The 113,387-nt window shown below is 59.9% G+C and carries 107 protein-coding genes, 3 tRNA genes, 1 other RNA gene and 1 other annotated feature (2 of these 112 running past the window's edge); of the genes, 55 read left to right on the forward strand and 56 right to left on the reverse strand.

The window, feature by feature from the left end; translation table 11 throughout:
• Nucleotides 1-293: the 3' portion of an alcohol dehydrogenase catalytic domain-containing protein gene (locus GT753_RS06450; RefSeq protein ID WP_160125401.1), read on the forward strand. Its footprint begins 730 nt before the window's first position; only the last 293 of its 1,023 coding nucleotides appear in the window; its start codon lies beyond the left edge, outside the window; its stop codon occupies nt 291-293.
• 63 nt (nt 294-356) lie between these two features.
• Here the strand turns inward: GT753_RS06450 and pckA are convergent, their stop codons facing one another.
• The gene (gene pckA / locus GT753_RS06455; protein WP_160125402.1) at nt 357-1,976 is read right to left on the reverse strand and encodes a phosphoenolpyruvate carboxykinase (ATP); all 1,620 of its coding nucleotides are present in this window, start codon (nt 1,974-1,976) and stop codon (nt 357-359) included.
• A 432-nt stretch (nt 1,977-2,408) separates the two neighbouring features.
• Here pckA and GT753_RS06460 point away from each other — a divergent pair, with 432 nt between their 5' ends.
• Nucleotides 2,409-3,752 (forward strand): 2-hydroxycarboxylate transporter family protein, encoded by a 1,344-nt coding sequence (locus tag GT753_RS06460; protein ID WP_088381508.1) that lies wholly within the window; start codon nt 2,409-2,411, stop codon nt 3,750-3,752.
• Between the two features lie 333 nt (nt 3,753-4,085).
• Nucleotides 4,086-5,504, forward strand: coding sequence for a serralysin family metalloprotease (locus tag GT753_RS06465; protein WP_118911582.1), 1,419 nt, complete (start codon nt 4,086-4,088; stop codon nt 5,502-5,504).
• A 147-nt stretch (nt 5,505-5,651) separates the two neighbouring features.
• On the opposite strand, the gene GT753_RS06470 is transcribed toward GT753_RS06465, so the two are convergent.
• The gene (locus tag GT753_RS06470; RefSeq protein ID WP_160125403.1) at nt 5,652-5,861 is read right to left on the reverse strand and encodes a hypothetical protein; all 210 of its coding nucleotides are present in this window, start codon (nt 5,859-5,861) and stop codon (nt 5,652-5,654) included.
• A 157-nt stretch (nt 5,862-6,018) separates the two neighbouring features.
• On the opposite strand from GT753_RS06470, the gene GT753_RS25690 reads away from it, so the two are divergent.
• On the forward strand, nt 6,019-6,171 hold the full coding sequence (locus GT753_RS25690) for a hypothetical protein (RefSeq protein WP_004931524.1): 153 nt from the start codon (nt 6,019-6,021) through the stop codon (nt 6,169-6,171).
• Between the two features lie 36 nt (nt 6,172-6,207).
• On the opposite strand, the gene yniD is transcribed toward GT753_RS25690, so the two are convergent.
• On the reverse strand, nt 6,208-6,300 hold the full coding sequence (yniD, locus tag GT753_RS25810; protein WP_021505513.1) for a small membrane protein YniD: 93 nt from the start codon (nt 6,298-6,300) through the stop codon (nt 6,208-6,210).
• A gap of 339 nt (nt 6,301-6,639) precedes the next feature.
• Here yniD and GT753_RS06475 point away from each other — a divergent pair, with 339 nt between their 5' ends.
• Nucleotides 6,640-7,032 (forward strand): ASCH domain-containing protein, encoded by a 393-nt coding sequence (locus GT753_RS06475; protein ID WP_118892105.1) that lies wholly within the window; start codon nt 6,640-6,642, stop codon nt 7,030-7,032.
• Between the two features lie 4 nt (nt 7,033-7,036).
• Nucleotides 7,037-7,636 carry a C39 family peptidase gene (locus GT753_RS06480; protein ID WP_021505511.1) on the forward strand — a complete coding sequence of 200 codons (600 nt, stop codon included), beginning with the start codon at nt 7,037-7,039 and terminating at the stop codon, nt 7,634-7,636.
• A 55-nt stretch (nt 7,637-7,691) separates the two neighbouring features.
• Here GT753_RS06480 and GT753_RS06485 read toward each other — a convergent pair whose 3' ends face one another.
• From GT753_RS06485 to yebS, 10 genes are all read right to left on the reverse strand, one after another.
• Complete coding sequence (locus GT753_RS06485; RefSeq protein WP_004931517.1) at nt 7,692-7,931, reverse strand: DUF1480 family protein; 240 nt, start codon at nt 7,929-7,931, stop codon at nt 7,692-7,694.
• A gap of 135 nt (nt 7,932-8,066) precedes the next feature.
• Nucleotides 8,067-8,999 (reverse strand): spore coat protein U domain-containing protein, encoded by a 933-nt coding sequence (locus GT753_RS06490; RefSeq protein WP_021505510.1) that lies wholly within the window; start codon nt 8,997-8,999, stop codon nt 8,067-8,069.
• A gap of 20 nt (nt 9,000-9,019) precedes the next feature.
• Nucleotides 9,020-11,440, reverse strand: a complete 2,421-nt coding sequence (locus GT753_RS06495; protein WP_174242117.1) for a fimbria/pilus outer membrane usher protein — start codon at nt 11,438-11,440, stop codon at nt 9,020-9,022.
• 67 nt (nt 11,441-11,507) lie between these two features.
• Nucleotides 11,508-12,272, reverse strand: coding sequence for a molecular chaperone (locus tag GT753_RS06500; RefSeq protein ID WP_031300493.1), 765 nt, complete (start codon nt 12,270-12,272; stop codon nt 11,508-11,510).
• Between the two features lie 24 nt (nt 12,273-12,296).
• Nucleotides 12,297-12,851 carry a spore coat U domain-containing protein gene (locus GT753_RS06505; protein ID WP_049240008.1) on the reverse strand — a complete coding sequence of 185 codons (555 nt, stop codon included), beginning with the start codon at nt 12,849-12,851 and terminating at the stop codon, nt 12,297-12,299.
• Nucleotides 12,851-13,354: a spore coat U domain-containing protein gene (locus tag GT753_RS06510; protein WP_033633239.1), complete on the reverse strand. Its 504-nt coding sequence runs from the start codon at nt 13,352-13,354 to the stop codon at nt 12,851-12,853. Before GT753_RS06510 ends, GT753_RS06505 begins: the two co-directional genes overlap by 1 nt.
• A 2-nt stretch (nt 13,355-13,356) precedes the next feature.
• The gene (locus GT753_RS06515) at nt 13,357-13,896 is read right to left on the reverse strand and encodes a spore coat U domain-containing protein (RefSeq protein ID WP_015377665.1); all 540 of its coding nucleotides are present in this window, start codon (nt 13,894-13,896) and stop codon (nt 13,357-13,359) included.
• A 274-nt stretch (nt 13,897-14,170) separates the two neighbouring features.
• On the reverse strand, nt 14,171-15,607 hold the full coding sequence (rsmF, locus tag GT753_RS06520; protein ID WP_160125404.1) for a 16S rRNA (cytosine(1407)-C(5))-methyltransferase RsmF: 1,437 nt from the start codon (nt 15,605-15,607) through the stop codon (nt 14,171-14,173).
• A 102-nt stretch (nt 15,608-15,709) separates the two neighbouring features.
• Nucleotides 15,710-18,340: a PqiB family protein gene (locus GT753_RS06525; RefSeq protein WP_015377667.1), complete on the reverse strand. Its 2,631-nt coding sequence runs from the start codon at nt 18,338-18,340 to the stop codon at nt 15,710-15,712.
• A complete protein-coding gene (gene yebS, locus GT753_RS06530; protein WP_031300492.1) occupies nt 18,309-19,556 on the reverse strand; it encodes a membrane integrity lipid transport subunit YebS in 1,248 nt (415 codons plus the stop codon). Before yebS ends, GT753_RS06525 begins: the two co-directional genes overlap by 32 nt.
• Nucleotides 19,557-19,811: 255 nt before the next feature.
• Here yebS and GT753_RS06535 point away from each other — a divergent pair, with 255 nt between their 5' ends.
• The 3 genes from GT753_RS06535 (at nt 19,812) to prc (ending at nt 23,184) form a co-directional block, all read left to right on the forward strand.
• The gene (locus tag GT753_RS06535; protein WP_015377669.1) at nt 19,812-20,309 is read left to right on the forward strand and encodes a GAF domain-containing protein; all 498 of its coding nucleotides are present in this window, start codon (nt 19,812-19,814) and stop codon (nt 20,307-20,309) included.
• A 96-nt stretch (nt 20,310-20,405) separates the two neighbouring features.
• Nucleotides 20,406-21,116 (forward strand): RNA chaperone ProQ, encoded by a 711-nt coding sequence (proQ, locus tag GT753_RS06540; protein ID WP_004931497.1) that lies wholly within the window; start codon nt 20,406-20,408, stop codon nt 21,114-21,116.
• Nucleotides 21,117-21,135: 19 nt separating this feature from the next.
• Nucleotides 21,136-23,184 (forward strand): carboxy terminal-processing peptidase, encoded by a 2,049-nt coding sequence (gene prc, locus GT753_RS06545; protein ID WP_015377670.1) that lies wholly within the window; start codon nt 21,136-21,138, stop codon nt 23,182-23,184.
• Between the two features lie 67 nt (nt 23,185-23,251).
• On the opposite strand, the gene GT753_RS06550 is transcribed toward prc, so the two are convergent.
• Genes GT753_RS06550 through GT753_RS06575 form a run of 6 tightly spaced genes read right to left on the reverse strand, consistent with a single transcriptional unit; the run spans nt 23,252 to nt 29,095 of the window.
• Nucleotides 23,252-24,097 (reverse strand): DMT family transporter, encoded by an 846-nt coding sequence (locus GT753_RS06550; protein WP_049277586.1) that lies wholly within the window; start codon nt 24,095-24,097, stop codon nt 23,252-23,254.
• A complete protein-coding gene (locus GT753_RS06555) occupies nt 24,094-25,401 on the reverse strand; it encodes an opine metallophore biosynthesis dehydrogenase (RefSeq protein ID WP_160125405.1) in 1,308 nt (435 codons plus the stop codon). Before GT753_RS06555 ends, GT753_RS06550 begins: the two co-directional genes overlap by 4 nt.
• A complete protein-coding gene (locus GT753_RS06560; RefSeq protein ID WP_004931490.1) occupies nt 25,394-26,191 on the reverse strand; it encodes a nicotianamine synthase family protein in 798 nt (265 codons plus the stop codon). The genes GT753_RS06555 and GT753_RS06560 overlap by 8 nt, the downstream gene beginning before the upstream one ends.
• Nucleotides 26,179-26,964: an ABC transporter ATP-binding protein gene (locus GT753_RS06565; RefSeq protein ID WP_004931489.1), complete on the reverse strand. Its 786-nt coding sequence runs from the start codon at nt 26,962-26,964 to the stop codon at nt 26,179-26,181. The genes GT753_RS06560 and GT753_RS06565 overlap by 13 nt, the downstream gene beginning before the upstream one ends.
• On the reverse strand, nt 26,961-28,001 hold the full coding sequence (locus GT753_RS06570) for an iron ABC transporter permease (RefSeq protein ID WP_160125406.1): 1,041 nt from the start codon (nt 27,999-28,001) through the stop codon (nt 26,961-26,963). Before GT753_RS06570 ends, GT753_RS06565 begins: the two co-directional genes overlap by 4 nt.
• Before the next feature lie 2 nt (nt 28,002-28,003).
• Entirely contained in the window at nt 28,004-29,095 is a 1,092-nt protein-coding gene (locus GT753_RS06575) for an ABC transporter substrate-binding protein (protein WP_160125407.1), read from the reverse strand.
• Between the two features lie 369 nt (nt 29,096-29,464).
• Between GT753_RS06575 and htpX the strand changes: the two genes are divergently transcribed.
• The gene (htpX, locus tag GT753_RS06580; protein ID WP_004931482.1) at nt 29,465-30,349 is read left to right on the forward strand and encodes a protease HtpX; all 885 of its coding nucleotides are present in this window, start codon (nt 29,465-29,467) and stop codon (nt 30,347-30,349) included.
• Nucleotides 30,350-30,400: 51 nt separating this feature from the next.
• Here the strand turns inward: htpX and GT753_RS06585 are convergent, their stop codons facing one another.
• Nucleotides 30,401-31,795: an MFS transporter gene (locus GT753_RS06585; protein WP_160125408.1), complete on the reverse strand. Its 1,395-nt coding sequence runs from the start codon at nt 31,793-31,795 to the stop codon at nt 30,401-30,403.
• A gap of 230 nt (nt 31,796-32,025) precedes the next feature.
• On the opposite strand from GT753_RS06585, the gene kdgR reads away from it, so the two are divergent.
• Complete coding sequence (gene kdgR / locus GT753_RS06590) at nt 32,026-32,817, forward strand: DNA-binding transcriptional regulator KdgR (RefSeq protein WP_160125409.1); 792 nt, start codon at nt 32,026-32,028, stop codon at nt 32,815-32,817.
• A gap of 45 nt (nt 32,818-32,862) precedes the next feature.
• Here kdgR and GT753_RS06595 read toward each other — a convergent pair whose 3' ends face one another.
• The 5 genes from GT753_RS06595 to phnR form a co-directional block, all read right to left on the reverse strand.
• Entirely contained in the window at nt 32,863-33,666 is an 804-nt protein-coding gene (locus GT753_RS06595) for an ABC transporter permease (RefSeq protein WP_015377678.1), read from the reverse strand.
• Nucleotides 33,667-33,668: 2 nt separating this feature from the next.
• Nucleotides 33,669-34,532 carry a 2-aminoethylphosphonate ABC transporter permease subunit gene (gene phnU / locus GT753_RS06600; RefSeq protein ID WP_015377679.1) on the reverse strand — a complete coding sequence of 288 codons (864 nt, stop codon included), beginning with the start codon at nt 34,530-34,532 and terminating at the stop codon, nt 33,669-33,671.
• 1 nt (nt 34,533) lies between these two features.
• Nucleotides 34,534-35,664, reverse strand: coding sequence for a 2-aminoethylphosphonate ABC transport system ATP-binding subunit PhnT (phnT, locus tag GT753_RS06605; RefSeq protein ID WP_041922334.1), 1,131 nt, complete (start codon nt 35,662-35,664; stop codon nt 34,534-34,536).
• Between the two features lie 2 nt (nt 35,665-35,666).
• Complete coding sequence (locus GT753_RS06610; protein WP_004931467.1) at nt 35,667-36,677, reverse strand: 2-aminoethylphosphonate ABC transporter substrate-binding protein; 1,011 nt, start codon at nt 36,675-36,677, stop codon at nt 35,667-35,669.
• Nucleotides 36,678-36,854: 177 nt separating this feature from the next.
• A complete protein-coding gene (phnR, locus tag GT753_RS06615; RefSeq protein ID WP_004931465.1) occupies nt 36,855-37,574 on the reverse strand; it encodes a phosphonate utilization transcriptional regulator PhnR in 720 nt (239 codons plus the stop codon).
• A gap of 154 nt (nt 37,575-37,728) precedes the next feature.
• Between phnR and phnW the strand changes: the two genes are divergently transcribed.
• A complete protein-coding gene (gene phnW, locus GT753_RS06620; protein ID WP_160125410.1) occupies nt 37,729-38,832 on the forward strand; it encodes a 2-aminoethylphosphonate--pyruvate transaminase in 1,104 nt (367 codons plus the stop codon).
• A gap of 9 nt (nt 38,833-38,841) precedes the next feature.
• A complete protein-coding gene (gene phnX / locus GT753_RS06625; RefSeq protein ID WP_021505494.1) occupies nt 38,842-39,651 on the forward strand; it encodes a phosphonoacetaldehyde hydrolase in 810 nt (269 codons plus the stop codon).
• Between the two features lie 63 nt (nt 39,652-39,714).
• Here the strand turns inward: phnX and GT753_RS06630 are convergent, their stop codons facing one another.
• The 4 genes from GT753_RS06630 to GT753_RS06645 form a co-directional block, all read right to left on the reverse strand.
• Nucleotides 39,715-41,106, reverse strand: a complete 1,392-nt coding sequence (locus GT753_RS06630; RefSeq protein ID WP_004931458.1) for an L-cystine transporter — start codon at nt 41,104-41,106, stop codon at nt 39,715-39,717.
• Between the two features lie 181 nt (nt 41,107-41,287).
• A complete protein-coding gene (locus tag GT753_RS06635; protein ID WP_004931456.1) occupies nt 41,288-41,836 on the reverse strand; it encodes a metal-dependent hydrolase in 549 nt (182 codons plus the stop codon).
• 408 nt (nt 41,837-42,244) lie between these two features.
• The gene (gene hxpB, locus GT753_RS06640; RefSeq protein ID WP_004931455.1) at nt 42,245-42,910 is read right to left on the reverse strand and encodes a hexitol phosphatase HxpB; all 666 of its coding nucleotides are present in this window, start codon (nt 42,908-42,910) and stop codon (nt 42,245-42,247) included.
• A gap of 64 nt (nt 42,911-42,974) precedes the next feature.
• Nucleotides 42,975-44,255 (reverse strand): HdeD family acid-resistance protein, encoded by a 1,281-nt coding sequence (locus tag GT753_RS06645; protein ID WP_160125411.1) that lies wholly within the window; start codon nt 44,253-44,255, stop codon nt 42,975-42,977.
• Between the two features lie 185 nt (nt 44,256-44,440).
• On the opposite strand from GT753_RS06645, the gene GT753_RS06650 reads away from it, so the two are divergent.
• On the forward strand, nt 44,441-45,001 hold the full coding sequence (locus tag GT753_RS06650; protein ID WP_004931453.1) for a YniB family protein: 561 nt from the start codon (nt 44,441-44,443) through the stop codon (nt 44,999-45,001).
• Between the two features lie 35 nt (nt 45,002-45,036).
• Here GT753_RS06650 and GT753_RS06655 read toward each other — a convergent pair whose 3' ends face one another.
• The 6 genes from GT753_RS06655 to ghoS all read right to left on the reverse strand — a co-directional run bounded on the left by GT753_RS06655 (nt 45,037) and on the right by ghoS (nt 50,122).
• A complete protein-coding gene (locus tag GT753_RS06655) occupies nt 45,037-45,906 on the reverse strand; it encodes a fructosamine kinase family protein (RefSeq protein WP_004931452.1) in 870 nt (289 codons plus the stop codon).
• A gap of 239 nt (nt 45,907-46,145) precedes the next feature.
• Complete coding sequence (locus tag GT753_RS06660) at nt 46,146-47,000, reverse strand: metal ABC transporter permease (protein ID WP_044031363.1); 855 nt, start codon at nt 46,998-47,000, stop codon at nt 46,146-46,148.
• Entirely contained in the window at nt 47,000-47,860 is an 861-nt protein-coding gene (gene yfeC, locus GT753_RS06665; RefSeq protein ID WP_015377686.1) for an iron/manganese ABC transporter permease subunit YfeC, read from the reverse strand. The genes GT753_RS06660 and yfeC overlap by 1 nt, the downstream gene beginning before the upstream one ends.
• On the reverse strand, nt 47,860-48,750 hold the full coding sequence (locus tag GT753_RS06670) for a manganese/iron ABC transporter ATP-binding protein (protein WP_004931446.1): 891 nt from the start codon (nt 48,748-48,750) through the stop codon (nt 47,860-47,862). The genes yfeC and GT753_RS06670 overlap by 1 nt, the downstream gene beginning before the upstream one ends.
• On the reverse strand, nt 48,747-49,691 hold the full coding sequence (locus GT753_RS06675; protein ID WP_160125412.1) for a metal ABC transporter substrate-binding protein: 945 nt from the start codon (nt 49,689-49,691) through the stop codon (nt 48,747-48,749). The genes GT753_RS06670 and GT753_RS06675 overlap by 4 nt, the downstream gene beginning before the upstream one ends.
• Nucleotides 49,692-49,822: 131 nt before the next feature.
• Nucleotides 49,823-50,122 carry a type V toxin-antitoxin system endoribonuclease antitoxin GhoS gene (gene ghoS, locus GT753_RS06680; RefSeq protein WP_015377688.1) on the reverse strand — a complete coding sequence of 100 codons (300 nt, stop codon included), beginning with the start codon at nt 50,120-50,122 and terminating at the stop codon, nt 49,823-49,825.
• Nucleotides 50,123-50,231: 109 nt separating this feature from the next.
• Between ghoS and GT753_RS06685 the strand changes: the two genes are divergently transcribed.
• From GT753_RS06685 to GT753_RS06710, 6 genes are all read left to right on the forward strand, one after another.
• Nucleotides 50,232-50,897, forward strand: coding sequence for a transglycosylase SLT domain-containing protein (locus GT753_RS06685; protein ID WP_004931439.1), 666 nt, complete (start codon nt 50,232-50,234; stop codon nt 50,895-50,897).
• A 307-nt stretch (nt 50,898-51,204) separates the two neighbouring features.
• On the forward strand, nt 51,205-51,930 hold the full coding sequence (locus GT753_RS06690) for a gluconate 2-dehydrogenase subunit 3 family protein (protein WP_015377689.1): 726 nt from the start codon (nt 51,205-51,207) through the stop codon (nt 51,928-51,930).
• Nucleotides 51,931-51,932: 2 nt separating this feature from the next.
• Nucleotides 51,933-53,714 (forward strand): GMC family oxidoreductase, encoded by a 1,782-nt coding sequence (locus tag GT753_RS06695; protein WP_004931432.1) that lies wholly within the window; start codon nt 51,933-51,935, stop codon nt 53,712-53,714.
• A 12-nt stretch (nt 53,715-53,726) separates the two neighbouring features.
• Complete coding sequence (locus GT753_RS06700) at nt 53,727-55,064, forward strand: cytochrome c (RefSeq protein WP_160125413.1); 1,338 nt, start codon at nt 53,727-53,729, stop codon at nt 55,062-55,064.
• A gap of 257 nt (nt 55,065-55,321) precedes the next feature.
• Complete coding sequence (locus GT753_RS06705; protein ID WP_015377691.1) at nt 55,322-56,605, forward strand: serine transporter; 1,284 nt, start codon at nt 55,322-55,324, stop codon at nt 56,603-56,605.
• A 150-nt stretch (nt 56,606-56,755) separates the two neighbouring features.
• Nucleotides 56,756-57,889 (forward strand): ABC transporter substrate-binding protein, encoded by a 1,134-nt coding sequence (locus GT753_RS06710; protein ID WP_160125414.1) that lies wholly within the window; start codon nt 56,756-56,758, stop codon nt 57,887-57,889.
• Nucleotides 57,890-57,926: 37 nt separating this feature from the next.
• On the opposite strand, the gene GT753_RS06715 is transcribed toward GT753_RS06710, so the two are convergent.
• On the reverse strand, nt 57,927-58,613 hold the full coding sequence (locus tag GT753_RS06715) for a MarC family NAAT transporter (RefSeq protein ID WP_004931428.1): 687 nt from the start codon (nt 58,611-58,613) through the stop codon (nt 57,927-57,929).
• 442 nt (nt 58,614-59,055) lie between these two features.
• On the opposite strand from GT753_RS06715, the gene GT753_RS06720 reads away from it, so the two are divergent.
• The 9 genes from GT753_RS06720 (at nt 59,056) to ihfA (ending at nt 67,186) form a co-directional block, all read left to right on the forward strand.
• Nucleotides 59,056-59,679, forward strand: coding sequence for a hypothetical protein (locus tag GT753_RS06720; protein WP_160125415.1), 624 nt, complete (start codon nt 59,056-59,058; stop codon nt 59,677-59,679).
• Nucleotides 59,680-59,897: 218 nt separating this feature from the next.
• Nucleotides 59,898-61,826 carry a threonine--tRNA ligase gene (gene thrS, locus GT753_RS06725; RefSeq protein WP_015377696.1) on the forward strand — a complete coding sequence of 643 codons (1,929 nt, stop codon included), beginning with the start codon at nt 59,898-59,900 and terminating at the stop codon, nt 61,824-61,826.
• A 3-nt stretch (nt 61,827-61,829) separates the two neighbouring features.
• Entirely contained in the window at nt 61,830-62,381 is a 552-nt protein-coding gene (gene infC / locus GT753_RS06730; RefSeq protein WP_048233542.1) for a translation initiation factor IF-3, read from the forward strand.
• Nucleotides 62,382-62,479: 98 nt separating this feature from the next.
• A complete protein-coding gene (rpmI, locus tag GT753_RS06735) occupies nt 62,480-62,677 on the forward strand; it encodes a 50S ribosomal protein L35 (protein ID WP_004931418.1) in 198 nt (65 codons plus the stop codon).
• 43 nt (nt 62,678-62,720) lie between these two features.
• The gene (gene rplT, locus GT753_RS06740) at nt 62,721-63,077 is read left to right on the forward strand and encodes a 50S ribosomal protein L20 (protein ID WP_004931417.1); all 357 of its coding nucleotides are present in this window, start codon (nt 62,721-62,723) and stop codon (nt 63,075-63,077) included.
• Nucleotides 63,078-63,190: 113 nt separating this feature from the next.
• Nucleotides 63,191-63,313 (forward strand) — a sequence feature (Phe leader region).
• The gene (gene pheM / locus GT753_RS06745; RefSeq protein ID WP_121626058.1) at nt 63,195-63,239 is read left to right on the forward strand and encodes a pheST operon leader peptide PheM; all 45 of its coding nucleotides are present in this window, start codon (nt 63,195-63,197) and stop codon (nt 63,237-63,239) included. Its footprint overlaps the feature before it by 45 nt.
• A 186-nt stretch (nt 63,314-63,499) precedes the next feature.
• Nucleotides 63,500-64,483 (forward strand): phenylalanine--tRNA ligase subunit alpha, encoded by a 984-nt coding sequence (gene pheS / locus GT753_RS06750; RefSeq protein WP_004931416.1) that lies wholly within the window; start codon nt 63,500-63,502, stop codon nt 64,481-64,483.
• 14 nt (nt 64,484-64,497) lie between these two features.
• Nucleotides 64,498-66,885, forward strand: a complete 2,388-nt coding sequence (gene pheT, locus GT753_RS06755; RefSeq protein WP_015377697.1) for a phenylalanine--tRNA ligase subunit beta — start codon at nt 64,498-64,500, stop codon at nt 66,883-66,885.
• A gap of 4 nt (nt 66,886-66,889) precedes the next feature.
• On the forward strand, nt 66,890-67,186 hold the full coding sequence (gene ihfA / locus GT753_RS06760; protein WP_004931414.1) for an integration host factor subunit alpha: 297 nt from the start codon (nt 66,890-66,892) through the stop codon (nt 67,184-67,186).
• 189 nt (nt 67,187-67,375) lie between these two features.
• On the opposite strand, the gene GT753_RS25915 is transcribed toward ihfA, so the two are convergent.
• Nucleotides 67,376-67,507: a hypothetical protein gene (locus GT753_RS25915; protein ID WP_015377698.1), complete on the reverse strand. Its 132-nt coding sequence runs from the start codon at nt 67,505-67,507 to the stop codon at nt 67,376-67,378.
• Between the two features lie 231 nt (nt 67,508-67,738).
• On the opposite strand from GT753_RS25915, the gene GT753_RS06765 reads away from it, so the two are divergent.
• The 15 genes from GT753_RS06765 to GT753_RS06835 all read left to right on the forward strand — a co-directional run bounded on the left by GT753_RS06765 (nt 67,739) and on the right by GT753_RS06835 (nt 83,136).
• Nucleotides 67,739-68,155 carry a DUF2502 domain-containing protein gene (locus tag GT753_RS06765; protein WP_015377699.1) on the forward strand — a complete coding sequence of 139 codons (417 nt, stop codon included), beginning with the start codon at nt 67,739-67,741 and terminating at the stop codon, nt 68,153-68,155.
• Nucleotides 68,156-68,334: 179 nt separating this feature from the next.
• Nucleotides 68,335-69,342, forward strand: a complete 1,008-nt coding sequence (gene btuC, locus GT753_RS06770; protein WP_004931412.1) for a vitamin B12 ABC transporter permease BtuC — start codon at nt 68,335-68,337, stop codon at nt 69,340-69,342.
• A 45-nt stretch (nt 69,343-69,387) separates the two neighbouring features.
• Nucleotides 69,388-69,939, forward strand: a complete 552-nt coding sequence (locus GT753_RS06775) for a glutathione peroxidase (protein WP_004931411.1) — start codon at nt 69,388-69,390, stop codon at nt 69,937-69,939.
• A 5-nt stretch (nt 69,940-69,944) separates the two neighbouring features.
• Nucleotides 69,945-70,700 (forward strand): vitamin B12 ABC transporter ATP-binding protein BtuD, encoded by a 756-nt coding sequence (btuD, locus tag GT753_RS06780; RefSeq protein WP_021505482.1) that lies wholly within the window; start codon nt 69,945-69,947, stop codon nt 70,698-70,700.
• A 396-nt stretch (nt 70,701-71,096) separates the two neighbouring features.
• Nucleotides 71,097-72,251 (forward strand): UDP-4-amino-4-deoxy-L-arabinose aminotransferase, encoded by a 1,155-nt coding sequence (arnB, locus tag GT753_RS06785; RefSeq protein ID WP_160125416.1) that lies wholly within the window; start codon nt 71,097-71,099, stop codon nt 72,249-72,251.
• Complete coding sequence (gene arnC / locus GT753_RS06790) at nt 72,238-73,218, forward strand: undecaprenyl-phosphate 4-deoxy-4-formamido-L-arabinose transferase (protein WP_015377702.1); 981 nt, start codon at nt 72,238-72,240, stop codon at nt 73,216-73,218. The genes arnB and arnC overlap by 14 nt, the downstream gene beginning before the upstream one ends.
• A complete protein-coding gene (gene arnA / locus GT753_RS06795) occupies nt 73,218-75,200 on the forward strand; it encodes a bifunctional UDP-4-amino-4-deoxy-L-arabinose formyltransferase/UDP-glucuronic acid oxidase ArnA (RefSeq protein WP_075684735.1) in 1,983 nt (660 codons plus the stop codon). The genes arnC and arnA overlap by 1 nt, the downstream gene beginning before the upstream one ends.
• On the forward strand, nt 75,197-76,102 hold the full coding sequence (arnD, locus tag GT753_RS06800; protein ID WP_160125417.1) for a 4-deoxy-4-formamido-L-arabinose-phosphoundecaprenol deformylase: 906 nt from the start codon (nt 75,197-75,199) through the stop codon (nt 76,100-76,102). The genes arnA and arnD overlap by 4 nt, the downstream gene beginning before the upstream one ends.
• Nucleotides 76,099-77,763, forward strand: coding sequence for a lipid IV(A) 4-amino-4-deoxy-L-arabinosyltransferase (gene arnT, locus GT753_RS06805; RefSeq protein WP_021505478.1), 1,665 nt, complete (start codon nt 76,099-76,101; stop codon nt 77,761-77,763). The genes arnD and arnT overlap by 4 nt, the downstream gene beginning before the upstream one ends.
• Complete coding sequence (gene arnE, locus GT753_RS06810; RefSeq protein WP_004931404.1) at nt 77,760-78,104, forward strand: 4-amino-4-deoxy-L-arabinose-phosphoundecaprenol flippase subunit ArnE; 345 nt, start codon at nt 77,760-77,762, stop codon at nt 78,102-78,104. Before arnT ends, arnE begins: the two co-directional genes overlap by 4 nt.
• Entirely contained in the window at nt 78,101-78,493 is a 393-nt protein-coding gene (gene arnF, locus GT753_RS06815; RefSeq protein WP_004931403.1) for a 4-amino-4-deoxy-L-arabinose-phosphoundecaprenol flippase subunit ArnF, read from the forward strand. The genes arnE and arnF overlap by 4 nt, the downstream gene beginning before the upstream one ends.
• Nucleotides 78,494-78,669: 176 nt before the next feature.
• Entirely contained in the window at nt 78,670-79,134 is a 465-nt protein-coding gene (locus GT753_RS06820; protein WP_016927954.1) for an NlpC/P60 family protein, read from the forward strand.
• 59 nt (nt 79,135-79,193) lie between these two features.
• A complete protein-coding gene (locus tag GT753_RS06825) occupies nt 79,194-80,207 on the forward strand; it encodes a lipoate--protein ligase A (protein WP_075684729.1) in 1,014 nt (337 codons plus the stop codon).
• 510 nt (nt 80,208-80,717) lie between these two features.
• Nucleotides 80,718-81,449 carry an EAL domain-containing protein gene (locus GT753_RS06830; RefSeq protein WP_004931399.1) on the forward strand — a complete coding sequence of 244 codons (732 nt, stop codon included), beginning with the start codon at nt 80,718-80,720 and terminating at the stop codon, nt 81,447-81,449.
• Nucleotides 81,450-81,693: 244 nt separating this feature from the next.
• On the forward strand, nt 81,694-83,136 hold the full coding sequence (locus GT753_RS06835) for a protein adenylyltransferase SelO (protein ID WP_160125418.1): 1,443 nt from the start codon (nt 81,694-81,696) through the stop codon (nt 83,134-83,136).
• A gap of 33 nt (nt 83,137-83,169) precedes the next feature.
• Here the strand turns inward: GT753_RS06835 and GT753_RS06840 are convergent, their stop codons facing one another.
• From GT753_RS06840 to GT753_RS06880, 9 genes are all read right to left on the reverse strand, one after another.
• A complete protein-coding gene (locus GT753_RS06840) occupies nt 83,170-83,955 on the reverse strand; it encodes a heme ABC transporter ATP-binding protein (RefSeq protein ID WP_160125419.1) in 786 nt (261 codons plus the stop codon).
• Entirely contained in the window at nt 83,948-84,952 is a 1,005-nt protein-coding gene (locus tag GT753_RS06845; RefSeq protein ID WP_004931394.1) for an iron ABC transporter permease, read from the reverse strand. The genes GT753_RS06840 and GT753_RS06845 overlap by 8 nt, the downstream gene beginning before the upstream one ends.
• Nucleotides 84,952-85,782: a hemin ABC transporter substrate-binding protein gene (locus tag GT753_RS06850; RefSeq protein ID WP_160125420.1), complete on the reverse strand. Its 831-nt coding sequence runs from the start codon at nt 85,780-85,782 to the stop codon at nt 84,952-84,954. Before GT753_RS06850 ends, GT753_RS06845 begins: the two co-directional genes overlap by 1 nt.
• Nucleotides 85,779-86,816 carry a hemin-degrading factor gene (locus GT753_RS06855; RefSeq protein WP_160125421.1) on the reverse strand — a complete coding sequence of 346 codons (1,038 nt, stop codon included), beginning with the start codon at nt 86,814-86,816 and terminating at the stop codon, nt 85,779-85,781. The genes GT753_RS06850 and GT753_RS06855 overlap by 4 nt, the downstream gene beginning before the upstream one ends.
• 66 nt (nt 86,817-86,882) lie before the next feature.
• Nucleotides 86,883-88,925, reverse strand: a complete 2,043-nt coding sequence (locus tag GT753_RS06860) for a TonB-dependent hemoglobin/transferrin/lactoferrin family receptor (protein WP_004931386.1) — start codon at nt 88,923-88,925, stop codon at nt 86,883-86,885.
• A 94-nt stretch (nt 88,926-89,019) separates the two neighbouring features.
• Nucleotides 89,020-89,202: a hemin uptake protein HemP gene (gene hemP, locus GT753_RS06865; protein ID WP_004931384.1), complete on the reverse strand. Its 183-nt coding sequence runs from the start codon at nt 89,200-89,202 to the stop codon at nt 89,020-89,022.
• A 171-nt stretch (nt 89,203-89,373) separates the two neighbouring features.
• Nucleotides 89,374-89,859 carry a glutathione peroxidase gene (locus GT753_RS06870; protein ID WP_004931382.1) on the reverse strand — a complete coding sequence of 162 codons (486 nt, stop codon included), beginning with the start codon at nt 89,857-89,859 and terminating at the stop codon, nt 89,374-89,376.
• Between the two features lie 105 nt (nt 89,860-89,964).
• Nucleotides 89,965-91,011: a 3-deoxy-7-phosphoheptulonate synthase gene (locus tag GT753_RS06875; RefSeq protein WP_004931381.1), complete on the reverse strand. Its 1,047-nt coding sequence runs from the start codon at nt 91,009-91,011 to the stop codon at nt 89,965-89,967.
• Nucleotides 91,012-91,208: 197 nt separating this feature from the next.
• On the reverse strand, nt 91,209-92,069 hold the full coding sequence (locus GT753_RS06880; RefSeq protein ID WP_049239973.1) for a pyruvate, water dikinase regulatory protein: 861 nt from the start codon (nt 92,067-92,069) through the stop codon (nt 91,209-91,211).
• A gap of 459 nt (nt 92,070-92,528) precedes the next feature.
• On the opposite strand from GT753_RS06880, the gene ppsA reads away from it, so the two are divergent.
• On the forward strand, nt 92,529-94,907 hold the full coding sequence (gene ppsA / locus GT753_RS06885) for a phosphoenolpyruvate synthase (protein ID WP_004931376.1): 2,379 nt from the start codon (nt 92,529-92,531) through the stop codon (nt 94,905-94,907).
• Nucleotides 94,908-95,016: 109 nt separating this feature from the next.
• On the opposite strand, the gene rprA is transcribed toward ppsA, so the two are convergent.
• Nucleotides 95,017-95,128: antisense sRNA RprA (gene rprA, locus GT753_RS06890), an RNA gene on the reverse strand.
• Nucleotides 95,129-95,383: 255 nt separating this feature from the next.
• Entirely contained in the window at nt 95,384-96,484 is a 1,101-nt protein-coding gene (gene ydiK, locus GT753_RS06895) for an AI-2E family transporter YdiK (RefSeq protein ID WP_004931374.1), read from the reverse strand.
• Nucleotides 96,485-96,729: 245 nt separating this feature from the next.
• On the opposite strand from ydiK, the gene GT753_RS06900 reads away from it, so the two are divergent.
• Nucleotides 96,730-99,786, forward strand: coding sequence for an FAD-binding and (Fe-S)-binding domain-containing protein (locus GT753_RS06900; protein WP_160125422.1), 3,057 nt, complete (start codon nt 96,730-96,732; stop codon nt 99,784-99,786).
• Nucleotides 99,783-100,199, forward strand: a complete 417-nt coding sequence (gene menI, locus GT753_RS06905; RefSeq protein ID WP_004931370.1) for a 1,4-dihydroxy-2-naphthoyl-CoA hydrolase — start codon at nt 99,783-99,785, stop codon at nt 100,197-100,199. Before GT753_RS06900 ends, menI begins: the two co-directional genes overlap by 4 nt.
• Before the next feature lie 45 nt (nt 100,200-100,244).
• Here menI and GT753_RS06910 read toward each other — a convergent pair whose 3' ends face one another.
• Nucleotides 100,245-100,649, reverse strand: a complete 405-nt coding sequence (locus tag GT753_RS06910; RefSeq protein WP_004931369.1) for a hypothetical protein — start codon at nt 100,647-100,649, stop codon at nt 100,245-100,247.
• Between the two features lie 526 nt (nt 100,650-101,175).
• Between GT753_RS06910 and sufA the strand changes: the two genes are divergently transcribed.
• The 7 genes from sufA to GT753_RS06945 all read left to right on the forward strand — a co-directional run bounded on the left by sufA (nt 101,176) and on the right by GT753_RS06945 (nt 108,095).
• Nucleotides 101,176-101,547, forward strand: coding sequence for a Fe-S cluster assembly scaffold SufA (gene sufA / locus GT753_RS06915; RefSeq protein WP_004931368.1), 372 nt, complete (start codon nt 101,176-101,178; stop codon nt 101,545-101,547).
• Between the two features lie 14 nt (nt 101,548-101,561).
• Nucleotides 101,562-103,058, forward strand: coding sequence for a Fe-S cluster assembly protein SufB (gene sufB, locus GT753_RS06920; RefSeq protein ID WP_004931367.1), 1,497 nt, complete (start codon nt 101,562-101,564; stop codon nt 103,056-103,058).
• Nucleotides 103,059-103,101: 43 nt separating this feature from the next.
• Nucleotides 103,102-103,848: a Fe-S cluster assembly ATPase SufC gene (sufC, locus tag GT753_RS06925; RefSeq protein WP_016927936.1), complete on the forward strand. Its 747-nt coding sequence runs from the start codon at nt 103,102-103,104 to the stop codon at nt 103,846-103,848.
• Nucleotides 103,823-105,109 carry a Fe-S cluster assembly protein SufD gene (gene sufD / locus GT753_RS06930; RefSeq protein ID WP_004931361.1) on the forward strand — a complete coding sequence of 429 codons (1,287 nt, stop codon included), beginning with the start codon at nt 103,823-103,825 and terminating at the stop codon, nt 105,107-105,109. The genes sufC and sufD overlap by 26 nt, the downstream gene beginning before the upstream one ends.
• Nucleotides 105,106-106,332, forward strand: coding sequence for a cysteine desulfurase SufS (sufS, locus tag GT753_RS06935; protein ID WP_015377719.1), 1,227 nt, complete (start codon nt 105,106-105,108; stop codon nt 106,330-106,332). Before sufD ends, sufS begins: the two co-directional genes overlap by 4 nt.
• Nucleotides 106,333-106,368: 36 nt before the next feature.
• Complete coding sequence (gene sufE / locus GT753_RS06940; protein WP_160125423.1) at nt 106,369-106,785, forward strand: cysteine desulfuration protein SufE; 417 nt, start codon at nt 106,369-106,371, stop codon at nt 106,783-106,785.
• Nucleotides 106,786-107,081: 296 nt separating this feature from the next.
• Nucleotides 107,082-108,095, forward strand: coding sequence for a L,D-transpeptidase family protein (locus GT753_RS06945; RefSeq protein ID WP_004931356.1), 1,014 nt, complete (start codon nt 107,082-107,084; stop codon nt 108,093-108,095).
• 142 nt (nt 108,096-108,237) lie between these two features.
• Here the strand turns inward: GT753_RS06945 and GT753_RS06950 are convergent, their stop codons facing one another.
• From GT753_RS06950 to GT753_RS06980, 7 genes are all read right to left on the reverse strand, one after another.
• Nucleotides 108,238-108,474, reverse strand: coding sequence for a major outer membrane lipoprotein (locus tag GT753_RS06950; protein WP_004931354.1), 237 nt, complete (start codon nt 108,472-108,474; stop codon nt 108,238-108,240).
• A gap of 308 nt (nt 108,475-108,782) precedes the next feature.
• Entirely contained in the window at nt 108,783-110,195 is a 1,413-nt protein-coding gene (gene pykF / locus GT753_RS06955; protein ID WP_004931353.1) for a pyruvate kinase PykF, read from the reverse strand.
• Nucleotides 110,196-110,589: 394 nt separating this feature from the next.
• Complete coding sequence (locus tag GT753_RS06960; protein ID WP_015377721.1) at nt 110,590-110,895, reverse strand: cupin; 306 nt, start codon at nt 110,893-110,895, stop codon at nt 110,590-110,592.
• Between the two features lie 119 nt (nt 110,896-111,014).
• A tRNA-Val gene (locus GT753_RS06965) sits at nt 111,015-111,091 on the reverse strand.
• A gap of 20 nt (nt 111,092-111,111) precedes the next feature.
• A tRNA-Val gene (locus GT753_RS06970) sits at nt 111,112-111,188 on the reverse strand.
• 20 nt (nt 111,189-111,208) lie between these two features.
• Nucleotides 111,209-111,285, reverse strand: a tRNA-Val gene (locus GT753_RS06975).
• 182 nt (nt 111,286-111,467) lie between these two features.
• Nucleotides 111,468-112,844 (reverse strand): MATE family efflux transporter, encoded by a 1,377-nt coding sequence (locus GT753_RS06980; RefSeq protein ID WP_015377722.1) that lies wholly within the window; start codon nt 112,842-112,844, stop codon nt 111,468-111,470.
• 239 nt (nt 112,845-113,083) lie between these two features.
• Here GT753_RS06980 and GT753_RS06985 point away from each other — a divergent pair, with 239 nt between their 5' ends.
• Nucleotides 113,084-113,387: the 5' portion of a riboflavin synthase gene (locus GT753_RS06985; protein ID WP_004931347.1), read on the forward strand. The gene runs 347 nt beyond the window's last position; 304 of the gene's 651 nt are visible here — the first part of the coding sequence; its start codon is at nt 113,084-113,086; the stop codon falls past the right edge of the window.

Here is a 113,387-nt window from a genome sequence, read left to right on the forward strand (position 1 = left end):
AGGCGATGAGCGGCTTGCGGGTCGATGGCCGCGTGGTGCTGTGCGGGCTGGACTTCAGTAAACCGTTCGCGATCTCTTCCGAAGGTGTGCCGTTCCATATGATGCGTCAGCGGGTGATCGGATCGACCCACGGTGGGCAGCGCTACCTGAGTGAGGTGCTGAACCTGGCGGCGAAAGGCAAAGTGAAACCGATGGTCGAGACTTTCACGCTCGATCAAGCCAGGGACGCTTATGAGCGGCTTGCCTCCGGCAACATGCGTTTTCGTGGGGTTTTCGTGCCGTCGGCGATGTGAGAAAGGGCCGAGGGTTCGGCCCTTGCAGACAGGTATGAAGGGCGCTGCGGCGCCCTGGTTGCGTTACAGCTTCGGCCCGGCGTTCACCAGTTTTTCGCCCGCCGGAGTGACGGTATATTTGGCGAAGTTATCGATAAAGCGCTGCGCCAGATCCTGCGCTTTCTCCTGCCACAGCGATTCGTCGGCATAGGTTTTGCGCGGATCGAGGATAGACGGATCGACGCCCGGCAGCGCGGTCGGCACTGCCAGCCCGAAGATCGGCAGCGTGAAGGTCTCGGCCTGCTCAATGTCGCCATTCAGAATGGCGTCGATGATGCCGCGCGTATCTTTGATCGAGATACGCTTGCCGCTGCCGTTCCAGCCGGTGTTGACCAGGTAAGCCTGGGCGCCGGCGGCCTCCATGCGTTTCACCAGCACTTCGGCGTACTGCGTCGGGTGCAGCGTCAGGAACGCGGCGCCGAAGCAGGCGGAGAAGGTCGGCGTCGGCGCGGTGATGCCGCGCTCGGTGCCGGCCAGCTTGGCGGTGAAGCCGGACAGGAAGTGGTATTGGGTCTGCTCCGGCGTCAGGCGCGACACCGGCGGCAGCACGCCGAAGGCGTCGGCGGTCAGGAAGATGATCTTGCGCGCGTGGCCGGCTTTGGACACCGGCTTGACGATGTTCTCGATGTGATAAATCGGGTAAGAGACGCGGGTGTTCTCGGTTTTGCTGGCGTCGTCGAAGTCGATGCTGCCGTCGGCCAGCACGGTGACGTTTTCCAGCAGCGCATCGCGACGGATCGCCTGATAGATTTCCGGCTCCGCCTGCGGCGACAGCTTGATGGTTTTGGCGTAGCAGCCGCCTTCGAAGTTGAACACGCCGTCGTCGTCCCAACCGTGCTCGTCATCGCCGATCAGCTGGCGTTTCGGGTCGGTAGAGAGGGTGGTTTTGCCGGTGCCGGACAGGCCGAAGAATACCGCCACGTCGCCTTGCTCGCCGACGTTGGCCGAGCAGTGCATCGACGCGATGCCCTTCAGCGGCAGCAGATAGTTCATGATCGAGAACAGGCCTTTCTTCATTTCGCCGCCGTACCAGGTGCCGCCGATCAACTGCATGCGCTCGCTCAGATTGAAGGCGACGAAGTTCTCCGAGTGCAGCCCTTGCTGCTGCCAGTCCGGGTTGGTGCATTTAGCGCCGTTCATCACCACGAAGTCCGGTTCAAAGTCCGCCAGCTCGGCGTCGCTCGGGCGGATGAACATGTTTTTCACGAAGTGCGCCTGCCAGGCCACCTCGGTGATGAAGCGCACTTTCAGACGCGTGTCGGCGTTGGCGCCGCAGAACGCGTCCACCACGAACAGACGCTTGCCGGAGAGCTGATTGCCCACCAGCGTCTTCAGATGCTGCCAGACTTCCGGCGAGAGCGGCTGGTTGTCGTTCTTGCCGGTGCCGTTGTCCGACCACCAGACGGTATCGCGCGTGGTGTCGTCGCGCACGATGTATTTGTCCTTCGGCGAACGGCCGGTAAATTCACCGGTCGCGACGTTGACCGCGCCCAGTTGGGTGAGGGTGCCGCGCTCCAGCGGCGGCAGGTCGGCGCGGGTCTCTTCGGCGAACAGCAATTCATAACTGGGGTTATAGACGATGTCGGCGGCCTGATGGATGCCGTAGCGAGCGAGGGTTTGTGGGGTAACAGCGCGTGAAGACATATTCTACTTCCTTATGAGTCATATTATGCCTCTTTCCCGTGCGGTGCCGCGCGCAGGATTGAGATTCGGATCAAGCTGACCGGATTCAGCTAATGCGTTTCCGGTTCTTTATTAATAAAACAGGGGGCTTTTTCGCCCTCCTATAGCATAGCAGCGAATTTAAGCCTGCTTACTTTAATTACAAAATGCTGACGATAATTAATTAAAACCAACCTTGGCGGAGGGTCACAATATTGAATTTCGCCGGCGTAATTTAGTTTTGCATTTTTATTTTTTATCATATTGTCAGGGCTGTCTACTGTTTTATTTCTTATTAGAAAAAGCGAAATCCACAATAGGATTTTTCGTAATCATTTGTTTTTGCTTGGCTATGGCAGAGTTTTTGCGCCAGGTGAATCTAACCGTACTGTACGCTTGTCAGCAGGGTGAATAATGAAACAGATAAATGCAGAACTGGCCTGTGATAAAAATACGGCATCGTCCGAATCCTCAGGGTTAATTAATCAACTTCGTCAAATGGATATCGGCGCGGTACCGATCGCCTTGTTTATCACGATTTGCGCCATCGTGGCGATTTCCGCCTACGCCAACTTCCTGCCGAAGAATATGATCGGCGGCCTGGCGGTGATAATGACGCTGGGCTTTGCGCTGGCGCAGTTGGGAAAAAGTATTCCCGTGCTGCGCGATATCGGCGGGCCGGCCATTCTGTGTTTGATGGTGCCGTCGGTGCTGGTCTATTTCAATGTCTTCCAACCTAACGTCATGGGCACCGTCCATCTGCTGATGAAAGACGCCAACCTGCTCTATTTCGTCATCGCCAGTCTGGTGGTCGGCAGCATTCTCGGCATGAACCGGGTGATCCTGATCCAGGGGATGATTCGCATGTTCGTGCCGCTGGTGGTGGGCACGATCACGGCGGTGATCACCGGGCTGCTGGTGGGCAAGCTGTTTGGCTTTACCTTCTATCACACCTTCTTCTTCATCATCGTGCCGATCATCGGCGGCGGCATCGGCGAGGGGATTTTACCGCTGTCGCTGGCCTATTCGGCGATCCTGGGCTCGACGCCGGACATCTATGTCGCGCAGCTGGCGCCGGCGGCGGTGCTGGGCAACATCTTCGCCATCGTGACCGCCGGGGTGCTGGCGCGCATCGGTATGCAGCGCAAGGCGCTGAGCGGCGACGGCATGCTGATCCGTTCGGCGCAGGAGAACGCGATGTTCGCCATCAAGGAGCAAGGCGGCAACGTCGATTTTCAACTGATGGGCGGCGGGCTGCTGGTGATCTGCGCCTTCTTTATCGTCGGCGGCCTGTTCGAACACATCGTGCATATTCCCGGCCCGGTGCTGATGATTCTGTTCGCGGTGCTGTGCAAGTACTGCCGGGTGATCCCGGCTTCGATGGAAACCGGCGCGCACAGTTTCTACAAGTTCGTCTCCACCGCGCTGGTGTGGCCGCTGATGATCGGTCTGGGCATGCTGTACGTGCCGCTGGAAAGCGTGGTGGCGGTGTTCTCGGTCGGTTATGTGGTGGTCTGCGGCTCGGTAGTGCTGTCGATGGGGCTGGTCAGTTTCCTGATTGCGCCTTACCTGAAGATGTTTCCGGTGGAAGCGGCGATTGTCACCTGTTGTCACAGTGGCCTGGGCGGCACCGGTGACGTGGCGATCCTGTCGGCGTCGAACCGCATGGGGCTGATGCCGTTCGCCCAAATCGCCACGCGCATCGGCGGCGCTTCCACGGTCATCGGTGCGACGCTGCTGCTTGGTTGGTTAGTCTGAGTCCAGAGTATCTTATGGATAACCGGGGTTGGATTGCCCCGGTTTTTTTATGCATTTTTTTTCGCTTATCGTGATAGTGCTGATTATTGCCTTGAAAATCATTCGTGTGGCGCAAATGCATAGCCGTACTTTATCTAAGAAAATTCTGTAATCGGTGAAAATGTGTCTATTCTTTTCTCTTAAGGGATTATCGTTCTCATTCAGAGTGCCGAGGGAAGGCGCCATCGCATTACCGATATCCCCGTATTGATTCAACACCGGGCCGCTGCCGTTCAGGCAATCCGCCAGTTGGGGCATCCCCCCGATTGAATTGACGAATATGGAGATAAGGTTATGTCATCAAGCAATGCTTCCGTTAAGGCCGAAGGCGTATTAGCCCTGCTGGGCGCTTATAAACCCGATGAAGACGACACCATTACCGTGCTTCATCCGTCGAAAACGTTCGAAAACGCCGGCCTGGAGCTGGTGCGCGGCGATCGCAGTTGGCACGACAAGGGCGTGACCGACACGCCGGTCTCTCTGACCTACAGCTTCTGGGAAAAGGCGCCGGGCAACATGTCGAGCATGGGCATCAGCGGCTTCAGCAGCTTTAACCCCGAACAGCGCGAGCAGGCTAAACTGTCGCTGCAGTCATGGTCAGACGTGGCTAACATCACCTTCACTGAAACCAGCAACACCGCCGCCGCCAACATCAAATTCGGCCTGTTCGACTACAGCTCGCGCGGCTCCTATGCCTTCGCGTATAACCCGGACACCTCGCCTTCGGTCGCCGGGCAGACCTGGTATAACGCCAAGAACCACACCTTCGTCAACAACCAGATCCATGAGAACGAGTACGGTCGCCAGACCTTCACCCATGAAATCGGCCATGCGTTGGGGCTGCAGCACCCGGGCGACTATAACGCCGCACCGGGCGTCAGCATCACCTACGCTAAAGACGCGACCTACTTTGAGGACAGCCGCGCGCACAGCCTGATGAGCTATTTCAGCGAAAGCAACACCGGGCAGGACTTTAAAGGCGCGTACTCTTCCGGGCCGTTGCTCAATGACATCACGGCGATCCAGCATTTCTACGGCGCCAACATGACCACCCGCACCGGTGATACGGTTTACGGTTTCAATTCCAACACCGATCGCGACTTCCTCACCGCCACCGGCGCGCAGGACAAAATAATCTTCACCGCCTGGGACGCCGGCGGCAACGACACCTTCGATTTCTCCGGCTTTGGCCAGAATCAGCGCATCAACCTGAATGAAAAGGCGTTCTCGGACGTCGGCGGCCTGAAAGGCAACGTGTCTATCGCTGCCGGCGTAACGATTGAAAACGCCATCGGCGGGGCGGGTAACGATGTGCTGGTGGGCAACGCCGCCGATAACGTGCTCAAGGGCGGCGCGGGCGATGACGTGCTGTACGGCGGTAAGGGGGCGGATCAGCTGTGGGGAGGCGCCGGCAAGGACACCTTCGTCTATTTCGCGGCGGAAGAGTCAACGGCGGCGGCGCCGGATTGGATCCGCGACTTCGTGCGCGGCGAGGACAAGATCGATCTGACGCTGTTCAACACCGGCAGCGCCGACGGCATCCGCTTCGTCGATCAGTTCAGCGGCAAGGCGGGCGAGGCGACGCTGAGCTACGATGCGCAAAATCACGTCAGTGACGTGGCGATCAACCTGGGCGGCGCCTTTGACGGCAGCGATTTCCTGGTGAAAGTGGTGGGACAGCCGCTGGATGCGGGTGATTTCGTGCTGGCCTGATGCAGGCAACAAAAATAGGGCGCTTTGGGTAAAAACCCGACAATTCCTATTAATTACGTCATATTAGCGTGACATAGTAGCGCGCAGAAGGCCGGGCTTGCATACCTCGGGCTTCTGTCGGATCGCCAACCTTCTTCGGTTGGCGATTCATTTTCCGCCTTTCAGCATGTTGATGGCGGCGCCGAGCAGGATGCGCCGTTCGATATCGTTGCTGTCCGTCAGCTGCCGCGCCAGATGTTTTTCCAGCGTTTCCACCGACAGCGCTTCGCCGCGATGACGCAGCTGCATCACGCCGTCGCCGATCAGGCGTGCGACCTCATCCCATACGGGTTTAATCTCCTGTTCCGAGAACGTCATGGTCTACCTCGGCTGGTTGATTTTTGCCCAATGTAGCAGCTGAGCTGCGGCTTCGCTAGCCGCCGCCTAAAACAGGAAGCATAAAAAACAAACCATCAGTATTTCTTCTGGTTTTTACGCTCAATACTTGCGGTGTCGAAAAGCTGGAGAAAACATCATGAACTGGGTCGAAACCTTGGCGGAGTACTACCGCCTGAGCCGCACGGGTGAAACGCAGCATTGGCTGTGTCGCCGCTGGTTGCTTCAGGGGGAGGCGCGTTTGGCCTATTTGCGGGAGTTGCTGGAGCCGACCGCGCCACGGCGGCGGTGAACAGAGCGCCGGCGTTGCCGGCGTCATTTCGCGGGATCAACCGAAGGCGATCGCCGCCCAACGCAACAGCAGCAGCGCCAGGCAGATCAGCAGCAGCACCACCACCATTTTACCGAGCTTGTTGCCCATGCGTTTTGTTGCCACGCTGCCCTCCCTTTTAGCTGAAATACCACCCGCCGGCGAGGAGGATGAGGAAAAGCGTCACTAACGCGACGCCGTTGAGTAAGTCGCTGAACGTATCGTCAGCATCGATGTCATTTTGCCGCATGTTACCGCCTGGCGGACGCCATTGGGTGAATAATGTTCACAGTATGCGCCCCGCAGCGCGACAGGCACAGCGAAGAACGGTAAAAACGCGTAAAGGTGGCGGTGGCGGAACGCGCAGTCGCGCCTGCGACGGATGCAGACGGCCGGCAATACGTTGTACTATCCTGTCTGCATTGAGGCATTTTTCCAAAAGGTATAATCATGGCGACGGCAATTCCACAGAAATACGAACACCTTGAGCGTTGGGCATTCGGCGATACCGAGCAGCAGGCCGATGAAGTGGTGCAATTGATCCTCAATGGCACCAAAACGGCCACCTGTTCCAACCTGGACGGCGAGGGGATCCCGCAGGCCGGCGATCTGTTCCTGGTGGTGGACGGCAAGGGGGGGCCGGTCTGCGCGGTCGAGCTGACCGCGGTGGAAATGAAAACTTACGATCAGGTCGATGAAGCGCACGCCTTTGCCGAAGGCGAGGGCGATCGCTCGCTGGCGCATTGGCGCAAAGAGCTGCAGCGCTTCTTCGAAGCGTACGATCTGTTCTCGCCGGACATGACGCTGGTGTTGATGAATTTCAAAGTCGTCGACAAATTCTAATCTTATGCGCGCCGTTCCCTACGAGTGCCAGTGGGCGAGCCCGGAGTTGGCCGCCGATCTGATAGCCGGCCGCGCGACGCTGGCGCAAGACGAAAATTGGGCGCGCAGCGGTGCCCGCGATCGGGCAGAGTACATCGAGTGGGCCAACCACGTGTGCGGCATGGCCTGCCTGAAAATGGTGCTGGGCCATCGCGACGGCGAAACGCCGCCGCTGTTGGAACTGGCGCGCCGCAGCCTGCCCTACGGCGCCTATGTGCGCGAGGGTGAACGGATAAAGGGCCTGATTTACGCGCCGTTCGTCGAGTACGTGCGCGAGCAGTTCGCGCTGCAAGCGGAGGTGAAGGTGGGGCTGGACGCTGCCGACGTGCCGGCGCTGCTTAGCGAATGCCGCTACTTTATCGCTTCGGTGCATCCCGCCATTCGCCGGCCGGAGAGCACGCCGCCGCACAGGGGCGGGCATCTGGTGCTGATCACCGCCGCCGATGCGCAAAGCGTGACCTTCCACAACCCTTCGGGCGACAGCCCAGCGACGCGCGAGCGGGTATGTCTGCCGCTCAGCCGCTTCGCCCCTTTCTTTGCCGGCCGCGGCATCGCCATCGCATAAAAAAACGCGCTGTTTCCGATGAAAACAGCGCGTCGTCAGCCCTTCTGATGCACTATCATGCCAGCCGCATCACCCAGGCGTCCGCCTGCCGATCGTAGTGTTGCTTGTACAGCAGCGACTGTTTGCCGTCGAGGATCGCCGGGATGCTGGTATGTTCATCCCAGCCGTCCAGCTGCATGCACAGATCCGGATCGGACTTGCAGGGAATGCTCAGGGTGCCGGCACGGTCGGCGCCGGCGTGAAGATGCGCGTCATCGACCTCGAAGCTGCCAATTTTTACGACGGTTTTGCTCATGGGAACTCCTTGCTCAATGGTGTGGTAGGAGGTTAGACCAGTTTGGTCATCGGTAAGAGCATAGCCAAATGAGCAAAAAATGCCACATAAAAATTACATTTTGGAAACAATTTCCACGCCGGCAAAACACAACGCCTAGTACTCCACCACAAAACTGAGCGTGTCTTGATAGCTGCCAACCGCCACTTCCGTCTGCGCCGCATTGACCGCCGCCTTATACGGGATGCTTTGCGCCAGCCCGGTGCCGGCGCCGCTCTGTTTGTTGGTGCTATCCCAAACGGTCGTCGTATTAGGCAAGTAAATCTGGTACTGCATGAAATTGCTGGTGCCGCTTTTCATGCGCCGCCAACCGGTGACCGGGTTATTGCCGTTGGTGAAATAGGTGTTGTATCCCTCGGTTTTGGTGCAGGTCAGGGTGATGCTCTGATTGACAGGATTGAACTGCCCGACCAACGCCATGCTGCCGAAATTGACGTTGGGCGCGGTGCCGATCAGGCAATCTTTGGTGATGGTGACGCTGACGCTGACCGTGCTGGGTTTATCGACGCCGTCCCACCAAACGCACAGGCCGAGCACGCCCAGACCGCAAATATGGTAATTCCAGATCAGGTTGATGCTGTCGGTATAGGTTCCTGCGCGCACGTTGGCGCCGGCGGTGGTTTTGATATACAGCGGAAAGTTGACGTTGGAGGAAATCAGGATCAGCGACAGCAGGTTGAGCGAGCTGTAGTCGATGGTTTGGCCGATGCTGTAAGGATATTGGTAGTTGGCGTCGGGGTAGATCAGGTAAGCGATTTTATCGCCTGAACCGTCGGTGTTGGCAACCGCCATATTGTTGGTGGTGGAGGCGATCTTGACCGTGACAGTGTTTTGCGACAGCAAACTGAGCCCGAGCCCGGTGCAGTTGAGGCCGGCAGTGCCCTGGGCGTTAATCTGCCCGTTGTAGACCACGAAAGAGCTGCTTCCCGGTAAGGTGACGGTGCCGTTGGTGGTGGCGCAGTCGGCGAATGCGCGCTGACAGAGCAGCAGCGAGAGGGTTAGCAATAAGGCTTTCAATCCCCGAAACATAGTGACTCTCCGTCGTTGAATTAGCGGCAGACAACCGGGCCGACGCGCTGGATGCCCTGAGGCTTCGCCAGACTGAATTCCGCCTGACACGGCGGGCTGCCGTCGGCCGGGATCACGCTCAGGCGATTGTGTTGTTGAACCGGGTCGATATAGGTCATGCCGTCCCAACCGACATAGCTTTGCTGATTGCCGCCAACCACCGCCACCTGGCTGCCGTTGGCCAGCGGTTTGCCTTGCGCGTCAACCAGTTCGACGTCGGCGGCGGAGATGGGTTGGATGGGGAACTCAACCAGAAAACCGCTGTGATCGCGAATGGCGACGGTTTTTTCCACCGTCGGCAGCGCGACGTCGGCGGGCAGGCTAAGCGGATCAATCTGGAATTTCGCATGGTAGTAAGAGGTGACGGTCGGCACCAGTAAATAGCCCTGGGCATCGGTCTTGCCGATCGGCTGGTTCTCATAGCTCACCGGAATGTCGGCGTATCCTTGCGTGGACACCAGCGCAAAGGCATCGTTGATGGTGTTGGTGGCGTATACGCCGCCGTTCATCGCCACCAGCGAACCGCTGATTTCGCCCCAGTGGTTGGTTTCATCGCGGGTACCGTATACGCCCGCTCGGGCTTCGAGTCTGCGGGTTCGCCAGGTCAGATCCGCCTGGCGGTAATCGCCGCCGCTCGGGTTATTGGCGTAGGCCAGATTCCAGCCGAAACCGCCATCGGTCGGCGCGGCGCGGCTGTAGCTGACGCGTTCGCTCCAGCGGTTATTGTTGTCGCGCGCGGCGCTGAGGCTGGCCGTGCCCCAGCTGTCAAACGGAATGGAGAGCTGCAGTTGGGCGCTGTAACCGCTGCTGCCGATTTCCCGGTTGAGGGAGGCGTACAGGCTGCTGTTGCGCCAAAGCGACACACTGTAGGACAGGTTCACCAGGCGGGTCCGTTGAGCGATGGCGTCGCGAACGTCAAAATAACCGGCGCCGAGGCTGCCTAGCCGGCCCAGGCTGACGCTGCCGGTCAACTGATCGGTGCGACGGCTCAGACGGTAGTCGCTTTTATACACGGAAATGTCGCCAAAATCGGCGCTGCGCAGGATGCGTTGCGCGTTGAGGCTGAAACGTGGGTTGCTGTAGGTGTAGCCAAAGCTGCTTTGATCGCCGTGGTTGCCGGTGTAGCGATAGACGGGCTGAGGATCTGGCTGCTGCAACGGCCTGCCGGTCAGCGGGTCATAATAGGTGGGGGATGGTATCGGCCGGCCGCCGTTAAACGCGTCGTCGCCGGCCTGGCTAACGCTGTAGGACGCGTTGAGAACCCCCCATTGTCCGACGCGAATGTCGGCGCCGCCGCCGCCGACCGACAACTCGGCTGCGCCTTCGGCGCGTCCTTCCAGGGTTAACCAATCAGTGACGCCGTAACGTAAACTGGCGCTGCCTACCCATTGCCCGTAATCGGCAGAATTCAACCCGTAGTTGCGTCGCAGCAAGCCGGTGGAAATGCTGAAATCGCTCATGCCGGTCTGCAGCAGGTTGCTGGCCACGTAGAACGGTACCGTGGTGCTGACCTGGCGGCCGAGGGCGTCGGTGGTGACGACGGTGGCCTGACCCGCGCCGTTAATGTAGGGCACGCTGTTGAGGGTAAACGGCCCGGGATTGATGTTGGTGGTGCTGTTTTTATAGCTGTTGATGTATAAATCGACGCTGCTGGGCAATGCCGCCTGGCCGGAAAACTGCGGCAACGGGTAGGTGATAAGATCCGGGCGCACCGCGAAATTGCGCGCCAATTGCAAGCCGCCGATGCGCACGGCGCTGCTCCAGGGGAGCGAGCCGGTGGTAAGGTCACCGGCGATCACACTCAGCATCCGTTGATCATCGTTGAAACGCCAGTAGCTGTCGTACCGAATATAGCGGCCGCCATCGTCGTTTGGCCCGCCGTTAAACCCGCTGCGGTAGATGCCGGTGTTGGCGACGACGCCGAACCCGTCGAACAGGCGCTGTTCGCTCCACGCCGACAGGTAGCCCGGCCGGCCATTGCCGTTGCTTTGGCTGGCGTAGATGTCGTAGTTGAACAGCAAACCGAGGCTGCTTTGCGCCGGCAAGCGCTGCAACGGTGAACGGGCGCCGATGGTTTGCTGTGGCAACCAGTCGTTGGGCACGTTGATCAGCAACTGCTGGCTCTCGCCGCTGTAGCTGACATCCACCTTCTCCAGCCGATCGACGGCGATTTCTTTCGCCTGTTTATCCGCTACCGGCAGCCCGGCGTCGAGCAGTTGTTGGGGTGTCATGTAGTAATGGCCGCCGCGGTAGTTGACCGGCACGACGTTGCCGGTTTGGCGCCCGTTGACGACCGGCTCCAGATACAGCGTGGTGTCCGGCATGCTGACGGCGCTGGGCGGCGGCGGCAGATCGTCGCCGAGCGCAAACGGCAGCCAGCCGCCGGCCGCCATGCTCAGCATGGCAAACGTCAGCGGCTTAAGGCTGAAGCGCCGCGTCGATAGCCTCCCTGTCGGCTGCACCTGGGCCTCAATAAGACGGAATGGCTACGGGCTGTTTGTTGTCATTGACCGTGGCCATCAGCTTGCCGCTGCTGAAAGCGCCTGCGGGCGGCAAGGCGAAGCGCATCTGTGAACCGGGCAGCACGTATCCCATCAGGCCGGGATTCAGGCTGCGGCCTTGCAGCGTCACTTTCGAGATACGAGCATGCACTGCGCCTTGGTTTCGCACCTCCAGCCAGCGTTCGCTGCTTTGCTGCTGTAGACGATAGCTGAGCTGGGGTTGGCTGGCGGTCGCGTAATCGCGCGGTTTTTCGCTGTCTTGTTTGGTCCAAATGCCTTTGCCGCTGACGAACAGCGGCACCGAGTAGCGCATCTGGAATTTCAGCCCCATCTCCGCGCCGCCGGGAGCGGCGCTCGACGCGGGTTCTTTCACCGGCACTTCATCGACCAAAATGCGGTAGGCGCGCTCCTGTCCCGCCGCCGGGGCCGACTGTTTGATCAGGCGTATCAGTTGGCGTTTGCCTGGCGCGATCGACGCCACCGGCGGGCTGGCGATCACGTCGCTTTGGTTGCTGTAATCGTCTTTGCCGGCGGTTTGCTGCCAACCCAGCACGCGAATTTGCATATAGACCGGTTTGCTGTCGCGATTTTCCAGCCACAGCGCGGTGGCCTGCTGTTGATCTTCAATCACCGGATCGATCGGCCAAATGAGAATGGAAGCCGCGGCCAGGGCGTGCTGTTGGCTTGCCAGGAGCAAGGCTGCCGTTAACGGCAGTCGGAAGGGTATGCGCATAACTCAATCCTTATTGCAAAAAACTTAATAAGTGACCGTCAACAAGACCGTATCGCTGTAAACGCCACTGGTGGGCAGGGTACTGGTCGAAAACAGACGGGCGTAAACTTTGATTTCTTGCGTGCTGCCGGTGGCGGCGACGGTCTGCGCCGCGCCGCCGTTGGCGCCATCTCCCCAAAGGGTGGCGTAGTTGCTGTCTTGATAAAGTTGATACAGCAGCGTTTCCGACGTGACGGCATTTTGTAATTTTCTGCCGCCGGCGATGGATCCGGTCACGTGATTGCCGACGCCGAGGGCCAGCGTAACGCTCAGCCCCGGGTTGCAGCGAAACAGCACCGAACCGGCACCGCTGCTGGAGACGATGCTGACTGCGTTGCTCAGCGAGGACAACTGGCCGAAGTTCAGGGTGCCGAAGGTGGTCACGTCACTGACGCCGCTGCCCAATACGCAGCCTTTTACCACGGTTGCATTGACGGTGAACGGCTGGCTTTTGGTCAAATCGTTGACGCCGGTATCGCTTTGGGCCGGGAAAAGCGGCAGGCAGAACAGCAAACCGCAAATGGAAGCGCGCATCGTCATTACCAATTGATCGTGACCTGTACCGTATCGGTGTAGCTGCCTGTCGGGGGTGTGGACTGCGCCGGGATCATGCCATAGACCGGCAGCCAGTTGTCCGTACCGTTGGCGGTTTGTGACACGCCCGTCAGATTATCCCAAATGGTGCTGTGGGCGGCGTTGGTGTACAGGTTGTAATTCACCCGTTGGCCTGCCGCGCTTTGCAGGTAGCGGGCAGCGGTATTGCCGCTTTGCCCGCCGCCAAGCAGAACGCTGTAGCTGGTGCCGTTGGTGCATTTCACCCGAATGGCGCCGGCGTTTTGCTGCCCGGCGACGCTGGTTGCGGTGCTGAGAAAATACAGCGTGCCGAAATTCAGCGTGCCGAAGCTGACGTTGCCACCTGAGCTGCTGCCGGCCTCACAGGCGCTGAGCAAGGTCGCGCTGACGCCGAGGGTCGCGGTTTTACTGTCGGCCTGCGCCAACAGGCTGCACGCCCATAATCCGCAGCAGCAAAGCGCGCGCCGCACCGTTACCAGGTGACCGTCATCGTGACGGTGTCGTTATAGGTGTCCGCCGCCGGGGTAGATCCGGCCGCCGGTACGCGGCCATAGACGATCAGCGGAACAGCGGCGCCGGTGCCGGTGCCGGTCCGCGCGTTGGCGCCGCTGCCCCAGGCGGTGGTGCGTGCGGCATCCTGGTACAGGTTATAACTGATGAATGCGCCTGCCGTGCTGGCCATGCGGCGTTGGGTGCCTGAAGTGACGTGGAGCCCGTTGTCCAGCGCCACCGTGTAGTCTGTGCCGGTGGTGCAGGTCAATGACAGCGTACCGGCCCCCCCTGCGCCGGTGGCGCTGGCGTCGATGATGTTGGCCAGTGAAGAGTAAGTGCCGAAGCTGATGGAGCCGAAGTCGTTGACGGAACCACTGCTGTTGCCGCCTCCCACGACGCAACCGGCGCCGATGGTCAGCGTCACGCCTAACGTGCCTTGAATGGTGCCTGCTGCGTTAGCCGCGCCGTTGGCGCACAGCAGGGTTGCTACCGAGGTCAATGCCATCAGAGTTTTTTTCATCTTATATTCCTTGCCGTATGAGAGAAAGCCCGCAAAGACGCCACCCAGAGGTGGGTTGAACGTATTCATTTAGCTGCACTTTAATTAATAGAATAAGAATCGGGAATTGTCTTGATGAAAACGAGAAACTTTTTATTCTCATTCCCCGGCTGGCGGGGCTTTCAGACGAGGTATACCGATAAAGTGAAATGATTAGAATAATAACGAACGGCGATGGGAATATTATTAGCGTTATTTTATCGCCGGGGAGTTTCATTCCCCGGCGCGGTATTGTTTACAGGTGGAAATCCAGGGCGCCATCCCGCACCAGCTCGCGCGGCAGGTTATTCTTGATACGGCTGCCAATGCGTTTGGCGATGCCCAGAGGTTGCCCCTGATAGGTGACGATGCACTCGTCGCCCGCCGGTGGCTGCTCAGGGTAGAGATCGCGGCCGTGATACCACTCCTGGGCCAGCGCGGCGTCCAGCTCGAAGTGCTGTTTGCCGCCGGCGCCCGCGAGGGCGATCGCCGCTTCGTGCTGCCAACGGAAACCTTTCGGGAAACGCTCCGCCAGCTTGAGACCGATGCGCGAGAAGCGCACCTTGCCGAACAGCGGCTCCAGCTCGGCCGGGAACAGCCAGATTTCCTTATCGCGCTCCCACAGCCGGCTGTCATCGCCCCAGGTTAAGCCGGATGCGGCGGCGGCTTGGGCGACCAGCGTCGCCTCTTTGCCGGACAGTGGGCTGAACGGAAACTTACCGACTTTATAGGTCGGTTTCGGCAACGGTGCCACGGCGTGCTGTTTGCGCAGACGGGCGACGAAAAACCCTTCGCTGTCGTAAATCTGCGGGAAGACGTGCAGAAAACCTTCGGCGGTCAATGCCTTGTCAGCGCCGGGAAACAGCTCACCCAGCGGCTCGATGCTGACCGCGTCGCCGTAGGTGTCCAGCAGCCAACGCACCACCTGCTGATTTTCCTGCGCATTGAGGGTACAGGTGGAGTAAACCATCACGCCGCCTGGCGCCAGCGCATGGAACGCGCTGTCGATCAGCTCGCGTTGGGTGGCGGCGATTTCGGTCACGCTTTCCGGCGACCAGTTGCTCATGGCGTCCGGATCCTTGCGTACCACGCCTTCGCCGGAGCAGGGGGCATCGAGCAGAATGGCGTCGAAGCTCTCCGGCAGCGCGGCGCCGAACACCCGGCCGTCGAAGTGGGTCAGCGCGGTGTTCTTCACGCCGCAGCGGTTGATATTGGCGTGCAGCACTTTCACCCGGCTGGCGGAGTATTCGTTGGCGACGATGCCGCCCTGGTTGCCCATCAACGCGGCGATCTGGGTGGTTTTGGATCCCGGCGCCGCCGCCACGTCCAGCACGCGATTCGGCGCCGCGTCGCCGGCGAACAGCGCGCTGACCGGCAACATCGAACTGGCCTCCTGAATGTAGAACAGACCGCTCAGGTGTTCGGCGGCGCTGCCTAATCGCAGCTCTTCATCGTCGCGTTCGATCCAGAACCCTTCCGCGCACCAGGGAATGGGCTCCAGTCGCCAGTCGTAATCCTGCACCAGCACCAGGAAGTCGGCGACGCTGATTTTCAGCGTGTTGACGCGCAGGCTGCGGCGCAGCGGGCGCTGACAGGCGGCGATAAAATCTTCCATCGCCAGCTCGGCGGGCATGATGGCGCGGGTGGCGTCGAGGAAAGCGGGGGGCAGAAAAACGGCGGTGGATTTGGCCACGGGGCGAACTCTCAGGGTGCAATAAAGACAAGGGCGAGAGTTTATCACAAAGCGGGAAAAAACAGGGCCCGGCATTGCCGGGCCCTGAGGGAAACGCGAAAGTTAATCGCGCGGAATGGCGGTGCCCCAGGTTTTCCAGTCCTTCGGCTCTTCCGGATTCAGCAGGAAGTGCTTGTTCGGCGTCGCTTTCGGCGCCAGCGGAATAGTCGGCGGGGTGGCGAAGGCGATACCGCCGCGGATGAACTGCTGGAAGGTGCCGCTCTTGATCACGCCGCCGGTCAGGCCGAACTGCAGGTTGTAACCCGACGCCAGCCAGAACACGCTGTTGTTGCGCACCAGATGCTGATACTTCTTGCTGATGCGCAGCGCGACGTGCACCCGGTCGGACATGGCGCCAAGGTAGAAACCGGTGATGGTGCCGACCTCCACGCCGCGGAACAGCACCGGCGTGCCGATCTGCAGCGAGCCGGTTTCGGCGGCGTCGAGCACCACGCTCAGGCCGTCCAGATAGCGCGAGTCGGTGATGCTGGCCTGCTGCAGCTCGAAGGTGCGCAGCTCGCGGCCGCGGCCCGGCTCCACGTTGATATAAGGCTGGAGCAGGGTATCGAGGTTGCTGACGCCGGCGGCGGAGATCTCCGGCGAGACGATCGAGAAGCGGCTGCCGAGACGCGCGAAGGTCTGCACGTATTCCGGATACAGCACCGCCTTGGCCAACACTTCGTTGCGCTCCGGGGCAAGCTGCAGCGACTCCACCTGGCCGACGTCGATGCCGAGGTAGCGCAGCGGCATACCCGCCGACAGCTTGCTGGCGTCGTAGGTTTTCAGCGTGATTTGGCTGCCCACCGCGCGGGCGGCGGTTTCGCTGGCGTACAGCACGCGGTTGGCGCCCTTGTTCAGCGTCACGCCCTGTAGATTATCGAAGCTGATGGCACCTTTCAGCGCGCGGTTGAGCGGCGAAGCCTGCACCGTCAGGCCGCTGCCGTTGAGCTGCACCTTGGCGCCGCCTTCGGCCCAGAAGATGCTTTCGCGCGTCAGCAGCTTGCGGTATTCCGGGCTGATGTAGACGTCCACCTCAAACTCGTTGGCCTTCGGCCGAACATTGACGATCTCGCCCACCTGGAATTTGCGATACAGCACTACCGAGCCGGCCTGCACGTCCGGCAGGCTGGTGGCGCTGAGGGTCAGGGTGGTAGCGGGGGCGTTGCCGACGATGCCTTCCTCGGCTTTTTCGCTGTTGGCGTACAGCGGGTATTGGCCGCCAGGTTCCCCCTTGCTGCCGGGAATAATGCGCACGCCGCCGTCTACCCACTCCTGGGCGCTGGCGCCAAGCACTTCCATGCCGTCGATGCCCAGCTTGACGTCGAGGCGGCTGTTGACCACGAATTTACTGTCTTTGTGCAGCAGGCCGCGGTACTGCGCGTCGATGGCGGCGGTGAATACCACGCCGCCGGCGGTCAGCGTGCGGCTCAGGATTTGGCCGACTTTCACGCCGTGCACCACCAGCGGCTGCCCGACGTCGATGCCGTAGCTTTGCGGCGCATTCAGCGTAACGGTCAGCACGCCAGGCTGTTGCAACAGCGTTTCGCTGCTGTCCAGCACGTTGAAGCGTTGCTGCGGCTCGCCTTCGCCCGGTACCAGCTCCAGCGTGGTGCCGGTCAGCAACTGGCTAAGCTTGGCGTCGTTGAGGCTGATGCGCGGGCTGCGCATCACGATGCGGGTGCCGCTGCGCATCAGATCGACCACCGAAGGATCGATGGTCAGTTCACCGACCACTTTGCTGTCCTGTTGCAACGTCAGCTTGGTCAGGGTGCCGACCTGCAGCCCCTGGTACATCAGCGGCGTGCGGTTTTCGCTCAGGCTGTTGCCGCTCGGCAGATCCAGCAGGATATTGACGCCGCGCTGGCTGTGGGCCAGATCAGGATACAGGGTATAGCTCTGATCGCCCTTGGCCTGCTGGCCATCGGCCGGAGAATCGAAGGCAATGGCACCGTTGACCAGCGCCGCCAGGCTCTCCATCTGCACCGTGGCACCGGACAGGCTGAAATCGCCCTTGAAGCCGGAAACGTTCCAGAAGCGGCTGTTGCTCTTCACCAGGTTGGCGAAGCGGCGGTCGATCAGCACGTCGATGGTCACGCCCTTGTTGCCTTCGCTGATGGTGTAGTCATACACCTTGCCGACCGGGATTTTACGGTAATAGACCAGCGAGCCGCTGTTGAGCGAGCCGAGATCGTCGGCGTGCAGGTGAATCATCAGCTCGCCGGTATTCAGGCGGTACTTCGGCTGGGTATCGAGCGCGGTGAAGTGGGTTTGCTCCTTGCCGCTGCCGGGCATCATGCCGATATAGTTGCCGCCGACCAGCGCATCGAGCCCGGATACCCCGGCCAGCGAGGCCTTGGGCGTCACCAGCCAGAACTGGGTACCTTCGCGCAGCGAGTCTTCCAGATCGCTTTTGATACTGGCCTCCACCACGATGCTGCGCAGATCTTTGCTCAGACTGATTTTTTGCACCGTGCCGACCTCAACGCCCTGGTAGCGCACCGGCGTGCGGCCGGCGACGATGCCCGCCGCCGATTGGAAATCGATGGTGACGGTGGTGCCGCGTTCCTGGACATTGTTATAGACCAGCCACCCGGCGATCAGCAGGGCGATGAACGGCAGTAACCAGAACGGTGAAATGCGGCGTTTGTTCTTGACCCGCGCTTCAGTCGGTGTAGTCGGCGTTTCCTGTTGCATGTGCATCCCAAATCAATCGGCTATCGAGCCACTCAACGGCAAGAATAGTCAAAATGACCGCCGAGCCAAAGTAAAACGCGGCCGGTCCCATAGTAAAAGATAACAGCTGGTCGCGGTTTACCAGCGACATCATCAAGGCGATAACGAACAGATCGAGCATCGACCAGCGGCCGATCCAGGTGACCAGACGTAGCAGACGAATGCGCGTCTTCAGGCTGTGCGAAGTTTTGAAGTGGATGCTCAGCAACAGCGTGATCAGCACAATCACCTTGGTAAAAGGCACCAGCACGCTGGCGATGAACACGATGGCGGCGATCGGCACGTTGCCGGAGGTGGCCAGTGAGACCACGCCGGAGAAGATGGTGTCTTCCATCCGCACGCCGTTGGCGTAAATGATGGAAATCGGCAGCAGATTGGCCGGTATCAGCAGGATCATCGCCGCGATCAGCGCCGCCCAGGTTTTCTGCAGGCTGTAGGGCTGGCGGTGGCACATTGGCACATGGCAGCGCGGGCAGCGGCCGCGCGCGTCAGGGTAGCCGGTATAGTGGCAGGACAGGCAAATATGCAGCGCCGCCGGCGGGCCTTCCGGCTGTTCCTGCGGATAGTAACGCTCCCACAGCTGCTCCAGGTTAGCGTGGATCAGCGTCAGGATGCTGAGCACCGTGAGCGACAGGTAGGCGATCAGCGCGCTGCCCGCCTGGATGTCGGCGTAATCCTGCACCTTGATCGCCGCCACCGCCATGCCGATCAGATAAATGTCCAGCATCACCCACTCTTTGAGCCGCTCCAGCATCAGCAGCACCGGGCGCAGGTTCATGCCGAGCGCGTGGCCGAAGCGCAGGTACAGCAGCGACAGCGCCAGCGTCAGCGGGGCGCCGATGGTGCAAAACGCCACCATGCTGGCGGTGAGCGGATCGCCCTGGCGGCTCATCTGCCAGATGCCCTCCAGCAAACTGGCGTCGATGCGCGTGCCGAGCAGGCGGATGCTGATCAGCGGTTCGGTGAAGGCGAACGGCATCAGCAGCAGCATGGTGATCGCCATGGCGGTCAGACGCGTCATCGACCAGTCGCGGCCGTGCACCACCTTGGCGTTACAGCGCGGGCAATAAGCGGCCTGATTGCCGCTGAGCGGCGGCAGCATGAACAGCAGGTCGCACTCGCAGCAGCGTTGGTGGCGCGCTTTGGAAAGGGGGGCGGTGATCGCGTGTATTTTCATTTTTGACAAGTAGCTGCCCTTGAGCCCGCCGGAACTGTCAGCGTAGCTGAAAAATAAACCGGCCGCGTCACCGGCGATCGGGCGCCGGACGGTAAAACGAGGTAAACCGGGATTCTGAGCGGCAAACATACCCCGAGCGACGGGGTTTTGTGAAGCAACAGATGATTAACCTTGTGGCTATACGCATTTAATGCTTATTTTATAGGGCCTAAGCTTTGGGCTTCTGGCCATCTTCACTGTTTCAATGGTTAACACATGACAAAAGAACAATTCTACGCGGAATTAAAACGTGACCTGAGCGCGTTGCTCGGCGGGGAAACCAACTTTATCGCGGCGCTGTCCAACGCCAGCGCGTTGCTCAACGAGCGTCTGGATGACGTGAACTGGGTCGGTTTCTATCTGATGGATGGCGACCAACTGGTGCTGGGACCGTTCCAGGGCAAGATCGCCTGCGTGCGCATTCCGGTGGGCAAGGGCGTGTGCGGCACGGCGGTGGCGGAAAATCGCGTGCAGCGCGTCGGCGACGTGCATGCGTTTCCGGGCCATATCGCCTGCGATGCGGCCAGCAACGCGGAAATCGTGCTGCCGCTGGCGGTTGGCGGCCGAGCGATCGGCGTTTTGGATATCGATAGCACGGTTTATCAACGCTTCGACGAACAGGACGAAGCGGGCCTGAAAGCAGTGGTGGCGGGGCTTTGTGAGCAACTGGAACAGTGTGACAGTGCGAAATATGTGACTGTGGCGGCAAGTTGATCGACGGTTAACGTGGCAATTACCGATGGCGTCATTATAATGACGCCTGTTCATGCCTGTGGCTTGTTGGCAATACCGTTGTAATCAGGAAATTTCATGGAAAATCAACCTAAGTTGAACTCTAGTAAAGAAGTCATTGCTTTTCTTGCCGAGCGTTTTCCGCTCTGCTTTAGCGCCGAAGGCGAAGCTCGTCCGCTGAAAATCGGTATTTTTCAGGATTTGGTAGAGCGCGTGCAGGGGGAAGAGAATCTCAGCAAAACGCAATTGCGTTCTGCCCTGCGCCTGTACACCTCAAGCTGGCGTTACCTGTACGGCGTTAAAGTCGGCGCGCAGCGCGTCGATCTGGACGGCAATCCGTGCGGTGAACTGGAACAGCAGCATGTCGATCATGCCCGCCAGCAGCTTGAAGAAGCCAAAGCGCGCGTTCAGGCACAGCGTGCCGAACAAAACGCCAAAAAACGTGAAGCCGCCGGTGAATCCGCCGATGCCGCTCCTCGCCGTCCGCGTCCAGCCGGTAAAAAGCCCGCTGCGCGTCGCGAAGGCGGAGCCGCGCCGGAAAACCGCAAGCCGCGCCCACAAACTCGCCCACAGCCCGCTCGCCAACCTCGTGCAGCCAAAGAGGAAAGCCAGCCGCGTTATGCGCCAGTCACGGATATCTCTAAACTGCAAATTGGCCAGGAAATCAAAGTCAGAGCAGGCAAGAGCGCGATGGATGCTACCGTACTCGAAATCGCTAAAGATGGCGTACGTGTGCAGCTCTCTTCCGGTCTGGCGATGATTGTGCGCGCAGAACACTTGCAGTTCTGATACGGAGGCCAACCCAGGCATGAACAAATTCGTCAGATTAACAGCGATTGCAGGGCTGCTGTGGGCGGGTGTCAGTTACGGCGCGGAAACAGCCAACATCCGCATCGGCCAACTGCCCCAACTGCAACAGGAACCCCAGCACGCTACGGTGAGTGAGCGCGTTACCTCGCGCTTCACTCGCTCTCATTACCGCCAGTTCGCCCTTGACGCGGAGTTTTCAGGCAAGATCTTCGATCGCTACCTGAACATGCTGGACTACAACCATAACGTATTGCTGGCTGCCGACGTGGCGCAGTTCGCCGGCAAACGCAATCAGGTTGGCGAAGAGCTGAAAACCGGCAAGCTGGACACCTTCTACGCGCTGTTCAATCTGGCGCAGAAACGCCGTTTCGAGCGTTATACCTATGCGTTGTCGTTGCTGGACAAGCCGATGAACTTCACCGGCAACGGCACTATCGATCTCGACCGCAGCAAAGCGCCGTGGCCGAAAGACAAGGCCGAGCTGGATAGCCTGTGGGATGCGAAAGTCACCTATGACGAGCTGAACCTCAAGTTGACCGGCAAGACCGACAAAGAAATCCACGACACGCTGACCAAACGCTATCAGTTCGCCATCAAGCGCCTGACGCAAAGCAACAGCGAAGACGTCTTCCAGCTGGCGATGAATGCCTTTGCGCATGAAATCGATCCGCACACCAACTATCTGTCTCCGCGCAATACCGAGCAGTTCAACACCGAGATGAGCCTGTCGCTGGAAGGGATCGGCGCGGTGCTGCAGATGGATGATGACTACACCCTGATCAACTCGATGGTGCCGGGCGGCCCGGCGGCGAAGAGCAAGGCGATCACCGTAGGCGATCGCATCGTCGGCGTCGGCCAGGCCGGCAAACCGATGGTGGACGTGATCGGCTGGCGTCTGGACGACGTGGTGTCGCTGATCAAAGGGCCGAAGGGCAGCAAGGTGCGCCTGGAGATCCTGCCGGCCGGCAAGGGCACCAAAACCCGCGTGGTCACCTTGACCCGCGAGCGCATCCGCCTGGAAGACCGCGCGGTGAAAATGACCATCAAGACCGTCGGCAAAGAGAAGGTGGCGGTGTTCGACATCCCTGGCTTCTACGTCGGCTTGACCGATGACGTGAAAGTGCAGCTGCAGAAGATGGCCAAGCAGAACGTCAAGAGCGTGATCATCGATCTGCGCACCAACGGCGGCGGCGCGCTGACTGAAGCGGTGTCGCTGTCCGGCCTGTTCATTCCGAGCGGCCCGGTGGTGCAGGTGCGTGACAACAACGGCAAAGTGCGCGAAGACGCCGACACCGACGGCGTGACCTACTACAAAGGCCCGCTGGTGGTGCTGGTCGATCGCTTCAGCGCCTCCGCCTCCGAGATCTTCGCGGCGGCGATGCAGGATTACGGCCGCGCGCTGATCGTCGGCGAACCGACCTTCGGTAAAGGCACCGTGCAGCAGTACCGTTCACTGAACCGCATCTACGACCAGATGCTGCGCCCTGAGTGGCCGGCGCTCGGTTCGGTGCAGTACACCATTCAGAAGTTCTACCGCGTCAACGGCGGCAGCACCCAGCGCAAGGGCGTGACGCCGGATATTCTGATGCCGACCGGCGTCGATCCGGCGGAAACCGGCGAAGCGTTTGAAGACAACGCCATGCCGTGGGACAGCATCAATGCGGCGACCTACAGCAAGACCGGCGATATGGCGCCGTTCGAGCCGGAACTGCTGAAAGATCACCAGCAGCGCATCGCGCAGAATCCGGAGTTCCAGTACATCGCGCAGGATATCGCGCATTACAAGGCGCTGAAGGATAAACGCAATATCGTGTCCCTCAATCTGGCGGTGCGCGAGAAAGAGAACCACGATGACGATGCGACCCGTCTGAAACGCATCAACGAGCGTCTGGAGCGCGCGGGTAAGAAGCCGCTGAAATCGCTCGACGATCTGCCGAAGGATTACCAGGAGCCGGATCCGTACCTGGATGAAACCGTGCATATCGCGCTGGACCTGGCTCATCTGGAAAAGGATCAGCCTGCTCAGCAGCCAACGCCGGCTAAGTAAGGCCACGGCTTTGCCTGTGAAAAACGCACCCTCGGGTGCGTTTTTTTATGGTTGCGGCAAGCCCGGCTTAAGCCGGTTTCTTGCGGTGACGCAGCCCGAGCTGAATGCAGGAAACCACCACCAGCAGACAGCCGAACAGCGACAGCAGCAGCGGGATCTCATGCCAGAACAGCCAACCCCAGGCGATGTTGAACACGATGCCGATATAGCGCACCACCGAGACCACGATCAGGTTATCGGAAGAGAAGGCCTGGGTTAAGACGACCTGCCCCAACAGCGACACCAGGGCGATGGCGAGCAGAATGGCGAACTGATAGGCGTTGGGCCAAACGAACGCGTTCCACATCAGCGGCAGCGAGATCAGCGTTGCGATGAACAGGAAGTAGAACACGATCTCGTAGTTGTGGTGGCGCTTGCTGAGTTTGTTGACCGACAGATAGGCGATCGAGGCGAACACCGCGCTCATCACGCCGACCAGCGAGGCCAGGGTATAGGCCGAGAAGTGCCACGGCCGCACCAGCAGCACGGCGCCGATGATGACCATCGCCAGCCAAAATGCGGTATTGGCGTTGACCCGTTCACGCAGCACCAGCAAGGAGAGCAAAATGGAGAAAAACGGCGACAGATAGGCCAGCATGCTGGCGTCGGCCAGCGTCAGATGGGCAATGCTGTAAAAATAACAAATGAGATACAGCCCGCCCATGGTGCCGCGCAACACCAGCAGCGGCCGGTCTACGCGGCTGAAGGCGATGCGGTGGCGGTACATCAGCAGCAGAACCAGCACACAGCCGATGCTGCTGCGAAAGAATACGATTTCACCGGTGGGAATAGCATCGGAGATGGTTTTAACCAGCGCGTTCATGACGCTGAAAATCAACGAGGCAAAAATGGCCAGTAGCGCACCCTGATTCATGCTTGCCTCCGCCATTGTCGGTAAATGATGTCCGCCTGCTCGTCGCAGGTATCGTCCAGCAACGAAGGATGGCAATGCTCGGCGCCGATCCGGGTGACGAAGTGCTGCAGCGCCTGCTGAAAGCGGGCCAACAGACGCTGGGCGGCGGGCATCTCGACGTCAAGCCGCTGCGCCAGTAAGACCAGGACGCGCAGTTTGCGTACGTCCTCTTGCGGCACGCGCGGCAGGCGCCAGCGCCCCTGGGCATCCTGGAAGACGCGGGCGACCCTGACGGCGGAAAAATCATAGTAGCGGCCCTGCGCGTCCGGCTCGGAATAGGGATCGACCAGCAGCGCGGTATAACGCGTAAACAGCGCATAGCATTGCTCCGTCGGCGTGAGCTGCGGGAATTGGTCAATCCAGCTGCGGCTCACCATGCGGGGCGGAACCGGGTAGTTGTCGTCATTCAAAAAGCGCAGCAGGTTAATGGCCTCGATGCCGAGCCGGTTGAGCAACTGCTGGTAATCCTGCGAGAGCGCCAGCATGTCGGCGATCGCCTCGGGACAGATGGGGCCCTCGGGGTGGGTTTTATACAGGTACTGGATCGGCCCCTGCGGCTGGAATATCGCCTGCAGCGTGGTATCGGCCAGCGCCAACGGAGGATGAACATAATTGGTGATGCTGAAGCGCTCGGCGGCGAGCAGGCTGTCGCAGCGTTGGGCGTCAATGCCGTGACGCGCCAGCAGCGAGCAAAGCCAGTCGAGTTCGGCGCAGTCTGACCTTGCGCCTGCACCGGCCAGATAAATCCGCTGCTTGAACGCCTTGGTGTAGGCGCGGTAAGGCTGATCGGTGTTCTGGTACTTGGTATCGGCGTAGTAGCTCGACAGGCTGATGACCTCGACGTGGGATTGTCCGGCGTCCTGCAGCAGGCTTTGCGCCATCAGGCCGGAGCCGATGGAGGGAGAGAGCAGGATCAGTGAGCGCAGTTGGGGCAACGCCGCCCATGGCACCTGTCGCAGCACGTCATGGTATTGATCGGCGGGGACGGCAAGGATCAGTCGGTGCCAGTCGCCGCCGACGAGCGCCAGATCATCGTAATAGCGATCAATCGTCACCTGCGCATCGTCTTGGGTGCGCTGCGCCTTGCCGGCGCCCGTCAGCCACAGGCTGGGCGTGTGCGCCAGATGTTGCTTCAGGCGGCGCCCTTTTTCGCTGGGGCGGTTGTACAGGCCGATGCGCGCATTGGCCGCGGCCTTGATGTCCGCAGCCAGTTGGATCGCCGCCGGGCCGGCGCCGAGGATCAGGGCGGGAAAGGCATTATTCATGGCGGTGGGGCTCCAAAATCAACAGATCGTACAGCGGGGTGGCGAGCGGTTTACCGCTGACGCGCCAGGGCGAGCCGGCGGCCTGGTGGTGGTAAGGGCAGTTGAAGATCGACTTGAGGCCGTTGCCATAGCGCACCAGCAATTTGCCGCACTGGGGCAGCAAAGGCCGCAGCGCCTTCAGCAAACCCTGCTTGTCCGCCACCAGGGAGGCGATGATGATGTGATCGATATCGTTGCGCGTCAGGCCGTTCAGCTTGTCGATGCAGGGCATCTGCTGCACCAGCCCCAGGTGGCGCGTGAGCCGGCGGGCAAAACGCTGGGCAGCCGGATCGCAATCGTAGCAAATGACGGTGGCGGAGAGCCTGGCGACCAGCGCCAGCGCCGTGGTGGGCAATGCGCCGCTGCCCACCAGCAGCACCCGTTCGCCGGGTTTAATGTCGGCGGCCGCGATCTCCAGCTGCAGCGCGCGGTCGAAACTGTTCAGGTAGGCGTTGGTTTGCGCCGGTTCCCGGCACAGCGCCGAGACGCGATGTTTCTCGTAGTCGCACAACGCGGCGTTGGCTGTCGCCCGCAGTTGGGCGATCTGCGCCGTTATCAAACGGTCGTTTTCCAGTTTTCGACGGTAGGCCTGCAGCTGTGGTTCGTCGTTAAAGGCCTGCAGGCGGCTGAAGCGGCGTTCCAGCAGGGAAAAATGGCGCCGATCTTGCCGGGCGGAGCGGTGTAGCTGGTGAATTTCCTGTTGCAAGCCGGCGAGTTGCGCCAGCATGTCCGCCTTGGTCAGAGTGTACATGGGGATTCTCCGTGTGCGTGTAACAGCTGTGTCGGCAGCAGATAGGGGTAGCCCTGCGGGCTGACGCCGTTTTCGATGCCGACGCCAAATACGCGAGACACCATCGGATGTCCCATCATCTGATGGGTATCGCCGTGGCAAACGACGCGTCCGTGCGCGAGCAGCGTGAGTGAGTGGCAATAGCGCAGCGCCAGCCCCAGATCGTGGATCACCAGCAGCGTGATGCAGCGGTGACGCCGGCCATAGTCGGCGATCTGATTGAGCACGCGCAGCTGGTGGTGGATATCCAGCGCGCTGGTGGGTTCGTCGAGCAAAATGATCTGCGGCTGAGAGACGAAGGCCTGAGCCAGCATCACCAACTGCCGCTGCCCGCCGCTGAGACGGTTGAAGGGGCGATCGGCGAGCGCGGAAATGCCGCATTCCGTAAGCGCCTGCTCGACCGCATCGGCCTGGGCGGCGCTGACGCGCCAGCTCAACTGGCGTACCTTGCCCAGCAGCACCATGTCAAAAGCGGTCAATGCCGAATCGCAGCGATTAAGCTGCGGCACATAGGCGATACGGCTGGTTTTCGGATCGAGAGGGCGTTCGCGGTAAGCGATCTCGCCGCTGCATGGCACCATGCGATTAATCGCTTTGAGCAGCGTCGATTTGCCGGCGCCGTTGGGGCCGATGATGCCGCCGAGCTGCGCCTCCGGCCAGCTCAATGAAACGTCTGCCAATAGCGAGCGGCGATGCAGCGAAACGCCGACGCGGGTGAGGGTCAGTTGAGTCATGGGCGTTTAACCTGTCGAGTGACGAAGTAAAACAGCACCGGCACGCCGATCAGGGCGATAACGATGCCGATGGGCACCACGCCGTTCGGCATCACCAGCTTGGCGACGATCGAGGCGCACAGCAGCAGCAGGCTGCCGCAGAGGGCGGAAATGCAGATCAGGTAGCGCTGATCCTCACCCACCAGAAAGCGGGCGAAATGCGGGGCGATCAGCCCGACGAACCCGATGGTGCCGACAAACGAGACCGAGGCGGCCGTCAGCATGGTCGCCAGCAGAAAGGCCAGCTTGCGCAAGGCGCTGACATTGATGCCCAACCCCAGGGCCTGCTCTTCGCCGGCGGACAGCGCCGTCAGCCGCCAGGCGAGCCGCAGACTGACGAACAGCGCGCACAGCAACACGACGCCGGTGATCGCCACGCCGTGCATATTGGCTTTGAGCAGGCTGCCAAACAGCCAAAAGACAATTTGCTGCATGGCTTCCGGCGAGGCCAGAAACAGCAGCAGCGATTGCAGCGACTGAAAGAAAAACAGCACCACGATGCCGCTCAACACCAATATTTGCGGCGTCATGCCGCGGCGTTGTCCCAGCAGATAGATAGGCACGCAGGCGAGCAACGCCATCAGCGAAGCCAGCAGCGGCGTGCCCAGCGCCAACGCGCCGCCCAGGCTGAAGCCGGTGAGGATCGCCAGCGCCGCGCCGAACCCCGCCGCGGCAGAGATCCCCAGCGTATAGGGGCTGGCGAGGGGATTGGCCAGCACGGTCTGCATCAGCAGGCCCGCCAGCGCCAGGCTGGCACCGACCACCAGGGCGGTGAGCGTCATTGGCAAGCGAATCGACCAGAAAACCACCTGATGCAGCTCGTTGCCGGGCGCAGAACCGGGCCAAAGCATCCGCACGATATCCGTGAGGCCAAGTTGCGCGGCGCCGACGGTGAGGTCGATGGCGGTCGCCGCCAGCAGCGCGCCGAGCAGCGCCAGCGTCAATAGCCCGCGGCGCAGCCTGCGCCGTCGCAAAAACGCACGTCCTGTGTGGGCCACGGTTATTCTCCTTGCCAGCGTTGCAAGAAGACGCCGTCCGCCTCTATCGGCAAATATTGATGGTAGAACTGCGCCAGATTGCGCGCGGGATCAACATCGGCAAACGCGACGGGATAGAGCGCTTTCGCCAGATACTGGACAAAGATAAAATCGTATATCGTGCGCGCGCCGCCATGGTAAAGCGCATAAAGACGCTGATTTTTTACCGCCGGCAGCTGCGGCCATCCCGCCCGCCGGGCGTATTGCGTCAGGCGCGTCTGTAGGGGGGCTGCCTGCGTGCCGTAGCCCATCGGCACGGCGTTCGGCATGTTTTCCCAGTCGCCACCGGCGAGAAAAATCACCTCGGGCCGTTGGGTCAGGACATAGTCGGCGCGCAACGGAGAAGGGCTGCCGACGACGCCGGCGGCGATATTGTCGGCGCCGGCCAGCTGCAGCAGCGGCCCCCAGATCGATGCGCCATAGCTGCTGCCGTACTCGCCGGGGCCCTTGTCCCCCAGCTCAATGTAGGTGACCGGCGGCGGCAGCTGCGCCTGGCGGATGCGCCGACGGGTATCCTCGAGGCTTTGGCGATATTCGTCGGCCAGCCGTTCCGCTCGCTCGGCGTGGCCCATCGCCTGGCCCATTAACCGGATGCTGGCGAGCTTGACTTCAACGCCCTGATTGAAGTCGACGACGATGTAAGGAATGTTGAGCTGTTGCAGCACCGGCAGGTAGTTGGCGAAGCCGTCGAGCTGCCACTTCGCCAGGATCAGCAGGTCTGGTCGCGTGGTCAGCAGGCGTTCAAAATCGAAGCTCTGGTTATAGAGCGAACCGACATCGACCAGCTGAGCGAGCCGTGGCAGCGCCGCCTGATAGCGCGCCCATTGGCTGGCGCGCAACGCCCAGTCGCTTTTGGAGAAGGCGACGACCTGTTGATAACTCTCCGGGCCGTTCACCGCCAGAAAATCTTCGTAGTAAAAACCGATATAGGCGCGCTGTGCGGGGGCGGCCAGGGTAACCTGGCGTCCTTCAACGTCGGTGAGGTGAATTTCAGCGTGCGCGACCTGGCAGAAAAGCAGCCACGTCGCCAGCATCCAGACGATACGCGATAACATGATTGACATCCCTTTACGATTAGTTGTGATGTTATAATGTAACAATTAATCGCGAGATTCAAACTTTCGTCGCCGCTGAATCAGGCGGGGCATGATGAAGCGCGCTGAGCGTATATTGGCCTATAAAGCGTGAGGATAACGGTTCTCGTTGTCATGGCGTGCGGACAAAGAAATTTTTCTGCAAAATCCCTCCGCCTTGCGCAACAATCGTTTACAATTTGCCAAATCCCGGTCGCGCGTCGTTTTTGTAAAGTTTCGTATTTTTAGTAGGTTAATGGCGCGCGACTCTTGAAACTGTGACGAATGCCCATACGATCTAGGGTATCTTGGACAGCGTTTTGTTAACATTTATGAGGAAGTAAACATTTTATGATGCGTATAGCTCTGTTCCTGCTCACCAACCTGGCGGTGATGTTGGTTTTCGGGCTGGTGCTCAGCCTGACAGGAATCCAATCCAGTAGCGTTCAGGGCCTGATGATCATGGCCGGTCTGTTCGGCTTCGGCGGCGCTTTCGTGTCGTTGCTGATGTCCAAGTGGATGGCGCTGCGCTCCGTCGGCGGGGAAGTGATTGAACAACCGCGTAACGAAACCGAAAACTGGCTGCTGGAAACGGTGCGCCGTCAGTCGCAGCAGGCGGGCATCGCCATGCCGCAGGTCGCTATCTACCACGCGCCGGACATCAACGCCTTCGCCACCGGCGCACGCCGCGACGCCTCGCTGGTCGCCGTCAGCACCGGCCTGCTGCAGAGCATGAGCCGTGACGAAGCGGAAGCGGTCATCGCGCACGAAATCAGCCACGTCGCCAACGGCGATATGGTGACCATGACCCTGATTCAGGGCATCGTGAACACCTTCGTGATCTTCATTTCGCGCCTCATCGCGCAGGTCGCTGCCGGTTTCCTCGGCAACCGCGACGGGGATGGCGAAGGGGAAGGCAACGGCAACCCGATGATTTACTTCGCGGTGTCGATGGTGCTGGAACTGGTGTTCGGCATCCTGGCGAGCATCATCACCATGTGGTTCTCGCGTCACCGCGAGTTCTATGCCGACGCCGGCTCCGCCAAACTGGTGGGCCGCGAGAAGATGATCGCCGCCTTGCAGCGTCTGAAAACCAGCTATGAACCGCAGGAAGCGGGCAGCATGATGGCGTTCTGCATTAATGGTAAATCCAAGTCGTTCAGCGAGCTGTTCATGTCGCACCCGCCGCTCGACAAGCGTATCGAAGCGCTGCGTACCGGCCAGTACCTGAAGTAATCGGCTGAATGAAATGAAAAACCCCGGCTTGCCGGGGTTTTTTTATGTCCGCTATTTCACCTCGCGGCTGGGCTGCGCCGTTTGCGTCGTCGGTTGAGTGATGCGCAGGCTGCTGACCGCCGCAGCCAGGGTGGCGAACACCCCAGCCAGGATCAGTGAAGCGTGGGTGCCGGAGGCCGGGAACAGGTTGAACATCAGCGCCACCAGCGCGGCTCCCGAGGTTTGCCCCAGCAGGCGAGCGGTGCCCAGCATGCCGCTGGCGCCGCCGCTGCGGTTGCGCGGCGCGGCGGAGATGATGGTGTGGTTGTTGGGCGACTGGAACAGGCCGAAACCGGCGCCGCACAGCACCATGCGCCAGATGATGTCCATATTCGACGGCGCCGCCGGCAGCAGCGCCAGCGAAAACAGCCCGAGCGCGAACACCGCCAGCCCAATGCAGCCCAGCAGGCCGGCGTGCACGCGCTCCACCAGCCGACCGGCGATCGGCGCCATCACCACGATCGCCAGCGGCCACGGCGTCAGCAGCAGCCCGGTCGCCACCTCGTCGCGGCCCAACGCGCTTTGCAGGAAGAACGGCAACGACACCATCGCCAGCATTTGCGCGGCGAACGAACAGATTGAGGTGCCCATCGACAGGGCGAAGATCGGGATACGCAGCAGGTCGACCGGCAGCAACGGAAATTCCTGGCGCAGCTGACGGCGCACGAACACCGCGCCAATCGCCAGCAGTGCGGCGATTTCGCTGAAGATCAGCGTCAGGCTCTGGCCCTGGGCGAAGCCGCTGATGGCGGTGATCAGCAGGCCGAAGGTCAACGCGTTCAGCACGGCGCTGGTGGGATCGAAACGGCGGTTATCGCTTTTCTGGCCGTTGGCCGGCAGGAATTTCATCCCCAGCAGCAGTGCGACGATGCCGATCGGCAGGTTGATGGCGAACAGCCACTGCCAGGATGCGACCGACAGGATCGCCGCCGCCACCGTCGGCCCGGCCGCCGAGGAGCAGGCGACGATCAGCGAGTTGATGCCCATGCCGCGGCCGAGAAAACGCTGCGGGTAGATGATGCGGATCAGCGCGGTGTTGACGCTCATGATGGCGGCGGCGCCAAAGCCTTGCAATACGCGGGCGATGGTCAGCGTGAGCAGCGAGTCGGACAGGGCGCAAAACAGCGAGGTGATGCTGAACACCAGCAACCCGGCCTGATAGATGCGGCGATAGCCGACCAGATCGCCGAGCGAGGCCAGCGACAGCAGAGAGACGGTGATCGCCAACTGATAGGCGTTGACCACCCAAATGGAGCTGGCCGGGCTGGCGTTAAGATCGCGCGCGATGGTGGGCAGCGCCACGTTGGCTATCGCGCCGTCGAGCACCGATACGGTAATGCCGAGGGCGATGGCGAGGATCGCCCCATAGCGTTGCGGGACGGAGAGGCCGTCGGAACAAGAACGCATGTTGGTCTCAGCGGTGTTTATTCAGGGGAGTATTATCATGCTAATCATAATCACCTGCGATTGCATGCCCGTTGCCCGCTTAATTGTAAATAGCGGTGAGCGGGCCGGGGTTATCCATTTGGCTTCAATCGCTTAGCGCCCATGTGCGTTGCGCGTCGCGATCTGTTCCGATTATACTGAAACCCTTGTTTAAATTTCCTGAAACAAAACCGTTAAGTAGGGCATTCACCATGGCTAACGCAGATTCAGACAAGCAACCGGATGCCGTCTCATCCGTGATGAAAGTGTTCGGCATTTTGCAGGCGCTTGGCGATGAGCGCGAGATTGGCATTACCGAGCTGTCCCAGCGGGTGATGATGTCCAAAAGCACCGTCTACCGTTTTCTGCAAACCATGAAAGCGTTGGGCTACGTATCGCAGGAAGGCGAGACGGAAAAGTATGCGCTGACGCTCAAGCTGTTCGAACTGGGCGCCAAATCGTTGCAGAACGTCGATCTGATCCGCAGCGCCGACGTGCAGATGCGTGAACTGTCGAACCGCACCCGCGAAACCATCCACCTCGGCGCCCTGGATGAGGACGGCATTGTCTATATCCACAAGATCGACGCGATGTACAACCTGCGCATGTATTCGCGCATCGGTCGTCGCAACCCGCTGCACAGCACCGCCATCGGTAAAGTGCTGCTGGCCTGGCGCGATCGGGAGGAGGTGGCGCAGATCCTGTCGCAGATTGAATTTACCCGCAGCACCGAGCATACCCTGACCAGCGCCGCCGAACTGTTGCCGGTGCTGGATCGGGTGCGTGAGCAGGGATTCGGCGAAGATGCCGAAGAGCAGGAGGCGGGGATCCGCTGCATCGCGGTGCCGGTCTTTGACAGGTTCGGGGTGGCGATCGCCGGGCTGAGCATCTCTTTCCCGACGCTGCGCTTTTCCGACGCGGCGCGGGAGGAGTATGTGGCGTTGCTGCACGTCGCCGCCCGGCGCATCTCCGAGCAGCAGGGCTATCACGACTACCCGTTCTGACCGTCGTTTCGATGAGCGAGGCGCTGCCATGGCAGCGCCTTGTTGTTATTTCGCGCCGGGCGTCAGCCGCTGAGAAATCCGCTCCAGCACCAGCATCAGCAACAGCGTGGCCGCCACCAGGATCATGGTCAGCGTCGCGCCGTTGGCGATGCTGCCGCGATCGGTCAGGCTGAAGATCGTGACCGGCAGCGTCGCCCAGCTCGGCGGGTAGATCATCATGGTCGCGCCCAGCTCCCCCATCGACAGCGACAGGCTGAGTGCGAAGGCGGAGATCATGTAGGGAGCGATCATCGGCAGGGTGACGTGACGCAGGCGGAACAGCGGCGACGCGCCCAGGCTGGCGGCGACGTTCTCGTAGTCGCCAGGCAGCCGGGTCAGCCCGGCCATCACGTTGCCGAAGGTAAAGGCGGAAATCAGTACGAAGTGGGCGGCGGGCACGATCAGGAAGGTGCCGTTCATCTGCAGCGGCCCCTGGCTGAACGCCACCAGCATTCCCAAACCGATAGAGACCGAAGGCACCGCGCTGGGAATGAAAAACAGCGTGCCCAGCAGCCGCTGGCCGCGCCCCTGATGGTGGCGCAGCGCCAGCGCCGCCCAGGTGCCGCACAGCAGCGCGAACAGACTGGCGCTGAAACCGATAGCCAGACTGGCGACCAGTGCGTCCCAGGAGGCGCCGCTGAACGCCTGGCGGAAGTGGTTGAGGGTGAAGCCGCTCGGCAGCACGCCGTTCCACTGCTCACTGAGGCTGGACATCAGGATCACCGCCAGCGGCAGGCAGAAGAACAGGGCGAACAGCGTGACCGTCAGCGTGCAGGTCAGGGTGCGGCTGGTGCGAGACCAAATCAACATCGTCAGTTCCTCAGCCCGGCGCGCGCCGCGGCGTAGCGGTAAAGGGAGAACAGCCCGAGCGACAGCGCGATATTCACCACGGCGATGGTGCAGGCGACGGCGTAATCCGCCTCCAGAATCGCTTTGGCGTAGACCATCATCGGCAGCGTGGTGACGCCCTTAGCGCCGATAAACAGCACGATGCCGAACTCATTGGTGGTCAACAGCAGGCACAGGCTGCCGCCGGCCAGCAAGGCCGGCAGCGCGGCCGGTAAAATCACCTGGCGCACCACGCGCCCCGGTCGGGCGCCGAGGATGCTGGCGGCCTCGAGCTGGCTGCGGTCGATCTGCGCCAGTGCCGCCATCAGCGGGCGCATCACCAGCGGCGTAAACACGGTGATTTCGGCCAGGATCACGCCCCAGATGGAGTAAAGAAAGTCCACCGGCGGCAGGGTGAAACCAAAGGTCGCCATCAGCGTGCCGTTCAGCAGGCCGGCGGAGCCGTAGATAAAGGTGAAGGCCAGCGTGATGAGGAAGGTCGGCATGGCGATAAAGGTATCGATCACCCGGGCGATCAGTCGGCTGCCGGGGAACGGCGTGAATACCAGCAGCAGCGACAGCAGGGTGCCGAGCACCAGGCAGCCCAGCGTCGCCAGCAGCGCAATCTGCAGCGTGTTGAGCAGAGCGCCGACAAAGCGGTGGGATTCGAACACCTGTTGCAGCGCGGCGGCGCTGAATAGCCCCTGATCGTCGGTAAACGCCTGTTTGACGATCAGCGCCAGCGGGTAGAAAAACAGTGTCGCCAGCACCAGCAGCGGCAACAGGATCCACAGGCGGCGCGGCAAACGCAGCCGCAGGGCCGGGCGAATAAGCGTAGAGTCGGTCATGTCAGTCCTCGATCAGTACCGCATCGTCGGGGGCGAAGTAGAGCGGCACGCGCTCGCCGATCTGCGGCATCCGGCTGCGATGAGTGGTGACCACGCGCAGCGGATGGCCTTCCGCGTCGAACTGCAGGTGCGTCAACTCTCCCTGCCAATGAATATCATGCAGCGTGCCGATGATGCAGTTGCTGCGCTGGGCATCGGCATCGAGCGCAATGTGCTGTGGCCTGATGCACAGCAGCTTGTCGAAGCCGCGTTGTGCGCCGTAAGTGAAACAGCCGATCACTTTGCCGGCGCAGCTGACGGTGGTCATGCCTTGCTGCGCGGTAGTTTCCAGGGCGGTAGCCGGCAGCAGGTTAGCGCGGCCGAGGAACTCGGCCGCGAAGCGGTTCGTCGGATGATGGTACAGCGCGCGGGTTTCGCCGTGGGCGATGAGATGGCCGTCGCGCATGATGCCAATCTTGTCCGCCAGCGTCAGCGCTTCGCCCTGATCGTGGGTGACGTACAGGATGGTCAGATCCGGCAGCTCGCGGTGCAGGCGTGCGATCTCTTCCACCATGCTGTGGCGGATTTGCGCGTCCAGCGCCGACAGCGGCTCATCCAGCAGCAATACTTTGGGGCGCACCGCGATGGCGCGGGCGATCGCCACCCGCTGTTGCTGGCCGCCGGAGAGCTGGTTGGGATAGCGCTTGGCGTAGGCGGACATGCCGACGATGGCCAACGCCTCTTCGACGCGCTCGGCGGTCAGGCCGCGCGGCTTGCCCTGCGCGCGCAGGCCGAACGCCACATTGTCCTCGACGCGCATATGCGGAAACAGCGCGTAGTTCTGTACCACCATGCCCAGGCCGCGCTCATAGGGCGGCACGTCGGTGACATCGACGTCACCGATGGCAATACGCCCGGCGGAGGGCTGCACGAAGCCGGCGATCGCTCGCAGCACGGTGGTTTTACCCGAGCCGGAGGGGCCGATCAGCGCCAGCACTTCGCCGGGGGCGATGGTGAGCGTCAGGGGTTTCAGCACCTCGGTGCCGCGATACGACACGCTGACGCGGTCGAGCTGAATGCCCGACGGCCCGGCGATGTCCCGGCTGCTATCCCGCGCCTCGGCGCGGGAAGTGAGGGTAGAAGGCATGGTCAGCGTCATTCTGTCACCTTGTGCCAGCGGGAGATATCGGCGGACAGGCTGCTCACCACCTGGTTCCAGTCCGGCGCCCAGATCTCTACACCCTGCAGCGCGGCCTGCGACTGCCTGAAGTTATCGTCGGTCGGGGTGACATCCTTACGCACCGGCATGCCGTAGGAAATGGCGCTGACGCTGCTCTGCGCTTCTTTGCTCAGCAGGAAATCGATCAGTTTTTTGCCGTTGGCGCTTTGCGGCGCGCCTTGCACCAGGCCGATGTAGTAAGGCAGCACCAGCGTGCTGCGTTTGCCGTCCGGCCCGGCCGGCCAGAACACCTTGACGTTCGGGTTGCTGCGCATCTGCGCCAGGTTCATCTGCAGATCGCCGTTGGCCACCAGCAGCTCCCCCTTATTGACCAGCGCGGTCAGCTTGCCGGTGGAGGCCGAAGGGCCGACGTTGTTGCTTTGCAGCTTGCCGAGGTAGTCGAAACCGGCATCTTTGCTGCCGAAGCTGTGAAACGCCTGCAGCATCACTGCGGTGCCGTCACCCGCCTGGCCCGGCGTGGAGTACTGCAGCTTATTGCGGAACTGCGCGTCCAGCAGCTGTTGATAGCTGGCAGGCGCCTGCGGCAGCAGTTTGGCGTTATAGATGAAGCTCAGGTAGTTGTTCACCAGTGGCACGAACTGCGGCTGGGCGTCGGCGATCTGCGCCGCATCCTGCGGGGTGAAATCCTGCAGCAGTTTTTCCGCGGCGGCGCGCTGGATGAACGGCGGCAGCGTCACCAGCACGTCGGCCTGCGGGTTGCTGCGCTCCTTCGACAGGCGCTCCACGATGGCGCCGGAGCCGCCTTCGACGTACTGCACCTTGACGCCGGTCGCCTGGGTGAAGGCGTCGAACTGGGTTTGATACCAGCTGTGATCGCCGTCGTGCAGACCATCGGCGGAGTAGACGGTCACCACCGCATCGGCGGCCCAGGCCGGCGCGGCGCCGAGTGCGATGGCGGTCATCACGACCAGACGAGAAAATTTCATAGCTTCAGCCTCACTGTTGCGGGTTAATGCGAAACTGGTATACACCAGATATGCGGCCAAGCTAATCGGCAAATATGACAAACAAATGAAAGCGGCAAAATATATTTGCCTTAAAAGGGGGATCGAGCGTGGGTGAGGAAGGCGGGGCGGCGGGCGCCGGCCCCGTGATAATCGAGGTTAGAGCGTATCGACTTCGATGCGCAGGCTGTCGTGGCGCCAGTATTCAATATCGAAATCGAGGATGCGGCCGTGCTGATCGTAATTCAGTCGACGCAGCAGCAACGCGGGCAGGCCGACCATGGCGCCGAGCGCGTTGGCGGCGCGGTAAGGCAGGGCGGTCGGGTAGAACGACAGGTGCATGTTGCTGTAAATCAAATCGTAATGCTGTTGATAAACCTCGGTCAGACTGCCGTTGAGATCGTGACTGAGCAGTTCCGGCACCCGCTGCGGCAGGCAGTGGTTCTCGCAATAGCAGATGGCGCGGCCGTCGGCATAGCGCACGCGGCGCAGCAGATACACCTGATCGAACGGTTCGAGCGCCAGCGGCTGCATGACGTCGAGCGGCACCGTGGTTTTTTCGCCGGACAGCAGCGCGGTGCGCGGCGTGCGCCCTTGCTCCTGACAGAGACGGTGGAAGTTGGTGTTCTGCGTCGGATCCAGCCACAGCCGTTCCGGCGTGACGAACCAGCCGCGGCGATCGGCGCGGTAGATGGCGCCGGTGGCTTCCAATTGCGCCAGGCTTTCGCGAATGGTGACGCGGGTGGTGGAGAAGATGGCGCACAGCTCGCGCTCCGAAGGCAGCTTATCGCCGGCCTGCAGCGCGCCGCGGGTGATGCGCGCCTGGAGCTGATCCTTGATCTGCAGGTAGTGAGGCATATCGCCCTGATGTTCTTTCATTTCATCTCGCTATGGCATCGGCCCGACATTCCGGCACGCGCTTATTATACATAGCCAGATGAATTTTTTGTTTCACCGCGCTTTGTCGTTTGACCGGGGCAGGAATTTGCCGCCACAATGATCGCAATCTGGTATAGACCAATAGGTGAATAACATGTCCGATCGTAACTACCTGCTGTTGACCCCCGGCCCGTTGACCACGTCGAAAACGGTGAAAGAGGCGATGCTGTATGACAGCTGCACCTGGGATGAAGATTACAACCTCGGCGTGGTGCAGCGCATTCGTCAACGGTTGGTGGCGCTGGCGACGCCGTCTGCCGGTTATACCTCGGTGCTGCTGCAAGGCAGCGGCAGCTTCGCGGTAGAGGGCGTGCTGGGCACGGTCATCGGCCCGCACGACAAGCTGCTGATCGTCAACAACGGCGCCTACGGGGCGCGGATGATCGAAATGGCGCGGCTGATGGATATCGACCACCATGCTTTCGACTGCGGTGAGGTGAATGAACCGGACGTGGCGGCGATGGGGGCGGTGCTGAAAAGCGATGCGCGCATCAGCCATATCGCCATGGTGCACTGTGAAACCACCACCGGCATGCTCAATCCGCTGCAGAAGGTCGCCGGCCTGGCGGCGCGCAATGGCAAGACCTTTATCGTCGACGCCATGAGCAGCTTTGGCGGCATCCCGTTGGATGTGGACGCGCTGGGCATCGATTTTCTGATCAGCTCCGCCAACAAATGCATTCAGGGCGTGCCGGGCTTCGCGTTCGTCATCGCCCGCCGCAGCGAGCTGGAGAAATGCGCCGGCCGTTCACGCTCGCTGTCGCTGGATCTGTATGCTCAGTGGCGCTGTATGGAGGATCAGGCCGGCAAATGGCGCTTTACGTCGCCGACCCACACCGTGCTGGCCTTCGCGCAGGCGCTGAAAGAGCTGGAACAAGAGGGCGGCATTGCCGCGCGCCACCACCGCTATCAGGCCAATCAGCGGCGGCTGGTGGCGGGTATGCGCGAGCTGGGTTTTGAGACCCTGCTGGACGATGCGCTGCACTCGCCGATCATCACCGCGTTCTATTCGCCAAAGGCTGATACATACCGCTTCGCCGAGTTTTATCAGCGTCTCAAGGAACAAGGCTTCGTGATTTATCCCGGTAAAGTGTCGCAGAGCGACTGCTTCCGTATCGGCAACATCGGCGAAATCTATCCGCAAGATATCGAACGTTTGCTGGCGGCCGTCGGGCAGGCGATGTACTGGAATCAATAAGGATTGACCATGAAACAGATCAACGCAGTGATCCTCGACTGGGCGGGCACCACGGTGGACTTCGGCTCCTTTGCGCCAACGCAGATTTTCGTCGAGGCGTTCAAGCAAACCTTCGATATCGACATCAGCCTGGCGGAGGCGCGCATTCCGATGGGGCTGGGCAAATGGCAGCACATCGAGGCGCTGGGCAAGCTGCCGGCGGTTGACGCGCGCTGGCGGCAGAAGCTGGGACGCTCGATGAGCCATCAGGACATTGACGCGCTGTATCAGGCGTTTATGCCGCTGCAAATCGCTAAAGTGATCGACTTTGCCGATCCCATCGAGGGCGTGCCGCAGGCGATCGCCGCTCTGCGCGAACAGGGCATTAAAATCGGTTCCTGCTCCGGCTATCCGCGCGCGGTGATGGAAGTGCTGGTGCCCGCCGCCGCGCAGCGCGGCTACGCGCCGGATTACTGGGTCGCCACCGACGATCTTGCAGCCGGCGGGCGACCGGGGCCGTGGATGGCGTTGCAGAACGCGATCGCGCTGGGCATCGATGCGGTGGCGCATTGCGTGAAGGTGGATGACGCGGTGCCGGGCATTGCCGAAGGGCTGAACGCCGGGATGTGGAGCGTCGGGCTGGCGCTGTCCGGCAACGAGTTTGGCGCCACCTGGCAGGAGTATCGCCGGATGACGGCAGGCGAGATAGAGCGCCGCCGCGCGGCGGCCGCCGATAAGCTGTACGCGGCGGGCGCGCACTATGTGATAGACACGCTGGCGCAATTGCCGGCAGCGATTGCCGACATCAACCGGCGGTTGGCGAACGGCGAGCGGCCGTAACGACCGAACGCGGGGCATAAAAAAACCGGGGATTATCCCCGGTTTTTTCGTTCTGAGACGGCGTTAGCGATGCGCCAATTCGACTTCGTCTTCGCTGTCCATCACGGCTTTGTCGGTTTGCTTCATCAGTTGGCTGGTGATGGTGCCCGCCGCCATGGAACCGTTGACGTTCAGCGCGGTACGGCCCATGTCGATCAGCGGTTCGACCGAGATCAGCAGCGCGACCAGCGTCACCGGCAGGCCCATCGCCGGCAGCACGATCAGCGCAGCGAAGGTGGCGCCACCGCCCACGCCCGCCACGCCGGCGGAGCTGATGGTGACGATGCCGACCAGGGTGGCGATCCACACCGGATCCAGCGGGTTGATGCCGACGGTCGGCGCCACCATCACCGCCAGCATCGCCGGGTAGAGGCCCGCACAGCCGTTCTGGCCGATGGTGGCGCCGAACGATGCCGAGAAGCTGGCGATGGATTCCGGCACGCCCAGGCGACGGGTCTGCGCTTCCACGTTCAGCGGAATGCTGGCGGCGCTGGAGCGGCTGGTGAACGCGAAGGTGATCACCGGCCACACCTTGCGGAAGAACTTCATCGGGTTAACGCCGGTGAAGGCCAGTAGGACAGCGTGAACCACAAACATGATGGCCAGGCCGATGTACGAAGCCACCACGAAGCTGCCGAGCTTGACGATATCGTGAATGTTGGAACCGGCGACCACTTTGGTCATCAGCGCCAGCACGCCGTACGGCGTCAGCTTCATGACCAGACGCACCAGCTTCATCACCCAGGCCTGCAGGGTGTCGATAGCCACCAGCACGCGCTCGCCTTTCGGCTTGTCGTCTTTCAGCAGCTGCAACGCCGCCACGCCGAGGAAGGTGGCGAAAATCACCACGCTGATGATCGAGGTCGGGCTGGCGCCGGTCAGATCGGCGAACGGGTTTTTCGGGATGAACGACAGCACCATCTGCGGCACCGTCAGATCGGCCAGTTTACCCACGTAGTTGGTCTGGATCGCCGTCAGGCGCGCGCTTTCCTGCGCGCCCTGCACCAGGCCTTCGGCGGTCAGGCCGAACAGGTTGGTGACCAGCACGCCCACCAGCGCCGAGATCAGCGTAGTGAACAGCAGCGTGCCGATAGTGAGGACGCTGATTTTGCCCAGCGAAGAGGCGTTATGCAGCTTGGCCACCGCGCTCAGGATCGAGGCGAACACCAGCGGCATGACGATCATTTGCAGCAGTTGCACATAGCCGTTACCGACGATGTTGAACCAGCTGATGGATTCTTTCAGTACCGGGTTATCGGAGCCGTACACCAGCTGCAGGCCCAGACCGAACACCACGCCGACCACCAGGCCGACCAGCACTTTTTTCGCCAGGCTCCATTGCTTGTGGCGGGTTTGCGCCAGCAGCAAAAGGAGCGCGACAAACACCAGCACGTTAATCACGAGCGGAAGATTCATCCCCAATGTCTCCAATAATCTTTCTTATAAAAACGACTACGCATCACGTATGTCACGATGTAAATATCGTAACAGTTTGCTGAGTGGCCTACTTATATCCAAATGGAATTTGATATAGCTTTTTGTGTGTTTTTGTTCGTTTTATATACATCAAGGTGATGTGTTAGGCGGTTTTTTGTGATCAGAGTCTGATATTTCTGATTTGCTCGACATAGGATTGCACCGGCAGGGTGAAATCACCTTGCCAGCAGATGGCAAACGCCACCAGGCACAGACACAGCACCCGCTCCAGCTGGTTGCCTTTTTGCGAGTTGAGCAGCGGCAGGCGAAAACGCCAGCGGCATGGCCACAACAGCGGCACGCCGGCGGGGGTGAGCATATCGGCCAACAGATGGCTGAAGTAGCCGATGATCATGGCGTGCAGCGCATCGGCCGGGATCGGCCAGCTGCGCGGTACGTCCAGTTGGAACAGCGCCATGCCGCCGGCGATCGCCAGCAGGCTGTGGGTGAAACCACGGTGGCCGAAGGCGCGGGCGATGGGCAGGGCAATCCAGCGCAGGCGCTGGCCCAGCACCGACTTGGGGTGATCGATGTCCGGCAGCAGCGAGGTCAGCAGCGCGGCGGGTATGATGTGCCACCAGTCGCCGGTAGCCAGCTCTGGCGTCACTTCCGCCTTCTTGGCGAAGATCGCGCAAGCGACAGAGAATATAAGGTGTCCTTCCGCGGTCATGCTGTTGCGATTCCGGCTGGTAAACTGTTAATTTATCCAGTATATGGGAAAATTCCCAGTAGTGGAAGCAGTTACCCTGTAACCAATTGTTTATTTTCCCCTGTTTTACAACGGCTTGTTACGGCAATGGGTAACAAATCATCGATTTTGACGGGCGAGAACAAAAAGCGGGCAATGGGGGAGTGAAACGGAAAGCAACGAGCGCGGTTTTACGGTGTGCGGCGGGAGGAAGCGGCGGCCTTGAAGCGCGCTGCGTGGCAGTGACAACGCGCTGCGGGCCGTCGCTTTCCCTGCCATGCAGCATAATGAGAACGTCACGCCAATTCAATAAAATGAAACGGTGTTTCGTTTATTTTGCGGTTCGGATCTCTTTTATGCCGCAGGGCGCCGGTGCCCGGCGCCGCAGAATCAGGCAAAGTGGGCAGGGGTGAGCTGTTCGAGGGTCTCCAACTGGTGATCCGCCAGCGCCCAGCGCGGGTCGTGGCGGTATTCGGCGGCCGGGATCACGATGGAACGCATGCGCGCGGCCTTGGTGGCGATCATGCCGTTAAAGGAGTCTTCCAGCGTGATGCAGCGCAGCGGATCGCTGCCCAGGCGTTCGGCGGCGATCAGGTAGACCTCCGGATGCGGTTTGCTGTACGGCAGGTATTCGGCGGAAACCAATTGATCGAAGTAGCCTTCAAGATCGAACATCTTCAGCACCTGCCGTTGCATGTGCAGCGGCGAGGCGGAGGCGAGACCGATGTTCAGTCCCTGGCTGCGGCACAGCTCCAGCGCCTGCCGGACGCCAGGCAGCAGCGGGCGCGTCTCGTGCACCAGCTCGATGGCGCGCTCGATAATCCGCGCCGACACCTCTTCAAGCGTAACCCCTTGCCACGGCATCGCCTGGTACCACATTTTCACCACCAGATCGATGCGCAGCCCCAGCGTGTCCGGCAGCTTGTGACGGTCGGACAGATCCAAGCCCAGCGCGCCGAAGATATCCAGCTCGGCCTGCAGCCACAGCGGTTCCGAGTCGATCAACAAGCCGTCCATATCAAAAATTGCGGTTTCAATGCGTTGCGAATAAGCCATTAGCGGTTAACTCCTGCCGGCGCGGGTGAATGTGCCCGACACTTTATCATCGCCGGTGACGAGACTAAAACCTTTGCCTGCGCGTGTGGCTTTTGCCAAAACGCAGGATATTCCACACCTCGCGCAATTTTAGCCACCATCGCTGGTGTTGACGCTCGGAAACCTGTTGCAACATGCGCGCATAGTCCAGCACCAACCCCGGCGTCCAGGTCATGCTTTCACCGCGGCTGCGCAGAACTGCCAGCATCCACAGGTTGGGATCGAGCACCAGCAACAGAAAACGGCGCCACAGATGTTTATCGCCCAGCACGCCTTCCAACGCGCTGTCGAGCGCGCCGATGACCGTGGTGGAGCAGTTGCGCCGGGTCAGATTGTAGGTGGCGTCCTGCCGATAACGCAGCCAGAATGCGCGCAGCGCCGCCGGGTTATAGCGGTAGAATTGAATTTTCTTGTCCGGTGGGCACCAGGCGGCGATCTCGCCCGCCAGGTCGGGCAGGAAACGCCCGTCGACGTTGTTCTGTTCGCCGGCGTGCAGCAACTGACGGAAATCCTGAACGGAATGGCTGATGTCGTTGAGTGGGTAGTGGCTGATATACACATCCGGCGCGAGCGCCAGGGCGGCGTGACCGGTGGAGATATTGCCGCCGCCGTCGACCGCCGCGATGTATCGGTCGACGATGTAACGCCGGCGCGGATCTTTAGCCGCGCCAATCGGTGTCCAGACATACACCGTGAGCGGCGCAGTCTCATCCTCCGGGTGCGGTGGCTGCCGCGCGGGGTGCTGATTCAGAGAGAAGTTTGTCAGTCTGCGGGCGATACGCAATAAAGCCCAGCCGGAAAGCACCATCATCACGCCGAGGCAAAAGGGCACCGTCATCCGATGCGGCGCCGGCCAGCCGATAAAAATCATCAACGAAAGCAGGATCTCGCCGCCGCCCGCCAGCGCTACGGCTTTCCATCGATTGTGCTGAATCACCGTGGAGGAGGCGATGCGCACGGCGCCGTCAAGCAGCAGCGCGCTGCCAAACACCACGGTGGCGACGATGTTATCGTCTGCGGGCACGTCCAACGTTAAAAAGGCCATAAACACGAAGCCCAGCCCCTTCAGCAGCACCGGCCTGCTGGCCGAAGAGCCGATCACCAGCGCGGCGGATACCGCCACCAGCCCCTCCAGCGCCAGGATGACCGCCAGCGCATCCAGCGCCAGCACCGACCGGCCATCCTGCAGTATGTCGAACAGCATCAGCGCCCCTGCGGCTATCCACAGCCAACCGAACAGCACCAGCAGGCGGCGCTGGCCGTGCAGCGCCTGCGCGCCCAGCAATAAGATAATCAGTCGAATCATGGCGGCCTCTGGCTAAACGGATAACGTTATCTCTTCAATGATAGTGCCCGGATGTCGTTAAGCAGTTGATTTCGGCGAATTCGGCTAAGCTTGTAGCACAGCGGGAATGAAGAAAACGGTGGGCGAGTTTCGCCAACTGCAGGTAGACTTAGCCGATTCGGTTACGTCGTTAACAAGGGGAACACATGACGTATCAACAGGCCGGGCGTATCGCCATTTTGAAACGCATTCTCGGATGGGTGGTTTTTATCCCGGCGTTGCTGTCGACGCTGATTTCCGTGCTGGGCTTTATCTATCAGCACAGTGAAAAAACCAAAGGCATCAACGCAGTAATGCTGGATTTTGTCCACGTGATGGTGGACATGGTGCGTTTCAATACGCCGTTCCTGAACCTTTTCTGGTACAACTCGCCGGTGCCGGACGTGGATAAAAGCCTGTTCAGCGGCGCCAATTTGATGTTCATCATCATCTATATATTGATCTTCGTCGGGCTGGCATTGCAGGCTTCCGGCGCGCGCATGTCGCGTCAGGTCAAGTTCATTCGCGAAGGACTGGAAGATCAGATGATCCTGGAGCAGGCCAAGGGCAGCGAAGGGCACACGCGTCAGCAACTGGAGGAACGCATCACGCTGCCGCACCACACCATTTTCCTGCAGTACTTTCCGCTGTACATCCTGCCGATCGTGATTGCGGTGATCGCCTGGTTCGTGATCCGCCTGTTGGGGCAGTTGGCCGGCGCGGCCTGAACCATGAACGGGGCGCCGAGCGGCGCCCCGGAACGTTATGACGCTTCCGGCTGCAACAGCGCCTCCACCGCACGTTGCGCAGCCACCAAATGCTGGCCGCCGAACAGGTTGCTGCGGTTGAGCAGGTAGTACAGCTGATACAGCGGCTGGCGCTCGATAAACCCGGCCCCCAGCGGCCACACGCTCTGATAGCCGTCGTAGATCTGCGGCGGCAGCTCCGGATACAGCGGCAGCATCGCCAAATCGCACTCTCGGTCGCCCCAGTAGCTGGCCGGATCGAACAGTATCGGCCCGTGGGCGGTCATCGCGCAGTTGCCCGGCCACAGGTTGCCGTGCAGCAGGGAAGGCTGCGGCTGGTGGTGCTGCAAGCGCAGATACACCCGATCGACGATGTCGTCGATGTCGCCGAAGGTCATGCCTTTTTCCGCCGCCAGCTGCAGCTGCCAGCCGATGCGCTGCTCGGCGAAGAATTCCGACCAGCGGCGTTGCCAGGCGTTGGGTTGCGGGGTGGTGGTCAGATCGCTGTCGAAGTCGAGACCGAACTGCGGTTGCTCGCTCCACTGGTGCAAATGCGCCAGTTGTTGCCCCAGGCAGTAGGCGCCGTGAGCATCGAGGGGTTTCAGCTGCTGATACTCCAGCAGCAGGAAGCTGTAATCGCGATCGCTGCCGACGCCGTACACTTCCGGCACCCGCACGCTTTTGCTGCGCGCCAGCAACGCCAGCTGATCGGCCTCGGCGGTGAATATCGGCAGTTGTTCACGGGCGTCGCATTTCACGAACACCTCGTTGTCACCGTAACTCACGCGCCACGCCGGGTGAATGTCGCCCCCGGGCAGTTCAATCCTTTCGCGTATCTCTGCGCTGCCAAGATGTTCACTTAACAGACGGCTAACGGCTTGCCACATGGTATGTCCCCCTCTGTGCTGCCTGATAATTCATTAGGTTAGCGTCTTTCCCGTGGTGAAAACACGACGCGGCGCACAGCCGGCGTCAAAGGCGGCGATTTTTTCAGCGCCTCGCCAGCTCAAAGTATATACCCTATTGATTAATTTAAGCGCAATACCGGTTGCAACTTGATGACAACGACGGAATGAGCGGGGGGAATGTGATGCGGCGAGTAGAAGGCTTCGCCGCATCGGGGGAATTAACCGCCGGTGAGCGCGCTTTGGTTACGCTGTAACGGGCGTAATTTACTGTACAACAAGGCGATCACGAACAGCACGGCCTGCACGATGACGATGCAGGGCCCGGTGGCGCCGTCGATGTGGAAGCTGATCAGGGTGCCGAGCACGCAGGAGAACACCGACACCACCGTCGCCACCATCAGCATGCGGTCGAAGCGGCGGCACAGCATAAAGGCGATGATGCCGGGGGCGATCAGCATGGCGATCACCAGGATCACCCCCACGGCCTGCAGCGAGGCGACGATGGTCATCGCCAGCAGGCACAGCAACCCGTAGTGCAGCAGCTTGACCGGCAGGCCAATCACCCGCGCATGGTGCGGATCGAAGCAGTACAGCATGAAGTCTTTGCGCTTGAGCAGCACCACCGCCAGGGTGATGCCGGCGATCAGCAGGGTTTGCTTCAGTTCGCCGTCGGTAATGCCCAGCATGTTGCCGAACAGAATGTGGCTCAGGTGCTGGTCGGTATCGATGCGCGAGAACAGCACCAGGCCGAAGGCGAACATGCCGGAAAAGACGATGCCCATCACCGTGTCCTCTTTCACCCGGCTGTTCTCTTTCAGGTAGCCTGTGGCTACCGCGCAAAAAATGCCGGAGAGGAAGGCGCCGATCGCCAGCGGGATGCCGACCACGAACGCCACTACGATGCCGGGCAAGACGGCGTGCGAGATGGCGTCGCCCATCAGCGACCAGCCCTTGAGCACCAGATAGCAGGAGAGCACGGCGCACACCACGCCGGTAACGATGGCGGCGACGATCGCCCGCTGCATGAACGGGTAGGCGAAGGGTTCGCTGAGCAGTTGATACAGGGTGTCCATCAGCGGCCTCCGGTTTGCGAATGTGCCACGCGGCGCCGGGATGCCAGCAGGCCGTGTTTCGGCGCGAAGAAGAACGCCGCCAGGAATACCAGCGTTTGCAGGGTGACGATCACCCCGCCGGTGGCGCCGTCGAGGAAGAAACTCAGGTAGGCGCCGATGCCGCTGGTCAATGCGCCGATGATGATGGCGATGATCACCAGCCGGCTGAAGCGGTCGGTCAGCAGGTAGGCGGTGGCGCCCGGCGTGATCACCATGGCGATCACCAGAATGGCGCCGACGGTTTGCAGCGCGGCGACGGTGCAGGCGCTGAGCAGGGTGAAGAACAGGATCTTCAGCTTCAGCGGCGACAGGCCGATCGACACCGCGTGGCTTTCGTCGAAGAACACCGCCAGCAGATCTTTCCACACCAGGCACAGGATCAGCAGCGAAACGCCGATGATGATTTCCACCTGCAGCACGTCTTCGTCGGCGATGCCGAGGATATTGCCGAAGATGATCGACTGTACGTTGACCGAGGTGGGGTTGAGCGACACGATCAGCAGGCCGACGGCGAAGAAGGTGGAGAAGATAAAGCCGATGATGGCGTCTTCGCGCAGCCGGGTGATGTGGCGCACCAGCGTCATCGCCAGCGCCGCCAGCATGCCGGTGAAGAAGGCGCCGGCGGCGTAGGGCAGGCCGAGGGCGTAGGCGCCGGCCACGCCGGGCACCACCGAGTGCGACAGCGCATCGCCCATCAACGACCACCCTTTCAGCATCAGGTAGGCGGACAGGAACGCGCAGGCGGCGCCGACGATGGCGCTGACCCAGATGGCCTTCACCATGTAGTTGTAACTGAAAGGTTGCAGCAGAAGGTCCAGCATCAGGATTGTTTCTCCCTGGCCTGGCTGTTGGCCGGCGGATCGCTTTTGGTGTGGCCGTAGAACACCGCCGGGCGTTCATCGTCGGTCAACACCGTGACGGTGCGCGGATCGTTGTCGTCGTGCAGATCCGGGCCGGAAAGGTTGATATGGCGCAGCACGCCGCCGAACGCCTGCTCCAGGTTGCTCTGTGTGAAGGTGGTCTCGGTCGGGCCGGCGGCCAGCACCGTGCGGTTGATGAGGATCACCCGATCGCAAAATTCCGGCACGCTGCCGAGGTTGTGAGTGGAGACCAAAATGAGATGGCCCTCGTCGCGCAGCGCGCGCAGCAGCTCGATAATCGCATTCTCGGTTTTCACATCCACGCCGGTGAAAGGCTCATCCAGCAGCAGCACCGTGCCCTGTTGCGCCAGCGCGCGCGCCAGAAATACGCGCTTCTTCTGGCCGCCGGACAGCTCGCCGATCTGCCGGCCGCGCAGCTCGCTCAGGCCGACGCGCTCCAGCGCCTTGTCGACCCGCAACCTGTCCTCACGTGACGGAATGCGCAGGAAGTTCATCTTGCCGTAGCGGCCCATCATCACCACGTCTTCCACCAGCACCGGGAAGTTCCAGTCGACGTCTTCGGTCTGCGGCACGTAGGCGATCAGGTTCTTTTTCAGCGCGTCCGCCACCGGCTTGTCGCTCAGCGACACCTGGCCGGCGGTGGGCCTGACCAGGCCCATGATGCTTTTGAACAGCGTCGATTTGCCGCTGCCGTTGACGCCGACCAATGCGCAGATCGAACCGCCGCTCAGGGTGAAGCTGGCGTTGTGAATGGCGGTGTGCCCGTTGTTGTAGGTTACGGTGACGTCGTCCACGTTCAATTCAGGGCGGACAAACGGTTCATGGGTCATTGATCGAATCCTTTGGCGATGGTTTGCACGGTGGTGTTAAGCAGGTCGATGTAGGTCGGCACCGGGCCATCGCGGGTGGACAGCGAGTCCACGTACAGCACGCCGCCGTATTTGGCGCCGGTTTCTTTCGCCACCTGCCTGGCCGGCTTGTCGGAAATGGTGCTCTCGCTGAACACCACCGGAATATGGTGGGCGCGCACGGCGTCGATCACCCGGCGCACCTGCTGCGGCGAGCCTTGCTCATCGGCGTTGATCGGCCACAGATAAACCTCTTTCAACTGATAGTCCTGCGCCAGGTAGCTGAAGGCACCTTCACTGGTCACCAGCCAGCGCTGTGCGGCCGGAATGCGCGCCAGGCGTTCGCGCAGCGGGGCGTCCAGCGCGCCGATTTTCTCTGCGTAGGCCTTGGCGTTGCGGTTATAGGTTTCCGCATTGGCCGGATCGTGCTCCACCAGCGCCTTGCGGATATTCTCGATATACACCAGCGCGTTGCTTGGCGACATCCAGGCATGCGGGTTCGGGTTGCCGTTATAGGGCCCTTCGCGGATCGGCAGCGGGGTAATGCCTTCGGTGACTACCGCCGCCGGCACCTGTTTGATGTTTTCGAAGAAACGCTGGAACCAGCGCTCCAGGTTCATGCCGTTCCACAGGATCAGGTCGGCGTGCTGTGCCTTGACGATGTCGCGCGGAGTCGGTTGATAGTCGTGGATCTCGGCGCCCGGCTTGGTGATGGATTCCACCACGGCGGCGTCACCGGCCACGTTCTGGGCGATATCCTGAATGATGGTGAAGGTGGTCACCACGCGCAGCTTTTTTTCCGCCAGCGCGTTTTGGCTGACCAAGGCGGCGCCGAGCAGCAGGCAGGCGAGCATGAAAGGGCGTAACAATGCGGCAGAGCGGGAAGGGCGACTGCGACGAAAAGCGCAAATTATCAATGGCATGATGACGTCTCCTGGTTCAAATGAAAATGATTATCAATATCAATTGAAGCGAAGTCAAGCGCCACTTGCCCACCGCCGGCGGGGTATTTCTCCAACTGAAAAAATAATACCGTCCGGGGAGTTATAGCATTTTATGTATCAGTATGTAACCGCTGAAGGTAGTCCTCACAGCTGCATATCGCCACCTCCGGCTGTTTTCCCAATGCCAACTGCCCGAACCCCTGCGCCAGGCGCAGTACATCCTCTTGATCCAGCACGGTTATGAACGCAAAACTGTTGCTGCCGAGTTCGTGGTGAACGCCATTTTCGTCTGTCACCGACGTGACAAAACCCTCGCGCGTCAATTGCCCGGTCAGCTTCGCCAGGTCGGTTAATCCCTCTTCCTGATAGCGAAAAGTCACCACAAAGCAGCTTGTTGCAGATTGACTCATAAATCACCTCTTGGTATATGGATAGCTTGAGATTAGCCCAAAAAATTACTGCAGGTGTCCTTACAAGTTGTATATGCTACGCAACTCATTGAAAGGAGTGAGGGATTCTGTGAAAACAAAAATAGGTTGCCTAACGGCAATTTTACTTTTGTCGGGGTGCGCCAAAGACCCGCAAACGGCAAGCAATATTTCAGGCAGTGGCACAACGCGCGGCGGTTGGTTAAAACCCCCTCCGCAGGCACCGGTAAACCGCACGGGCACCCCGGTTGCTTATAACGATTACATTCGTCAGGCGGCCAGCAACTATGGCGTTGACGAAACGCTGATTAAAGCGATTATTCAGGTGGAGTCCGGGTTTAACCCGAACGTGGTCAGCACCTCGAACGCAGTGGGATTGATGCAGCTTAAGGCTTCTACCGCCGGCCGCGACGCCTATCGCATGAAGGGACGAAGCGGGCAACCCAGCTCGCGTGAGCTGAAGGATCCGGCGGTCAATATTGATCTGGGAACGGCCTATATCAATATTCTTCAAAGCCAGCAGCTAGCCGGGATCAACAATCCACAGACTTTGCGTTACGCCACCATCGTTTCGTACGTGAATGGGGCGGGTGCCATGTTGCGCACCTTCTCCTCGGACAAGCGCGTGGCGGTCAATCGCATCAATCAGATGAGCCCGGATGAGTTTTATCAGCACATCCAGAAAAAGCACCCGGCACCGCAGGCGCCGCGCTATTTGTGGAAGGTGACCACCGCCTATCAGGCGATGTCGCAGTAATCCTCTCTTTTGTCGAATCGGCCGCTGAACGCGGCCGATTTTGTTTTCGGCACCGTTCCAGCGCGCGACCCACCTCTCATTTTTCGTTATTTCCTCACCGCTTATCGGAAAAACCGCACAAAAAGTTAAATTTACGTTAGCAGATAAATCTTTACGTTCATTCAATAAGTTACCGGTAACATTTTTGCTTTTGTACGCATTCTGACCTTCAATAAATATACAAATAAGTAACAAATTATTTTAAAAACCCGTATCGATCGCAAGGTTGCGGTTAAATAGTTGTGACTATCTTTGGATGGAATGTGACATGTCGAATCATAAAACCAACAATTCGCGGCGCGATTTCTTGTTGAAATCGATGACCTTAATTCCTGCGGCGGTAATTGGTGGCAGCGGCGTTGGCGCGCTGACGGCACCGACACCGGCGGTCGCAGCCTCGAACACCTCAACGCAGAACGATTACCAACCGACCTTTTTCACCCCGGAAGAGTGGGCCTTCATCAAGGCCGCCGTCGCGCGCCTGATCCCGGCCGACGATCGCGGCCCCGGCGCGCTGGAAGCCGGCGTGCCGGAGTTTATCGATCGCCAGATGAATACCCCGTACGCCACCGGCTCCATCTGGTACATGCAGGGGCCGTTCAACCCCGATGTGCCGAAGGAGATGGGCTATCAGCTGCCGCTGGTGCCCAAGCAGATCTATAACCTCGGCATCGCAGACGCCGACGCCTACAGCAAGAAAACCGCCGGCAAGCCTTTCGCCGAACTGGATGGCGCGCAGCAGGACGCCATGCTGCAAAAGTTCGAGTCCGGCGAGGCGGAGTTCCAGCAACTGCCGTCGAAACTGTTCTTCTCCTATCTGCTGCAAAACACCCGTGAAGGTTTCTTCAGCGATCCGATCCATGGCGGCAACAAAGACATGGTGGGTTGGAAGCTGATTAATTTTCCGGGCGCGCGCGCCGATTTTATGGACTGGGTTGAGCGAGGGGAGCGTTATCCCTTCCCACCGGTCTCGATTCGTGGGGAGAGGGGCTAACCATGGCAACGGTAATGAAAAAAGTAGACGCGGTGATCGTCGGCTTCGGCTGGGTGGGCGCGATCATGGCCAAAGAGCTGACCGAGGCCGGCCTCAACGTGGTGGCGCTGGAGCGCGGCCCGATGCGCGACACCTATCCGGACGGTTCTTACCCGCAGGTGATCGACGAGCTGACCTATAACATTCGGCGCAAGCTGTTCCAGGATCTGTCGAAAAGCACCGTCACCATTCGCCATAACAGCAGCCAGACCGCGGTGCCTTACCGCCAGCTGGCGGCGTTCCTGCCGGGCACCGGCGTCGGCGGCGCCGGCCTGCACTGGTCGGGCGTGCATTTCCGCGTCGATCCGATCGAACTGCGCATGCGCAGCCATTATGAAGAGCGTTACGGCAAAAACTTCATTCCGAAGGACATGACCATCCAGGACTTCGGCGTGACTTACGACGAGCTGGAGCCGTTCTTCGACAAGGCGGAGAAAGTGTTCGGCACCTCCGGCACCGCCTGGACCATCAAGGGGCAGAAAGTAGCGCAGAAGGGCGGCAACCGCTTTGCGCCGGATCGCTCCGACGACTTCCCGCTGCCGGCGCAGAAAAATACCTACTCCGCTCAGCTGTTCGAGAAAGCGGCGCTGGAGGTGGGTTACCACCCTTACAACCTGCCGTCCGCCAACACCTCGGATTCTTACACCAACCCGTACGGCGCGCAGATGGGCCCGTGCAACTTCTGCGGTTTCTGCAGCGGCTACGCCTGCTACATGTATTCCAAGGCCTCGCCGAACGTCAACATCTTGCCGGCGCTGCGCATGGAGAAACGCTTCGAGCTGCGCACCAACGCCAACGTGCTAAAGGTCAACCTGACCGACGACAAATCCCGCGCCACCGGCGTGAACTACGTCGATGCGCAGGGCCGCGAGATTGAACAGCCGGCCGATCTGGTGATCCTGGGCGCGTTCCAGTTCCACAATGTGCACCTGATGCTGCTGTCCGGCATCGGCAAGCCTTACGATCCGGTAACCGGCGAAGGCGTGGTCGGGCGCAACTTCGCCTACCAGAACATGACCACCATCAAGGCGTTCTTCGATAAAGACGTGTTCACCAACCCGTTCATCGGCGCCGGCGGCAACGGCGTGGGCGTGGACGACTTCAACGCCGATAACTTCGATCACGCCAAAGAAGGCTTCGTCGGCGGTTCGCCATTCTGGGTCAACCAGGCGGGCACCAAGCCGATCTCCGGCCTGCCGACCCCACCGGGCACCCCGGCCTGGGGCAGCAAGTGGAAAGCGGCGGTGGCGGATGCCTACACCCATCACGTGTCGATGGACGCCCACGGCGCGCACCAGTCGTACCGCAATAACTATCTGGATCTCGATCCCAACTACAAGAACGTCTTTGGCCAGCCGCTGCTGCGCATGACGTTCGACTGGCAGGAAAACGACATCAAGATGGCGCAGTTCATGTACGACAAGATGGCGCCGATCGCCAAGGCGATGAACCCGAAACTGATCGCCGGCAGCCCGAAAAACGCCAACAGCCACTTCGACACCACCAGCTACCAGACTACCCACATGAACGGCGGTGCGGTGATGGGGGAAGATCCGAAGACCAGCGCGGTCAACCGCTATCTGCAGAGCTGGGACGTGCACAACGTGTTCTCGATCGGCGCATCGGCCTTCCCGCAAGGGCTGGGCTACAACCCGACCGGCACCGTGGCGGCGCTGGCTTACTGGTCTGCCCGCGCCATTCGCGAGCAGTATCTGAAAAACCCAGGCCCATTGGTGCAGGCATAAGGACGGCGAACGATGAAAGCATTTGTACCGGCACTGGTTCTCTGTGCAGTGAGTTTTTCCGTTTGGGCGCAGGACGCCACCGTCAGCAGCGAGCTGATCAAGCGCGGCGAGTACCTGGCGCGCGCCGGTGACTGCGTGGCCTGCCATACCGATGGCAAGAACGGCAAAACCTTCGCCGGCGGCCTGGCGATGGAGACGCCGATCGGCACCATCTACTCGACCAACATCACGCCGGACAAGAAAACCGGCATCGGCGATTACAGCTTCGAGGATTTCGACAACGCGGTGCGTAAGGGCGTAGCCAAAAACGGCAGCACCCTGTACCCGGCGATGCCGTACCCGTCGTTCGCGCTGGTGAAAGAGGACGACATGCGCGCCATGTATGCCTATTTCATGCACGGCGTGCAGCCGGTGGAACAGGCCAACAAGGACTCTGACATCCCGTGGCCGCTGTCGATGCGTTGGCCGCTGAGCATCTGGCGCGGCATGTTTGCGCCGTCGCCGGCGGACTTCGTTGCCGACGCCAAGGCCGATCCGGTGATTGAACGCGGACGCTACCTGGTGGAAGGCCTGGGCCACTGCGGCGCTTGCCATACCCCGCGCAGCATCACCATGCAGGAAAAAGCGTTGAGCAACAGCGAAAGCGACGACTACCTGTCCGGCAGCAACGCGCCGATCGACGGGTGGGTGGCTTCCAGCCTGCGCGGCGACCGCAAGGATGGCCTGGGCAGCTGGAGCGAAGCCGAGCTGACCGAGTTCCTGAAAACCGGCCGTAACGACAAGGCGATCGTGTTCGGCGGCATGAGCGACGTGGTGGAGCACAGCCTGCAATACCTGAGCGACGACGATCTGACCGCCATCGCGCGCTACCTGAAATCGCTGCCGCCGAAAGACGGCAAGCAGCAGGCGGCGCCGGTCGAAGACAGCGTGGCCAAGGATCTGTGGCGCGGCGACGACAGCAAACCCGGCGCGGCGCTGTATGTCGATAACTGCGCGGCCTGCCACCGCACCGACGGCGTGGGCTACAAGCGCGCCTTCCCGTCGCTGAAGGGCAATCCGGTGGTGCAGACCGAGGACGCGACTTCGCTGATCCACATCGTGCTGACCGGCAACACTACGCCGGCGGTGCAGGGGGCGGTATCCAACATCACCATGCCGCCGTTTGGCTGGCGTCTGAACGATCAGCAGGTGGCGGACGTGGTGAACTTCATCCGCTCGAGCTGGGGCAACAGCGCCAAACCGGTGAGCGCTTCCGACGTGGCCGACGTGCGTAAAGACCGCTCGATGATCCGCGACGAGAAGGAGATGGGCAGCGCCGAGGTGCCGGACCATCCGGACGCGAAGAAATAAACCGCTTAAGGGCTCCGCAAGGGGCCCTTAGTTTTTACTGAGTGCGCCGTTTTTTTCAGCACATTGTGTTCGCAAATCGTTCATTCGGCCGATAAAACATAGACCCGCAGCGGATTTTTCATTATCCTTTGCCGTCCTTTCATCAGGCGTAAGTATGAAATATCGCTTTAATTCACTGATTATTATTAAAAAACTCGCGGAGAAGGATATCCCGTTAGGCGCAATCGTTGTCGCCGCAGATTAAGGTAGACTGTCTCATGAGTACGATTTCTCCCGATTCAGGCACGCTGACGGCCGCTCAGCCTGCCAAATGGAACAAAACCGACACCGTCTGGATGTTCGGTCTCTATGCGACTGCGGTGGGCGCCGGTACGTTGTTCTTGCCGATCAACGCCGGCCTGAACGGCCCGCTGGTGTTGCTGTTGATGGCGCTGTTCGCTTTCCCGCTGACTTATTTGCCGCACCGCGCGCTCAGCCGCTTCGTGCTTTCCGGCTCCAGCCGCGACGGCAACATTCACGATGTGGTGGTGGAACACTTCGGCGTGCTGGCCGGCAAAATCATCATGATGCTGTATCTGATGGCGTTCTTCCCGATCGTGCTGGTGTACAGCATTTCGATCACCAACGCGCTGGACAGCTTCCTGATCCATCAGTTCCACGTGGCCCCGCTGCCGCGCATCTGGCTGAGCCTGGCGGTGGTGGTGGTGCTCAATCTGGTGCTGCTGCGCGGCAAAGACAGCATCGTGGCGGCGATGGGCATGCTGGTGTTCCCACTGCTGGTGTTCCTGATGGGCATTTCGCTCTATCTGATGCCGAGCTGGAATACCGCCAACTTCGTGCACGGCCTGGCCGCCACCCGCTTCGACACGCCGGGGTTGTGGCATTCGCTGTGGCTGGCGGTGCCGGTGATGGTGTTCTCCTTCAGCCATGCGCCGATCATCTCTTCCTTCGCCTCGACCCAGAAGAGCCTGTACGGCGACAAGGCGGAACGCCGCTGCGCGCGCATCATGCGCTATAGCTATGTGCTGATCTGCGTTACCGTGCTGTTCTTCGTGTTCAGCTGCGTGCTGAGCCTGTCTCATGAAGACATGCTGCAGGCGAAAGAGCAGAACATCACGGTGCTGACTACGCTGGCCAACAAGTTCTCCAACCCGCTGATCGCCTACCTTGGCCCGGTGATGGCGATGCTGGCGATGGCCAAATCCTATCTCGGCACTTCGCTGGGGGTGACGGAAGGGGCGACCAGCCTGATCGACGGCGTCACGCGCGCGGTCGGCAAGCCGCTCAGTTCGCGCATGACGCACCGCATCTCGGCGGCGTCGCTGTTCCTGCTCACCTGGGCGGCGACGGTGTGGAACCCCAGCGCGCTGCACATCATCGAAACCATCAGCGGCCCGCTGATTGCCGCCATCCTGTTCATTCTGCCGATGTACGCCGTGCGTGCGGTGCCGGCCATGCGCCAGTACCGCGCGGCGAGCAACGTATTCGTGCTGGTGATGGGCCTGATTGCGCTGTCGGCGCTGATCTACGGCCTGATGTGATCCCCTGGGCGCGCCGCTTCCGGCGCGCCTCTTATCCTTCCTTTACACATCCCTTTGCAATTAATCGCCGACATGCCGGGCGTTATCTTTGATAATGCAAGCCATTCTCATTAGTATTTTCTGAATGTATTCATGACTAAGGAGTTTTTCGTGCACCGTCGAATCATTTTGCCGGCGCTGGTTTGCGCCGCCTTGCTCGCCTCTCCGGCGATGGCCACTACCTATCCGTTGACCCTGACCGACACCTCCGGCCAGACGGTCACCCTCCAGCAGGAGCCGAAACGCATCGTGGTGCAGGACGGGCGCGACATTCTCACGCTGGCGCTGCTCGATCGCGCCAATCCGTTTGGCCGGCTGGTGGCCTGGAATAACCTGCTGAAGAAAAGCGATGCGGCGACCTGGGATATCTTGCAGAGCAAATGGCCGGGGGCGAAAAACATCATCGATATGGGATTCAGCGATAAGGGTGAAGTGAACCTGGAGAGCGTGATCGCCAAGCGGCCCGATCTGATGATCGCCCAGCTGCGCTCCAAGCCTTCGCTGAGCCAAACCGGCGTGCTGGATAAGCTGAAGGCGCTGAACGTGCCGGTGCTGTTCATCGATACCATGCTCAAGCCGGTGGAGAACACGCCGAAAAGCGTGACGCTGCTGGGGGAAACCCTCAACCGCGAAAGCGAAGCCAAGCAATATACCGATTATTATCAGCAGCATTATCAGGCCATTCTGGCCAAAACGCAGGCGGTGGCACCCAAACCGCGGGTGTTTTTCGAAGCCAAGGCTGGCCTGAATGGGCTGGAGTCCTGCTGCTTCACCCATGCGCACGTCGGCTGGGGGGCGCTGGTCGAGGCGGTCGGCGCGCGCAACATCGGCTCTGCGCTGTTGCCGGGCGCGACCGGCGACGTGGCGCTGGAAAAAGTGATCGCCATGAAACCGGACGCCTACATCGTTTCCGGCTCACAGTGGGCCAGCAAGACCAACGCCGCGGTGCCGTTCGGCTATGGCGTGACGCAGCAACAGGTGGATGAGGCTTTCAACCGCATGAAACAGCGCCCGGGCTTCGCGCAGGTGTCGGCGGTGAAAGAGGGGCGGTTCTACGGCATCTACCATAATTTCTACAACCATCCGTACAACATCGTGGGGCTGGAGTATCTGGCGAAGTTTATCTACCCGGCGCAGTTCCCGGATCTGGATCCGGCCAAGACCTACAGCGAGATCCTCAGCCGCTTTACCGAAGTGCCGGAAGGCAAGGGCATTTTGGGCGCGCAGGCGCCGATGGGGAAATAACGGCAACGGGCGCGACGATCGCGCCCGTTTTGTGTGATCAGGCGGCCGGCGTATAGGTGGAGATGATCTCCAGCACGCCGTTGATAATGAACTGTACCCCCATGCACACCAGCAGGAAGCCCATCAGGCGCGAGATCGCCTCGATGCCGCTTTTCCCTACCAGGCGCATGATGGCGCCGGAGCTGAGCAGGCAGCCCCACAGGATCACCGCGACCGTCAGGAAGATGGCGACCGGCGCCACGGCCAGCACCCAGGGTTCAAAACCCAGCGTGTTCGCTTTGACGCTCGACGCCGAGCTGATGATCATCGCGATGGTGCCCGGCCCGGCGGTGCTCGGCATGGCCAACGGCACGAAGGCGATGTTGGCCGATGTCTTGTGGCGCAGCTCGTGCGACTTGCTCTCCACCTCCGGCGCCTCATCGGCGCTTTGTTGCGGGAACAGCATGCGGAAACCGATGAAGGCGACGATCAGGCCGCCGGCGATGCGCAGGCCGGGGATCGAAATACCGAAAGTGTTCATCACCACCTGCCCGGCGTAAAACGCCACCGTCATGATGCAGAACACATAAACCGAGGCCATCAGCGACTGCTGATTGCGCTCTTCGCGCGTCATATTACCGGACAAACCGAGCAGCAACGCCACCGTGGTCAGCGGGTTGGCCAGCGGCAACAGCAGCACCAAACCCAGTCCGATGGCCTGGAATAACTGCAAAATACCCGTCATAAAGTAGACTCCCTGTGCAACGTTCAGGCCGCCAAGCGGCGGCCTACGAGCTAAACAGCCTAGCCTGCCGCGTGCCTGGCGGCAATGGGGATAGCTCGTAACGTTAATTAACCGTCGGCCGGCGTTTCATCATTGCCGTTGCACTCGCCGGCGAGCTCAGGTTCATCCTCACATCCCAACGGGGCGTCGTTGACCGCAATCGCCCGCGGCGCCGAACGCGCACCAAAATGCATCAGCCCCTATAACGTCGTTAATACCGCGCACCCATGATGAGCGCAGGCTGAAAAACGAGCGGCGCTCAGAAAAAATGCACAATTTTTGTGTTTTATGGCCTTTTTCGCCGCAATTGGCCGGTAAAGGCCGACGTTCAGCACCAATTGCTACACCCCGCAGGCTCAGCTGCCTACCATAGGCGCGCTTTAAAACGATAATGAGATTGATTATGCAAGACGAGTTGAAACTTTTACTGGGGAAAATCAGCGCATTCGCGCTTTCTGCCGCCTTCATGGCGGCATTGGTCGGCCTGGTGTTTATCGATGTGCACTGGTTGCATAACTTCGTGCATGAAACCTCGCTGACCGAAGCGGCGCAGGAACTGTTGCTGCTCGCCATCGCCGGCGGTTTTTTCGCCGCGGCCTGGCGGCAGGCGGAACGCCGCTCCGCCTGGATGCTGGTCGGCGGCTTCTTTCTCTGCATGCTGATCCGCGAGATGGACTTCGCTTTCGATGCGTTGTGGCACGGCGCCTGGGTGTGGTTCGCGCTGGCGGTCACCTTGGTCTGTCTGTGCCATGCCGCCAGGCACATTGCGGCGACGGTGCGCGGCCTGGCCGATTTCGTGACGCATCCCGGCTACGGCATGATGTGCGCCGGTCTGCTGTGCATTCTGGTGTTTTCACGCCTGTTCGGCATGAGCACGCTGTGGCAAACGCTGATGCTGGACGGCTACAACCGGGTGGTGAAAAACATGGTGGAAGAGGGTTGCGAACTGCTGGGCTACGGCCTGTGCCTGCTGGCCACCCTCAGCTACATGAAGACCGTTTTTGCGTCGAATGAAGCGAAAGTGTGAGGGCGACGGCGCTTTATTTATCCGGAACAATTTTAGTGATACTATTCGCTTAGCCGAATTCGGCTGAGAAGGTATGCGTTCCATTCTGTATACCCAGTGAGGTTTCAATCTGGCAATTGTGGGCGAGATCTGAAACCTGGCTGACCAAACCCAAAATCCAATTTTCGTACTGCATGTGATCTGTCGTGTGGGTCACCACTGTAGATAAGGAATTATTAATGCCTGTTATTACTCTTCCTGACGGTAGTCAGCGTCATTTCGACCACCCCGTTTCCCCGATGGATGTCGCGCGCGATATCGGCCCTGGCCTGGCGAAAGCCTGTATCGCCGGTCGCGTCAATGGCGAACTGGTTGATGCCAGCGATCTGATCGAATCGGATGCGCAGCTGGCCATCATCACCATCAAAGACGAAGACGGTCTGGAAATCATGCGCCACTCCTGCGCGCACCTGCTGGGTCATGCGATCAAGCAGCTGTGGCCGGATACCAAAATGGCGATCGGTCCTGTTATCGACAACGGTTTCTATTATGACGTGGATATCGACCGCACCCTGACGCAGGAAGACCTGGATCTGCTGGAAAAGCGGATGCACGAGTTGGCCGATAAGGATTACGACGTCATCAAGAAGAAGGTCAGTTGGCAAGAAGCCCGCGACACCTTCGCTGAGCGCGGCGAAATCTATAAAGTGGCGATCCTGGATGAGAACATCAGCCATGACGATCGTCCTGGCCTGTATCACCACGAAGAATACATCGACATGTGCCGCGGCCCGCACGTGCCGAACATGCGTTTCTGCCACCATTTCAAGCTGCAGAAAACCTCCGGCGCTTACTGGCGCGGTGACAGCAAAAACAAAATGCTGCAGCGTATCTACGGCACCGCCTGGGCAGACAAGAAGCAGCTGAACGCCTACCTGCAACGCCTGGAAGAGGCGGCCAAGCGCGATCACCGCAAGATCGGCAAGCAGCTCGATCTGTATCACATGCAGGAAGAAGCGCCGGGCATGGTGTTCTGGCACAACGACGGTTGGACTATCTTCCGCGAGCTGGAAGCCTTCGTGCGCATGAAGCTCAAAGAGTACCAGTACCAGGAAGTGAAAGGTCCGTTTATGATGGACCGCGTGCTGTGGGAAAAAACCGGCCACTGGGAAAACTACAAAGACGCCATGTTCACCACCGCGTCGGAAAACCGCGAATACTGCATCAAGCCGATGAACTGCCCGGGTCACGTGCAGATCTTCAACCAGGGCCTGAAGTCGTACCGCGATTTGCCGCTGCGCATGGGCGAATTCGGCAGCTGCCACCGCAACGAGCCGTCGGGTTCCCTGCACGGTCTGATGCGCGTGCGCGGCTTCACGCAGGATGACGCCCACATCTTCTGTACCGAAGAGCAGGTGCGCGCCGAAGTGAACGAATGCATTCGCATGGTCTATGACGTGTACGGCACCTTCGGCTTCGACAAGATCGCCGTCAAGCTGTCCACTCGTCCGGAAAAACGCATCGGTACCGACGACATGTGGACCCGTGCGGAAGAAGACCTGGCCGCCGCGCTGACCGAGAACGGCATTCCGTTCGAGTACCAGCCGGGCGAGGGCGCCTTCTACGGACCGAAAATTGAATTTACCCTGCATGATTGTTTGGATCGCGCATGGCAATGTGGTACCGTGCAGCTCGATTTCTTCTTGCCGGGCCGTTTGGGCGCCTCGTACGTTGGCGAAAACAACGATCGCGTCGTGCCGGTAATGATTCACCGCGCCATTTTGGGCTCCATGGAACGCTTCATCGGTATCCTTACCGAAGAATACGCCGGGTTCTACCCGACCTGGATCGCTCCGGTGCAGGTGGTGGTGATGAATATCACCGACAGCCAGTCTGATTACGTCCAGCAATTGACCAAAAAACTGCAGGATGCAGGTATTCGCGTGAAAGCGGACTTGAGAAATGAGAAGATTGGCTTTAAAATTCGCGAACATACTTTACGTCGAGTCCCTTACATGTTGGTGTGCGGCGACAAAGAGGTCGAAGCCGGCAAAGTTGCCGTTCGTACCCGCCGTGGCAAAGACCTGGGAAGCCTGGACGTAAACGAAGTCGTAGACAAGCTGCTGAAAGAGATTCGCAGCCGTAGTCTTCATCAACTGGAGGAATAAAGTATTAAAGGCGGAAAACGAGTTCAACCGGCGCGTCCTAATCGCATTAACAGAGAAATTCGCGCGCAAGAAGTTCGCCTAACCGGCGTCGATGGCGAGCAGATTGGTATTGTCAGTCTGAATGAAGCTCTTGAAAAAGCTGAGGAAGCGGGCGTTGATTTAGTAGAAATCAGCCCAAATGCCGAACCGCCAGTTTGCCGAATCATGGATTACGGCAAATTCCTCTACGAGAAGAGCAAGTCGACGAAAGAACAGAAGAAGAAGCAAAAAGTTATTCAGGTCAAGGAAATCAAATTCCGTCCTGGCACCGATGATGGCGACTATCAGGTCAAACTACGCAACCTGATTCGCTTTCTGGAAGATGGCGATAAAGCCAAAATCACCCTGCGTTTCCGTGGGCGTGAGATGGCGCACCAGCAGATCGGTATGGAAGTGCTTAACCGCGTCCGTAAAGACCTGTGTGAAGATATGGATCTGGCAGTGGTCGAATCCTTCCCTACGAAGATCGAAGGCCGCCAGATGATTATGGTGCTCGCTCCTAAGAAGAAACAGTAAGGCTTACAAGTAATGGAACCCGCGCGGCGCTTGCGCTGTGTGGGTTTTATTCGCCCAACTGATTCGTTGTTTAACAATGCGAAGTGGATTTAATTAAAATGCCAAAGATTAAAACTGTACGTGGTGCAGCCAAGCGCTTCAAAAAAACCGGCAGCGGTGGTTTTAAGCGTAAACATGCCAACCTGCGTCATATTCTGACCAAAAAAGCAACCAAGCGTAAACGTCACCTGCGTCCGAAAGGCATGGTGTCTAAAAACGATCTGGTCCTGGTTACCGCGTGCCTGCCGTACGCATAAGCCATTTTTTTTGAATTTAGAATAAGACTTTAGGAGAGAGCATATGGCTCGCGTAAAACGTGGTGTAATTGCACGCGCACGTCACAAGAAAATCATGAAGCAGGCGAAAGGCTACTACGGTGCCCGTTCGCGCGTATATCGTGTTGCCTTCCAGGCAGTAATCAAAGCAGGTCAGTATGCTTACCGTGACCGTCGTCAACGTAAGCGTCAGTTCCGTCAGCTGTGGATTGCACGTATCAACGCAGCTGCTCGTCAGAACGGTCTGTCTTACAGCAAGTTCATCAACGGCCTGAAAAAAGCCTCGATCGAAATTGACCGTAAGATCCTGGCTGACATCGCAGTCTTCGACAAAGTGGCCTTCGGCGCACTGGTTGAGAAAGCGAAAGCAGCTCTGGCGTAAGTCAGTAGAAGAGGGAGCTTGCTCCCTCTTTTAATCTTTGTTTTCAGCGACAAATATTGACTTTTATTGCCCGCCGCTATATCACTGGTGGACAATTAGCGACAAGGTACCGCAATCATGCACGCAGCTATTTTTCGTTTCTTTTTTTACTTTAGCGCCTGATTTCAGGAGGCTTTGCGCGTAAGAAAAGAAACGAAAAGTAGCGCCTAAGCCTCCCTCGTGGAGGCTTTTTTGTTTTTGGCCATCGCCTTGCCTTGCACATTGCTGCGGCGAGGGTGGCAGACACTCAGTCGGCCCTGTGCCGCGCAGGCGAGCCGGCCGGCCGGCAACGTATTGAAAAGTCTTTGAATAATGGTCAAAGGCGTGTTCGAATATAGATAACAATTACTTAGGGCCATCCCGGCCAGAGGAAGAGGAAAGCAATGCCACATCTCGCAGAGCTGGTTGCCAATGCCAAGGCAGCCGTAGAAGATGCCCAGGATGTTGCCGCGTTAGATTTGGTGCGCGTCGAATATTTTGGCAAGAAAGGTCATTTCACCTTGCAGATGCAGTCTCTGCGTGACGTACCGGCGGAAGACCGTCCGGCGGCCGGCGCGGTGATCAACCAGGCCAAGCAAGAAGTACAGGACGCCCTGAACGCGCGTAAGAACGCGCTGGAAAGCGCAGCGCTGAACGCGCGCCTGGCGGCTGAAACCATCGACGTTTCCCTGCCGGGCCGTCGCATGGAGAACGGCGGCCTGCATCCGGTGACCCGCACCATCGACCGTATCGAAACCTTCTTCGGCGAGTTGGGCTTTTCCGTTGCCACCGGCCCGGAGATTGAAGACGATTACCATAACTTCGACGCGCTGAACATTCCAGGGCATCACCCGGCGCGCGCCGACCACGATACCTTCTGGTTCGACGCCACACGCCTGCTGCGCACCCAGACTTCCGGCGTGCAGATCCGCACCATGAAGAACCAACAGCCGCCGATCCGTATCATTGCGCCGGGCCGCGTTTACCGTAACGACTACGATCAGACTCACACCCCGATGTTCCACCAGATGGAAGGGCTGATCGTCGATAAAGACATCAGTTTCACCAACCTGAAGGGCACGCTGCACGATTTCCTGAACAACTTCTTTGAAGAAGACCTGCAGGTTCGTTTCCGTCCGTCCTACTTCCCATTCACCGAGCCGTCCGCTGAAGTGGACGTGATGGGCAAGAACGGCAAGTGGCTGGAAGTGCTGGGCTGCGGCATGGTGCATCCGAACGTGCTGCGCAACGTCGGCATCGATCCGGAAGTTTACTCCGGCTTCGCCTTCGGCATGGGCATGGAGCGCCTGACGATGCTGCGTTACGGCGTCACCGACCTGCGCGCATTCTTCGAAAACGATCTGCGTTTCCTCAAACAGTTTAAGTAAGGCGGGAATATCACATGAAATTCAGTGAACTCTGGTTGCGCGAGTGGGTAAACCCGGCCATCAGCAGCGAAGCATTATCCGATCAAATCACCATGGCCGGCCTGGAAGTGGACGGCGTGGATCCGGTTGCCGGCGCGTTTAACGGCGTTGTGGTGGGTGAAGTGGTCGAGTGCGGTCAGCACCCGAACGCCGACAAACTGCGCGTCACCAAGGTCAACGTTGGCGGCGACCGCTTGCTCGACATCGTTTGCGGCGCGCCGAACTGCCGTACCGGCCTGAAAGTGGCGGTCGCCACCGTGGGCGCGGTGCTGCCGGGCGATTTCAAAATCAAAGCCGCCAAGCTGCGCGGCGAGCCTTCGGAAGGCATGCTGTGCTCGTTCTCCGAGCTGGGCATTTCCGACGATCATGACGGCATCATCGAGTTGCCGCTGGATGCGCCGATCGGCACCGACATCCGTGACTACCTGAAACTGAACGACAACACCATCGAGATCAGCGTTACCCCGAACCGCGCCGACTGCCTGGGTATCATCGGCGTCGCGCGCGACGTGGGCGTACTGAACCAGGTGGCGCTGACCGAGCCAGACATGAGCCCGGTGGCCGCTGCGATTGACGCCACGCTGCCGATCCGTGTTGACGCGCCGCAGGCGTGCCCGCGCTATCTGGGCCGCGTGGTGAAAGGCATCGACGTCAAGGCGCCAAGCCCGCTGTGGATGCGTGAAAAACTGCGTCGCTGCGGTATCCGCTCCATCGATGCGGTGGTTGACGTCACCAACTATGTGCTGCTGGAGCTTGGCCAGCCGATGCACGCTTTCGATCTGAGCCGCATCGACGGCGGCATCGTGGTGCGCATGGCGGAAGAAGGCGAAACGCTGAGGCTGCTGGACGGCAGTGAAGCCAAACTGAACGCCGACACCTTAGTGATCGCCGATCATCAAAAAGCGTTGGCGATGGGCGGCATCTTCGGTGGCGAGCATTCCGGCGTCAACGGGGAAACTCAGGACGTGCTGCTGGAATGCGCCTTCTTCAGCCCGCTGTCGATCACCGGCCGCGCGCGTCGTCACGGCCTGCACACCGACGCTTCTCACCGCTATGAGCGCGGTGTCGATCCGGCGCTGCAGTACAAAGCGATGGAACGCGCCACGCGCCTGCTGCTCGATATTTGCGGCGGTCAGGCAGGCCCGATTATCGACGTGACCCACGAGAACGAACTGCCGAAGCGCGCCACCATCACGCTGCGCCGCGAGAAACTGGATCGCCTGATCGGCCACGTGGTGCCAAGCGAGCAGGTCAGTGACATTCTGCGCCGCCTGGGTTGCCAGGTGACCGAGCAGGGCGACAGCTGGCAAGCGGTCGCGCCAAGCTGGCGTTTCGATATGGAGATCGAAGAGGATCTGGTGGAAGAAGTGGCGCGCGTTTACGGCTACGACAACATCCCGGATGTGCCGGTGCGCGCCGATCTGGTGATGACCCAGCATCGCGAAGCCGATCTGACGCTGAAGCGCGTGAAGACCATGCTGGTCGATCACGGTTATCAGGAAGCGATCACCTACAGCTTCGTCGATCCGAAGGTGCAGGCGCTGCTGCACCCGAATGAAGAAGCGCTGATCCTGCCAAGCCCGATTTCGGTAGAAATGTCGGCGATGCGCCTGTCGCTGTGGACCGGCCTGCTGTCTGCGGTGGTGTATAACCAGAACCGCCAGCAGACGCGTCTGCGCCTGTTCGAAAGCGGCCTGCGCTTTGTGCCTGATAGTGCGGCAGATCTGGGTATCCGTCAGGATGTCATGCTGGCGGGCGTGATCGCCGGCCATACGCACGATGAACATTGGGATCTGGCGCGCAAGCCCGTCGACTTCTATGATTTAAAAGGGGATCTGGAGTCCGTCCTCGAGCTGACCGGTAAATTATCCGAAATTCAGTTCCGGGCGGAAGCCAATCCGGCCCTGCATCCAGGGCAAAGTGCGGCGATTTATTTGCACGGCGAACGCGTAGGTTTCATCGGTGTGGTTCACCCGGAACTTGAACGTAAACTGGATCTTAACGGCCGCACCGTGGTGTTTGAACTGGAGTGGAACAAGCTTGCGAGCCGCGCCGTGCCTCAGGCGCGGGAGATTTCGCGCTTCCCGGCAAACCGCCGTGATATCGCCATTGTGGTGGCTGAAAACGTCCCCGCAGAAGATATTTTGGCCGAGTGTAAGAAAGTTGGCGCAAATCAGGTAGTTGGCGTAAACTTGTTTGACGTGTACCGTGGCAAGGGCGTGGCAGAAGGTGACAAGAGCCTGGCTATCAGTCTGGTATTGCAGGATACCGCTCGTACACTGGAAGAAGAGGAGATAGCCGCTACCGTTGCAAAATGCGTAGAGGCTCTAAAACAGCGATTCCAAGCATCCTTGAGGGATTGAACCTATGGCGCTTACTAAAGCTGAAATGTCAGAACACCTGTTTGAGAAGCTTGGGCTTAGCAAACGGGACGCCAAAGACCTGGTGGAACTGTTCTTTGAAGAGGTCCGTCGGGCTCTTGAGAATGGCGAACAGGTAAAACTGTCGGGTTTTGGCAACTTTGATCTGCGTGACAAGAACCAACGTCCGGGGCGTAACCCGAAGACCGGCGAAGACATTCCGATTACGGCGCGCCGTGTGGTGACCTTCCGTCCGGGACAGAAGCTGAAAAGCCGGGTAGAAAACGCCAGCCCGAAAGGGTGAGTGACGTGACATCAAAAAAGGCCGCTTGCGCGGCCTTTTTCTTTTCTGAGACAAAATTCAGTTTATTCCTAATGGGCAATGCATGAATTAAAATTATTCATTAAATCACCTCGGCGAAAATTTATTTAATCTCAATTACGGAGTATTCTTATATCTTATTTTGTGTGGTGAGTGGCCATATTTGTTGTTTCAATAACGGCCGTAATAATGGCCAGGGCCGTCGCCGCGGTGGCCACCGCCCCCGTGCGGGCCCCAGCAGCAGGCGCTCAGGGTTGAGGCCAGGGCTACAACGGTCAGCAGCATACCGATACGTTTAATCATCTTATAATCCTCCGGTGGAAATCCATTTAACTATAATTGCCGCGCCGCTTGAGAGACGTCAGTTATTCGTTAAATCTTGTCAGTGGTTATGATAATTAAAGGTGGCGGCAAACAGTGTAGGGATTGTGTAAGGCCGTCGAAAACAATCTGAAAATAGGCATCGGTGAGATAGTCGTTAAATAAGCACGCTGATATAACCACTGCAGCAAGAAAATAGAGTGAGAAGGTGAAATGAAAAAGATCCTGTTGCTGGTGTGTTTCCCGCTGTTGCTGCCGCTGGCGGCGAAGGCCGATGTCTCCGTCGATATCAACGTGCCGGGCGTTTCTCTGCATCTGGGGGATCAGGACCGTCGCGGCTACTACTGGGATGGCTACGACTGGCGTCCACCGCAGTGGTGGCATGCGCACCAGGGCCGCGGCCTGGGTGAGCGCAATGCGCGCGGTATGTACTGGGACGGCGGACGCTGGCAACCTTCGCCGCCGCGTGGCTATGAGCATCGTGGGCCGGAACGCAGCGGCAATCCATTCCACGGCGATCGCGATAGTGGCGACCACGACCGCCGTCATGACGATCGCGGTGACCATGACCGCCGCGATGGTGGCCGCGGCCAACCTTATCCACCGGGCAACGCCGGCCCGCATCGTTAATCCCTGAGTTTATCGGCGGCTGGTTTTGCCATCATTGTTGCGATGACGGGCAAGGCCAGCCGCTGCTTTCCTGAGCCACTATCCACGCAAGACTTCCCCTTGCGGCGTTAACCCCCTAATATTCGACTCAAACGTCAATTATCCGGCCACGACAGCGGCCGGCAGGGAACCGCCGCGCCATGCCAACCAGCCGTACCTTCACCTTACTGTTGCAACATCAACGCTACCGCGATAAACGCCAGCTCAGTCTGTTGGCGCTGGGCGTGGCGGTGGCGTTGCTGGTCAGCCTTTGCGCCGGCGACCAATGGATATGGCCGTCAGCGTGGTTCAGCGATCGAGCGCAACTGTTTGTTTGGCAACTGCGTTTGCCGCGCGCGCTGGCGGTGATGCTGGTCGGCGCCGCCCTGGCGGTGGCGGGCGCGGTGATGCAGGCGCTGTTTGAAAATCCTCTGGCGGAGCCCGGTCTGCTGGGCGTCGCTAACGGCGCCGGCGTAGCGCTGGTGCTGACGGTGTTGTTGGGGCACGGTTTGTTGCCGGTGGCGCTGATGAGCGCCGCCGCGATAGCCGGTGCGTTGGCGATGACCTTCTTGCTGCTGGGCTTCGCTCGCCGGCGACGTCTGACCAATGCACGGCTGTTGCTGGTCGGCGTGGCGCTGGGCATCGTGTGCAGCGCGCTGATGACCTGGGCGGTCTATTTCAGCACCAGCCTCGATCTGCGGCAGCTGATGTACTGGATGATGGGCGGTTTCGGCGGCGTCGACTGGCGCCAAAAGTGGCTGGTGCTGGCGCTGCTGCCGGTGTTGCTGTGGCTGTGTGGCCAGGGCCGAGCGCTCAACCTGATGGCGCTGGGCGAGGTGCAGGCGCGCCAGCTCGGGCTGTCGCTGCATGTGTGGCGTAACCTGCTGGTGCTGGCGATCGGCTGGCTGGTTGGCGTCAGCGTGGCGCTCGCCGGGGTGATCGGCTTCGTTGGGCTGGTGATCCCGCATATTTTGCGGCTCACCGGCCTGACAGACCAGCGCTATCTGCTGCCGGCCTGCGCGCTGGCGGGGGCCGGGGTGTTGCTGGTGGCCGATGTGATCGCCCGCGTTGCGCTGCTGGCGGCCGAGCTGCCGATCGGCGTGGTGACAGCCACGCTGGGGGCGCCGCTATTTATCTGGTTACTGACCCGGACAAAAGGCGTAAGGTAGTTTTCTTCATTCACCTGCCATTAAAAAACCAAAGGATGACAACCGATGAGCAAGCCAATCGACAACCTGCCGTTACAAACCATCGAAAATCAGACGACCACGCTGGGTGCCTATCAGGGCAAGGTGCTGCTGGTGGTCAACGTGGCCTCGGAGTGCGGCCTGACCAAGCAGTACGAAGGGCTGGAAGCGCTGTACGAAACCTATCGCGAGCGGGGGCTGGAAGTGCTGGGGTTCCCGTCCAATGAATTCCTGGGCCAGGAGCCGGGCAGCAACGAAGAGATCCTGGCGTTTTGCCGCGGCACCTTCGGCGTGCAATTCCCAATGTTTGCCAAGATTGAGGTGAACGGCGAACACCGTCATCCGCTGTACCAAGCGTTGATTGCCGCACAGCCGGAGGCCGTCGCGCCGGAAGGCAGCGAGTTCCTGGCGCGGATGACCAGCAAAGGGCGTGCGCCGAAGCATCCCGGCGATATTCTGTGGAACTTTGAGAAATTCCTTATCGCGCGCGACGGCACGGTGATCCAGCGCTTCTCGCCTGACACCACACCTGAGGATCCGGCGCTGGTGGCGGCGGTGAAACAGGCGCTGGCAGGGTAATACGGATGCTGCAACTCGTTGAGGTTGGGGTGGCGGGGCGCCTGGCGCCTTTTTCGGCACAGATTGACGGCGGGTTGCAGGTTCACCTGATCGGCCCAAATGGCGCAGGGAAGAGTACCCTGCTGGCGCGGGTGGCGGGTATGCTGCCGGGGCGGGGCGAAGTCTGCCTGGACGGACGCGCGCTCTCCGATTATCCGGGGAGCGAGCTGGCGCGTCGACGCGGTTATCTCAGCCAGCAACAGCCGCCGGTGTCGCTGATGCCGGTGTTTCAGTATTTGGCGTTGCACCGGCCTGCCGGCGCGGCGCAAACCGAGGTGGAACACACCATCCTCTATCTGTGCCAGCGGTTGAAGCTGGTGGATAAACTGTCACGCATGCTGACACAGCTTTCAGGTGGAGAATGGCAACGGGTGCGGCTGGCGGCGGTATTGCTGCAGGTGTGGCCCAGCGTTAACCCGCACAGCCGATTGTTGTTGCTGGATGAACCAACCAATAGCCTGGATGTGGCGCAAAAGGTCGCGCTGGATCGCCTGCTGCGCGAATTCTGCCAAAGTGGGCGCAGCGCGCTGGTGTGCGCACACGATCTGAATCATACCCTGCAGCAGGCCGATCGGGTTTGGTTGTTGCACGCTGGGCAGTTGGTCGCGCAGGGCATCACCCGTGAGGTGATGGCGCCCGCACTGTTGTCGCAGATCTATGAAGTGGATTTCCACCTGCAATGGGTGGGGAACCAGCGTTGGATCATGACCCGCACGGCTTAATTCGCCCTGGGGTATAAATATAAACGAAAACTAAACGTAGTGAATATAAATAGCCGGGTAATCATCGGCTATTATTGTGCTGCCTCTCATTTTCTCGTGAGTTTTCTTGAAAAACGCCAATGACGTGCTACGCTTGATTCGGCAAAAATAAAATAAGTAAATAATTATTAATAAATATAATTACCTGATTTACATAATAAATTTAAATTAATGATGACAGCGCCTATCCATCAGTTCTCTTACTGATGACAAGCCTCGTCTTAAGGTTTAGTTAAGCTTGCGGCCTTACATTGGCAGTTAATCCACGGAAACGATTCTTCTCTGGCGTTTAATATTCGTTAAACGAAAGGGATTTACAGTGTCATCAAAAGCAGCTCGATACGTTTGGGGTTAACTATGGATCAATTTTTGCCTTTCTCTCGTCCGGCCATCGGCGACGAAGAAATCGCCGCGGTAGAGAAAGTGTTGCGTTCCGGCTGGATCACCACCGGGCCGCAAAACCAGCAACTGGAAAATGACTTCTGTTCCACTTTCGGCTGTAAGCACGCCATCGCCGTCAGTTCCGCCACCGCGGGCATGCACATCACGCTGATGGCGCTGGGCATCGGGCCCGGCGACGAAGTCATCACCCCTTCGCAAACCTGGGTTTCCACCCTCAACATGATCGAACTGCTGGGCGCTACGCCGGTAATGATCGACGTTGACCGTGAGACCTTGATGGTCAGCGCTGCCGATGTCGAGGCTGCCATCACCCCGAAAACCAAAGCGATTGTTCCAGTGCATTATGCCGGCGCCCCCCTGCAGATGGACGCTTTGCGCGCCGTGGCCGAACGCCATCGTCTGCCGTTAATCGAAGACGCCGCCCATGCGGTCGGCACGCGTTACAACGGCGAATGGGTCGGCGCGCGCGGCACGGCGATTTTCTCGTTCCACGCGATTAAGAACGTGACCTGCGCCGAAGGCGGCCTGATCGCCACCGACGACGATGCGCTGGCGGATCGCCTGCGTTGCCTGAAGTTCCACGGCCTGGCCGTCGATGCCTTCGATCGCCAGCAGCTAGGACGCAAACCGCAGGCCGAAGTGGTGGAGCCGGGTTACAAATACAACCTGTCCGACATTCACGCGGCGATCGCCGTGGTGCAGCTGTCGCGCTTCGCTGAGCTGAACGCACGGCGTAAGGCGCTGGCACAGCGCTACCTGAGCGCGTTGGAAGGCTCGCCGTTCCAGCCGTTGGGCGTGCCGGATTATCCGCATGACCACGCCTGGCACCTGTTTATGGTGCGCGTCGATCCCGAGCGCTGCGGCCTCGATCGCGACCAACTGATGGAGCGCCTGAAAGAGGTTGGCATCGGCACCGGGCTGCATTTCCGTGCCGCGCACACCCAGAAATTCTACCGTGAGCGCTATCCGCAGCTGTCGTTGCCGAATACCGAATGGAACTCGGCGCGGCTGTGCACCTTACCGCTATTCCCTGACATGACCGACGCCGACGTGGATCGCGTGGTCAATGCCTTGTCTTCTGTTGTGGAGTCTTTACGTGTCTCGCGTTGAACCGATTAAAAAAGTGTCGGTAGTCATTCCGGTATACAACGAGCAGGAAAGCCTGCCGGCGTTGCTGGAGCGTACTACTGCCGCCTGTAAGCAGTTATCTCAACCTTATGAAATCATCCTCGTCGACGATGGCAGCAGCGACAACTCCGCTGACATGCTGACCGCGGCGGCGGAAAAGCCGGACAGCCACGTGATCGCCGTTTTGCTGAACCGCAACTACGGCCAACACTCGGCGATCATGGCCGGTTTCAACCAGGTGACCGGCGATCTGGTGATTACGCTGGACGCCGATCTGCAGAACCCGCCGGAGGAGATCCCTCGTTTGGTTAGCGTGGCGGAAGAGGGCTATGACGTGGTGGGCACCGTGCGCGCCAACCGTCAGGACTCCTGGTTCCGCAAAAGTGCCTCGCGCGTGATCAACATGATGATTCAACGCGCCACCGGCAAGTCGATGGGGGACTACGGCTGCATGCTGCGCGCCTACCGTCGTCATATCGTTGAGGCGATGCTGCACTGTCATGAGCGCAGCACCTTTATCCCGATTCTGGCGAACACCTTCGCCCGCCGTACCACCGAGATCGACGTGCGCCACGCTGAGCGCGAGTTTGGCGACTCCAAGTACAGCCTGATGAAGCTGATCAACCTGATGTATGACCTGATCACCTGCCTCACCACTACGCCGCTGCGTTTGCTCAGCGTGGTCGGCAGCATCGTGGCGCTGTCCGGGTTTGTGCTGGCGCTGGTGCTGATTGCGCTGCGTCTGCTGCTCGGCCCTGAATGGGCCGCCGGCGGCGTGTTCACCCTTTTCGCCGTCCTGTTCACCTTTATCGGCGCCCAGTTTGTCGGCATGGGGCTGTTGGGTGAATACATCGGCCGTATCTATACCGACGTGCGTGCGCGTCCTCGCTATTTTGTTCAGAAAGTGGTCGGTGCACAGCATGACCACAATACTCAGGAAGAAGAATGATGAAAGCTATTGTATTTGCTTACCATGATATTGGCTGCGCAGGTCTGAAAGCGCTGACTGAGGCGGGTTATGACGTGCAGGCCGTGTTCACGCACACCGACGACCCTGGTGAGAACAACTTCTTCTCCTCTGTGGCCCGTTTGGGCGCCGAATTGGATCTGCCGGTCTATGCGCCGGAAGACGTAAATCACCCGCTGTGGGTTGACCGCATTCGCGCACTGCAGCCGGACGTGATCTTCTCGTTCTATTACCGCCACATGCTGAGCGACGAGATCTTGTCGCTGGCGCCGCAGGGCGGTTTCAACCTGCACGGCTCGTTGCTGCCGCGTTACCGCGGCCGCGCGCCGGTGAACTGGGCGCTGGTGAATGGCGAAACCGAAACCGGCGCCACGCTGCACAAAATGGTGAAACGCCCGGACGCCGGTGACATCGTCGGTCAGCAGAAAGTGACCATTGCCGACAGCGACACCGCGCTGACGCTGCACAAAAAAGTGCTGGAAGCCGCGCAGATCGTGTTGAAAGAGCAGCTGCCGAAGCTGAAGAACGGCACCGCCACCTTCACCCGGCAGGATGAGTCTCAGGCCAGCTACTTCGGTCGCCGCACCCCGGCGGACGGTGAGATCCTGTGGCACAAATCCGCCAAAGAGATCAACAACCTGGTGCGCGCCGTCACCGAGCCGTACCCGGGTGCCTTCAGCTACCTCGGTCAGCGCAAGCTGATCGTCTGGCGCTCTCGCGTGCTGGACACCCAACACGATAAACAGCCGGGCACCGTGCTGAGCACCTCGCCGCTGGTCATCGCCTGTGGCGAAGGTGCGCTGGAGATCGTCGCCGGTCAGAACGACAGCGGTCTGTATGTGCAGGGCAGCCGCCTGGCGCAGGAAATGGGTATCGTCACCGACGTGCGTTTGGCCGCCAAGCCAAATGCCGTAATGAAACGCCGCACCCGCGTGCTGATCCTCGGGGTCAACGGCTTCATCGGCAACCACCTGACCGAGCGCCTGCTGCGCGATGACCGCTACGACATCTACGGTCTGGATATCGGTTCCGACGCCATCAGCCGCTTCCTCGACAACCCGCGTTTCCACTTTGTGGAAGGCGACATCAGCATCCACTCCGAGTGGATCGAGTATCACATCAAAAAATGCGACGTGGTGCTGCCGCTGGTGGCGATCGCGACGCCGATCGAATACACCCGTAACCCGCTGCGCGTGTTCGAGCTGGACTTCGAAGAGAACCTGAAGATCGTTCGCGACTGCGTGAAATACAACAAGCGCATCATCTTCCCGTCCACATCTGAAGTGTACGGCATGTGCGACGATAAAGAGTTCGACGAAGACCATTCGCGTCTGATCGTCGGGCCAATCAACAAGCAGCGCTGGATCTATTCGGTCTCCAAACAGCTGCTGGATCGGGTGATCTGGGCTTACGGCGCCAAAGAAGGCCTGAAGTTCACGCTGTTCCGTCCGTTCAACTGGATGGGGCCGCGCCTGGATAACCTGGACGCTGCGCGCATCGGCTCTTCCCGCGCCATCACCCAACTGATCCTCAACCTGGTGGAAGGTTCGCCGATCAAACTGATGGACGGCGGCGCGCAGAAACGTTGCTTCACCGACATCAACGACGGCATCGAAGCGCTGTTCCGCATCATCGAGAACCGCGACGGCCTGTGCGACGGCCAGATCGTCAACATCGGCAACCCGACCAACGAAGCGAGCATTCGCGAGCTGGCGGAAATGCTGCTGGAAAGCTTCAACAACCACCCGTTGCGCGATCGCTTCCCGCCGTTTGCCGGCTTCAAGGACGTAGAGAGCAGCAGCTACTACGGCAAAGGTTACCAGGACGTCGAGCACCGCACGCCGAGCATCAAAAACGCTCACCGCCTGCTGGGTTGGCAGCCGACCATCGAGATGAAGCAAACCGTCGCCGATACGCTGGACTACTTCCTGCGCACAACCGTTCAGGAAGGGAACGGTGCATGAAGAAAGTCGGTCTGCGGGTTGATGTAGATACCTTCAGCGGCACCCGTGAAGGGGTGCCGCAGTTGCTGGACCTGTTCGAAAAGTACGACATTCAGGCCAGCTTCTTCTTCAGCGTGGGACCGGACAACATGGGGCGCCATCTTTGGCGCCTTTTGCGTCCGAAATTTCTGTGGAAAATGCTGCGTTCGAACGCCGCCTCGCTGTACGGCCTGGATATTCTGCTGGCCGGCACCGCCTGGCCGGGGCGCAATATTTCGCGCGCGTTGGGGCCGCTGATGAAGCGCACCGCCGAAGCCGGCCATGAAGTCGGGCTGCACGCCTGGGATCACCAGGGCTGGCAGGCCAAGGTCGGCAAGTGGAGCGAGGTGCAATTGACCGAGCAGGTGCAATTGGGTGTCGACGCCCTGAGCGCCTGCACCGGCCAGCCGGTGAAATGCTCCGCCGTGGCGGGCTGGCGCGCCGATACGCGCGTGCTGGAGGTCAAGCAGCGCTTCGGCTTCCATTACAACAGCGATTGCCGCGGCACTCATCCGTTCCGTCCGGTGCTGAGCGACGGGCGTCACGGTACGGTGCAGATCCCGGTGACGTTGCCGACCTTCGATGAAGTGATTGGCAGCGAAGTCAGCATGGCCGACTTCAACGACTACATTCTGCGCGCCATCGAGAACGATCGCGGCGTACCGGTGTACACCATTCACACCGAAGTGGAAGGCATGTCGCAAGCGGCGATGTTCGAACAGTTATTGCAACGCGCACGGCAGCAGGGCATCGAATTCTGCCCGCTGAGCGCGCTGTTACCGCAAGATTTGGCGTCACTGCCGTTGGGCCGCATCAAGCGCGCTCCTTTCCCCGGCCGCGAAGGTTGGCTGGGCTGTCAAACCGATGTGAAGGACGTTACATGAAGGCGCTAAAAGGATCCTGGGCCATTCTGCTGGCCGTTTTTTTTGCTCTGGTCTATCTGATCCCGCTTAACGGTCGCCTGCTGTGGCAGCCGGATGAAACGCGTTATGCCGAGATCAGCCGTGAGATGCTGCAACGCGGCGATTGGGTGGTGCCGCACCTGCTGGGGCTGCGCTATTTCGAGAAGCCGGTAGCGGGTTACTGGTTCAATAACATCAGCCAATGGCTGTTCGGCGAAAACAACTTTGCGGTGCGCTTCGGCTCGGTGTTCAGCACCGGCATGACCGCGCTGCTGGTGTTCGCGCTGGCGATGCTGATGTGGCGCAATGCGCGGCGCGCCAGCCTGGCGGCGCTGATGTTCCTGTCGATGGTGCTGGTGTTCAGCATCGGCACTTACAGCGTGTTGGATCCGATGATTTCGCTGTGGCTGGCGGCGGCGATGGTCAGCTATTACCTGACGCTGAAGGCCTCCTCGGTCAAGGGCAAGCTGGGCGCTTACGCCTTGCTGGGCCTGGCCTGCGGCATGGGCTTTATGACCAAGGGCTTCCTGGCGCTGGCGGTGCCGGTGATCGCGGTGATCCCGATTGTCATTCAGCAACGTCGCATCAAGGATCTGCTGTGCTACGGCCCGGTGGCGATCGTTACCGCCACGTTGCTCAGCCTGCCGTGGGCGCTGGCGATCGCGCAACGTGAGCCCGATTTCTGGAATTACTTCTTCTGGGTCGAGCACATTCAGCGCTTCGCCGAAGATAACGCCCAGCACAAGGCGCCGTTCTGGTATTACCTGCCGGTTCTGCTGGCGGCGGTGCTGCCTTGGCTGGCGCTGCTGCCCGGCGCGCTGCTCAAAGGTTGGCGCGAGCGCGTACAGCGTCCGGAGCTGTTCTTCCTGCTGAGTTGGGCGCTGATGCCGCTGATCTTCTTCAGCATCGCCAAAGGCAAGCTGCCGACCTACATTCTGCCGTGCATGGCGCCGCTGGCGCTGCTGATGACCGCCTATGCGGAAGACTATGCCGCCACGCTGCGCGCCAGGCTGTTCAAGGCCAACGCCTGGTTGAACGGCCTGTTCGGGCTGATCGGCATCGTGGCGCTGGTGGTGTTGAGCTCCGGTCTGCTGCCGAAAGCGCATCTGTTTACTCCCCAGGAGTGGCCGAAAGTAGTGCTCGGCCTGATCGCCTTCGGCGGCTGGCTGCTGTTCGCACTGGTTTCTGCGCGCGATAACGGCCGCCAATGGCGCTGGGCGGCGGCTTGCCCGGTGCTGCTGTGCCTGGTGATCGGTTACGCCATCCCGCAACAGGTGACCGATTCCAAACTGCCGCAAAACTTCGCCCGCGCCACGATGGCCGAACTGAGCGACAGCCGCTATGTGTTGAGCGACAGCGTCGGATTGGCGGCCGGCCTGGCCTGGGAACTGAAGCGCAGCGACGTGCTGATGTACAGCCAGAAAGGCGAGGTGGCCTATGGTCTGGAGTATCCGGACGCCAAGGGGCACCTGATCAGCGATGCCGACTTCCCGCAGTGGCTGGCACAGGCGCGCAAGCAGGGAAATGTGTCGCTGGTGTTGCAGCTGTCCCGTGATGAAGCGCTGCCGCAGGAGCTGCCGGCCGCAGACAAGGTGGATCGCATGAACCGTCTGGTGCTGATGTGGTATAAACAGCAACCATGATCGGTTTTCTGTTGGTGATAGTGGTCAGTCTGCTCACCTGTGGTGGGCAGCTGTGCCAGAAACAGGCGGCGCACTGCTGGGAACGGGCGGACGAGGCGCGGCTGAAACAGACGCTGCGCTGGTTGGCGCTGGCGGTGTTGCTGTTGGGGCTGGGCATGGCGGTGTGGCTCAATGTGCTGCAACGCCTGCCGCTCAGCCTGGCTTACCCGATGCTCAGCCTGAACTTCGTGATGGTGACGCTGGCGGCGCGCTGGCTGTTTCATGAGCCGACAACCGTTCGCCACTGGTGCGGCGTGGCGTCGATTATGCTGGGGATCCTGCTGATGAGCGTGCATTCATGAGGGGCTATGCCTGGGGCGCCGCCAGCGTGTTGCTGGTGACGCTGGCGCAGTTGCTGATGAAGTGGGGCATGGTGCAAATCCCGCTGATGTCGTTCGCCGACGTCTCGTTGGCGCTGATCGGCGACTACTGGCTGCCGCTGCTGGCGGTGGGCGGTGGCATCTTCGGTTATGCGCTGTCGATGCTGTGTTGGTTCTTTGCGCTGCGCCATCTGCCGTTAAACCGCGCTTATCCTCTGCTGAGCGTCAGCTATGCGTTGGTTTACCTGGCGGCGGTGATCCTGCCGTGGTTTAACGAATCCGCTACGCTGCTGAAAACGTTGGGCACGCTGTTTATTCTGTTCGGCGTCTGGCTGATTAACAGCAAACCCGAGACAAAATCGCCGCAATAGGGCCAAAACCGGCGATCCTGCTATTATCTCCCTCATGGCGCTTGCCTTTTTCCCCGTGCGGGAGATAAATTAACGCGAAATAGCGCTCTCCTTACGTGGTGCCGGCTTTGCCTCGCAGGCAGTGTAGTGGTGTACCGAATGGCATAATGCGGCAACGTGTTCAATGAAGGGATATTATGCGGATGCGTGTGTGGTTTTTATTAGCCAGTTTAATCCTCGCCGGTTGCAGCAGCCATGCGCCGCCACCCAGCGGCCGCCTGGCGGATTCTATCGTGGTGGTAGCCCAGCTCAATGAACAATTGCGCCAGTGGTACGGCACGCCATACCGTTACGGCGGCCTGGATCGCGGCGGCGTGGATTGCTCCGGGTTTGTTTACCGCACGTTCCGCGATCGCTTCGACATGCAACTGCCGCGTTCGACCGAAGAGCAAACCTCGCTGGGCACCAAGGTTTCACGCGATGAGCTGATGCCGGGCGATCTGGTGTTTTTCAAAACCGGCGGCGGAGAGAACGGCCTGCACGTCGGCATTTACGATACCAACGACCAATTTATCCACGCGTCGACCAGCCGCGGGGTGATCCGTTCCTCGCTCGATAACGTCTACTGGAAGCGGGTGTACTGGCAGGCGCGACGCATTTAGCCTTAACCCGTTGATTTGGTGTATCATGGCGGCATCTCGTGTTTTGAACGGTGCCTGCCATGAACAGCCTGCGTTTACTGATCTCCGACTCCTACGATCCCTGGTTCAACCTGGCGGTGGAAGAGTGCATCTTCCGCGAAATGACCACGCAAAAAATTCTCTTCCTGTGGCGCAATGCCGAAACGGTGGTGATTGGCCAGTCGCAGAATCCCTGGAAAGAGTGCAATACCCGGCGTATGGAGCAGGACGGCATTCGGTTGGCGCGGCGCAGCAGCGGCGGCGGGGCGGTATTTCACGATCTGGGCAATACCTGCTTCACCTTTATGGCCGGCAAACCGGGCTACGACAAGAGCGTCTCGACCGACATCATTCTGCAAGCGCTGCGGCAGTTGGGCGTCACAGCCGGCGCGTCGGGGCGCAACGATCTGGTGATGGAAACCGCCGACGGGCCGCGCAAAATATCCGGCTCGGCCTATCGAGAAACGCAGGATCGCGGTTTCCACCATGGCACGCTGCTGCTGAATGCCGATCTGGAACGGCTGGCGGACTACCTTAACCCGGATCCCAAAAAGCTGCAGGCCAAGGGTATCACTTCGGTACGTTCGCGCGTCGCCAACCTGGCGGAGTTTTTGCCGGGCATCAGCCATGAGCAGGTATGCGACGCTATCGTGCAGGCCTTCTTCGCCCACTATGGCGAAACGGCCGAGCCGGAGATCATTTCGCCGGATGTATTCCCCGATCTGCCCGATTTTGCCGCGCAGTTCGCCAAACAGAGCAGTTGGGAATGGAATTTTGGCAAGGCGCCGGCGTTCAGCCACTTGCTCAACGAGCGTTTTGTCTGGGGCGGCGTAGACCTGTTCTTCGATGTGGAGAAGGGGGCGATCGTTCGCGCGCAGGTATTCTCCGACAGCCTGAATCCCGCCCCGCTGCAGCGGTTGGCGGAGATGCTGGTAGGCTGTGCGTATCGAAGCGAGTCCGTTGCCGCTTGCTGTGACCGGCTGATGGCGGACTATCCTCAGCAGGCGGCCGAATTAACCGAGCTGCGGCAATGGCTGAGCGAAACGATCCGCTAGCGCAGGCCTGATGATGAAGGGATGAGCGTGCTCATCCCTTTTTTTATCGCTGAAATCGACGTTTTGCATGGTGGTAGCGCAGATTTTCTGAAAATCAAGGTGGGCATTTTTTTACGTTTTCAATGCCGCGAATAACGGGCGGAATTGATGCGTTATTAAATTTAATCAGTCGTCGTTAACGGCAGGGAAAATTGGCGTTAAGAAGGAAAGATTATTTTACTTTATTTAGGATTTTTCTTAAATAAAACAAAGGAGATAAGTCAAATTTAGTCATAAATCCATTCAACTTAAGTCAAATACCTTTTCGCATAACGCGTTTGGCGGCTACCTTGGCATAAGTCCGGCTGCTTTTCTTTGCGCCTTTTACGATTGTCGTATAGCTTTAATCTATCAATTAAATGATATTTCATGGGTATTTACATTGATATTTCCGATTAATCCCAGAGGGATTGATCGATAAAATGTATTGATATACGATGATACGCTAGCCATTCATCCTGTGGCATTAAAATGAACATCCAACTCGAAGCTGACTTTATTAGTAGCTATGTTTTTCAACCTGTTTACTCAATGGAGGGCGGGCTGTTGGCGGTGGAAATGTTGAGCCGTTTCAACAGTCTCGACGGTGATTTAGCCATGCCGGCCGAAATTGGGATTAATTTATTGGCGCCTGAACAAAGGATTGAGTTATTTAATGAGCAACTGAAACTTGCGGAGCAGCATGCGGCTTGGTTTACCGATAACAACGTACAGTTGACCATCAATATCGAAGAAACCATCGTTGAGCTTATTCTTTCCGATTCGGCGTTGTGCCAAAGGATCGGGCAATATCCTTTTATTGCATTTGAAATGAGTGAGAGTTTTCCGAATCTTTCGGCCGGTAAGAACAACCCGAGCGTGCGGCGATTAAGCGAAATGTTTACGCTGTGGCTCGATGATTTCGGTTCCGGTAAGGCCACGTTGACCGCGTTGTATGATGGTTTGTTTGACTACGTAAAGATAGACAAACGTTTTTACTGGCAGCTGTTTACCCATCAGGGGTATGACGTGGTCATTGACTCGTTGTTAAAGAATATCAACCTGTTATGTAACGGCGTGATCGTCGGAGGAATAGAGAAAAAAGAGTATTTTAATAAACTCAGATACGCCGGTGTTTTAGGCCTGCAAGGTTTTTTATGGCCCAGCGTTGGTGTGGATAATCTGCAAGCTTTGCTGACGATGCCCAGCGAGTTCAATAATTAAGAAGTGATACAAAAAAACTACACACAATGAGGTAAATAAGCGACGGGGTGATGTTTAGCGTGATTCAGTCGCCGTTATTCCCCCACGTTTTGCTGATAACCGCGTTTGTCAGCTGACGTTCAGCGCGTTTCCTCACGCGAAACCTCCCGCATCCGTTCTGGCGACAGGCGGATGCGTTCTCCCTGCATTCCTTCGGTGTTAATCCGCCCGTTCACGCTCTACACTACGCTGAAACGGAGGGCCTATGCCGCAGTTCGATAACGCTTACTACCAACAGTTACCTGGTTTCTACACCGCTCTGAACCCGACGCCGCTCAAGGATACGCGCCTGCTGTACCATAGCGAGCCGCTGGCGCGCGAGCTGGGGCTGGATGAAAGTTGGTTTACTCAGGATAAAACCCCGATTTGGGCGGGAGAAACGCTGCTGCCGGGCATGCAGCCGCTGGCGCAGGTGTACAGTGGCCACCAGTTCGGCGTGTGGGCCGGGCAACTGGGCGATGGCCGCGGCATTTTGCTGGGCGAACAGGTCATGGCGGACGGCAGCCACCGCGACTGGCACCTGAAGGGCGCCGGGCTGACGCCGTATTCACGCATGGGGGATGGCCGCGCGGTGCTGCGTTCGGTTGTCCGCGAGTTTCTGGCCTCTGAGGCGTTGCACCATCTGGGGATCCCCACCACGCGTGCGTTAACTATTGTCACCAGTCAACAACCGGTATATCGCGAGCAGCCGGAACGCGGCGCGATGCTGCTGCGGGTGGCGGAAAGCCATGTGCGCTTCGGCCACTTCGAACACTTTTACTACCGCAAACAGCCGGAGCAGGTGCGGCAGCTGGCGGATTTCGTCATTGCCCGTCACTGGCCGCAGCTGCAGGATCAGGCCGATCGTTACCTGCTGTGGTTTACCGACGTGGTCGAACGGACGGCGCGCCTGATCGCTCATTGGCAAACCGTCGGTTTCGCTCACGGCGTGATGAACACCGACAACATGTCGATTCTCGGCATCACCATCGATTACGGCCCCTACGGCTTCCTCGATGACTACCAGCCCGGCTATATCTGCAACCATTCCGACCACCAGGGGCGTTATGCCTTTGATAATCAGCCGGCGGTGGCGCTGTGGAACCTGCATCGCCTGGCGCAAACTTTGTCTGGGCTAATGACCACTGAACAGCTGCAGCAGGCGCTGGCGGCGTATGAACCGGCGCTGATGCGCGCTTACGGTGAACAGATGCGCGCTAAACTCGGCTTCTTCACGCCGACGGCGCAGGATAACGACGTACTCACCGGCCTGTTGAGCCTGATGGCGCAGGAAGGGCGGGACTATACCCGCACGTTCCGCCTGTTGAGCGAGACCGAACAGCAGCAGGCGCAGTCGCCGCTGCGCGACGAGTTTATCGACCGTGCGGCGTTCGACGCCTGGTATCAGCAGTATCGTCAGCGTTTGCAACAGGAGCAGGTGAGCGATGCGGATCGGCAACGATCGATGAAGGCGGTGAACCCGCGCCTGATCCTGCGCAACTATCTGGCGCAGCAGGCGATTGAGGATGCGGAGAAAGACGACGTGGGCCGTTTGCGGCGGTTGCATCAGGCCCTGTTGCGGCCGTTCGACGAGGCGCCGGAGTATGACGATCTCGCCGCGCTGCCGCCGGACTGGGGCAAGCATCTGGAGATTTCCTGCTCCAGCTGAGATGAAAAAGGGCGCCTAATGGCGCCCTTGACGTTATTGACGCAGGTAGACCTGCGGCAGCGGCACTTCGGGATGATGCACCACGCCGAGATCGGCCTGATACCAGCGGGTGAGGATCTCCGTCTGCAGCACCTCCTGCGGCGTGCCGCTCGCCACCAGGCGCCCCTGATGCAACAGCAGGATCCGATCGGCATACAGCGCCGCCAGATTAAGATCGTGCAGCACGCAGCAGACGCCCAACGGCTGTTGGCGCGTCAGCGAGCGCAGCAGGCGCAGGGTGTGCTGCTGGTGGTACAGATCCAGCGCCGAGGTCGGCTCGTCGAGAAACAGCCAGGCGGGGGACGGTTGCGGTTGCCACAGCTGCGCCAACACCCGCGCCAGCTGCACCCGCTGCTGTTCACCGCCGGAAAGCTGACGGTAGTCGCGCTGCGCCAGCGCCAGGCAGTCGGTTTGTTCCATCACCTGCTGGATCGCCTGATGCTGGTCGCGTTTGCCGTGCGGTGCCCGCCCCATGCTGACCACTTCTTCCACGCTGAAGGGAAACGCCAGATCGCTGTACTGGCGCATCACGGCCCGGACTTTGGCCAACTGTTGCGGCGCCCAGTGTTCCAGCGGGCGGTCAAGCAGCCGGCATTCGCCGCAGTCCGGCGTCAGATAGCCGGTCAGCAAGCGCAGCAGCGTCGATTTTCCGGCGCCATTAGGGCCGATAATCGCCACCATCTCACCGCTGGTGAGGCTCAGCGAAACGTCGTTGATCAGGCGGCGCGCACCGAGGCTGTAACGCAGCTCTCGGGCCGTCAGGCAGGCGGCGTTATCCACCGGTTCGCTCCCGCTGGCGCATCACCAGCCACAAGAAGTAAGGACCGCCGATCAGGCTGGTCATCAACCCCACCGGCATTTCGGCCGGCGCCACCAGCGTGCGAGCCAGCGTATCGCTGACCAGCAACAGGCAGGCGCCGCCCAGCGCGGAGCAGGGCAGCAGCCAGCGGTGATCGCCGCCAAGGCGCATGCGCACCAGATGTGGCACCACCAGACCGACGAAGCCGATCACGCCGCTCATCGCCACCGCCGCGCCGATCAGCAGGGCGCTCAGCAACAGCAGCTGCAGCTTGGCGCGCTGGACGTTCACCCCGAGGTAGTGGGCCTCTTCATCCCCCAGCTGCAACAGGTTCAGCCGGCGCGCCTGCAGCAGCGTCAGCAGCGCCGTAGGCAAAATCAGCGAGGCGGAAACCGCCAGCGTCGGCCACTGCGACTGGCTGAGGCTGCCCATCATCCACAGCGAGAACTGGCGCAGCTGTTGATCGCTGCTGACGTAGGAGAGCACGCCGATGGCCGCCATGCACAGGGCGTTGATGGCGATGCCCGCCAGCAGCAGTCGCGACAGATTGCCGTGCCCGCTGCGGCTGATGCCGTAGATCAATAACGATACCAGCAGGCTGCCGAGGAACGCCGCCAGCATATGGCCGTACAGCGCGATCGTCACCGGCAACGCCAGCGGCATCACGATGAACAGCGCGACAAACAGCGCGCCGCCGCTGCTGATGCCCAGCAGGCTAGGATCCGCCAGCGGGTTGCGGAACAGCCCCTGCATCACGGCGCCGGACACCGCCAGCGCGCAGCCGATCACCACCGCCAGCAGCACGCGCGGCAGGCGGATGTTCAGCCAGATGTGCCAGGCGGCGTCGCTGAACGGTTCGCGCCACAGGGTGCGAAACGACAGCGTCAGCGCGCCGAGATTAGCGGCGACCAGCGCCAGCAGCGTCAGCAGCACCAGCAGACCGATGATGGCCCACTGAGGCGAGGTGCGGCAGCGCATTACTTTTGCTCCGCCGCGTGGCGCAGCTTGGCCAGCGCCGCCGGCGTTTCCAGACCGAAGCCCAGCAGCGCCATGTCATCGACGATCAGCACGCGCCGCTGTTTGCCCGCCGGCGTCAGCGCCAGGCCCGGCAGCGTCCACAGCTGCTGTTCGCCGCCGAGGGTGCGCACGCCGTCGGTGGTGACCAGCAACAGATCCGGCGCGCTGGCGATGACGCCTTCCTGCGACAGCGGGCGGTAGCGGTCAAAGCCCTGCATGGCGTTTTTCAGTCCGGCGGCGGCGATCACCGCGTCGGCGGCGGTGTGTTGCCCGGCGGCCATCGGCGTAATGCCGCCGTGGCTCATCACAAACAACACCTTCACCGGCAGCGGAGTGGTATCGACCGCCGCCAGCTGCTGTTGATAGCGCTCGCTCAACTGCTTGCCTTGCTCAACGCGTTGCAACGCGGCGGCGATCGCGGCGATCTTCTGCGGCACCGCCTGCAGGGTGGTGTCGCCCGGTACGCTGACCACTTTGACGCCGCTGTCCGCCAGCTGTTTGAGCACCAGCGCCGGCTGTGCCAGCTCGGTCGTCAGCACCAGCGTCGGCTTCAGCGCCAGAATGCCTTCGGCGTTCAGCTGGCGCATATAGCCGACGTCCGGCAGCTTTTTCACCGCTTCCGGGTGCAGGCTGGTGCTATCGCGGGCGATCACTTCGTCGCCGGCGCCGAGCGCAAAGGCGATTTCCGTCACGTCGCCGCCGATCGAGACGATGCGCTGTGCCGCCGCGGCGGTGAGCGGCAGCGCCAGCGTCATCATCAGCGCCAGGCGGCGGATTAAGGAAGATTTCATGCGGCGATATCCTTGGCGGCGAGCGCAGCAACCTGTTCGCGCCACTGGGTTTGCTCCGGCTGGCCTTCGGTGCGTTGGCCATACAGCTGCGCGATCTGCGTGCCGTCTGCGGCGAACAGCTCCAGGCTGGTGACGATGCCGTCCTTGGTCGGTTTGCGGGTGATCCAGCTTTCGGCGATGGCGCCTTCAATCAGATGCAGCGTGAAGCGGCGGTTGAACACGTTGATCCAGCCTTCCTGCGGCATCAGACGTTCGATCTGGCCGGTGAAGATCTGCACGCAGCCGCGGTTGCCGACGAAGATCATGATCTCGTTTTGCTGCTGCTGCGCCGCTTCCAGCAACTGCGACAGCGCGCTGTTGTCTACCTGATAGGCCAGATCGTCGCCGACGGCGCGGAAGGCCTGTTGGCGCGTGAGCTTATTGCGGCTCAGCAGCTGGAAGAACTGGTGAACGTCGGTCATCGCACGCCATTCAGTATCGATTTTGGCATGATCTTGCGTCGTTTCATCCGCGGTGCTCGCCTCGGCGGGCTGCAGGGCCAGCGCCGGGTTTTCTTCGCTCAGATGGCGCTCCACCAGCGCCATCCAGGCCGGCAGATCGGTTTCTTCGGTGGTATAGACCTTGTGCAGCGCATCGCCCTGTTGGTCGAAGAACTGAATGCTGTGGCGCACGCCGCGCTTGTTGGTTTCGCTCATGGCGAAGACGCTGGTCCAGTGGTTGAGGAACAGGCGCAGATCCAGCTCGCGCGGGTTGAGGATCAGCCCGGCGTGGCCGTTTAGATGTTGGTTGCGGTAGCGGCCCATCTGCTCATGCACCGCATAGCTGTTACGGGTGATGGACTTGGTGACGCCCACTTGCTCGAGTTCGGTCAGCAACGTGCGGGCGTCGGCCTGCAGGCGGCGGGCGTCGTGGCCAACGCGGGCGTGCGTCAGTTCCGCTTCGCTGACGCCGAGGATCTCCGCCAGATCGCGGGCGTATTTGCCTGGGTGGTCGATTTTGGCCTGTTGGTAGCGTTCGTATAGGGTGTTGCTCATGCGGGATTCTCCTGCGCTGTAATGCGAATGGCGGACACACCGGGTGTCCGCCAGATAGTCAAATGATTACCACTGGTAGCTGACCAGCAGTTTGGCGTTGCGGCCATCCTGCGGGACGCCCTGCGGCGAGTAATATTCTTTGTCGAAGGCGTTGCCCAGCACCACGGTGGTGGTCATGCCCTGCAGCCGATCGCGGCCCTTGTAGCTCAGATAGAAGTCGTTGACGCCATAGCCGCCTTGCTCCGGCGTCCCCGTTTGTACGCGAGTGGCGCGTTCCGCGAAGGTGGCGACCCAGCCGGCGGACAGACCGGTTTCGCCCAGCGGCACGTCCAGCGAACTGGTGACGGTATCCGGGCTGATGTCGGCCAGCCAATCGCCGCTTTTCGCGTTCAGCTCGCCATTGCGAGACTTGTCCTTGCCACGTGTGCGGTTGTAGGCCAGATCCCAGTTAAACCACTTGGTCTGGTAGTTCAGCGAGGTGTCCCAACCCCAAATCTTGGCGCGAGAGATATTCGCTGAGGCGGTCTGCGTTCGAGTGACATACATGAAGATGTAGTCTTTGGCGTCGGTATCGAAGTAACTGGCCTTGAATTGCAGGCTGTCATCCGCCAGCAGCAGATCATCGAAGCGCAGGCCGAAACCGGCTTCGGTGGTGCTGGTGGTTTCCGGCCGCAGATTCGGGTTAGGCACCCAATAGTTGCCGGGGAAGTGGCGCGAATCGTTGTACATCTCGCCCATGGTTGGGGCGCGGAAGGCCTGGGAATAGGAGCCGAACAGCATCAGCCAGTCGGTCGGCGAGTAGCTCAGCGCGCCACGGGACGACCATTTGTCAGCCTTGACGTCTTCGTGGCCCTGGCTGCTGCCTTTATAATCGTCATAGCGCGTGCCCGCCAGTACGGTGATCGGAATGTCGCGCAGCGTAATTTCATCCTGCAGCCAGCCGGAGGCGAAGTTGATCTTGGCTTGCGGGAAGCTGGTGGTGGCGCCTCCCGGCTGCTGTTTCTGTTCATAGACCTCGGAGCCGTAGGTCAGCAGGTGTGACGCAAAGCTGTCGGCGAACAGGCGCGTGCGATTTTCCAGCTTGCCGCCGTTGGTGGTCTGCTTGCGGAATTCGTCGGTCGCGCCGGCGTTGTGCGCATTGATTTTGACTTCCGAGGTGTACAGCTTGACGGTGGCGTCCAGCCAATCCTGGCCGACCGGCTTGAGCTTATAGCTTAGAGCGGCGTCGCGCTGAATGGTGGAACGGTTGGTCATCGGGTTGCCGCTCGAGCTGTCCGGCGTCTGCGGGTTTTTCGGCTCTTGGGCGTCGTTGTTGTAATAACGCAGATCGCCGCTCAGCGACTGATTGTCGTCGATCTTCCAGGTGCCTTTGGCCAGCACGTTGCTGATGGTTTCGTCGTTAGGTGCATCGAAACCGTTGCCCTGACGCAGGTTGCCGACATCGCGGGTGCCGAACGACAGCAGGCCGTCGAGGTTATCGGTCTTGCCGTAAGCGCTGGCGCCCATGCCCAAACTGTGATCGCCGGTGCCGGCAGTGCCGTAGACGCGGAACCCGCTATCGCGGCCCGGCAGCAGCAGATCGGCGGCATCGACGGTCTCGTAAGCGATAACGCCGCCCAGCGCGCCGCTGCCATACAGCAGCGCAGAAGGGCCGCGCACGATTTCAATGCGTTTGACCAGCGCCGGATCGAGGAAGGTGCCGCCGATGTGGCCGGTATCGGTCCCCTGGCGAATGCCGTCGACCAGCGTCAGCACGCCGTTCTTGCCATAGCCGCGCATCGTCACATCCTGGCCGTTGCTGCGCCCGGTGCCGTTGACGGTGATGCCCGGCACGCGCCGCAGCATATCGGCGGCGGAGGTGGCGGTCTGGCTTTCCGGCGAATTGCCTTCGATGACTGTGACCATCATCGGCGCTTCAAAGCTGCTGCGTTGGTTGCCGGTGGCGACCACGGTCATGGTCTCGTCGGCGGCTTTGGCTTTTTTCGCCTGCGCCGCGTTGGAAGAAGATGTTGTGCTGGTGTTTTGTGCCAAGGCCACCGTAGGCAGAGCGCAGGCAATCGCCAGACTCAAAGCGGAAAAACGCAGCCGGGTGGAAAATGTCAGAGGCATGGTGCAACTCTCCGTATGTAATAAAACATATCAATAGATTTGCTGGCTGCCTGGATCAAACGATCGGGGTGGCTGGCGTTTGAGGATTCTGTGGTTATTTGGTCAGGATCAATTTCCCGGCTTTGGTCTGCCGCAGTTGATAGCGCTGGCCCTGATGGGTAATGAACGCGATGCCGTCGGCGCCGAGCAGCTGTGCGCTGTCGTAGCTGGGCGGCGCGTTTGCGCTGTGCTCGTTCGGGGCCGCGGCGGCGGGGGTTGGCGTGTTGGCAGTATCCATCATCATTGTGCTTAAAAAACAGACCATTAAATGGTAATTAATATCAAACTGAGAATCATTATCATGTGAAGGAAAGGTTACATCAAGGAAAATTTTCTTACCGATGGAACCTTTTTGTCGAACGGGCATCCGGCGGCGGGCCGAGCGCACTCGGCCCGTAAAAAAGGGGCGTTATTTCAGCAGGGTTTCGATGCGGTCAAACAGGCGTTCGGGTTTGGTGATCGGCGCAAAGCGCGTCACGCGCTGGCCGTCGGCGGTGAGCAGGAACTTGGTGAAGTTCCATTTGATGCGGTGGCTGCCGAGAATGCCGGGCGCCAGGCGTTTCAGCTCATTGAACAGCGGGTGCGCGCCGGGGCCGTTAACGTCGATCTTGCTGAACAGCGGGAAACTGACGCCGTAGTTGAGGCTGCAAAAGTTGGCGATCTCCAGCGGGCTGCCGGGCTCCTGAGAACCAAACTGGTTGCAGGGGAAGCCGAGCACCATCAGGCCACGTTCGCGATAGTATTGCCACAGATTTTCCAGCCCGCGGTATTGCGGGGTGAAGCCGCACTTGCTGGCTGTGTTGACCACCAGGTAAGCGCGCGCCGGGAAATCGCCCAGCGTTTTTTGCTCGCCCTGCAGCGTGACGCAGGGAATGGATAACAGAGAGTGAATCATGCCGGGGCTCCCAGTGCATTTCGGCGGGTGCTAAAGCGTTGCAATCAGTATAGATGAGCGGGACAGAAGGGAGAAAGCCGGGGCGAGGCCCCGGCCTGTGTTGCGTCAGAAACGGCTATCGACCGCATCCGCCAGCATCGCCAGCAGCTGTTCGCTGTCGGACCAGCTCAGGCAAGGATCGGTGATCGACTGGCCATAGGTCAGCGGTTGGCCGGCGACGATCTTCTGAGTGCCTTCCACCAGGAAGCTTTCCGCCATCACGCCGGTGATGGCGGCGGAGCCGGCGCGGATCTGCTGGCAGACGTTGTCGGCCACTTCCAACTGGCGGCGGTGCATTTTCTGGCAGTTGCCGTGGCTGAAGTCGATCACCAGGTGTTCAGGCAGATCGAACTCGCGCAGGCTGTCACAGGCGGCGGCGATGTCGCTGGCGTGGTAATTCGGCGTTTTGCCACCGCGCATGATGATGTGGCCATATGGGTTGCCGCTGGTCTGGTAGATGGTCATCTGGCCATGTTTGTCCGGCGACAGGAACATGTGCCCGGCGCGCGCCGCGCGAATGGCGTCGATGGCGATGCGGGTGTTGCCGTCGGTGCCGTTTTTGAAGCCGACCGGGCAGGAAAGCGCCGAGGCCATTTCACGGTGGATCTGGCTTTCGGTGGTGCGCGCGCCGATGGCGCCCCAGCTGATCAGGTCGGCGATATATTGGCCAACCACCATGTCCAGGAATTCGGTGGCGGTCGGCAGGCCGAGCTGGTTCACTTCCAGCAGCAGGCGGCGCGCCATTTCGATGCCGCGGTTCACCTGGAAGGTGCCGTCCAGCGCCGGATCGGAGATCAGGCCTTTCCAGCCGACGACGGTGCGCGGTTTTTCGAAATAGGTGCGCATCACGATCTCCAGGCGGTCCTGGTAACGTTCGCGCAGGGCGTTCAACCGGCCGGCGTAATCGACGGCGGCGTCGAGATCGTGAATGGAGCAGGGGCCGATCACCACCAGCAGGCGGCGGTCTTCGCCGGTGAGGATTTTTTCAATGCGTTTGCGTGACGCTGTCACGTTATCGGCGACGGCCGCCGAGATCGGCAGCTTGTCCGCCAACGCTTGCGGCGTGACGAGGCTGTCGATGCGCGCGGTCCGCAGTTCATCTGTTTTGTGCATGTTGTTCCCTGGAAACTGTTCTTCTCTGCGGCAGGAGTGCCGGGAAGTGATGGCGATCACAATAACGCAAAAAGCGCTGAATTCAACCGTAGAGATTGCGTTCTGTTGATCAAAGCCGCGAAAAAAAGCACAAAAAAATCAGCTGCTGCTGAAATAAACGGCAGGCGGCGGGGCGCGACGGCCCCGCGAGGAAAAGATCAAAACATGCGGCGGCTCATGCCAAGGATGTCGAGGATTTTGGTGGAGATCTCTTCGACCGAATAGTTGGTGGTATTGAGGTAGCGGATCTGATTTTTGCGGAACAGCGCCTCGACCTCGGCGATCTCCATGCGGCACTGGCGCAATGAAGCGTAGCGGCTGTTTTCGCGCCGCTCTTCGCGGATCGCCGCCAGGCGCTCCGGATCGATGGTCAGGCCGAATAATTTATGCTGAAACGGTTTCAGCGAGGCCGGCAGGTGCAAATTGTCCATATCGTCGGCGATAAACGGATAGTTGGCGGCGCGGATGCCGAACTGCATCGCCAGATAGAGGCTGGTGGGGGTTTTGCCGCAGCGCGACACGCCGAGCAGGATCACCTGCGCCTGATCGAGGTTGCGCAGCGAAATGCCGTCGTCATGCGCCAGGGTATAGTCGATGGCGGCAATGCGCGCGTCGTACTTGCCGAGGTTGCTGGCGGTCAGGCCGTGGGTGCGGTTCGGCACCGGCGTCGGCTCCACCTCCAGCTCACCCTGCAGCGGGCCGACCAGCGCCTGCACGATATCCTGACAGAAGCCTTGGCTCTGAACGATCACGTCGCGCACTTCCGGCGAGATGATGGAGTAAAACACCAGCGGCCGTACACCGGTTTCATTATAGATATCATCGATTTGTTGGCGAACTGCGCGTGCGCGCGCCTCGGTTTCGACAAACGGCAAGGTGTAAGTGGTCGCCGTGACCGGGAACTGCGACAGCACCGCGTGCCCCAGCACTTCGGCGGTGATCGCCGTACCATCCGAAATATAAAAAACGCTTCTTTCCACCCGAGGCTCCTTACCTGAAAACGGTGTTCCTGCTGTCATCACTGCCAATATCATGAGCCGCAGACGATCCGCGGGTAAAGGGGCGAGGGAAAAAATTGTGACGGCGGGGCGGTAAAGCGTCTTGCGGCGGCGCACGAAGAAAAGCGCGCTTTGGCGGCGGTAGAAATCGCGGCGCAGCGACGCTGTTCGAGCCGAAACGTAAATTTGCCGCTATTTTCACCAAAAACGATAGCGTTTGCGTGGTCATTAAAACAGAATTTTAAAAAGAGCGTAATTTGTTGAGAACTAAGCTTTTCGTGCGATTGGGAACGGTTCCCAGGCAAATCAGCCGGTTAGGACATTCTCTTAAAAACCACTTTCTTCAGTGGGTTGATCGATTCACCTTTCCATTTTCCCCGGATCAGTGTGCTAGTCTGATTCGGCTCCGTGTTAGCGGTGCCGTAAAGCAAGCGAATTAAATCCGTCTTTACCCTACTGATAGCAATAAGGATTGTCTCGATGTCCAACAATGGCCCAGACTTGCGTAATGTGCTTTGGTACAACCAGCTTGGCATGCACGACGTTGACCGTGTCGGCGGCAAAAATGCCTCCCTCGGTGAAATGATCACCAATCTTTCCGATTTGGGCGTGGCCGTGCCTAACGGTTTTGCCACCACCGCACAGGCGTTTAACGATTTCCTCGAACAAAGCGGTGTTAACCAGCGCATCTATCAGTTACTGGATCAGACTGACGTTGACGACGTTGCCCAACTGGCCAAGGCCGGCGCCCAGATCCGCCAATGGGTGATCGACACGCCGTTCCACGCCGAGTTCGAGCGTGAAATTCATCAGGCTTACCAACAGCTCGCCGACGGCGAACCGGAAGCTTCCTTTGCGGTGCGCTCCTCCGCCACGGCGGAAGACATGCCGGACGCCTCCTTTGCCGGTCAGCAGGAAACCTTCCTCAACGTGCAGGGCATCGATGCCGTAATGGTGGCGATCAAGCACGTGTTCGCGTCGCTGTTCAACGATCGCGCCATCTCTTATCGCGTGCACCAGGGCTACGATCACCGCGGCGTGGCGTTGTCGGCCGGCGTACAGCGCATGGTGCGCTCGGATCTGGCCTCCTCGGGCGTGATGTTCACCATCGACACCGAGTCCGGCTTTGATCAGGTGGTATTCATCACCTCCGCTTTCGGCTTGGGTGAAATGGTGGTGCAGGGCGCGGTGAACCCGGATGAGTTCTACGTGCACAAACCGACGCTGCAAAACGGCAAGCCGGCGATCGTGCGCCGCAACCTGGGTTCGAAAAAGATCCGCATGGTATACGCGCCGTCGCAGGATCACGGCAAGCAGGTGCGCATCGAAGACGTGCCGGAAGCGCAGCGCAGCCGTTTCTCGCTGACGGATGAAGAAGTGCAGGCGCTGGCGCAGCAGGCGATCCTGATCGAAAAACATTATGGCCGCCCGATGGATATCGAGTGGGCGAAAGACGGCCATACCGGCAAGCTGCTGATCGTGCAGGCGCGCCCGGAGACTGTACGCTCCAACGAGCAGACCATGGAACGCTACCAGCTGAACGGCACCAGCCCGGTGCTGGTGGAAGGCCGCGCCATCGGCCACCGCATCGGCGCCGGTCCGGTGAAAGTGATCCACGACATCAGCGAAATGGATCGCATCCAGCCGGGCGACGTGCTGGTGACCGACATGACCGACCCGGACTGGGAGCCGATCATGAAGAAGGCCGCCGCGATCGTCACCAACCGCGGCGGGCGCACCTGTCACGCGGCGATCATCGCGCGTGAGCTGGGCATTCCGGCGGTGGTGGGCTGTGGCCACGCCACCGACGTGTTGAAAGACGGCCAGAAAGTCACCGTCTCCTGCGCGGAAGGCGACACCGGCTTCGTTTACAGCGACATGCTGGACTTCAGCGTGCAGAGCTCCGAAGTGACCGAGCTGCCGGATCTGCCGCTGAAGATCATGATGAACGTCGGCAACCCGGATCGCGCTTTCGACTTCGCGCGTTTGCCGAACGAAGGCGTGGGCCTGGCTCGGCTGGAATTTATCATCAACCGCATGATCGGCGTGCACCCGCGCGCGCTGCTGGAGTTCGACCAGCAGACGCCGGCGCTGCAAAATGAAATTCGCGCGCTGATGCAGGGTTACGATCACCCGGTCGAGTTCTACGTCGGTCGCCTGACCGAAGGCATCGCGACGCTGGGCGCCGCCTTCTGGCCGAAGCGCGTGATCGTGCGTCTGTCCGACTTCAAATCCAACGAGTACGCCAACCTGGTGGGCGGCGACAAGTATGAACCGCACGAAGAGAACCCGATGTTGGGCTTCCGCGGCGCCGGCCGTTACGTGGCCGACAGTTTCCGCGATTGCTTCGCGCTGGAGTGCGAGGCGGTGAAACGCGTGCGTAACGATATGGGGCTGACCAACGTCGAAATCATGGTGCCATTCGTGCGCACCGTGGCGCAGGCGGAAGCGGTGGTTGCCGAGTTGGCGCGTCAGGGGCTGAAGCGTGGCGAAAACGGGCTGAAAGTGATCATGATGTGCGAAATCCCGTCCAATGCGCTGTTGGCGGATCAGTTTCTCGAGCACTTCGACGGTTTCTCCATCGGCTCCAACGACATGACTCAGCTGGCGCTGGGGCTGGATCGCGATTCCGGCGTAGTGTCGGAACTGTTCGACGAGCGCAACGAGGCGGTGAAAGCGCTGCTGTCGATGGCGATTCAGGCGGCCAAGCGCCACGGCAAATACGTCGGCATCTGCGGCCAGGGCCCGTCTGACCATGAAGACTTTGCCGAGTGGCTGATGGAGCAGGGCATCGACAGCCTGTCGCTTAACCCGGACACTGTGGTGCAGACCTGGATCAATTTGTCGAAAAAGAAATAATGTCTCGGCCTCACTGAGGCATTAACGTCGGGCCGCAGTTAACGCTGCGGCCTTTTTATTTCCGAATGTAAATAACGGCGCGTAAAATAATCAATTCGACGAAAAAAGAATAAAAAAAAGCCCACCGTAGGAGATGGGCAAAGACTACACACAGCAATTCACATGTATGGCATTACATTGTTCAGAAAGGTTGCTTTAAAATCAGTGATTTGAAGCAATAGATGGCCATAATACTAGATTTTTGAACGCGACTAGTCATTAAGAATCATCCTAATCGATAGCGGCATCACATTTTATTTGCGGGAGTTATCTCTTTTTTCCGTTTGCAACAAACAGGGATTTACATTGCACCTTTCATTCGCCGTACCGTAATCAATATAGGGCGGCATTATATTGGGCGGAGATATTACTCGAATGAGGTAGGAATAATGACGGGCGTGAAAAGTTCCGCCCGACGGTGCGGGCGGAAGGGGGGATTAGCGTTTTTCCAGCTCGTCGATGACTTGCTCCGGCGCGGAGGTCGGCTCCGGCGCTTCATCCATCCAGGCGGTCAGCAGGCGATAAGACACCGCCAACACCACCGGGCCGATGAACAGGCCAATCATGCCGAAGGCCAGCAAACCGCCGATAACGCCGGACAGGATCAGCAGCAGCGGCAGATCGGCGCCCATGCGGATCAGCACCGGGCGCAGCACGTTATCCAGCGTGGCCACCACGCAGCTCCAGACCAGCAGCACGGTGCCCCAGGTGGTGTCGCCGTGCCAGTACAGCCAGATGATGGCCGGCACCAGCACCAACAGCGGCCCCAATTGCGCCACACAGCAGATGAAGATCAGCATCGTCAGCAGAGTGGCGGCAGGAATGCCGCTTACCGCCAGACCGATGCCGCCCAGCACCGACTGCACCAACGCCGTCACCACCACGCCCAGCGCGACGGCGCGAATTGCCTGGCCGCCCAGCAGCACCGCCGCATCGCCGCGCGCGGAACCGAGGCGCACCGCAAAGTGGCGGATACCCAGCGCCACCTGTTCGCCGCGCGCGTACAACAAGGCGCTGAACAGCAGCATCAGCGCGCAGTGCAGCAGCAGACGGCCGATATGCGCCGCCTGCGCCACGAACCAGGTGGCGGTTTGGCCAAAGTACGGCTGCACCTTCGCCAGCAGCGCGGCGCCGCCGGCGTTAACCAGCGTGTGGTAGCTGGTATAGAGTTTGTCGCCGATCATCGGCACGGACTGCAGCCAGGCGAGATCGGGAATATGCAGTTTGCCCGGCGAACTGGCCCAGGCGATCAGCGGCGCGCTGTTATCCACCACGCTGCTGATCAGCAGTGAGATAGGCAGAATGAACAGCAGGATCAGCAGCAGGGTCATGACCAACACCGCCAGCGAACGGCGGCCCCACAGCAGCTTTTGCAGTTTGAGCAGCAGCGGCCAGGTGGCGATCACCACCATGCCCGCCCAGGCGAAGCCGAGAATAAACGGTTGGATCACCCAAAAACAGGCGACGATCATGATGGCGATAAACAGCACGCCGAAAATAATTCGCGGTAAGTCGTAACGCGATTGCGGGAGTGGCATCAGTGGGTTCTCATCCTGGTCAATTAAATCCCTGGCACCGGCGAATCGGGGTGCCTGTCGGTCGGTTTCTCACCGCCGGGCGGCCGCCTGTGGCGGCGCTCGCAGGGCGGTAATAATGTGAATGCCTTCACTAAACGAGTATGTTAGTTTTTAGTGTCACTAAAAAATAGGGTGGGTCTGAATTAAAGGCCCGATTCAGCGTACATCAGCGCATAAAAAATAGACGGACAGGGTCAAAAAAGCGAATGATCCCACAGATTTCTCAGGCGCCCGGCCTGGTTCAACGGGTGCTCGACTTTTTGGAAGCACTGAAGCAAAACGGATTCAACGGCGATACCGCCACCAGCTATGCCGACCGGCTGACGATGGCCACCGACAACAGTATCTATCAGCTGCTGCCCGATGCGGTGGTGTTCCCCCGTTCCACCGCCGACGTGGCGCTGATCGCCCGTCTGGCCGGAGAAGAGCGCTTCAATACGCTGACCTTCAGCCCGCGCGGCGGCGGCACCGGCACCAACGGCCAGTCGCTCAATACCGGCATCGTGGTCGATATGTCGCGCCATATGAACCGCATTCTGGAGATCAACGTCGAACAGGGCTGGGTGAAAGTCGAAGCCGGGGTGATCAAGGACCAGTTGAATCAATACCTGCGACCGTTCGGCTACTTCTTCTCGCCGGAACTGTCCACCAGCAACCGCGCCACGCTGGGGGGAATGATCAACACCGATGCCTCCGGCCAGGGCTCGCTGGTGTACGGCAAAACCTCCGATCACGTGTTGGGGCTGCGGGCGGTGCTGCTGGGCGGCGAGATGATCGATACCCGCGCCATGCCGACGGCGCTGGCGGAAACGATTGCTCTGGAAGAGACCGCCGAAGGGCGCATCTACCGCACGGTGCTCAACCGCTGCCGCGAGCAGCGCGCGCTGATCCTGGAGAAATTCCCCAAGCTCAACCGCTTCCTCACCGGTTACGATCTGCGCCACGTGCTGAGCGACGATCTGCAAACCTTCGATTTGACGCGTATTCTGACCGGCGCCGAGGGCACGCTGGCGTTTATCACCGAGGCGCGGCTGGACATCACGCCGCTGCCGAAAGTGCGCCGCCTGGTCAACGTGAAGTACGATTCCTTCGACTCGGCGCTGCGCAATGCGCCCTTTATGGTCGAGGCCAAGGCGCTGTCGGTGGAAACCATCGATTCCAAGGTGCTGAACCTGGCGCGTGAAGACATCGTTTGGCACTCGGTGAACGAACTGATCGCCGACGTGCCGGATAAAGAGATGCTCGGGCTGAACATCGTCGAGTTCGCCGGCGACGATCGGGCGCTGATCGACGGCCAGATGGAAGCCCTGTGCCAACGGCTGGACGAATTGATCGCGCAGCGGCAGGGCGGCGTGATCGGGTACCAGATCTGCGGCGATCTGGCGGGCATCGAGCGCATTTACAACATGCGCAAGAAGGCGGTCGGGCTGCTGGGCAACGCCAAAGGGCGCGCCAAGCCGATTCCGTTTGCCGAGGACACCTGTGTGCCGCCGCAACATCTGGCGGACTATATCGTCGAATTTCGGCAACTGCTCGATGACCACAATCTGAGCTATGGCATGTTTGGCCACGTCGACGCCGGGGTGCTGCACGTGCGCCCGGCGCTCGACATGTGCGGCCCGCAGCAGGAAGTGCTGATGAAGCAGATCTCCGATCGGGTGGTGGCGCTGACCGCCAAATACGGCGGCCTGCTGTGGGGGGAGCACGGCAAGGGGTTCCGCGCGGAATACAGCCCTGAATTCTTCGGGGAAGCGCTGTATGAAGAGCTGCGCCGCATCAAGGCGGCGTTCGATCCGGATAACCGCCTGAACCCAGGCAAGATCTGTTCGCCGCTGGCGGTGGATGCGCCGATGATGCAGGTGGACGCGGTCAAACGCGGCACCTTCGATCGCCAGATCCCGGTCGAGGTGCGCACCTCGTTCCGCGGCGCGCTGGAGTGTAACGGCAACGGCCTGTGCTTCAACTTCGACGTGCGCAGCCCGATGTGCCCGTCGATGAAGATCAGCGGCAACCGCATTCATTCGCCGAAAGGGCGGGCGACGCTGGTGCGCGAGTGGCTGCGTCTGTTGGCCGAGCAGGGGGTCGATCCGCTGGCGCTGGAGAAACAGCTGCCGCAGCAGCGCCTCAGCTTGCGCGGCCTGATCGAGAAAACCCGCAACAGCTGGCACGCCGGCAAGGGTGAGTATGACTTCTCGCACGAAGTGAAAGAGGCGATGTCCGGCTGCCTGGCCTGTAAGGCCTGTTCAACCCAGTGTCCCATCAAGATTGACGTGCCGGGATTCCGTTCGCGCTTCCTGCAGCTTTACCACACTCGCTATCTGCGCCCGGTAAGCGACTACATGGTCGCCGGCGTGGAGAGCTATACCCCGTTGATGGCCCGCGCGCCGAAGGTGTTCAACTTCTTCTTCCGCCAGCCGTGGCTGCGGGAGATGAGCCGCAACGCCATCGGCATGGTCGATCTGCCGCTGTTGTCCAGCCCGACGTTGCGTCAGCAGCTGTCCGGCCACCGCGCGACCACGCTGACGCTGGAGCAGTTGGAAGGGCTGAGCGCCGAGCAGCGCGCAGAACACGTGTTGATCGTCCAGGATCCGTTCACCAGCTATTACGACGCCAAAGTGGTGGCGGACTTTGTTCGGCTGGTGGAGAAGCTCGGCTATAAACCGGTGCTGCTGCCGTTCTCACCGAACGGCAAGGCGCAGCATGTGAAGGGCTTCCTGACGCGGTTCGCCCGCACCGCGCGCAAAACCGCCGATTTCCTCAACCGTGTGGCGCAGCTAGGCATGCCGCTGGTGGGCGTCGATCCGGCGCTGGTGCTGTGCTACCGCGACGAATACCGCGAGATCCTCGGCGCCGAGCGCGGCGATTTCCATGTGCAGCTGGTGCATGAATGGCTGCAGCAGCGGATCGCGGATCGTGCCGAACAGCCGGCGACCGGCGAGCCGTGGTATCTGTTCGGCCACTGCACCGAAACCACCGCGTTGCCGGCCAGCGGCCAACAGTGGGCGGCGATCTTCGCCCGCTTCGGCGCCAAACTGGAGAGCGTCAGCGTCGGTTGCTGCGGCATGGCGGGCACTTACGGCCATGAAGCCAGGAACCTGCAAAACTCGCTCGGCATTTATGAGCTATCATGGCATCCGACGCTACAGCGTTTGCCGCGGCAGCGCTGCCTGGCGACCGGCTATTCCTGCCGCAGCCAGGTGAAACGCATCGAGGGCAATGGCGTGCGCCACCCATTACAGGCACTTCTGGAGATGATTGAGTGAAATTGTGGAAACGTGAAACATCGCTGGAGCAGCTGAACCGCGCCGGCGACGGCTGCATGGTCAGCCATGTGGGCATCGAGTTTACCCAACTGGGCGAGGATTTCCTCGAGGCCACCATGCCGGTCGATAGCCGTACCCGGCAGCCGTTCGGGCTGTTGCACGGCGGGGCGTCGGTGGTGCTGGCGGAATCGATGGGATCGATGGCCGGCTACCTGTGCAGTGAGGGCGAGCAGAAAGTGGTGGGGCTGGAGATCAACGCCAACCACCTGCGCGCGGTGTTCGATGGCCAGGTGCGCGGGGTGTGCCGCGCACTGCACGTCGGCCGTCGCCATCAGGTGTGGCAAATCGAGATCTTCGACGCGCGCGATCGGTTGTGCTGCACCTCGCGTCTGACCACGGCGGTCATCGACTGATCCCCGCCGCTTTCCGCAGGCGCTCGGCCTGCGGAGCCTTTCGCTTTACAGCTGAAACGGCACGCGTTTGACGAAGTCCTTCTGAAACGCGTTCGCCTTCTCCCAGGTGCCTTCCATTGCATATTTTTGGCAGATCAGCGTCAGCGTATGGCGGGCGAAGTGGTAGCTTTGCACCCGAAACAGCTGGCAACGCTGTGGGTTGTTGATCTCGACGATCAGCCGGTTGTGCAGCTTGCTGAGCGCGTGCAGGTAGCTGTCGTCGTCGCCGTTCTCCAGACACAAATTGGCCATGGTCAGGCTGACGCTGTTGTACCGCTTCAGGTGGTCGATATTGCATTCCGGGCGCCGTAGCGCCGCTTCGGCCATGTAAAAGTCCACCGTGGCGTCGCGCACGCTGAATTTGTAGTCATCAATCTTGCCCAGCAACCATGCGTTGATCGAAAGAGTCATTGGCTTCGCGCTCAAATTTAAATTGAATGATAATCATTATCATATAAACTGCCGCGCTGCCGATCAATCCCCGGCGTGGCGTTTTTTCATCGCGCGGGGTGTAAAAGGCCGCCGACGACCCAACTTGATGCTGAGCGACTAAACTTTAACCTGAGGGCGCGCGCTTGCGCTGCGCCACGAAATGCCGATAAACGCACATTTACGACAGACAGAATGCAGAAATAGGTATTTTCTATGAATGTTTAGATCGGCAACGTACCGCGGCGCTGTAACGCTGACGGGCCACCGGGGAGTGCGGTACGGTGATGCAGGATAAAGAATAAATTCATAGGGATAGCATGCACACCTTGCCGCCAGACGCCGCAAGCCGCCACGGATGTCCCGCTGGCTTGCCGCACGCCGCAGCGAAAAACCGCGCTTGCGGCGGATACCCCCGCAAAACAAACGGTTGAAGTGATAATCGTTATCACTAACATATAAGCAACCCAGATTGGCTGTGGCCAAACACGAGTGTGAGGTAGACCCTATGCAAACGGAAAATGTCGGCACTTTTTCTCTGGATGAAAATGTCTGGCAAGGCATTTCGCTCAGCGACAGCGCCGTACGACAAATAACCAAACTGATGCAGCAGGATCCGCAGGTGAAAGGGCTGCAGCTAGGGGTGAAACAATCCGGCTGCGCCGGCTTTGCCTATGTGCTGGATCTGACCCGCGAACCCGCCGATGACGATCTGCTGTTTGAGCGCGACGGCGCCAAACTCTATGTGCCGCTGAAGGCCATGCCGTTCATCGATGGCACCACGGTAGATTACGTCCGCGAAGGGCTGAATCAGATATTCAAATTCAACAACCCTAAAGCTCAGCATGCCTGCGGGTGCGGCGAGAGCTTTGGCGTTTGAGCGATGCAATCAACATGACACGAAGCAATGTAGAAATGCCTAATGAAGTGCAGGCTTGGGTCAGCGAAGGTCGCTACAAAGAAGGTTTCTTCACCCAGCTGGCAACCGATGAGTTGGCCAAGGGCATCAACGAAGAGGTGGTGCGCGCCATCTCGGCCAAGCGCAACGAACCCGAGTGGATGCTGGAATTCCGCCTCGAGGCTTATCGCGCCTGGCTGCAGATGGAAGAGCCGCACTGGCTGAAGGCCAATTACGAACGCTTGAACTATCAGGACTACAGTTACTATTCGGCGCCGTCCTGCGGCAGCTGCGACGATGCATGCGGTTCGCAACCCGGCGCCGAGCAGCAACCGGGCGCGGCGACGGAAAAAGATTACCTGACCAGCGAAGTGGAGCTGGCGTTCAACCAGCTCGGCGTGCCGGTGCGCGAGGGCAGCGAGGTGGCGGTGGACGCCATCTTCGACTCGGTCTCGGTCGCCACCACCTACCGTGAAAAACTGGCGGAGAGCGGGGTGATCTTCTGTTCGTTCGGCGAAGCGATCCAGGAATACCCGGATCTGGTGCGTCAATACCTGGGGCGCGTGGTGCCGTCCAACGATAACTTCTTCGCTGCGCTGAACGCCGCGGTGGCCTCCGACGGCACCTTCGTCTATGTGCCGAAAGGGGTGCGCTGCCCGATGGAGCTGTCGACCTACTTCCGCATCAACGCCGCCAAAACCGGCCAGTTCGAGCGCACCATCCTGATCGCCGACGAAGGCAGCTACGTCAGCTATATCGAAGGCTGTTCCGCCCCGGTGCGCGACAGCTACCAGCTGCACGCGGCGGTGGTGGAAGTGATCCTGCATAAAGACGCCGAAGTGAAATACTCGACGGTGCAGAACTGGTTCTCCGGCGGCGAGAGCAAGGGCGGTATCCTCAACTTCGTCACCAAGCGCGCGCTGTGCGAAGGCGCCGGTTCGAAAATGTCCTGGACCCAGTCGGAAACCGGCTCGGCCATCACCTGGAAATACCCGAGCGTGATTTTGCAGGGCGACAACTCGATCGGCGAATTCTTCTCGGTGGCGCTGACCAGCGGCCATCAGCAGGCAGATACCGGCACCAAGATGATCCACATCGGCAAAAACACCAGGTCGACCATCATCGCCAAAGGCATCTCCGCCGGCCACAGCGAGAACACCTATCGCGGCCTGGTGAAAATCCTGCCGGGGGCGGAAAACGCCCGTAATTTTACCCAGTGCGACTCGATGCTGATCGGGCCGGACAGCGGTGCCCACACGTTCCCTTACGTTGAAGCGCGCAACAACAGCGCTCAGCTGGAGCACGAAGCCACTACCTCGAAGATCGGCGATGACCAGCTGTTCTACTGCCTGCAGCGCGGCATCAGCGAGGATGACGCCATTTCGATGATCGTCAACGGTTTCTGCAAGGACGTTTTCTCCGAGCTGCCGCTGGAGTTCGCCGTCGAGGCGCAAAAACTCCTGGCCATCAGCCTGGAACACAGCGTGGGTTAATCGCCGCATTTTTAGTGCCGTCGGCGCTATCTGAGGACACAGCATGTTAAGCATCAAGAATTTGAAAGTCAGCGTGGAAGGCAACGAGATCCTCAAGGGATTGGATCTGGAGATCAAACCGGGCGAAGTGCACGCCATCATGGGGCCGAACGGCTCGGGCAAGAGCACGCTATCCGCCACGCTGGCCGGGCGTGAAGAGTACGAAGTGACCGAAGGGGAAGTCACCTTCAAGGGCAAGGATCTGCTGGAGCTGGATCCGGAAGATCGCGCGGGTGAGGGCGTGTTTCTGGCCTTCCAGTACCCGGTGGAGATCCCCGGCGTCAGCAACCACTTCTTCCTGCAGACGTCGGTCAACGCGGTGCGCAAATACCGCGAGCAGGAGCCGCTGGATCGCTTTGACTTCGCCGATTTCATCGAAGAGAAAATCGCGCTGCTGGATATGCCGGCCGATCTGCTGACCCGTTCGGTCAACGTCGGCTTCTCCGGCGGTGAGAAAAAGCGCAACGACATTCTGCAGATGGCGGCGCTGGAGCCGGATCTGTGCATTCTCGATGAAACCGATTCGGGCCTGGACATCGATGCGCTCAAAATCGTCGCCAACGGCGTCAACTCGCTGCGGGACGGCAAGCGCGCCTTTATCATCGTCACCCACTATCAGCGCATTCTGGACTACATCCAGCCGGATTACGTACACGTGCTGTCCCAGGGGCGCATCGTCAAATCCGGCGATTTCTCGCTGGTGAAACAGTTGGAGGAGCAGGGCTATGGCTGGCTTACCGACCAACAGTAATTCAAACGCGCTGCAGCAGCTGTATCGCCTGTTCGAAGGGCGCGGCGGCGAGCGTTCGCCGCATGCGCTGGCGCACTGGCAGCAGGCGCTGCGCCTCGGCTGGCCGACGCGCAAGCATGAAAACTGGAAATACACGCCGCTGGAGAGCCTGCTGGAGCAGCAATTCCTCGAGCCGCAGCCCGCCCCGGTGAGCGCAGAGCAGCTCGATGCGCTGGCGCTCGGCATCGATGCCTGTCGGCTGGTGTTTATCGACGGCCGCTACAGCGCCGCGCTGAGCGATGGCGACCTGGGCGACTACCAGTTCGAGTTGACCGCCTATGGCACGCCTCAGGCGTTGCCGGAGCCGATCCAGCCGGAGATTTTTCTGCACCTGACCGAAAGCCTGGCGCAGGAAACCAGCCTGATCCGCCTGCCGGCCGGCAAGATCCCTGCACGCCCGCTGTATCTGCTGCACATCAGCAGCGGACGCGGCGCCGCCGGGGAAGTGAACACCGTGCATCACCGCCATCATCTGGAGATCGGGCGCGGGGCTGAGGCGGAAGTGATCGAGCACTACGTCAGCCTGGGCGAGGCCGCACATTTCACCGGCGCGCGCCTGACCGCCAATGTGGCGGACAACGCCGGGCTGTTGCACTGCAAGCTGGCGTTTGAGAGCCAGCCAAGCTACCACTTTGCTCACAACGATCTGGTTATCGGCCGCGACGCGCGGGTGAAAAGCGACAGCTTCCTGCTGGGCGCCGGCCTGACGCGGCACAACACCAGCGCGCAGTTGAACGGCGAAGGCGCGAATCTGGTGATCAACAGCCTGGTGCTGCCGGTGGGCAAAGAGATTTGCGATACCCGCACCTATCTGGAGCACAACAAGGGCTATTGCGAAAGCCGCCAGCTGCATAAAACCGTGGTCAGCGATCGCGGCAAGGCGGTGTTCAACGGCATGATCAAAGTGGCCAAGCACGCGATCAAAACCGACGGCCAGATGACCAACCATAACCTGCTGTTGGGTAAGGTGGCGGAAGTGGATACCAAGCCGCAGCTGGAGATCTACGCCGATGACGTCAAGTGCAGCCACGGTGCTACCGTGGGGCGCATCGATGAAGAGCAGCTGTTCTATCTGCAGTCGCGCGGCATCGACAAGCACGCGGCGCAGCAGATGATCATCTTCGCCTTCGCCGCCGAGCTGACCGAAGGCATCGCCAACGACACCATCCGGGAACGGGTGCTGGCGCGCATCGCCCAGCGCCTGCCGGGGGAGGCTGCATGAGTTATCCGATTGAACGCGTACGCGGCGATTTCCCGCTGTTGGCGCGTGAGGTGAACGGCCAACCGCTGGCCTATCTCGACAGCGCCGCCAGCGCGCAGAAACCGCAGGCGGTGATCGACCGCGAGCTGGAGTTCTACCGCCACGGGTATGCGGCGGTGCATCGCGGTATCCACACCCTGAGCGCCGAGGCGACTCAGCAGATGGAAGCGGTGCGGGAACAGGCGGCGCGCTTTATCAATGCTGCCTCGGCGGAAGAGATGGTGTTCGTCAAGGGCACCACCGAAGGCATCAATCTGGTGGCCAACAGCTTTGGCCGCCACCTGCTGCAGCCGGGCGATGCGATTCTCATCACCGAGATGGAGCACCACGCCAACATCGTGCCGTGGCAGATGCTGGCGCAGGAGCGCGGGTTGCAGCTGCGGGTGTGGCCGCTGCAGCCGGACGGCACGCTGGATCTGGCTCGGTTGCCGGAACTGGTCGACGCGTCCTGTAAACTGCTGGCGCTGACCGAGGTCTCCAACGTGCTGGGCACCGTCAACCCGGTGCGCGAGATCATCGCCCGTGCCAGAACCCTGTCACCGGATCTGACGGTGCTGGTGGACGGCGCGCAGGCGGTGATGCACCAGCGCGTCGATGTCCAGGCGCTGGACTGCGATTTCTACGTGTTTTCCGGCCATAAGCTGTATGGCCCTTCCGGCATCGGCATGCTGTATGGCCGCCAGGCGTTGTTGCAGCAGATGCCGCCGTGGGAAGGGGGGGGCTCGATGATCCGGCAGGTCAGCCTGACGGCGGGCACCACCTTCGCCGATCCGCCGTGGCGCTTCGAGGCCGGTTCGCCGAACACCGCCGGCATCATGGGGCTGGGCGCGGCGTTTGATTACGTCGAAGCCTTGAGCCTGAATGCGATCCACGATTATGAACAGTCGCTGATGCATTACGCGCTCGAGGCGCTCAAGCAGGTGCCGACGCTGAAAATCTATGGTCCGGCGCATCGCGCCGGGGTGATCGCCTTCAATCTGGGAGAGCACCACGCCTATGACGTCGGCAGCTTCCTCGATCAGTACGGTATCGCCATTCGCACCGGCCATCACTGCGCGATGCCGCTGATGGCGTTTTATCAGGTGCCGAGCATGTGCCGTGCTTCGCTGGCGTTATATAATACCCGCGAAGAGGTGGACCGGCTGGTGGCCGGGCTGCAACGCATTCATCAGTTATTAGGTTAGGCTGGGGCGTGTCCCCGGCGGTACAAAAGGATCCCCATGGCGAATTTGCCGGACAAAGATAAATTGGTGCGTAATTTCTCCCGCTGTCTGAACTGGGAGGAGAAATACCTGTACGTGATTGAACTCGGCGCTAAATTGCCGCCGCTGGACGAGGCGGAGCGGCAGGCCGCCAACCTGATCTCCGGCTGTCAGAGCCAGGTGTGGATCGTGATGCGCCGCGATGAGCAGGGGCAGGTCGAGTTTCACGGCGACAGCGACGCGGCGATCGTCAAAGGGTTGCTGGCGGTGGTGTTCATTCTTTATCGCCAATTGACGCCGCAGCAGATCGTCGATCTCGATGTGCGGCCGTTTTTCACCGAGCTGGCGCTCAGCCAACATCTGACGCCTTCGCGCTCGCAGGGGCTGGAGGCGATGATCCGCGCCATTCGCAGTAAAGCGGTGCAGCTGGCCTGATCCATAACGCCTTCATCCTCAAGACTCATTGATACCTTTGCTTTGTCAATGAGTCTTTACAATTCACGGTTTTCCTCCGGGCAACGCGCCCAATTCAGTGATATTTCAGCAGCTTAACTGTTGACGTTTCGTTGACAATCAATGACGGCGATTACGTTATAACGTGTTGATTTTTAGAGGACTTATTGCCTTTGATACCAGCGTTGCTAGTATTAATCAGGTATTGTCTGATTTACCCACCACCTGGCGCTCGTTAGCCTTGTGGGCGAACCGTCATAAAAAATATAGGGATGATAATGAAACGTGCGTTGAGTTTAATGGGCATGGTCTTCGCCACCGTATTGGCCGGCACGCAGGCCGCCAGTGCGACCGAGTACCCGCTGCCGCCGCCGGACAGCCGTCTGATCGGCGAAAACACCACTTATACCGTGCCAAACGACGGCCGCCCGCTGGAAGCCATCGCCGCTGACTACAAGATCGGCCTGCTGGGCATGCTGGAAGCCAACCCCGGCACGGATCCGTTCCTGCCCAAGCCGGGTACGGTGCTGACCATTCCGACCCAAATGCTGCTGCCTGACACCAAGCGTGAAGGGATCATCGTCAACCTGGCCGAGCTGCGGCTTTATTACTACCCGAAAGGCGAGAACAAAGTGATCGTCTATCCGATCGGCATCGGCCAGACCGGGATGCACACGCCGCTGGAGGTGACCTCCATCAGCCAGAAGATCCCTAACCCGACCTGGACGCCCACCGCCAACATCCGCAAGCGCTATCAATCCCAGGGCGTGACGCTGCCTGCGGTGGTGCCGGCCGGCCCTGAGAACCCGATGGGGCTGTTCGCCCTGCGTCTGGCGATGGGGCGCGGTGAATACCTGATCCACGGCACCAACGCCAACTTCGGTATCGGCATGCGCGTCAGCTCCGGCTGCATTCGCCTGCGTCCGACGGATATCGAGGCGCTGTTCAACATGGTGCCGCGCGGTACGCGGGTGCAAGTGATCAACGATCCGGTGAAGATTTCCGTTGAGCCGGACGGCAAACGCTATGTGGAAGTGCACCAACCGCTGTCGCGGGTGGAAAGCGACGATCCGCAGACCATGCCGATCGCGTTGTCTAAAGCGGAGAAAGCCTTTGCGGCCGATGGTCAGACCGATCGCGCCGTATTCGATAGCGCGGTTGTACGCCGTTCTGGCATGCCGGTGCTGGTCAACGTAGGGGAGAGTCCGTCTGCGGTGAGTTTGACACCTGCAGCGGCTCCTGCGGCGAATAAGAGCCCATTCAAGGCAGCGCCAATCAGTTCGGTGAACTAAGTTTGCAGGATTGAGCGGTCGAAGAGGGGTTCAGCGTGCTGAACCTCTTTTTTTTGCCTGCCGTGCAGGAACCCCCCTGGCTGGCGAACAGACAAAAAAAAACGGCGCACAATGTGCGCCGTTTTCAATAACCAAAGCTATCTTACTTTTTGTAAGCGTGAGCTTGGTTGTCCAGACGCTGGTTAGCGCGTGCTGCGTCGTCTTTAGCAGCTTGAACGTCAGAACGCATTGCGTTCACGTCGTTGCTCAGCTGATCAACTTTAGCGTTCAGAGTCTGAACGTCAGAAGACAGTTGATCGATTTTAGCGTTGCTAGAGCAGCCAGCCAGCAGAGTGGAACCCAGGATTACCGCGCCCAGTACCAGTTTAGTACGATTCATTATAACACCCTCTAGATTGAGTTAATCTCCATGTAGCGTTACAAGTATTACACAAACTTTTTTCGAAAGAGAATAATTTTTTAGTGTTGAGGTGCTTTATTTTGATCGTTCGCTCAAACTTGCATCTGGTTTTACAAATTAGTTAAAAAAACGAGGGAAAACAGCCGGCTTCCATGGGACTACTCCGATTCTTTATTAGCTAAATAATGAGCGGATCGCGGTTGCGTTTTGAGAAAAATAGTTTACTGCTGATAAAAAAAACGCCGCAAAGCGGCGTTTTGATCAAGACAATTATGTCACGTTTTATATTACAGCACGTGTACCGAGGCCGTGTTGGTGGTGCCGCTCGGCACCAGCGCGCCAGAGACCATCACCACGACGTCGCCTTTCTGCGCCAGGCCGCTGGCCAGGGCGGCTTCTTTACCGATGCGGTAGAAGTCGTCGGTGGAGGCGATTTCCTTGACCATCTGCGGGATGACGCCCTTGCTCAGCACCAGCTGATGCGCGGTAGTCTCATTGGTGGTCAGCGCCAGGATCACCGCGTTCGGGAAGTATTTACGCACGGATTTTGCCGACTTGCCGCCGCTGGTGGCGACCACGATCAGCGGCGCGTCCAGTTTCTCGGCGGTTTCAACCGCGCCGCGGCACACCGCTTCGGTGATGCGCAGCTTGCGACGATCGTTCAGGGTGTCGATACGGCTTGGCATCACGCGATCGGTACGCTCGCAGATGGTCGCCATGATGTTGACCGCTTCCAGCGGGTATTTGCCCTTTGCGCTCTCGCCGGACAGCATGACGGCATCGGTGCCGTCCAGGATGGCGTTGGCAACGTCGCCGGCTTCCGCGCGGGTAGGGCGCGGGTTTTTGATCATGGAATCGAGCATCTGGGTGGCGGTGATGACCACTTTACGCGCACGGTTACATTTCTCGATCATCATCTTCTGGGCGAAGATCACTTCTTCTACCGGGATTTCAACGCCCAGATCGCCACGGGCAACCATGATGCCGTCGGACGCTTCGAGGATTTCGTCGAAGTTGTTCAGGCCTTCCTGGTTTTCAATCTTGGAGATGATCTGGATCTGCTCGCCGCCGTGGGCTTTCAGGTGCTCGCGGATCTCCAGCACGTCGGAGCGTTTACGGATGAAGGACGCTGCCACGAAGTCGACGCCTTGCTCGCAGCCGAAGATCAGGTCGCGTTTGTCTTTCTCGGCCAGCGCAGGCAGCTGGATGGACACGCCCGGCAGGTTAACGCCTTTGTTCTCGCCCAGGTCGCCGTTGTTCAGCACCTTACAGATGACTTCGTTCTCGGTCACGTTGGTGACTTCCATGCCGATCAGGCCGTCGTCAACCAGCACGGTGTTGCCGATCTTCAGGTCGGCGGCGAAGCCGGCGTAGGTGACCGCCACGCGCTCGCTGTTGCCGATCACGCTCTGGTCAGTGGTGAAGGTGAAGGTTTGGCCGGCGACCAGCGAGGCGTCTTTGCCGCCTTCCAGTTTCATGGTGCGAATTTCCGGGCCTTTGGTATCCAGCAGGATGCCGGCGTTGATACCGGTTTTCGCCATCACGGCGCGCATGTTCTTGATGCGGTTGCCGTGCTCTTCATAGTCGCCGTGAGAGAAGTTGAGACGCATCACGTTCATGCCCGCATTGAGCAGGTTGGTCAGCATTTCTTCCGATTCGGTTTTTGGACCGATGGTACAAACAATTTTGGTCTTTTTCATGGCGGAGTTTTCTACAAGTTGTGATGGATAAAAAAACGAATTTGACCGGCGCGGTTTACGCCGGTAGGGAATTTGGGCCGTGCCTGGTGGTGAAAAACATAGTTAAGGATAGGTGACGACAGTTGAAGTGGGGCGGAAAAATTCAGCCCGCGCGGGGGCGCGGGGATGCTGCGCAACGGGGTAAGATCACATCGTGTTGTTATTGCGTTTTCGCAGATCAAGGGCTGAAACCATTCAACTGATAGACGTTGCGCATTATAAAGGCTAAGCGGCGGGAAACAAAATAAAAAACCGCGGCGGTGCGGCGGATAGAGCAAAACGGGGCTAAATGTGGCGCAAATGCAACGCGTTGCGGGCCGCTTGTTGCGCAAATAACCTTGCTGTAAATGCAGGTTTAACGCGTTTGGGGAATTTCCAGCAGCGTGCCAGCGCTCAGGCAGAAGCAGCCGCTGGCGACGTTGGCCGGCAGGGTAAGGCTCTCACCGGCACGTACTATCCGGGTGTCGCCGCCGAGGGTGAACTCGAATTCGCCGGATATCACCCGGGTTTGCAGCGCGTGCGCGGGCTTTTGCAACTGGCCGAAGGCGCCGGCCTCGAAACGCACTTCCGCCGCCGGCGAACCGTCGCTCATCACGCCTTCACGGCGGGCAAGGCCATTGTCGAGCGGCAAAAAGGCGGTTTTGGCGGTGAAGGTGGTCATGTGGCGTTCCTGATGGCTGATGGCGGTAGTTCGGCGCAATTGACATGAAAAATCGAACGGTCGGGCAGAGACGATACAACGGGAAGTATAACGTGACAGGGAGAGATGAATCAGCAATATGGTGCGTCCGAGTGGACTCGAACCACCGACCCCCACCATGTCAAGGTGGTGCTCTAACCAACTGAGCTACGGACGCACTGCACTGCTTCTGAAATTTGGTGCGTCCGAGTGGACTCGAACCACCGACCCCCACCATGTCAAGGTGGTGCTCTAACCAACTGAGCTACGGACGCACTGTACTGCTTCAGGAATTTGGTGCGTCCGAGTGGACTCGAACCACCGACCCCCACCATGTCAAGGTGGTGCTCTAACCAACTGAGCTACGGACGCATCTTTTCCTGTCTGTCATGGCTGACAGCGGGGACGAATATTAACGAGCTACCCGCGCGCTGGCAAGGGGAAAAGCGCAATTTTATTCGGTATTTCACGCGATTGCTGAGGTTGTGCGCAGTCCGGCGTTTTTTTCCGCAAACCGCAGCCCGGCCGGGGAGGAAACCGGCCGGGCTGCGGGTTCAGCGTGTGGATCGCTGCAGGATGACGGTGGTCGGCTGTTTCTGCAGCCAGCGCATGCGCAGCGCCATCATGATGGCGGCGAAGGTCAGTCCGATGATAAAGCCGATCCAGAAACCGCTTGGCCCCATCGCCGGCACCAGCGCATCGGTTAACGCCAGCAGATAGCCGCTCGGCAGGCCCAAAACCCAATAAGCGATAAAGGTGATGAAGAAGATCGCGCGGGTATCTTTATAACCGCGCAGCACGCCGCTGCCGATCACCTGGACCGAATCCGAGATCTGGTACAGCGCCGCCAGCAGCATCAACTGCGAGGCCATCGCCACCACCGCCGGGCTGTCGTTGTACAGCAGGGCGATCGGTTCGCGGAAGGTGGCGGTAAACAGCGCGGTGCAGACGGCCATGGTGATGCCGACGCCGATGGCGGAGTAAGCGGCGACGCGCGCGCCTTCGACCGAACCTTCCCCCAGACGATAACCGACGCGGATGGTGGCGCCGACGCCCAGCGACAGCGGCAGCACGAACATCAGCGCGCTGAAGTTAAGTGCGATCTGGTGGCCGGCGACCGCGACGATCCCCAGCGGTGAAACCAGCAGCGCCACCACCGCGAACAGCGTGACTTCGAAGAACAGCGCCAGCGCCACCGGCATGCCGATGCCGATCAGGCGCCTTAGCGCCGCCCAGTCAGGGCCGCCGAGATCGCCGGCCTGGCGTTTGATGTCGCGCTGCGACGGCGCGCGCTTCACGTACCAGCGCATCATCAGGAACATGATCCAGTAGACGCTGCCGGTGGCGACGCCGCAGCCGACGCCGCCCAACTCCGGCATGCCGAACTTGCCGTAGATAAAGATGTAGTTGATCGGGATATTCACCAGCAGGCCGAGGAAGCCGATCACCATGCCGGGTTTGGTTTTGGACAGCCCCTCGCACTGGTTGCGCATCACCTGGAAGAACAGGTAACCCGGCGCCCCCCACATGATGGCGTGCAGATAGCCGACGGCTTTATCCGCCAACTGCGGATCGATGTTGTGCATCATGTCGATGACGAACTTGCAGTTATACAGCACGACGATCAGCAGCACAGAGACGCCGAAGGCCAGCCAGAAGCCCTGACGCACCTGATGGGCGATGCGATCGCGACGGCCGGCGCCGTTGAGCTGGGCGATAACCGGGGTCAGCGCCAGCAGCAGGCCGTGGCCGAACAAAATGGCCGGCAACCAGATCGAGGTGCCGACCGCCACCGCCGCCATGTCGGTGGCGCTGTAAGCGCCGGCCATGATGGTATCCACCACGCCCATGGCGGTTTGTGATATTTGCGCGATGATGACCGGGATAGCGAGAGCCAATAAACTACGCGCTTCAATTAAGTACTTCTGCACGCATACACCTTTTCTATTTATATATGTGGGAGGGAGGGCTGCCGCGAGAGGACAACAATTAAAATAGCGGAATTTTGTCAAAAAGATTGTACCTGCTCGGCGTCGTTAAGCAAACGCCGCAGATAAATAGTTATTAAATGCGCAGCCATTCTTTTTTTGCCGTCGCGGATTTGGTTTTCAGCGCCAACTGGGGCAAACTGCCGGTAGCGTTTTAACCTATTCAGCAAGAAGAGGCACATATGTTCACCGGTATCGTACAAGGCACCGCGCCGCTGGTCGCCATTGATGAGAAACCCAATTTCCGCACCCACGTGATCGAAATGCCTGCCGAGCTGCTGCCGGGGCTGGAGCTGGGCGCGTCGGTGGCCCACAACGGCTGCTGCCTGACCGTCACCGCGGTGGAAGGCAACCGCGTCAGCTTCGATTTGATCAAAGAAACGTTGCGCCTGACCAACCTCGGCGATCTGGCGCTGGGCGACATCGTCAATATCGAGCGCGCGGCGAAGTTCAATGACGAAATTGGCGGCCATTTGATGTCCGGCC

This window comes from Serratia sp. Z4, assembly GCF_009900725.1.
GTDB lineage: Bacteria > Pseudomonadota > Gammaproteobacteria > Enterobacterales > Enterobacteriaceae > Serratia > Serratia nematodiphila.

What these genes read in the sequence shown, in the direction of transcription:
- pckA (WP_160125402.1), bottom strand. Translation starts at nt 1,976, where the DNA reads ATGTCTTCACGCGCTGTTACCCCACAAACCCTCGCTCGCTACGGCATC.
- GT753_RS06460 (WP_088381508.1), top strand. Translation starts at nt 2,409, where the DNA reads ATGAAACAGATAAATGCAGAACTGGCCTGTGATAAAAATACGGCATCG.
- GT753_RS06465 (WP_118911582.1), top strand. Translation starts at nt 4,086, where the DNA reads ATGTCATCAAGCAATGCTTCCGTTAAGGCCGAAGGCGTATTAGCCCTG.
- GT753_RS06470 (WP_160125403.1), bottom strand. Translation starts at nt 5,861, where the DNA reads ATGACGTTCTCGGAACAGGAGATTAAACCCGTATGGGATGAGGTCGCA.
- GT753_RS25690 (WP_004931524.1), top strand. Translation starts at nt 6,019, where the DNA reads ATGAACTGGGTCGAAACCTTGGCGGAGTACTACCGCCTGAGCCGCACG.
- yniD (WP_021505513.1), bottom strand. Translation starts at nt 6,300, where the DNA reads ATGGGCAACAAGCTCGGTAAAATGGTGGTGGTGCTGCTGCTGATCTGC.
- GT753_RS06475 (WP_118892105.1), top strand. Translation starts at nt 6,640, where the DNA reads ATGGCGACGGCAATTCCACAGAAATACGAACACCTTGAGCGTTGGGCA.
- GT753_RS06480 (WP_021505511.1), top strand. Translation starts at nt 7,037, where the DNA reads ATGCGCGCCGTTCCCTACGAGTGCCAGTGGGCGAGCCCGGAGTTGGCC.
- GT753_RS06485 (WP_004931517.1), bottom strand. Translation starts at nt 7,931, where the DNA reads ATGAGCAAAACCGTCGTAAAAATTGGCAGCTTCGAGGTCGATGACGCG.
- GT753_RS06490 (WP_021505510.1), bottom strand. Translation starts at nt 8,999, where the DNA reads ATGTTTCGGGGATTGAAAGCCTTATTGCTAACCCTCTCGCTGCTGCTC.
- GT753_RS06495 (WP_174242117.1), bottom strand. Translation starts at nt 11,440, where the DNA reads ATGCTGAGCATGGCGGCCGGCGGCTGGCTGCCGTTTGCGCTCGGCGAC.
- GT753_RS06500 (WP_031300493.1), bottom strand. Translation starts at nt 12,272, where the DNA reads ATGCGCATACCCTTCCGACTGCCGTTAACGGCAGCCTTGCTCCTGGCA.
- GT753_RS06505 (WP_049240008.1), bottom strand. Translation starts at nt 12,851, where the DNA reads ATGACGATGCGCGCTTCCATTTGCGGTTTGCTGTTCTGCCTGCCGCTT.
- GT753_RS06515 (WP_015377665.1), bottom strand. Translation starts at nt 13,896, where the DNA reads ATGAAAAAAACTCTGATGGCATTGACCTCGGTAGCAACCCTGCTGTGC.
- GT753_RS06525 (WP_015377667.1), bottom strand. Translation starts at nt 18,340, where the DNA reads ATGCAACAGGAAACGCCGACTACACCGACTGAAGCGCGGGTCAAGAAC.
- yebS (WP_031300492.1), bottom strand. Translation starts at nt 19,556, where the DNA reads ATGAAAATACACGCGATCACCGCCCCCCTTTCCAAAGCGCGCCACCAA.
- GT753_RS06535 (WP_015377669.1), top strand. Translation starts at nt 19,812, where the DNA reads ATGACAAAAGAACAATTCTACGCGGAATTAAAACGTGACCTGAGCGCG.
- proQ (WP_004931497.1), top strand. Translation starts at nt 20,406, where the DNA reads ATGGAAAATCAACCTAAGTTGAACTCTAGTAAAGAAGTCATTGCTTTT.
- prc (WP_015377670.1), top strand. Translation starts at nt 21,136, where the DNA reads ATGAACAAATTCGTCAGATTAACAGCGATTGCAGGGCTGCTGTGGGCG.
- GT753_RS06550 (WP_049277586.1), bottom strand. Translation starts at nt 24,097, where the DNA reads ATGAATCAGGGTGCGCTACTGGCCATTTTTGCCTCGTTGATTTTCAGC.
- GT753_RS06555 (WP_160125405.1), bottom strand. Translation starts at nt 25,401, where the DNA reads ATGAATAATGCCTTTCCCGCCCTGATCCTCGGCGCCGGCCCGGCGGCG.
- GT753_RS06560 (WP_004931490.1), bottom strand. Translation starts at nt 26,191, where the DNA reads ATGTACACTCTGACCAAGGCGGACATGCTGGCGCAACTCGCCGGCTTG.
- GT753_RS06565 (WP_004931489.1), bottom strand. Translation starts at nt 26,964, where the DNA reads ATGACTCAACTGACCCTCACCCGCGTCGGCGTTTCGCTGCATCGCCGC.
- GT753_RS06575 (WP_160125407.1), bottom strand. Translation starts at nt 29,095, where the DNA reads ATGTTATCGCGTATCGTCTGGATGCTGGCGACGTGGCTGCTTTTCTGC.
- htpX (WP_004931482.1), top strand. Translation starts at nt 29,465, where the DNA reads ATGATGCGTATAGCTCTGTTCCTGCTCACCAACCTGGCGGTGATGTTG.
- GT753_RS06585 (WP_160125408.1), bottom strand. Translation starts at nt 31,795, where the DNA reads ATGCGTTCTTGTTCCGACGGCCTCTCCGTCCCGCAACGCTATGGGGCG.
- kdgR (WP_160125409.1), top strand. Translation starts at nt 32,026, where the DNA reads ATGGCTAACGCAGATTCAGACAAGCAACCGGATGCCGTCTCATCCGTG.
- GT753_RS06595 (WP_015377678.1), bottom strand. Translation starts at nt 33,666, where the DNA reads ATGTTGATTTGGTCTCGCACCAGCCGCACCCTGACCTGCACGCTGACG.
- phnU (WP_015377679.1), bottom strand. Translation starts at nt 34,532, where the DNA reads ATGACCGACTCTACGCTTATTCGCCCGGCCCTGCGGCTGCGTTTGCCG.
- GT753_RS06610 (WP_004931467.1), bottom strand. Translation starts at nt 36,677, where the DNA reads ATGAAATTTTCTCGTCTGGTCGTGATGACCGCCATCGCACTCGGCGCC.
- phnR (WP_004931465.1), bottom strand. Translation starts at nt 37,574, where the DNA reads ATGAAAGAACATCAGGGCGATATGCCTCACTACCTGCAGATCAAGGAT.
- phnW (WP_160125410.1), top strand. Translation starts at nt 37,729, where the DNA reads ATGTCCGATCGTAACTACCTGCTGTTGACCCCCGGCCCGTTGACCACG.
- phnX (WP_021505494.1), top strand. Translation starts at nt 38,842, where the DNA reads ATGAAACAGATCAACGCAGTGATCCTCGACTGGGCGGGCACCACGGTG.
- GT753_RS06630 (WP_004931458.1), bottom strand. Translation starts at nt 41,106, where the DNA reads ATGAATCTTCCGCTCGTGATTAACGTGCTGGTGTTTGTCGCGCTCCTT.
- GT753_RS06635 (WP_004931456.1), bottom strand. Translation starts at nt 41,836, where the DNA reads ATGACCGCGGAAGGACACCTTATATTCTCTGTCGCTTGCGCGATCTTC.
- hxpB (WP_004931455.1), bottom strand. Translation starts at nt 42,910, where the DNA reads ATGGCTTATTCGCAACGCATTGAAACCGCAATTTTTGATATGGACGGC.
- GT753_RS06645 (WP_160125411.1), bottom strand. Translation starts at nt 44,255, where the DNA reads ATGATTCGACTGATTATCTTATTGCTGGGCGCGCAGGCGCTGCACGGC.
- GT753_RS06650 (WP_004931453.1), top strand. Translation starts at nt 44,441, where the DNA reads ATGACGTATCAACAGGCCGGGCGTATCGCCATTTTGAAACGCATTCTC.
- GT753_RS06655 (WP_004931452.1), bottom strand. Translation starts at nt 45,906, where the DNA reads ATGTGGCAAGCCGTTAGCCGTCTGTTAAGTGAACATCTTGGCAGCGCA.
- GT753_RS06660 (WP_044031363.1), bottom strand. Translation starts at nt 47,000, where the DNA reads ATGGACACCCTGTATCAACTGCTCAGCGAACCCTTCGCCTACCCGTTC.
- yfeC (WP_015377686.1), bottom strand. Translation starts at nt 47,860, where the DNA reads ATGCTGGACCTTCTGCTGCAACCTTTCAGTTACAACTACATGGTGAAG.
- GT753_RS06670 (WP_004931446.1), bottom strand. Translation starts at nt 48,750, where the DNA reads ATGACCCATGAACCGTTTGTCCGCCCTGAATTGAACGTGGACGACGTC.
- GT753_RS06675 (WP_160125412.1), bottom strand. Translation starts at nt 49,691, where the DNA reads ATGCCATTGATAATTTGCGCTTTTCGTCGCAGTCGCCCTTCCCGCTCT.
- ghoS (WP_015377688.1), bottom strand. Translation starts at nt 50,122, where the DNA reads ATGAGTCAATCTGCAACAAGCTGCTTTGTGGTGACTTTTCGCTATCAG.
- GT753_RS06690 (WP_015377689.1), top strand. Translation starts at nt 51,205, where the DNA reads ATGTCGAATCATAAAACCAACAATTCGCGGCGCGATTTCTTGTTGAAA.
- GT753_RS06695 (WP_004931432.1), top strand. Translation starts at nt 51,933, where the DNA reads ATGGCAACGGTAATGAAAAAAGTAGACGCGGTGATCGTCGGCTTCGGC.
- GT753_RS06700 (WP_160125413.1), top strand. Translation starts at nt 53,727, where the DNA reads ATGAAAGCATTTGTACCGGCACTGGTTCTCTGTGCAGTGAGTTTTTCC.
- GT753_RS06705 (WP_015377691.1), top strand. Translation starts at nt 55,322, where the DNA reads ATGAGTACGATTTCTCCCGATTCAGGCACGCTGACGGCCGCTCAGCCT.
- GT753_RS06715 (WP_004931428.1), bottom strand. Translation starts at nt 58,613, where the DNA reads ATGACGGGTATTTTGCAGTTATTCCAGGCCATCGGACTGGGTTTGGTG.
- GT753_RS06720 (WP_160125415.1), top strand. Translation starts at nt 59,056, where the DNA reads ATGCAAGACGAGTTGAAACTTTTACTGGGGAAAATCAGCGCATTCGCG.
- thrS (WP_015377696.1), top strand. Translation starts at nt 59,898, where the DNA reads ATGCCTGTTATTACTCTTCCTGACGGTAGTCAGCGTCATTTCGACCAC.
- rpmI (WP_004931418.1), top strand. Translation starts at nt 62,480, where the DNA reads ATGCCAAAGATTAAAACTGTACGTGGTGCAGCCAAGCGCTTCAAAAAA.
- rplT (WP_004931417.1), top strand. Translation starts at nt 62,721, where the DNA reads ATGGCTCGCGTAAAACGTGGTGTAATTGCACGCGCACGTCACAAGAAA.
- pheS (WP_004931416.1), top strand. Translation starts at nt 63,500, where the DNA reads ATGCCACATCTCGCAGAGCTGGTTGCCAATGCCAAGGCAGCCGTAGAA.
- pheT (WP_015377697.1), top strand. Translation starts at nt 64,498, where the DNA reads ATGAAATTCAGTGAACTCTGGTTGCGCGAGTGGGTAAACCCGGCCATC.
- ihfA (WP_004931414.1), top strand. Translation starts at nt 66,890, where the DNA reads ATGGCGCTTACTAAAGCTGAAATGTCAGAACACCTGTTTGAGAAGCTT.
- GT753_RS25915 (WP_015377698.1), bottom strand. Translation starts at nt 67,507, where the DNA reads ATGATTAAACGTATCGGTATGCTGCTGACCGTTGTAGCCCTGGCCTCA.
- GT753_RS06765 (WP_015377699.1), top strand. Translation starts at nt 67,739, where the DNA reads ATGAAAAAGATCCTGTTGCTGGTGTGTTTCCCGCTGTTGCTGCCGCTG.
- btuC (WP_004931412.1), top strand. Translation starts at nt 68,335, where the DNA reads ATGCCAACCAGCCGTACCTTCACCTTACTGTTGCAACATCAACGCTAC.
- GT753_RS06775 (WP_004931411.1), top strand. Translation starts at nt 69,388, where the DNA reads ATGAGCAAGCCAATCGACAACCTGCCGTTACAAACCATCGAAAATCAG.
- btuD (WP_021505482.1), top strand. Translation starts at nt 69,945, where the DNA reads ATGCTGCAACTCGTTGAGGTTGGGGTGGCGGGGCGCCTGGCGCCTTTT.
- arnB (WP_160125416.1), top strand. Translation starts at nt 71,097, where the DNA reads ATGGATCAATTTTTGCCTTTCTCTCGTCCGGCCATCGGCGACGAAGAA.
- arnA (WP_075684735.1), top strand. Translation starts at nt 73,218, where the DNA reads ATGAAAGCTATTGTATTTGCTTACCATGATATTGGCTGCGCAGGTCTG.
- arnD (WP_160125417.1), top strand. Translation starts at nt 75,197, where the DNA reads ATGAAGAAAGTCGGTCTGCGGGTTGATGTAGATACCTTCAGCGGCACC.
- arnT (WP_021505478.1), top strand. Translation starts at nt 76,099, where the DNA reads ATGAAGGCGCTAAAAGGATCCTGGGCCATTCTGCTGGCCGTTTTTTTT.
- arnE (WP_004931404.1), top strand. Translation starts at nt 77,760, where the DNA reads ATGATCGGTTTTCTGTTGGTGATAGTGGTCAGTCTGCTCACCTGTGGT.
- arnF (WP_004931403.1), top strand. Translation starts at nt 78,101, where the DNA reads ATGAGGGGCTATGCCTGGGGCGCCGCCAGCGTGTTGCTGGTGACGCTG.
- GT753_RS06820 (WP_016927954.1), top strand. Translation starts at nt 78,670, where the DNA reads ATGCGGATGCGTGTGTGGTTTTTATTAGCCAGTTTAATCCTCGCCGGT.
- GT753_RS06825 (WP_075684729.1), top strand. Translation starts at nt 79,194, where the DNA reads ATGAACAGCCTGCGTTTACTGATCTCCGACTCCTACGATCCCTGGTTC.
- GT753_RS06830 (WP_004931399.1), top strand. Translation starts at nt 80,718, where the DNA reads ATGAACATCCAACTCGAAGCTGACTTTATTAGTAGCTATGTTTTTCAA.
- GT753_RS06835 (WP_160125418.1), top strand. Translation starts at nt 81,694, where the DNA reads ATGCCGCAGTTCGATAACGCTTACTACCAACAGTTACCTGGTTTCTAC.
- GT753_RS06845 (WP_004931394.1), bottom strand. Translation starts at nt 84,952, where the DNA reads ATGCGCTGCCGCACCTCGCCTCAGTGGGCCATCATCGGTCTGCTGGTG.
- GT753_RS06850 (WP_160125420.1), bottom strand. Translation starts at nt 85,782, where the DNA reads ATGAAATCTTCCTTAATCCGCCGCCTGGCGCTGATGATGACGCTGGCG.
- GT753_RS06855 (WP_160125421.1), bottom strand. Translation starts at nt 86,816, where the DNA reads ATGAGCAACACCCTATACGAACGCTACCAACAGGCCAAAATCGACCAC.
- GT753_RS06860 (WP_004931386.1), bottom strand. Translation starts at nt 88,925, where the DNA reads ATGCCTCTGACATTTTCCACCCGGCTGCGTTTTTCCGCTTTGAGTCTG.
- hemP (WP_004931384.1), bottom strand. Translation starts at nt 89,202, where the DNA reads ATGGATACTGCCAACACGCCAACCCCCGCCGCCGCGGCCCCGAACGAG.
- GT753_RS06870 (WP_004931382.1), bottom strand. Translation starts at nt 89,859, where the DNA reads ATGATTCACTCTCTGTTATCCATTCCCTGCGTCACGCTGCAGGGCGAG.
- GT753_RS06875 (WP_004931381.1), bottom strand. Translation starts at nt 91,011, where the DNA reads ATGCACAAAACAGATGAACTGCGGACCGCGCGCATCGACAGCCTCGTC.
- GT753_RS06880 (WP_049239973.1), bottom strand. Translation starts at nt 92,069, where the DNA reads ATGACAGCAGGAACACCGTTTTCAGGTAAGGAGCCTCGGGTGGAAAGA.
- ppsA (WP_004931376.1), top strand. Translation starts at nt 92,529, where the DNA reads ATGTCCAACAATGGCCCAGACTTGCGTAATGTGCTTTGGTACAACCAG.
- ydiK (WP_004931374.1), bottom strand. Translation starts at nt 96,484, where the DNA reads ATGCCACTCCCGCAATCGCGTTACGACTTACCGCGAATTATTTTCGGC.
- GT753_RS06900 (WP_160125422.1), top strand. Translation starts at nt 96,730, where the DNA reads ATGATCCCACAGATTTCTCAGGCGCCCGGCCTGGTTCAACGGGTGCTC.
- GT753_RS06910 (WP_004931369.1), bottom strand. Translation starts at nt 100,649, where the DNA reads ATGACTCTTTCGATCAACGCATGGTTGCTGGGCAAGATTGATGACTAC.
- sufA (WP_004931368.1), top strand. Translation starts at nt 101,176, where the DNA reads ATGCAAACGGAAAATGTCGGCACTTTTTCTCTGGATGAAAATGTCTGG.
- sufB (WP_004931367.1), top strand. Translation starts at nt 101,562, where the DNA reads ATGACACGAAGCAATGTAGAAATGCCTAATGAAGTGCAGGCTTGGGTC.
- sufC (WP_016927936.1), top strand. Translation starts at nt 103,102, where the DNA reads ATGTTAAGCATCAAGAATTTGAAAGTCAGCGTGGAAGGCAACGAGATC.
- sufD (WP_004931361.1), top strand. Translation starts at nt 103,823, where the DNA reads ATGGCTGGCTTACCGACCAACAGTAATTCAAACGCGCTGCAGCAGCTG.
- sufS (WP_015377719.1), top strand. Translation starts at nt 105,106, where the DNA reads ATGAGTTATCCGATTGAACGCGTACGCGGCGATTTCCCGCTGTTGGCG.
- sufE (WP_160125423.1), top strand. Translation starts at nt 106,369, where the DNA reads ATGGCGAATTTGCCGGACAAAGATAAATTGGTGCGTAATTTCTCCCGC.
- GT753_RS06945 (WP_004931356.1), top strand. Translation starts at nt 107,082, where the DNA reads ATGAAACGTGCGTTGAGTTTAATGGGCATGGTCTTCGCCACCGTATTG.
- GT753_RS06950 (WP_004931354.1), bottom strand. Translation starts at nt 108,474, where the DNA reads ATGAATCGTACTAAACTGGTACTGGGCGCGGTAATCCTGGGTTCCACT.
- pykF (WP_004931353.1), bottom strand. Translation starts at nt 110,195, where the DNA reads ATGAAAAAGACCAAAATTGTTTGTACCATCGGTCCAAAAACCGAATCG.
- GT753_RS06960 (WP_015377721.1), bottom strand. Translation starts at nt 110,895, where the DNA reads ATGACCACCTTCACCGCCAAAACCGCCTTTTTGCCGCTCGACAATGGC.